Below are 112,593 nucleotides of genomic sequence, written 5' to 3' on the forward strand. Positions count from 1 at the left end.
AGAGACTCGCGTCCAACGCTTTGATGATCACATCACCCATCTCTTTGGTGCTGAGCGGCGTGCCGCCCTCTGGACCCATCAGATCACCTGTGCGGGCACCATCGGCGAGGACCTTTTCGATGGCCGCTTCCAGCCGGTCGGCCTCTGCCCCTTCATCGAATGAATAGCGCAGCGCCATCGCGAAGCTGAGGATGCAGGCAATCGGGTTGGCCTTGCCCTGCCCCGCGATGTCGGGGGCAGAGCCGTGGACCGGTTCATACATGGCCTTCGGTCGACCGTTGGCCATCGGCAGGCCGAGCGAGGCAGAGGGCAGCATACCGAGCGAGCCGGTCAGCATCGCCGCACAATCCGACAGGATGTCGCCAAAGAGGTTGTCCGTCAGGATCACATCAAACTGCTTGGGCGCACGCACCAGCTGCATCGCACCGTTATCGGCGTACATGTGGCTGAGCTCAACTTCCGGGTAATCAGCAAGCACCTCGGTCACGACCTCGCGCCAGAGGATGCCGCTTTCCATCACATTGGCCTTCTCCATCGAGCAGACCTTTTTGTTCCGCTTCATGGCGAGGTCAAAGGCGGCGCGAGCGGCGCGTTCGATCTCGGCCTCAGTGTAGCGCTGGGTGTTGATACCGACGCGCATGTTGTCCTCGGTATGAATGCCGCGTGGCTCGCCGAAATAGACGCCAGAGGTCAGTTCGCGCACGATCATGATATCAAGGCCCGCGACCACATCGCGCTTGAGCGACGAGAAATCGGCGAGCGCGTCAAAACACTGCGCCGGGCGCAGGTTGGCGAACAGGTCCATTTCCTTGCGCAAGCGCAGAAGGCCACGTTCCGGCTTTACGCTGAAGTCCAGATCATCGTATTTCGGCCCGCCCACAGCGCCGAGCAGCACCGCATCCACCTCTTGCGCCTTGGCCATCGTATCGTCGTGCAAGGGCACGCCATGCGCGTCATAGGCAGCCCCGCCGACGAGATCTTCAGACACATCAAAGGTCAGATCGCGCTTGTCACCAAGCCACGCGATGATCCGTTTTACCTCGTCCATGACTTCCGGGCCGATACCGTCGCCAGCGAGGATCAAAAGAGAGGGATTGGACATGTGCGCTTTCCTTGACAACTGCGTTGCCACGGGGCGTAGCCCGACCGGCTAGGATGTGCAAGCGATCTGCCAGCGCGCCTTATCTTGCGCGAATACGATTGTTACGCGCGTTGTGTTCCAGTTCGGCGATCCCCAGCATTTCCAGCACCGGTGACACGTAATTGGCAAAGCGTCCGCGATACCCTTTGCGCAAGCCGTAGTAGCCCCCAACCGGGTTGTCCGCACTGCGCGCCCAATCCTCAAGCGTGCCGGATTTCGTAGACTTCTCCTCATCCGCATTACCAAGTGGCATCCAGTCGCCATGGGCTTTCAGCATCTGATACGCATCATCGATAGCGCGGTACTGGTAGGACAGGCGTGTCTTGCCCACCTGGACCACCAGAGCGGGCGGATCGGTCTCAGCGTCTTTCCATACCTCAAACTCAGAGGTGAGCGATGGTGTTTTAAGCAACCATGGGTCACCCGGAACGCCAGTTCCAAAAGTTACTCGCGTCATGCTTCAGCCCTTTCTTTCAACGCATCACCAAACTTTTCGAATGAGGCGGTCAGATCAGGCATGTGCTTGGTGAAAAGCCCGGCAAGGGCACCTGTGAACCGTTCTTCCATGGTGAAAAATGTGCCACCTTCCTGTGGTTGTAACCGGAATGCCCGCCGCCCGGTGAATAGGCCAAGTGGCAAACCTCCCGTCCAGATCATGCTGTGATTGGTCTGGTAATCCCTGACCTGCAACGAAAAGCTCCGCTTCGGATCGATCTCAGACACGAGCGTGATGCGGCCATTCGGTGCAATCTGACCAGAGACCGACACGATCCCGAATTCGGGCGTTGCCAACTGCGCCGGGTCCGACAATATGCTCCAGACCTTGGAAGCAGGCGCGTCGATCTGGCGCGTAACCTTGAATGATTTCATGACGGGTCCTCATTATTGACACGCGCCGTGTTACCAAGCCTAATATGACGTCTGCTGTCATATTTGAAATTCATCTCATGCGCGCCTCTCGATTATTGCAAATGCTCCTGTTGCTGCAGAACCGGGGGCGCATGACCTCGCACCAGCTAGCCACTGCGCTTGAGGTTTCGACCCGCACTATCCTGCGCGATGTGGACGCGATGACCGAGGCGGGACTGCCGATCATCGTTTTTCAGGGTAATCAGGGCGGGATTGAGTTGGGTTTTAACTATCGGACGCGGCTGACCGGGCTCGACCAAGAAGAGGCGGAAAGCCTTGGCGTGGTGCTCAGCACGCAAAACCCAGCAATCGCAGCCCTTGGCATGCAACGCGCGTTTTCAAGGGCGCGCAGCAAGCTGATCGAGAGCTTTCCTGACAAAGTACGCGCAACAACCGAACGCGCGGGCGCGCAGTTTCCCGTTACATTTGAGATGTCACCGAAACCTGATGAAAGGGTGGCCGCATTTGCCCTGGCAGTTCGTGAGAAGCGGATCGTACGGGTGAATGTGAATACCGATCAAGCGAAAACGCTTCATCCCATCGCATTGACCTATGATGGGCGTGCGTGGGTCGTGACGGATCAGTTATCGGACGCGATGATCGCTGTTCAGACATGTGGCGACATCAACATTTCGGCCCATCGGTTTGATGGGGCGGTCGGCGATTAGGTCACCAGAGGCCTCAACCCCTCAGCCAGCAGATCCCAGACGCGTCTGATCCGGGGGGTTTGGCGCATAGCTTCGTGTGCGGTCAGCCAGATCGGGAGGGTCGGCAGTTCTATCCCCATATCGATCTCGACCAGTTCTGGGTCTGCATAACCGATGCTGAGTTGGGCAAAGCCAATCCCGCAACCGGCCCGCAAAAGCGCCAGATAGGCCATGTTGTCATCACACCGGGTCTTGAAGAAATCACGGTCAACAGCTGTGCCGAATTGCTTGAACCCGTCGATGATCGCCGGATTGGTGTCGTAGCCCACAAAATCATGCTGCGCGAAGGCTGTCAGGTCCCGTGGCACCCCGCGTTCGGCCAGATACGACTTTGCCGCAAAGATACCCAAAGGCACCTCGCCAAGATGCTGCGTGACCAGTTCAAGCTGCGTGGGACGGTACATACGCACGGCAATATCGGCCTCGCGATAAAGCAAGTTGGTCGTGTCATCGCTCGGGACCAGTTCGATGGCAATCTGAGGCTCTAGCCTGCGCATCTCGGCGATGATGGGCGGCAGATGGATAGAGGCGGTGGCGACACTGGCCGTGATCCGCACCGTGCCTTCCAACTGCGCCTGCTGGCCCGCTGCACGCAGGCTGATCTGTTGCACCGCATCGCGCATCGCCTCTGCCGGTGCGACAAGGTCAGCGCCGGTGGAGGTCAGCGCCAGACCACGCGCCTGTCGATGAAACAGTTCGGCCCCAAGCTGCGTCTCCATCGCTTTGATCTGGCGGCCGAGCGTTGGCTGACTTGTATGCAACTGGCGCGCCGCACCCGACAAACTGCCGGTTTCAGCGACGGCCAGAAAGGCCTGCACCAGCGACCAATCAAGCATTTGCAGCGATTTATCCATTCATTTATGAATACATGATCTGCAAATTCTCGCAATTCATTTCGATTTCTGAATGGAGGATATTGGCCGCAAGCGATCATCAGGAGCAAAAAGATGCAACAGCGTGTTTTGATTTTAGGTGGCTCAGGCAAGGTCGGCAGCCATGCCGCGGACGCATTCTGGAACGCAGGATGGGAGGTCCGCCATTATGACCGGGCAAATGGGGACATGGTGGCGGCAGCTCAAGGAGTGGACGTGATCGTCAACGGCCTGAACCCACCCAACTATCACGACTGGGCCCGCAACATCCCCGCCATCACCGATCAGGTGATCGCGGCAGCTAAGGCCAGCGGTGCGACAGTCATCATCCCCGGCAACATCTACGTCTATGGCGATCAGCCGGGCGAGTTGAATGAGAATACGCACCACAACGCCCAAACACGCAAGGGCAAGATCAGGATCGCGATGGAAGAAAGCTACCGTGCGTCAGGTGTGCAGACGATCATTCTGCGCGCGGGCAACTTCATCGATCCGCATGGCAATGGCGATATCATGAGCTCGCTGATGATGCGCGATATCAAAAAGGGCCGACTGACCGCCGCCGCCGACCCCGCAACCATGCAGGCCTATGCCTTTATGCCGGATTGGGGACGCGCCGCGCTGGCCCTTGCCGAAAAGCGCGCTCAGCTTTCACAGTTTGAGGATATCCCATTTCCCGGGCATGCCTTCACCTCCGCCGATCTGCAGCATTGTGTTGAGCGCCATTTGCACCGATCCGTGCGGGTCACACGCTTTCCGTGGTGGCTGATGACAATGCTCAGCCCGTTCTGGGAATTGGCGCGTGAATTGCGCGAGATGCGCTATCTCTTTGCCATGTCGCACACCATAGGTTCCGACAAGTTCAACAAAGTGCTGCCGCAGTTTGAGCCGACCGATCTGGAAACGGTGATGCTAGCGGGACTGCCGCGTGATATCGACCCAGACGAGGTGGTGCACACCCGCCGACAACCCGTCCTCGCCAAGTAAGGTTGCATCAGCAGCGTCCGGCGCGGGCCAGAACACGCCCGCATCCACAACGCGCCAATCGGTCGAAGGCAGCACGTAGCTGACCCGCAGGTCGCCCGGCCCATCGTCAGCCCAGTCGGCGGTTGGCAGGCTGGGCAGCGGGTCCTGCAGGTCGGGTCGCGCAAGAAAGGCGGCCATTGCGTCCGACAGACCGTCACCGGCTAAGGGGTCAAGATTGGCGTTTCCGGCAACGACAAAACGCTCCGGCGGTGGGCCAAATCCACCGTCAAGCACAACCTCCCAAAGCCTGAGTTCATCGCGATTGCGCAAGCCGTTGCGGTCTTCTGGCCCGTCGAAGACAGGGGGTGTCGCGGCAAAGGCAAGGATGTTCACGTGACCGTCACCCTGCAAATCAATCGGCACGATCCAGTGACCAGCATGAGACAGGCGTTGTATCGCCTGCTCCTCCTTCGGCAAAAAGGGTTCACCTTCAACTGTGCGCGGGAAGCTGGCGTCCGGCAGGTCGCGCCACAAAAGCGTTGAGTGATCGACCATTGCAGCCGCATCAATGGCCCAGGCGGACAATATCGCCATCCCACCATCACCGGCGAAACGGCCATAGCCCTGGGCATCCCGCGCTTCGCCCGTGCGACCATTCTGATCAAGGTCCAGCCCCGTTGCCATGCCAGTATTGGGACGGCGGGCAAAGCGGTGTGGATAGCGGTCGCCGAATTGCGCAGCAAATGCAGTGAGCGCTCGACCTTCCAAATCATAGTCAAAATCCGTGAGCACCAGAATGTCGGGATCAACGTGATCAATCACTGACGCAATCGCTGCAATCTGCGCATCCTCGCCTTTCAGCAGATCCCGCAGCAGAAGGCCCGGCCCATCACGGCTGAGCGGGGCGGCAAATGTCGCGATGCGATAGGTCTCTGCACCCGCAATCACGGGCAATAGCGCGGCGACGATCAGGCCGCTTGCATATCGTCGTCTGCGGCGCGTTCGTAGGCGCGCTTGCGCTGCATATGGATCATCTGTGCGACGCGGCTGAGTGCGACGCCACGCATCAGAATGCTTGCTGGCAAAAAGGCCCATGCCGTCACTGTCCAGATCAGCGTGTGGGTATTATCAAAACGGATCGGCGTTCCCAAAAGCGAGATGAGTTTGAGCACCGCCGGGATCAAAAATGGCAGCAAAAAGCCTAACACAGTGTTAATACGACCATCGCGTTGCAGGCGTTGAACAACGTCACCACCCGCGGTGGGGTCAAATGTGGGTAGATTTATCCAGACGTTAAAGGCGCCGCCTCTGCGTGGCCAGTGTTGCAACCGCAACATGATAATGAACGACACAATTGAGATCAGCGAAATGAGATAGCTTAGCCCCGCCGCATCGCGCAATTTCTGCACAACCGCAGGGTCGGCATCCGGTGGCATCATTAGCACCATCAGCCTCACGGGCGAATACGGAAAGTCGATCGTCGCGCCAATCTGGGTGCCGCTCGCTTGAAATGCATCGGTGATGGCAGATGGGCTCTCATACCCGCGAAAGATTACCGACAGGCAGAAGACTGTCGCGAAAAGGGCCGAGAATCTCACGCGATTGAAGGGTGGCGCATCGCGGAACTCAACAAGGCTGGGGCTACTCGCGCTGTATTCGACGATTGTGAAAAGTGCCGCAAAGATCGCAACCAATGCGATAATCTGGGTATTGTCATCGACACCTGCCGCAAGCAGCGCAGAAGGCATCACGATAAGCATTACGACCATGATCGCTCGTGCGATTGCACCTGGTAGTCGAGCAAACACTGCCTATCAACCCTTTCGAGGGCAACGCGACTTCAGGCGCAGCCCTGTCTTGTCGTATATCTACATCGCAGTCAGGGGTCAGCCCCTGTTGCAAAGCGCCAACCTCATCAAAAATCGTTACAATTTAAAACTAGCTATATGGAACCCGTTGTCCAATGGTTTGATGCCCGGATGACGTGTATGAGTACACTTATCAGCTTCAAAACGAAGACCACATCAACCATAACGCGCAACAGGAAAAACATAAACGGCTTAGGGTGGAAGCCAGCCCTGCGCAAGGCAAAATCGGGCTGGCCTACCATTGCCCTCGCGTCAGGCTAAACCCAAGGGCGTGCAGCGCTGGCTTGCGTTTCAAACTGATCGATAGCCGTGACTTTTTCGAGCGTGAGACCGATATCGTCCAGACCATTCAGCAGGCAGTGCTTTTTGAAAGCATCAACCTCAAACCGGAAAACCTGACCATCCGATGACGTGATGGTTTGTGCCTCAAGATCAACTTCGATCCGCGCATTGGATCCTTTCTCGGCATCCTGCATCAGGACATCCACCTGCTCTTGCGGCAAGGCGATGGGAAGAATGCCGTTCTTGAAGCAATTGTTGTAAAAGATGTCGGCAAAGCTTGGCGCGATCACGCATGTGATGCCGAAATCGGCGATGGCCCAAGGTGCGTGTTCCCGCGATGATCCGCAGCCGAAATTGTCCCCGGCAACAAGGATTTCAGCCTCACGATATTGCGGCTTGTTCAGCACAAAATCCGGAATTTCCTTTCCATCATCATCATAGCGCATTTCATCAAACAAATTCACACCCAGACCGGAGCGTTTAATCGTCTTCAGAAACTGTTTGGGGATGATCATATCGGTGTCGATATTGACCAGTGGCAAAGGTGCGGCCACACCGCTGAGCTTGGTGAACTTCTTCATAAAGTTAGTCCTTTTTGATCTGTCAGGCGGGCCGCGATGCGAATGCGGCGGCCGCCCAGATATTCATTTTGCGTTGAGCGTCTTGCGGTCCTAACCGCAGGAAGGAGCAAGCGCGCGGCTGATCGCTGCAGATGAACCGGAGAGCGGCAGGCTTGTTGCCGCACCGTTTTGTACAGCAAGGTCGAACTTGGAACTGGCCCGCAATCCGCTGATCTGCGACGGTGAAAGCGGTGCCGCAACGGCATAGAATTCCAGGCCAAAACCCGGCGCCGATGCGATCTCACCCTTGATGATCTGAGGATCGCCGGCACCAATGCGCAGGACCATCGCCTCTTCAGCACCGGCCTGGACGGCCCAGGCCCCTACGCTGACAAAGGCGATCTGCGCGCCACCATTGGCAATCTCGCAATAGACCACAACGCATGTTTCATTGACGTCGTCGTTGCAAATCCCTGCAATTGTTTTTCCATCGGCCTCCCAGGTGTCCCAAGTGCTTTGGGCAAAGGCAGCCATTGGTAAAAGGCAAAACAGGGCAACAACCAAACGCATTACATCATCTCCCGTACATCCGTCAGTTTTCCGGTAATCGCAGCGGCCGCCGCCATGGCTGGCGACATCAGATGTGTCCGCCCACCACGGCCCTGACGCCCTTCGAAATTGCGGTTCGACGTCGCAGCACAACGTTCGCCCGGAGCAAGCTGGTCAGGGTTCATGGCAAGGCACATCGAACAGCCCGCAAGGCGCCATTCGAAACCGGCCTCTTTGAAGATGTCCGCGAGCCCCTCTTCTTCGGCTTGTGCACGCACAAGGCCGGAGCCGGGGACAACCATCGCCCGCTTCACCCCGATCTTTTGGCCTTTCAGGATCGCCGCAGCGGCGCGCAGATCTTCGATCCGTCCATTGGTGCAGGAGCCGATAAAGACGGTGTCGATCTCGATCTCCGACAAAGGCGTGCCGGGCTTGAGGTCCATGTAATCGAGGGAGCGTTGCGCCGCGCCGACCTTGCCGCCTTCGAAATCCTCAGCAGCGGGAACGGTCGCCGTAATGGGCAATACGTCTTCGGGCGACGTACCCCAAGTCACGACGGGAGCAATATCTTCGCCTTTCAACGTCACGACCTTGTCGAAATGCGCGCCCTCATCAGTATAGAGCGTGCGCCAATAGGCCTCTGCCGCTTCCCACTGCGCACCCTTAGGCGCATGCGGACGACCTTTGCAGTATTCAAACGTCTTTTCATCCGGCGCAATCAAACCAGCCCGCGCGCCACCTTCAATGGCCATGTTGCAGACGGTCATCCGCCCTTCCATGCTAAGATCGCGGATCGCCTCGCCGCAATACTCGATCACATAGCCGGTGCCGCCCGCGGTGCCGGTGGCGCCAATGATCGACAGGGTGATGTCCTTGGCCGTCACACCGGGGCGCAGCTTGCCCGTGATTTCGACCTTCATGTTCTTGGATTTCTTCTGGATCAACGTCTGCGTGGCCAGCACGTGTTCCACCTCGGATGTCCCGATCCCATGCGCGAGCGCACCAAAGGCGCCATGGGTCGCCGTGTGGCTGTCACCGCACACAACCGTCATACCCGGCAGGGTCCAGCCCTGTTCGGGACCGACAATATGCACGATGCCCTGACGGACATCGGAGACAGGATAATAGTGGATGCCAAAATCCTTGGCGTTCTTGTCGAGTGCTGCCACCTGAATGGCGCTATCCTCCGTCATGTTTTTGGGGTCTTCCCGACCCACAGTCGTCGGCACATTGTGGTCCGGCACGGCGATGGTTTTTTCCGGCGCACGCACCTTGCGGCCTGCCATGCGCAGCCCCTCAAAGGCCTGCGGGCTGGTCACTTCGTGCACAAGGTGGCGGTCGATATAAAGCAGGCAGGTGCCGTCTTCGGCTTCATGGGCGACATGCGCGTCCCAGATTTTATCATAGAGCGTTTTGGGGGACATTGTCCTCTCCCGTTTTGTCAGAATGTCAGTTTGTCGTTTAAGTCAAATGACAGTTCTTCAGCCCCGTGCGCGGATCGTGCAAGACGCGCCAAAAAAACGCCAAGGCAGGCGCGCGCGATCATCCATGTCAAAAACCATTTTCATGTTGCGTTAATTACACCGCCGCCGGTTTTGCTGCAAGAGCGCCGCAACGCCAACAAAATATGGCCTCGTTCACAGCCGCATCAAAGCGACGGCACAAGTCCATAAAATCCGTGAGGGTTGTGCGATGCTCATCGATTTCAATCTGGCACAAAACGTGAATTTTCATCGCCAGAATAAGCACTTACGCAAGCGTCACAACAACGGAGCAACGACTTTGACGCACTTGATGAAAACAACCGCCCTCGCCGCACTGATCAGCTGGCCAAGTTTCGCAACCGCTGAATGGACAGGTCTTTACGTTGGGGGAGAGGTCGGTGGGATCGACAGCGCGCCAATCGCCGGAGCCTTCGCGGGATTTCAATACCAAATCGGTAGGGTCGTTCCCGGCATTGAAATCGGATACGACACCTTGCTGGGTGATACGAGCAATGGTGCAGAGGCTGGGCTGGATTTTACTGGCATCAGCTTTCGGCTGGGCTGGGACTTTGATGACATCATGCCATATGTGGGCTATGGCGGAAGCTACAGTGTGACGGAAGAGGATGACGATCTGGACCTGCAGGCGCTTTTCAAGCTCGGGCTCGACTACCGCTACAGCGACAACGTGACCATTGGTTTGCAATACAAAAGCCAGATCACAATCTTCGACACATCATCCGACGACGCTCTGGCGCAGGGGATTAGCTTGCGGGCAAGTTACGCATTCTGACGTCAGGAACCGTTAGGTGGCAGCGAGCTGTTCTTGAACATCTTCCAGCGTCGATATTGGATCGAAGTAATCCGCGTTGTCGGTGAAGACGACATTGATTTCGGCGCCATCGAGGCCTGCAAGTGTCGCGCCGCGCAGGAAAACGCCCGCACCTTCGCTGCCTTCTACATCTGGTTCACCATCGGCAATTTGCGCAAGCACAAAGATGCCTGAGACCGGCGTATTGCCTTCCAACCGCGTTTCCTCGCGCAAAATGAATTCGACCTCTGGGGCATCGCCGCCGCCCAGGTCACCATCAACCGTCAGGGTCAATGTATCCTGAACTGGGTTGAATTCGGTGATCGTGCCGCGGGTGGGAATTGTCTCATCCTGCGCGTTGGCGAGGATCACGAAGTCCGTAGCACCGCCAAATTCATCACTCAGCGTGCCTTGCCCGGTGACCAGAACCAGCGTGTCGTCGCCTTCGCCACCTTCTGCCTCACCACGTCCGCCCCAGATGAATATCGTGTCGTCCCCATCGTCGCCATCCACATCGTCACGGCGCAACGTATCGATGATCGGCTCGCCATCGGGGCCACGGACAGCCGGTGCGCCGCCCAGCAAGATGTCATTGCCGGGTCCGCCATCAATGTCGTCGGCGTTGCGGCCGCCATCGATACGGTCATTGCCTTCGCCGCCTTGGATCTTATCCGCGCCGTCGCCGCCGTTGATGGTGTCGTTGCCGTCAAAGCCAAAGATGAAATCCCGACCATCACCGCCGTTAACGGTGTCGTTACCGGCACCGGCCCTGATTGTATCGTTGCCGCCAAGCGCATTGATCGTATCATCCCCGGCAAAGCCAAAGATGAGATCGTTGCCTTCGGTCCCATTCAGATTTTCGTCGTTTTCGGGTGTGCCGTTAATCTCGTTGAGCTCATCATCGTCGCCATCGTCATCTCCCCCCAATGCCGGAATGACCAACACGCTAAGCCCCAGCAACGCAAGAAGAAGTGTAATGTCCATACGACACGCTCCGCCGATTGATAGTTAAGAACTTGTTAACGCGCAGGTAAAAACCCAACAAGATGATCCTTTGGTTATGGTTACTACCGTTGCCATTTGGCCAGATTGAGGCACCGTGCTTGCTTGCCGCAGCCTGCCCATGCAAAGCTCAAGTACTTGATGCAATTTGATAAGGACCTGCATGTCGCGCCATGTTGTCATGAGAGGCCCCGACGATGCGGTCGCGGAGACGCGGCGCGACTTTGACGAGGTCATCAGCATTGGCAGCGATGTTCTGGGGCAAGTTCAGGCAACAATTGAAGGTCTGCTTCGCACCTGGAACCTCTATCAAATCGGGATCGCGCTGGCACTCTTGTTGCTGGCCCATATCCTGCGTGCAGTTCTTGGGCCGCGCATTCGCGCATGGATGGGCGCGCGCCATGATTGGCCGAAATGGCGTCTGCGCATTCTTGCTATCATTCATCAGCGATTGCGGGCGATCTTCTTTGTTGGACTGATCTGGGCCACCATCTTTGTAATGCGCGAGGTCACATGGCCCAGCCGCAGCTATCTGCTTAGCATTATCGGAACGCTGGCCTTTGCATGGCTGACGATTGTCTTCCTGACCCGCCTGATCAAAAGCCCCACTTTGCGCAAATTCGTTCGCTATGGCGCGTGGGCATACGTCACGCTCCTGATCCTGAACCTGCTGGAACCAGCTGAGCAATTGCTGGACAGCGCGGGGTTTACGGTGGGCGAGATCCGTTTTTCGCTTCTGTTGCTTATTCAGGCCCTCGTCATTCTTGGCGTGCTGATCACCCTCGCGCGTTTTCTGACAAAAACCACGTCGAGCCGGATCAAAGCGAACGAAGATATCAGCCCATCAATGCAGGTGCTGATCGTCAAGGGTGTGCAGGTCGCCTTTTATGGTGCTGCCTTCTTTTTGGGTGTCCGGGCGCTTGGCATCGATCTGACAGGGCTGGCCGTGCTGTCCGGTGCGATTGGCGTAGGCATCGGCTTTGGATTGCAAAAGGTTGTCTCCAACCTCGTCTCGGGCGTGATCATCCTGCTCGACAAGTCCATCAAGCCGGGTGACGTGATCAGCCTTGGGGACACGTTCGGCTGGATCAATTCACTTGGCGCACGTTATGTCTCGGTCGTCACGCGTGACGGGAGAGAGTACCTTATCCCGAATGAAGATCTGATCACGGGTCAGGTGGTCAACTGGTCCCATTCCAATGAATTTGTCCGGCTCGATATCTATTTCGGAACGGCCTATCATGACAATCCGCATGACGTCCGGCGGATCGCCATTGAAGCGGCACAGAGCGTGGATCGCGTCCTCACCAATCGGAACACCGTCTGTCATATCGTCAATTTCGGCGACAGCTCGGTGGATTACATTCTGCGCTTCTGGATCAAGGACCCAACCGGAGGTCTGACGAATATCCGCGGCAACGTGTATCTCGCCCTTTGGGACGCTTTTCAGGAAAACGGGATCAGCATCCCGTTCCCGCAGCGCGAAGTGAAGGTGTTGGAAGGCGAGATGCCAAAACCGGCAACGCCCAACCCCTAGCAGCTAGAAATCGAAGGCGCGCTGACGCGGATCGGGCCGCTTTTGACGGGGGGATCGATCATTGACGAAATGTCCTTGCGGGTCTTTTCGGCTGGCATGTTTGTCGATCACTTTTGCAGCCTCATCGCGAAAGGTTTGACCTTTGCGCACGCCATAGATCTTACTGCGCGCATGCCGAGCTGCTTCGGCGACATCCACGATTGGGCCAGGGTAAGCCAGCGATGCCGCCCTTTCCCATCTCCACGGCTCTTGCAGATATTTGTCAGGCACATCGGCGAGTTCCGGCACCCATTTTCGAGTGAACACGCCTTTGGGGTCCTGATCCCACCCCTGTTTGATCGGATTATAGATACGTATGGTATTCATGCCGGTGGTGCCCGATTGCATCTGGGTTTGCGGCCAGTGTATTCCCGGTTCGTAATCCGTGAACTGCCGTGCCAGATGCAGCCCTGTCTGCCGCCAATCCAGCCAAAAATGATATGACGCCACGGCCATCACCATCGACCGCATGCGGAAATTGAGCCAACCGGTCGCCGCCAGATACCGCATACACGCATCGACAAATGGCATGCCCGTCTCGCCCTTCTCCCACGCCTCCCGGCGGGCCCGATCATCGCCGCGCAACCCATCATAGGCTGAATGCAGACACCGCGTTTCCAGCTGCGGCTCATCTTCCAGCTTTTGCATGAAATGGTCACGCCAGGCCAACCTGGACTGAAAGGATTTCAAGGACTTCGCCCAATCGCCACTAACCTCACGCTGCCGCGCGGCACCGGCCTGTGCCACTTCGCGCCCCGACAGACAGCCGAAAGCAAGATAGGGAGAGAGGCGCGAACACGCAGTTTCACCGCTTAGGGGCGACGACATATCGCCGCGATACGTTCGCCCACGTTCGGCCAGAAAACCGCCGAGTGCCGACAATGCCATCTGTCGACCACCCAATTGACGCTCTGGACAATGATCAGGCTGGATCAACGCAGGCACATCGTCTGACGGTACGGTGACACCTTGAGCATTCTCAGGTACAGTCACCTGATCCTGCCGCAGAAAGGCGTTGCGCGCCTTGGCCCAGCCATCACGTCCGTTCAGACGGCGGATAACGCCAGATTGCGCAAGTTCCGTCCAGGTAACCCCCTGCCCCCGCGCCCAATCAGCAACCGCGCGGTCGCGCGTATAAGTCCAAGCATTACCCGTCTCTTCATGGCTGACAAGGCGTGTGACACCGTGGGTCGTGCGCAAGTGTTCCAAGACCGCGCAAACGGAACCGACGCGCACACAAAGCGTGAGCCCGATCCTCGAGAGCTGCTCACGCAGATCAGCAACGCTCTCCGAGAGAAACGCAAACTGCCGCCCCGACACATCAGGTTCGGCCCAGTATTCCGGCTCAAATACATAAAGCGGTAGAACCGGACCTTGCGCGGCGGCAAAAGCCAAAGCCGGGTGATCCACGACCCGTAAATCGCGCTTGAACCAAAGGATGCTTGTCATGCCGTGGGAAATAGCCGTGACCTTGCAAAAAGCCACGGTGGCACGCCTCGCGCGGCGCTCGCGATGCGAAACCGCGCGAGAGCTTTAGTGCTTGTTCATCCGGTTTTCGATCAGGTCATCCACCACAGACGGATCAGCCAAGGTCGAGGTGTCGCCCAGCGCGCCATAGTCATCCTCGGCAATCTTACGCAGAATGCGCCGCATGATCTTGCCAGAGCGGGTTTTAGGCAGGCCGGGCGCCCATTGGATCAGGTCGGGCTTGGCAATCGGGCCGATCTCGGACCGGACCCAGGTTTCTAGTTCCTTGCGCAGCGCGTCAGAGGGGTCTTCCCCGTTCATCAGGGTCACATAGGCATAGATGCCCTGCCCTTTGATATCGTGCGGATAGCCCACCACGGCAGCCTCGGCCACTTTGGCGTGGGCGACCAAGGCGCTTTCCACCTCTGCAGTACCCATGCGGTGGCCGGAGACGTTGATCACATCATCCACGCGGCCGGTGATCCAATAGTACCCGTCTGCGTCGCGTTTGCAGCCATCTCCGGTGAAATAGTAGCCCTTATAGTCATTGAAATAGGTCTTCTCAAACCGCTCGTGATCACCCCAGACGGTGCGCATCTGGGCGGGCCAGCTGTCTTTCATGCACAGCACGCCTTCGGCAGCCGTGTCGTGGATTTCTTCGCCAGAGGTCGGCTCCAGAATCACGGGCTGCACACCGAAGAAGGGCAGCGTCGCGGAACCCGGTTTCGTCGCTGTGGCCCCGGGCAGCGGCGTCAAAAGATGCCCGCCGGTTTCAGTCTGCCACCAAGTGTCGACGATGGGCGCTTTTCCCTTGCCGACGACATCATTGTACCAGTTCCAGGCCTCGGGGTTGATCGGCTCGCCCACGGTGCCAAGGACCTTCAAGTCAGAAAGGTCATATTTCTCAACAAATTCATTGCCTTGCCCCATGAGCGCGCGAATGGCGGTGGGGGCGGTATAGAACTGGTTGACCTTGTACTTTTCGCAGACTTGCCAGAACCGGCCCGCATCCGGGTAAGTCGGAACACCTTCAAACATCAGCGTCGTGGCGCCGTTGGCAAGCGGGCCATAGACGATATAGCTGTGGCCCGTGACCCAGCCCACATCGGCGGTGCACCAGAAGATATCACCGTCGTGATAGTCGAACGTGTATTGATGGGTCATCGACGCGTAGACGATGTAACCGCCTGTCGTATGCACTACGCCCTTGGGCTGGCCGGTTGAGCCAGAGGTGTAGAGGATAAACAATGGGTCCTCGGCAGCCATTTCTTCCGGCGGGCAATCTGCCGAGACTTTTTCCTCCATCTCATGGAGCCAGCAATCGGCCTCACCCCGCCATGCGATCTGCTGGCCGGTGCGCTTGACCACGAGGCATTTGCAGTCGTGGATCACGTTGATCAGCGCCTGGTTCACATTGTCCTTCAGATTGGTCACCCGCCCGCCGCGCGGTGCGCCATCGGCGGTGATAACGACCTTGGCGTCGCAGGCATTCACGCGCGCACCCAAAGCCTCGGCCGAGAAACCGGCAAAAACGATGGAATGGATGGCGCCGATCCGCGCGCAGGCCAGCATGGCATAGGCCGCTTCGGGGATCATCGGCAGATAGATCACCACGCGGTCGCCTTTGCCCACGCCCATTTCCTTCAGGACATTGGCCATCAGACAGGTTTTTTCGTGCAACATCGCATAAGTGATGTGGAGCGGCTGATCGTTCGGATCATCGGGTTCCCAGATGATCGCCGTCTGATCCCCGCGGGTTGCCAGGTGCCTGTCGATGCAGTTGGCGCTGACATTCAGGGTGCCATCCTCAAACCATTTGATATCGATATCGCCGGGGGCGAAGCTGGTGTTCTTGACCTTGGTGAACGGCTTGACCCAGTCGATGCGTTTGCCATGCTCGGCCCAGAACCCTTCGGGGTCGTTGATTGAGGCCGCATACATCTCATCATACTTTGCCTTATCGGCATGGGCGTTTGCGGCCATCTCGGCTGATGGCGCATAGGTTCCGGCTGGCTGGTCGGTCATGGCGTCTCCTCCCGCTTGGTTCGTTATGGCGGCCAGTGGCGCGCCGTCCTCCACGTTTCATCATGATCAGATTGCAGAAGAATCCAAGTCACACCAAGGTCGGTGGCGCGAATTTATTCAAAAATATGCCGCCGCTTTCGTGGCCTCGTCAGAGCGGCTAAACCTGTGGCATGACGGCGATCATCCTTCTTGGCGCGGCGGTGTGGCCAAATGGCCCCTCGCCTACTTTGCGCAGGCGTAGTGCCCATGCCGCGACGTTGTGGCATGCGGAACGGGCCGCGCAGATCATCGCCTGCGGAGGGTTTGGGGCGCATCCTCCATCCGAAGCGGCCGCGATGCGCGATCTGCTGATCGCCGCGGGGGTGCCGGAGAGCGCGATTGTGCTGGAAGACCAATCCACGACCACATTGGAAAACATCCAGAACGCCTTGCCCCTGCTGCCTGGCAAAGAGGTGATCATCGTGACGGATCGGTATCATGCAAAACGCGCTTTGATGGTGGCACGGCATTTCGGATTGCAGGCCACAGCCGATTGCCCGCAGATGGACGAAATGGGGCTGCGACTCCGACTGCGCGAGATGCTTGCGCGACGTGTCTATGCCCGCAAACTGCGCCAGCTTTAACGGCCAATTAACCAGTTTCCACCACCCTGCCCGGCGGGAAGGGATGGGCAGGTCATGCGGTTGCTGGCGATCCTCATTTGCCTTTTGATGTTGCCACAGGCGGGCCTTGCTGGGGCCTGGGCGCGTGAAAAGGGACAGTTCTTTATATCCTCGGGCGGAAATTTTCTGCTGTCGGACGGGGCGCAATTGCCTGTGCATTATGACCCGACATTTTATCTGGAATATGGGCTGACGGACCTTTTGACCGTGGGTGTGGATTATCACACCGCTGATCAGGGGCGCATTGATACCGGGTTTGTCTTTGGCCGGTTTCCCCTGGGCGACCCGGTCGGGCGCGATCGGCTCGCGGCGAGCCTTGGCTTTGGTGTGCGCGTGGATGAGTTCAATCCACAGGAAAATCTGGTGCAGGGCGGTCTCTTTTGGGGGCGTGGCTATGATGCGGGGTGGTTTGCCATCGATTTCACTGCGACCCGCGGAGATATCACCGGGATGTTCCGCGCAAAGGCCGACTTCACCTGGGGGCATAACCTGTCGGACCGCTGGACGACGACGCTGCAATTGCAGACAGGGGAAGGGTTCAGCGGCGATACTTACGCTAAGATCAACCCAGCGGTCATATTCAGCATCAACGATAACCACCGGGTCAGTTTGGGTGCCGTGCAGGCACTGACGGGGGATGAGGGAAGCGCGCTGAAGCTGAATATTTGGTCGACGTTTTAGAGGAAATACTGGGCTAGTCTTGCGAACGATTTAAGGGCGGCTTGACGGACAAACCAACGATCCAACTTTTCCACAAAACGCCTGTTTAGGTGCGGATTACAGCTCAGGGCGCTTCGAAAGCAACTCGGCCAGATTTTGACCTGAACGATGTACCCATTCAGGTTCGTAGTTTCTGACCGTAATCCAGAAAAGCTTGCCCTCAGGCCAGTAGGTCACATCCAAACATCCCTTTCTTTTACGATCTTCTTTGAAGTGCCAGTGACGGTTGTTGGGATACTTTTTTCGGCTAAGTGTTGTGGCATGCGTCAATTCCAACCCCAACTCTTCGCCAACGGCGGTCAGAACCGTCTCCATTGCCTCCAGGCTCAACTTGCCAGAGACGGCCACCTGAAGGTTGCGGGACTTGTCAGTATCTTCAATGGTTCGTTTCATCGCTGCCTGCTCATTCGTTTCTAATGAAATGAAGAGCACAAACGAACTTTATTGAAAGCACAAGAGCGCATTGCTGCATCGGTCGCGACGGTCTCAGACCTGACGCTCGGAAGCTCTTTTGCCTGCTAAAGCCCACCAATCTGATGCAATAGGTCACTCACCTGATCGATCCCGTCGCCGTGGCGGAGGCTCGCGAAGACCACGGGCAGGTCGCCGCGCATGCGGGCGGCGTCGCGGGCCATGACGTCCAGTGATGCGCCTACGTGGGGTGCCAGGTCGGTCTTGTTGATGACGAGGATGTCGGAGCGCGTGATGGCAGGCCCACCTTTGCGTGGGATCTCCTCGCCGGCAGCAACGTCAATCACATAGACCGTCACATCGGCAAGCTCGGGGCTGAACGTGGCCGAGAGGTTGTCACCGCCGCTTTCGATCAGGATGAGGTCGAGATCATCGTGCCGCTCGCGCATCTTGGCCACAGCGGCGAGGTTGATCGAGGCATCTTCGCGGATCGCAGTATGCGGGCACCCCCCGGTCTCGACGCCCATCACGCGATCGGCGGGCAGGATCTGCATGCGCATCAGTGCCTCTGCATCCTCTTGCGTGTAGATATCGTTGGTGATCACGCCCAGACTGATCTGGTCCTTCAACTTGCTCGCCAGTGCTGCCGTCAGCGTGGTTTTACCCGCACCCACCGGTCCACCAATCCCCACGCGCAACGGTCCATTGGGTGACATTCACGATCCTCCTAGCAAGACGGTCAAGAGCCCCGCCGCAATCAAAAGGCACAAGGGCGCGTAGTATTTGCGGTCATTTGCGGCGAATGGCTGCTCCGGCGTCATCATGCGCCAAAACTTGGTATATGCAATCGCGCCGCGCAGCAGAAACACCGCAAAAGCACCCCAGAGTATGACTAGCACGAGCAGCACGCGCGGCAACCAGAGAGCGGCGATGATCACCAAAAGTGCGGCGACCACCAGAAAGCACGGGATCGCACCGGGCATGCGGGTCACCCCCTTCGCGCCAACCACAGTGCGCGCCAGTTCCTCCTCATCCCGGATCGGCACCCAGATTTGCAGGCCCCATAGCGCATGGATTACCGCGATCAGGCCGAGGATGAGTGTCAGAAGGACCTTCATGACCGGAAGATCCGAGAATACTGCGCGTGGTGCTGCATTGACGCAGTGTCGACGGCAAAGGTTGCGGTGCCGATATCGTCCAGCGTTGCCTGCATCGCCTCTGTGCCGACCCGGTTGATGAGTGGCGCGAGGCCACGCAAAATCCTCTGCCCTTCGGTTTGGCCAAGCGGCAAAAGCCGTTGGGCGCATTGGATCAGATTGCTAACAAAGGCTTGCAGCCAGACCCGCACGGTGGGGGCAAGCGGCAATCCGGCGAGTGCGGTCGCGCGGCCCACCGCCACAGGATAGGCCATATCGGGCAAATCAAAGCCCCAGACCGCGCGGGTTGTCGCGGCGAAGGCGGCGCCCTGCTCCAGCGTTTCCATCCGCCTTTCGCGTGACGGGGCGAGGGCGGCGGCAAGTTCGGCCAAGGGCGTGACATCCTCGGCCTCATATGCCGCGCAAAGCAGGATCGCGTCAGAGCGTCCGGCACCGTGGCTCAGCACGTCCTCAAGCCATCCTTTCAGGCCTGCCGCATCCGTTACATCGCCGCGCCCAACAGCGCGTTCGAGCCCGTGCGACCAGGCGAAGGCTCCCACCGGATAGGACGGTGACAACCATTGGGTTAATGTCAAAAGTGCGCCGTCATCCATGGGAATGAGAGTGACTATGGTCATGGCTCATCGTGCGCCCATGGCCGTAAGCGCCACCTTCGGGCGTAAACGGCCCATCCATATCGGTGACGGTCGCACCAAGCTGCTCCAGCATCGCGCGCATCACCTTTTCGCGCTGCACGATCAGCGCATCGGGCTCCACAGCGCACGGCGCATGCCGGTTGCCGATATGCCAGGCGAGGCGCACAAGATCGCCGGTCACCCGCATCAGCGGCTCATCCGCCGCCTTCACCACCACGTGCCGCCCGTCATCCAGCGCAAAGGCATGGCCCGCATCGACAGATGTCGTGTGCGGGAGATCGACGAGAAATGCCTCCCCGGCATCCGTGGTCAACCGTTTGCGGCGCAAAAGCCGCGCATCATAGGTAAGCGACACAGTCGCATCCACATTTGGTGCGGCTGTCAGGATACTATGCGCCGTGGCGGTCATCACTCCCCGCCCATCACCGCAAATTCGGTATATTCGAACACGTCAGGCGGTGCGCCGTCATCCGTGGCGTAGGACACAAGCAGTCCCAAGCCCAGCGCGGGCAGATAGTGGATTTCCTCAAAATAGCTGTAGCCATCGCCCTGATAGGTCAGTTCACCTGGGATCATGTCATAGGTGCAGTCCGTGTAGGTGACCTTGGTCAGCGCGCCCCAGCGATGCGTCTGCTCTTCCTGAAAAAACCCATCCGAGTCCCGCATCGCGACCTTTACCTGCCAATCGGTGTCCGGTTTCGGGATCGGCATCTTTTCAGCGCTCATCGGATAGGCGGATGTGATGCGTGAGGTTGGCACGATCTGCCCATCCTCAAGGTCGGAAAGTTCGACCACATACACGCCCTGCCCCAGGATATTGCGGGCCGTATAGCCATCTTCGTAGCGCGCGATCAGTTCGACAAGGCCGGGGCTGAGGTCGCGATACTCCTCCACCGACCCGTCGCTGAGCGTGGCGCGGATGCCGGTCGCCCGATCCGCTCCGGTGGGACAATCCGCCATGGCAGTGCTGGCAAATAAGCACGCGCAAATGGTTCGCAGCATCATCGTAACGGATCCCCCGGGCTAAAGTACCTCGGATCAGATTACGCGAGCATGGCCGCGATGCAATGGCGAAGGCTTAGCCGTCGTGGCGAAAGAGCTGTTCGGCGACCTGCGCGCGGGTCAGGCCCTTGGACGCAAGTTCTGCATCGCTGGTGTGATTAAGCGCCTCGACTGCGGCATAACGCTGGCTTTGAACGACCAAAGCTGCCAATGCCCGACCAACCTTCTCTGTGGTTTCAGCAAGCAAATTACGGTAGAAGTTCAGCGTTGTTTTGATGCGTTGTGCCATTTTTGAGCCCCTTGAATGCGTGTCCGTTGTCTGTTGTCTCGCAGGTAAGACACGTCCGCAGAGCCCGCAATGTGGGCTTCGGCAAACCCACTATGCGCGGGCTGCATCGCTCTTTCAGAACAGGAAGTACCGCTGCGCCATGGGCAGCTCTTTTGCAGGCTGACAGGTCAGCAATTCGCCGTCGGCACGGACCTCGTAAGTCTCGGGGTTCACCTCAACCGTAGGCATGGCGTCGTTCAACTTCAGGTCCGCCTTACCGATACCACGCGTGTTGACCACGGGCAGCGTTTTCTTGGCGAGGCCCAGGCTGTCACCAAGCCCGGCATCCTGCGCGGCCGCACTGACAAAGGTCACGGCAGAGTTCTCGACGGACCGCCCATAGGCACCGAACATCGGCCTGGTGTAGACCGGCTGCGGGGTTGGGATAGACGCGTTCGGATCGCCCATCTGCGCACAGACGATCGTGCCACCCATCAGCACCATTTCCGGCTTAACGCCGAAGAAAGCCGGGTTCCACAAGCAGAGATCGGCGCGCTTGCCCTCTTCAACCGATCCCACATGGGCGCTGATCCCATGGGCAATCGCCGGATTGATCGTGTATTTCGCGATGTAGCGGCGGACGCGGAGGTTGTCGTTATCGCCGGTTTCTTCGGACAGCGCGCCGCGCTGTTTTTTCATCTTATCCGCGGTCTGCCAGGTCCGGATGATCACCTCACCCACGCGGCCCATCGCCTGACTGTCCGACGCGATGATGCTGAAGGCGCCCATGTCGTGCAGGATATCCTCGGCCGCAATGGTCTCACGCCGAATGCGGCTTTCGGCAAAGGCCACGTCTTCGGGGATGGATTTGTCCAGGTGGTGGCAGACCATCAGCATATCCAGATGCTCATCCACCGTGTTGACGGTAAAGGGCCGTGTCGGGTTGGTGGAGGATGGCAAGACATGGCTTTCACCGCAGATCTTGATGATATCAGGCGCGTGGCCACCGCCCGCCCCTTCGGTATGAAAGGCATGGATCGTACGGCCCTTCATGGCCGCGACAGTGTTTTCCACGAACCCGCTTTCGTTCAGCGTGTCGGTGTGGATCATCACCTGGACATCCATCGCATCCGCCACGCTCAGGCAGTTATCGATGGCCGCCGGGGTCGTACCCCAGTCTTCGTGCAGTTTCAGGCAGCATGCGCCGGCTTGCACCTGCTCCTCCAGTGCTGCGGGAAGTGACGCGTTGCCCTTCCCCGCAAAGGCGAGGTTCATCGGAAACGCGTCCGCCGCCTGCAACATGCGCCCGATATGCCAGGGGCCGGGGGTGCAGGTGGTGGCGAGCGTGCCATGAGCCGGACCGGTGCCGCCGCCGATCATGGTGGTCAAGCCCGAATGCAGCGCATCTTCGATCTGTTGCGGGCAGATGAAGTGGATATGACTGTCGATCCCACCGGCGGTCAGGATCCGCCCCTCGCCCGCAATGGCCTCCGTTCCGGGGCCAATGACAATATCGACGCCGGGCTGTGTATCTGGATTCCCTGCCTTGCCGATCTTGACGATCTGACCGTCTTTCAGGCCCACATCCGCCTTGATGATCCCGGTCCAGTCGACGATCAGCGCATTGGTTATGACCGTATCAACAGCCCCCTCGGCGCGCGTGGCCTGGCTTTGCCCCATCCCGTCGCGGATAACCTTACCGCCACCGAACTTGACTTCTTCGCCGTAAGCGAGAGCGTTGGTGCCACTACCACCGGTAAGCGCCTTACCTGCGTGCTCAGCGGTCAGGTCCCGTTCAACTTCAATAATCAGGTCGGTATCGGCGAGCCTGACACGATCCCCCACGGTGGGGCCAAACATTGCGGCGTAATCGGCGCGAGCGATCGTGGCAGGCATTTATGTCTCCGAATTGTTCATGTTTTGGCGCGTGCCTTGTCGCCGTCCCAAGGGGTATCAGGCACCGTGACCGTCTTGGATGTTTTGGGCGCGGCTGCAGTTTTTGGAGCGGGAGCGGACTTTGCCGCAGTTGTTGTTTTTGCCGCCGGGGTTTTGGTTGCAGGCGCCTTTGCGGTTGCCGTCTTTGCCGTCGCCGTTTTGGCCGCCGCAGGTTTGGCCGCCGCAGCCTTCGGTTTTGACTTCGGCTTCGGCGCCGCCGTCTTGGCAGCGGGAGCTTTGGCAGGAGCGGTTCTTGCTGCCGCAGCTTTCGGCGTCGCCGCCGAGGTCGTCTTGACGGCAGGGGCAGTCGCGGTTTTGGCGGCGACCGCCTTTGGTGCCTTTGTCTTTGGTGCGGTCGTCTTTGGCGCTGCCGCTTTTGCAGCTGTTGTCTTGGCCGCAGGCGCTTTCGTCGCAGCCTTTGCTGGCGTCTTCGCCGCCGGTGTTGCCTTTGGCGCAGGCTTGGTCGCAGGGGCCTTGGCCGTCACGGGTGCCTTCTCAGGGGTCGCATTTGCGGCTGCAGGTGCCTTTGGCGCCGGCTTAGCGACAGGTTCCGCCTTTTTGGCCGTTGGTTTCTGCGCCGGTTTGACGAGCGCCGGTTTCGCTGGTGTCGCCTTCTTGGCAACTGGCTTTGGCTTAGGGGCAGTCTTCGCCGTAGCGCGCGGCTTTGGTGAGGCTTTGGCTATCACTGGCTTGGCGGGTGAGCCATTCCAATAGGGTGTCATGAGCGCGCGCTGAGTCGCATAAGTCTGATCAATCATGACATCGGCCAAGCGCATCTGCTGAGTGATCACAGCGCTGACAGCGTGCATGGCTTCGGCGGAAAGTGTGAGTGTGAATGCGGGTGTCATCAGTGTCCTCGTTCCATAGACATTGCTGTTGCCGCCATCATAACAGGTTTCTTTCCGCAGCGCAGCATCTTTCTGCAACGCAGCAATTGAGATGCAACTGTCACAACGCCCCCATAATCTTGCCATTAAAGCCAAAGACTTTCCCCGCACCGGAAAGCGGGATCAGGGTGACCTCGCGTCGCTGTCCGGGCTCGAACCGCACGGCGGTGCCAGCGGCTATGTCCAACCGCTTGCCATGCGCCGCGTCGCGGTCAAAATCGAGCGCCGCATTCGTTTCCGCAAAATGAAAGTGCGAGCCTACCTGCACGGGCCGGTCACCGGTGTTGGCAACTTCAAGCACTGTCGGCTCGGCGCCCGCATTCAGGGTCAGTGTTCCCTCGGCCACCATCATCTCACCTGGTTTCATCTGGTCGCTCCTCTCATCTTTCAGCGGATCGGGTTGTGCACGGTCACCAGCTTCGTGCCGTCGGGGAATGTCGCCTCAACCTGAACCTCGTGGATCATTTCGGCTATGCCGTCCATCACCTCGTCGCGGGTAATGACTTGTGCCCCTGCCTCCATCATGTCTGCCACCGACCGGCCATCCCGCGCACCTTCCACAACCGCATCCGTGATCAGCGCAATCGCTTCGGGGTAGTTCAGCTTCACGCCCCGCGCCAGCCGCTTACGCGCCACCTCTGCGGCCATCGCGATCAGCAATTTGTCTTTTTCACGCGGGGTCAGTTGCATGGGCTAAAGTCTCCAGACACGGGGGATCGGGGCAGACGACAATGCCTCGACAATAGGGATCAATTGGCGGCGCAAGTCAAAGCCGTCTTGCGCCAGAAGCCGGATCAACAGAAGATCGTCATTGATCAGGCTAGCGCCGCTCAGATCCGGCAATTCAAAACTGTCGGCAAAGGCGGCAGCTTGTGCGCCCGCGAACAAAACCGTGGCCATAGCCCCGGCACCCGCACCAATGGCAGTTCGTTTCATGAGTTGATCGGCATCGCCCGTCAGGCGGATTGCATCGACAAAGATCAGACGATCTTCGCGCCACACCCACCACTGATCGGTCAGATGCAGCTTGCACACCCGCTCACCCATAGCGACCCGGCCGAAGATGATCGGCTCAACAATCAAAGCGGTGGCATTCCCAGCAAGATGGACACTGAGCCGCCGGTCTAGTGCCGCATGGTCGAACAGGATGGTCTCTTGCGGCAGCCAATCGATCCGGGCACCGGCATCAAGGTGCAGGGTTACCTCCGACCTTGCGACTTGGCCGGGCTGCGCGCGATAGGCGCGCTCGGCGGCCTGCGATGAAAGGATGATATGCGCATCCGCTTGCGCATGGGCCGCGATCTGCATGTGGTCCCCGCCCGTCAGCCCTCCCGCCGTATTCAAGAACACCGCCTGCAAGGCGCGACCGCGGACCCTTGGAAAAAGCGCCTTTAGCGACCCTTGCTGACGCAGATTACCAATGACGGTGTCTGCCTCGCGCCTTTTGGCGCTGAGGCGCAAAGCGCCCCGCGCGCGGGGGGCGAGGGGGACGGCTTCTTGGCTTTCTATCTGCGCTGCGTAGGTAATCAGTCTGGTCCGGCGCGGTGGTCTTACCGCAAAGCTGCCAAGAAACCGGGCATGATGACCAGCAAAGCAGCCCAAAAAATGCCTTCGACCGTGCCAAGACGCTTGATTTGCACAAAATGCAGGCAAATCCAACGCAACAAAAAGGGGCGTCCTTTTGGACGCCCCTTTCGCGACGATGCTCGCGCTATTCGGTGATATCCATGCGCACCTGATAGCGTACGCGGCCTTTGACCGCCGTGCTCCAGTTCAGATCGACAGATTGCAGATCCGCCCCCTGCTCCCCCTCTGCCCAGGGCAGATCGTGAATGCGGGCATCGGCGGTATTGGTGATCGCGCCCTCCGGCATCACGCTATCCACAAACTTTGCATTTCCGCCAAAGGGCAGCGCAGAGCCTGTGTCCATCACCCAAGTTGTCGCCTCGGTCGCCTGCTCGTGGGTCAATACAACCGGGTTCGACACCGGCTCATTCACATTGTGGAACGTATTTGCGGTGAACTGAAAATCGCGCGTGCGGTTGAAATCCAGATCCGCAAAGGTGGTATCCACATGCTCTACCCGGTCAATCCGACCGTTAAGCGACCGGAAAACATTGCCGACAACCGCAAACCCGTTGATGAAATGGCCGGGCCCGTAAGGCTTGATCACGATGAAGTTAAACCAGTCCGCCACATCATTGGTCGTGAACATATTGCCCGTGATCGTCAGCCCGCCAAATGAAAACTGGTTGCCCAAGGCCGGTTCGCTGGAATGCTCATTGGTCCATTCGATAAAGTTGTTGTCACAATAATTTCCTGTGAAGATGCTCTTGGGATTAAGCAGCGTGATGATAATACCGCCGAGCCGAAGGCCGTTGACCTCATCATCCCCATGAAACCAGTGATTGCCCGTGATCAGGTTGCCAGAGCCAGCAAGAACACAGAAATGCTTGAACTTGCTGGTGCGGTTGTCGCGGATCTTGACGTCATTGGCGTTGGCATTGAACGCGACGCTGACGCGGTCAACAACCGGCACAGACTGCTCGTCCGAGATCAGGTTGCACCGGTCCAGCATCATGCCCTGACACCCGCGACCCGGTGACGTGATGCCACGATCCTTTGGACGGTTGATAAAGCAGTCGCGCACATGGAACGTAAAGCCATCCGGTGCCATCATGATGCAGCTGGCAATGCCGCGCCCCTGAAACTCGATATCGTCCAGGATGAATTGGCTGAACTTGGTGTAGCCGGAAAAATCCAGCATGTATTTAAAACGCCGGAAGGTGAATTCCTGCGTGCCCGCCGCATCGAACAGCGGGCGGCTCAGGCGAATGGTCTGGGCGGAGACATCAACCGCCTCGACGTATACCTCACGCCCGACGCCATTGCCTTCGACCAATGAACCAAGGGCGATGCTGGCCACATTCACGACATTGGTCAGCCGGTTGTCGTCCGAGGTCGAATAAGTGGCCTGCGATGTCACAACATCAGTATCCCAGGCCGCCCCTTCCTCCGGCTGGAAATGGCCGTTACGGATGACCCGCCGCGTCTCGAACCGATCCCGTGATGGATCGCAGGCCTGCATATCAACAGGCTGCGTCAACAGGATCCGCCGCCCGTTCAGGTCGAGCGATTCATGATCGGCAAAGTTGATCAGCGCCTGATAGGCCTTCTTGAACGCCAGTTCCTCGTTCTTGAAGGCGGCGAAATAGCTGTCGTAGTTGAACTCTCGCTGCAGGATAAAGCGGAATTCCTGCGCCTGAACGATCCGCCCTTCGAACCGCACGACGCTTTCCATAGTGACGTTCTGGCCAATCAGATAGTCACCGGCTGGGACGATGACCGTACGCCCGTTGGCTGCAGCATCAGCCGCCTCAAACGCCGCACTGTCGTCAGTTGTGCCATCGCCCTTCGCGCCATAGTCCCGAACGTCCACAAGGCTGATCAGATCACGCGTGAAGACGGATGTGACATCTGTGATCTCAATATCATCGATCCGCACCAGCCCACCGGTCGGCCCGGTCAGATCCAGCCCCAGATGGCCGTAATTCGCCCCGTTCCAGACCATATCAACCCCGGTGCGGTCAGCGGTAGCGATGATCGCGCTGACCTCGACAACCTCGCCATAGGTCGTCAATTGTACCGATGGTCCAAACTCTGGCAGTCCCGTGGCCTGGGCACCGCCAGCAAGCCCAGCTCAACCTGACACACGCACGGCGGGCAACGCGCCCGCGACCGCCTTGACGCGCGCCTTCACCTGCAAATAGCAGCCGGGCAGGATGGGCGTTTCGCCCATATAGCGGACCCGCGTCACTGGATCCGTCTTCAACACTTCCAACGCGCCGCCAAAATCCTGATCGGCAGCCACAAACACGCCTGACCCGCTGACGGCATAGGTGTCCGACCCCGGCGTGCCATCGCCGCTCGACCAAATGCTCAGGCCTGCCGCAAAGGGCAATGGATTGAATACAATACCGTCAGTGATCGCCTTGTTCATGAAAATACCCTCTTGGCAGCCAGCGGGCGCAACACGCGCCATTCAGCCGAGAGGGGTAGCGGACAGGTCTAAAGAGCCGCTGATACCACCGTCACGGTGGTCAGGCACCAACATCCGGCGGGGGCAGAAGCTGGACACCATTGATCTGCCAGCCTTCGGAGGTCTCAACCATCTGATAATCCAGCACATGCAGCCCGCCAGCCGCATCGCGGATCATGATTTTCTGCCACAGACGCCCAGAGACTTCGCGCAGTTCCAGAAACCGCACATCTGCATTGTCCCAAACCATCGGATAGCCTTGCTGGACCATCATGCCGAAATTGCCGGGATTGCCAAAGAGCCGTTTGATGTTGGGGCTGGCATATTGCCAGGCGGCAGCGACATCTCGGTCATTAAACGCCTGCAACTGGTTGCCAATCACGCCTTCGATTGCATCCGCATCCTGCGCCATGGCCGGTGTAACAAGCAGCCAAAGACCTGTAAAAAAGGCAAAAATCCGTCTCATCGCGCCGTCCCTTTCCTGTCCATACAAGATGGATACGCGCCGGATGCTCGATCAGTTCTCTTATTCCGCCAGCTTACCTTCGATCAGCGCGACGGTCTCATCGATCCCGTAGAGGGCGATGAACCCACCGAAGCGCGGACCCTGGCTCGCACCCAGCAGCACCTCATAGAGCGCGGTAAACCATGCGCGCAAAGGCTCAAACCCATGCTCTTTGCCCACTGCAAAGACCATGGATTGCAACTCTTCGGCATCCAATCCACCATCCCAAATCCTCAGGCGCGCAACAAGGTCTTCCATCGCCGCCCGCTCTTGATCCGTCGGCGCGCGGTAAACCTTCGTTGGCTTCACGAAGTCATTGTAATACTGCACCGCAAATCCGGCGGCTTGATCCATCTGGGGGTTCTTCTCGGCGGATGCCTCTGGCGCATAGCGCTGTATGAACGCCCACAGCGTTTCCTTGTCCTCGGCCCCAGACACTGAAGCAAGGTTCAAAAGCATCGCGAAGGGCACAACCATGTCTGAAGCAGGCACGTTGTGCCCGTGAATATGGAAAACCGGGTTGTTCATCCGCCCCGCCGCGTCCTGATCAGCATAAGCGCGCAACTGCTGGTGATACTCATCCACCGCCTTCGGGATCACATCAAAGTGCATCCGCTTCGCCGTTTTGGGCTTAAGGAACATAAAGTAAGACAGGCTTTCCGTCGCCGCGTAGGACAGCCATTCATCAATCGAAATCCCGTTGCCCGACGACTTCGAAATCTTCTGCCCGTTCTCATCCAGGAACAGCTCATACGAGAAATGGTTCGGCTTCCGCCCACCCAAAATCTCGCAAATCCGATCATAGATCGCGGTGTTGGTGGCGTGTTCTTTGCCATACATCTCAAAATCAACGTCGAGCGCTGCCCAGCGCGCGCCGAAATCCGGCTTCCACTGCAACTTCACATTGCCGCCGGTGACCGGCAGCGTCCATTCACGCCCATCGGGATCATCAAAGGTGATCTCACCCTTCGCGCCATCGACATGCTTCATCGGTACATAAAGTACTCGGCCCGTTTCAGGATGAATGGGCAGGAAGATCGAATAAGTCTCCTGCCGCTCTTCCCGCAACGACTTGAGCATGACGGCCATGACGTCGTCATACCGTTCTGCTGCGCGTAGGAGGACCGGATCGAACTGGCCCGATTTGTAGAACTCGCGCGCCGAATAGAAATCATACTCAAACCCGAACGTGTCGAGGAACCGGCGCAGCATCGCGTTGTTATGATGCCCAAAGCTCTCATGCGTCCCGAACGGGTCAGGCACCGATGTCAGCGGCTTCTGGATATGCTCTGCCAGCATCTCTTGCTGCGGTACATTGCCGGGCACTTTGCGCATGCCGTCAAGATCGTCGGAAAAGCAGATCAGCTTTGTCGGAATGTCCGACACGACCTCGAACGCCCGCCGGATCATCGTCGTCCGCAGCACCTCACCAAACGTCCCGATATGCGGCAGGCCGGACGGGCCATAGCCCGTCTCAAACAGCACATAGCCTTTCTCGGGCGGCGTCATTTCATAGCGTTTCAGCAATGCGCGGGCCTCAACAAAGGGCCAGGCCTTTGACGTCATCGCCGCTTCGCGCAAATTGCTCATGATCTCTCTCACATCCTTGTTGTCACCACCCCGGCGACAACACCGCGCACTCCCTATTGCGAGAGGCGCCAAGCGTCAATAAATGATGGGACAACGCAAAGGATGAACGCCATGCTCGAAGACGCCCCAATGACCGCGCAAGACGCACTTGCCGCCCTGATGATCGCAACCTCCGCGTCTGATGAGAATATCCGCACCGCCGAGCTGGTGAAAATGAGCAACGCGATCAATAACTTACCGGTCTTCGCAGGCTATGATCCGGAGCGGCTTCCGCGTATGTCAAAAATGGTATTTGACCTACTCGAACAGGTCGACGGGCTAGAGGCGCTTTTCGGCCTGATCCGAGATGCCTTGCCAGAGCAGCTTTACGAGACCGCCTATGCGCTGTCATGTGACGTAGCTGCGGCGGATGGGCGCATCGCGGGGCAAGAGGCAAGAATGCTTGAGGAAATCCGCGATGAGCTGGAACTCGACCGCCTACATGCGGCTGCCATCGAACGCGGCGCGCGGGCAAGGCATATGACGCTGTAGCACGACAAAGCTGTCGCGCGCTTTATCCGGCGCGCAAAGCCCAATGGCGTAATATGCGGTTCTGCAACGACCTCGCTGCATTGTTCCATGACCGCGACCCGGGTGGGTTTTCACTGCCCAAGAGCTTACCCTGTTCACGTGCATCAAGGTCCGCCGCGAAATAGGCAAACGCGTATTCGCGGCCTTTCGCACTGCGCAGATACCCCGCAAGGCCCGTGACAAAGTTCAACGTGCCCGTTTTGGCGCGGATCAGGGCCGTTTCGTCAGGGATGCGCTGGCGATTGTCATCGACGAGCGGGATTGTTCTCAGGATCGGGTGCAACGTGGTCGCGACATCCTTGGCCAGAAGAAATCGGACCATATCCCCCGCCGTAACCCGCGACAGATCACCCAAACCCGAATGGTCAACAAACTCCGGGGCGATGCCCCCGACCCGATCGGTCGCCCAGCGGGCCATGCCCAAGGCGGATGTCCGCAGCCCACGATTTTCACCGGCGCGTGCGGCAGTGGCGGCCAGCCCGGCAGCCTCTGCCGTGATATTGGTGGAGAACCGCAACATCCCCCGCATCAACTGCGTCATCGGCACCCCCTGATGCGTGGTCAGCACATGCGCGTTTGGTAGCTCCGCAATGCTCTTCGCACGTTTCAGCACAATCCCGTGGCTGCGTGCGAAGGTCGCAAAGACCTCTGCGCAGTAAAGCGCGGGATGCCGCACCGGCAGCCAACGCGACCCACCGTTATTCAGTGCCCGCCGCGCGACCGTCCATTGATCGACATCCCCCACATCGCGATAGGTAAAGACAGGGCTCGCGCGGTCGACGATATTGATGCGGGCAGAGGTTACGGCTGGCCTGAAGTTTTCACTCCGCGCATCCATGGTGGTTGCGAAATCGCTGCCCTCTTTCTTCCACTCGAAATGCACGCGATTGAAGTTCAGGTTCAACCCCGTCACTGTCGGGTTATAGCCGACATAATCGTCCTGGCCTGCGTCGATCTCGGCCAGATTAGTGAGCGCCTCATCCCAGACGAGGAAATCGCCGCGCACCTCGTGCAGCCCGGTTTCTTTCAAACCGGTCGCCAGCTCGGCCAGTTGATCCGTAACCAGATTGGGATCTCCGCCACCCGCAAGGATCAAATCACCTTCCAGAATACCGTCGATCACGGGGCCGGTACCCAGCAACCGGGTTTCAAAACGATGCGTCGGCCCAAGTGTTTCCAGCGCATAAAGCGCGGTGAACGCTTTGGTCACGCTCGCGGGCGGCTGGGCAAGGTTGGGCAGCACAGCGCCTACGATCTCGCCCGTCGCAGTATCGGCAATCGCAAATCCGACCTTCCCCGCCAGGCCCGAGCGCATGATCATCTGCCGCACCGCATTCTCGCCCGCCGCGCGTGCCACTGGTCGCATCGACGTCAGCGGCGCCTCAGCCATCGCACCGGTTGCAAGGCTGCAAGTCACACCGGCCAGAAAGCCCCGTCTGGAGATCCACTTCACCATTCGCCCCGCGCCCTGATCGCTGTCGAGGATTGATAGGACATCGGCAGGTTTACAAAAGACCAGGCAGGCGCTTGCCTGCGCCCCAGTATATGACTGGCCCGTCCAGGCAGCCGGGCGTCAGCATACATGCGAGCGGCCTTCGAAAGCCGGGCAGCAATCCTGTCGCCCGGGCGCGCCATCACCCCCACCGGCACCGTTTCAATGATCCAGCGCCAATTTTGCCAGCGGTGAAACTGCGCCAGATTGTCGGCGCCCATCAACCACACAAACCGCACGCCAGGATAGCGCGCACGTAAGGCCGCCAGAGTTTCAGCCGTAAAGCGTGTATGCAAATGCGCCTCGACATCCGTGACCCGCACTCGTGGATGGCGCATCATCGCGCGCGCCGCCTGCATTCGGTCCCTCAGCGGGGCAGGGCCAACTGACTTCAAGGGATTGCCCGGCGAGACGAGCCACCAGATATGATCCAGCCCAAACCGCTTCAACGCGGAAAGCGTAATATGCACATGGCCTGCATGCGGCGGATCAAACGACCCGCCAAGCAGCCCGATCACCTGGCCAGGTTTTGCGACAGGGCCAGCCCTCATGGGTGATACGGCCTCATCAGACGTGTTCGGGCCAAGAATGTCATGGGCGTCGGTCTTTTCCCTTTGGATCGGCGGGGCTTTGATTTGCAACGTTAATAGCGCTTTTGGGCAAGACGATGTCAATCTGCCAAGACGTGATTTGGTGCCGCGTGACGGTGACGCATCAGTGATCAATATCACTCTTAGTGGCTTGACCGCTGCACTATGGGGCGCAGATGCTTTTGTCATGACAAGCAGCAATCTATTTCAAACAATCATCTGTTCAGTACTGGCGCTGCTTGTGTTGCCCTTTGGCTTTTATGCTATTGATTTCGGGCAGGGCGGGCTGCGCGATGCCCTTCCCGAACCGCATTATCTGATGTCCGACAACCCTACTGCAAATCTAGGCATATTCATCCACATGATTGCGGGCGCCCTCGTTACGTGTCTGGTGCCATTTCAATTGATTGCGCCTTTACGCAACCGCTTCCCGGCTCTGCATCGATGGGCGGGGCGCATCATCGGCAGTGCGGCGATCATCACGGCTATTGGGGGCCTGATCTATATCCCCCTGCGCGGAACTATTGGTGGATGGCCGATGGATGCGGGATTTACGCTTTATGGAGCACTCACGCTCATCACAGCATTCCAAACCATCCGTTTTGCGCGCGCGCGCCAATTTGCGCGACATCGAAACTGGGCGCTCCGCTTCTTTTGGCTCGCCATCGGCTCTTGGCTCTACCGGGTCCATTACGGGCTTTGGTATCTGGCAACGGACGGACTTTGGTCCAACCCCGGCTTTACCGGCGCGTTCGACCTGGCCCAGAATGTGGCGTTCTACTTGCCCCACCTGATCGGGGTCGAGGTCTACTTGGCTCGAAAGCGATACCGCGTCGTGGTGAGTTGATCTGAAACAGCACTCGTCTTGCTGTCGATGAAACCCCTGTCGCGCATGTGGGCGCGGATGATCGTATCGCCCACTTCGGCTGCTTTGCCCTTGCGATAGACCATCCAGATGTGCCGATCCGGGTGGGCCAAGGCGAGATCGGACGCAGCTTCCAAATCGGACAGCGTCATGACTATCGCCAAAAGTATGGACGCCTCGTCTGGCGCTGGCACAGTCGCACCCGCCAGCGCCTCGGCCAAAGGCGCATCGTCAAACGAACCTTGCACGAAAGCGGGTTTCTCTGCACTAACCCCCAGTTTCTCGGCCAGCGTGGGCGGCTTTTTCAGCAAGGCCTTTTGCCAAAGGCCCGCATCCTTCTGCGAAAACTCCATGAAAAGCACAGGCCCAGGGGTCACGACCTGCAAGCCGTCATCACGCAAGACAACATCACGTATATCGTCACGTGGGATATCAACGCGCATCTCACCCCGCAGGCTCAGCATCTTGCTATCAAGATGCAGTTTCGCCTCGGCGACTTCCCCTTGCCAGTGACATACGGCGATGGCTTCGCGGCCCATTCCGGTTCTCCTGATGATGTCTTTTCATCGTAACACACCCATGCCACTGTGCCGCAATGACTGATCTGACGACACGCAACGGCGCTCCGATTTCTCGCCTGACTTTTGGCACGATGCAGTTTGGCGGCACAGCGGATGAGGCAGAAAGCCAAGCGATGTATGACGCCGCCCGCGCAGCCGGGATCAACCACTTCGATACGGCGGTAGGCTATACCGGTGGCGCGGCTGAGACGATCCTGGGCAAGCTGATCAAGGATCATCGCAACGATATCTATCTGGCCACTAAAGTGGGGTATGTCGGCGGCGCATCGCGTGAAAACATTACCAAGCATTTCGATACCTGCCGCAAACAATTGGATCAAGATGCGGTGGACCTGCTTTACATGCACCGCTTTGACGATGACACACCGCTTGAGGAAACCTTCAGCACGCTGGCTGAACTCCAATCCACCGGTGCCATCCGCCATATCGGGGTGTCGAACTATGCCGCCTGGCAAGTGATGAAAGCGCAGGCCGTCGCCCAATCGCTTGGCACGCAAATCGATGCGATCCAGCCGATGTACAGTCTGGTCAAACGCCAGGCCGAAGTTGAGATTTTCCCGATGGCGCAAGACCAGGACATCACTATCATCCCTTATTCACCCTTGGGGGGCGGATTGCTGACAGGGAAATACGGCAAGGGCAAAACCGGGCGCCTGAACGAGGATCCGAGATACAAAGCCCGTTATGCGCAAGATTGGATGCACGAGACAGCCGAAGCCTTGGCTCGCCTTGCGGCTGACCATGAAACAGCACCCGCAACACTTGCAGTGAAATGGGTACAAAGCCATCCTGCCAAGCCGCTACCAATTATCTCTGCCCGGTCAGTTGCGCAATTGCAGCCATCGCTCGCCGCACAGGACTTTGAGATGCCCGCCGCACTCTATTCCCAGATAACCGACCTCAGCGTCGCTCCAGCCCCAGCGACCGATCGCCTGGAAGAAGGATGATCGACTTTCTGATTATTGGCGGCGGGATTGCAGGCATCTCGGCTACGGCGCGCCTGTCCGAACTTGGAAGCGTGACACTTCTTGAGGCAGAAGATGCGCTCGCTTATCACGCCTCTGGCCGATCAGCGGCGCTTTTCGAAGAAAACTATGGCAAGCCCTCAACCGTGGCGCTGAACCAGGCCAGCCGGGACTATCATGAAAGCGCCGACGTGCTGCATCCCCGCGGCCTTCTGCTGGTGGGTTCACCCACCAATGCAACGCTCTTTGCGGAAGATCAGGCGACAATGAAGCTTGACCCGATTACTATGGCTGAAGCCCAGGGGCTGATCCCAACACTCGATACGGAAAAAATCGACCGCGCCGCCTATGACGCGGATGCCTGGGATATCGATACCGATAAGCTCATCCAAAGCTTCGCCCGGCACGCCCGTGCCAACGGGGCGACAATTGCGACTAAACGACCTGTTCAAGAGATCATACGCACCAAATCCGGCTGGACCGTCACCACTGCGCAGGGGAGCTACACGACCCAAAACATCATAAACGCCGCCGGCGCCTGGGTCGATCAGATTGCCGAAATGGCAGGCATTGCGCCCCTTGGCTTTACGCCGTTGCGCCGGTCAATGGCGCGGATCCCCGCGCCAGACGGCATGACGGTCGACAAATGGCCGATGCTGTTTGGCCCCGGCGAAGACTGGTATGCGAAGCCCGACGCGGGCGCGCTGATCGTCTCCCCCGCCGACGAAGACCCGGTTGCGCCGCACGACGCCTATGCTGATGACCTGACGCTGGCCGAAGGGCTTGATCGCTACGCGGCCCATGTAACAACGCCAGTCACCCGCCTCCTAAGTTCATGGGCCGGATTACGGACATTTGCCCCGGATCGGACACTTGTGCTTGGCCCGGACCCAAAAGAGCCCAGTTTCATCTGGTGCGCAGGCCAAGGCGGCTACGGCATGCAATCAAGCCCCGGCGCCAGCCAGCTTCTTGCCGACCTCATCGCGGGAAGGCCTTCCACATTGGACGCCAGCACAATCGCTGCCCTGTCTCCGGCGCGTTTCGGATGACGCGCGTCAACGAACTTGGCCAAGCCATCGGCGCGCCGGTCCCCGATTGGACCGCGTGCGCACCCATCCCGCACACCCCAATGCGGGGACGAACCTGCGATGTGGTCCCGCTCGCCCGCTCTCACGCCGCGGACTTACATGCGGCCTTCAGCGCCGAAACCACCGGCGCGCTTTGGACCTATATGCCAACAGGTCCATTTACATCAGAAGCCGATTACACCGCATGGGTAACCAATGCCTGCACAAGCACCGACCCGCTGTTCTTTACCATCATCGATACGGCCACCGACAAACCCGTCGGCGTTGCCAGTTATCTGCGCATCCAGCCTGAACACGGCGTAGCTGAGGTTGGCTACATCACGTTCTCTCCAGCACTGCAGCGCACGCCCATGGCGACCGAGGCGATGTATCTGATGATGAAACGCGTTTTTGATGAATTGGGCTACAGGCGCTACGAATGGAAATGCGATGCTCTGAATGCGCCATCGCGGCGCGCGGCAGAGCGTTTGGGTTTCACCTATGACGGATTGTTTCGGCAAGCACTCATCTATAAGGGCCGCAACCGGGACACGGCGTGGTTCTCGATCCTCGATCAGGACTGGCAACGTATCAAAGCTGCATTGGAAAGCTGGCTTGCCCCAACCAATTTTCATGAGACAGGGCGCCAAAAGCAGACGCTGCAATCATTCATGGCAAAGTGAGCTCTGGCCGCATCATCAAGGTTGGCAAAATGCGCGAGAAACAACGCGACAAGCAGCGCCGCAGGTTCGACCGGCAATTTGACAGGCTGGGGCGCTTAATGCCTGGTGTCGCAAAGCTACGCTCGCGTGGATGGATAGCGGGCCGCATTGTTGTCGCCCTTTTGCTGATTATCGGTGGCACTTTGGGCATGCTGCCGGTGTTGGGTTTCTGGATGATCCCGCTTGGCCTCTTGCTTCTCGCCATTGATATCCCGGCACTTCAGGCGCCATTGTCAGCGGCGATCATCCGCAGTCGACGCCGCCTGACTCTGCTGCGCCGCAAGTGGCGCAGCTAGGTGGTTAACCGTCGACCCTGATCCTTGCATTTTGCGGATCGTACGGGCTGTCTTCGACAATCTGTGCATCCCACAGCTGATCGAGCATTTTCACCTTCAGTTTTGTGCCCACAATCGCAAGATCGGGCGTGACATAACCCATCCCAATAGACTTACCGAAGGCGACGGAGTATCCCCCTGACGTCAGCCGCCCGACGCGCGTCTCACCGTGGTACAGCGCTTCACGACCCCAGGGATCAGCATCGTCCGGTCCATCAATCAACAGCGTGACACATTGCGATCGGATACCCTTGGCCTCCATCTCGGCCTTACCGTGGAAGTCCTTGGAGAGGTCGACGAAACGCGGCAAATCCGCCTCCAGCGGGGTCGCGTCGCGACCCAGTTCAGTCCCGAACGCGCGATAGGATTTCTCTTGTCGCAGCCAGTTCTGCGCCCGTGCGCCGACGAGTTTCATCCCATGTTTTTCGCCTGCCTTCTCCAGCAGATCGAACAGGTAGTTCTGCATCTCAATTGGGTGATGCAACTCCCACCCCAACTCGCCCGTATAGGCCACGCGGATCGCGCGGACCGGACACATGCCCAATTCGATGTTCCGCATCGACAGCCATGGAAAGCGCTTGTTCGACAATGCCGTCGCGGGGTCCGCATCCTTGACCACCTCGGCCAGCACATCGCGTGATTTCGGCCCGGCAATCGCAAACACACCCCATTTGGTCGTCACATCCTCTTCGTTGATGCGACCAAAATCAGGCTCTTTCTCCATGATCGCCTTGTAAAGGTAATCCTCGTCATAGGCGTGCCACGCCCCGGCGGAAACAAGATAGTAGTCATCCTCGGCCACCCGAACGATGGTGTATTCGGTCCGCGTCGTGCCCGCTGCCGTCAGCGCATAGGTCAGATTGATCCGGCCCACTTTGGGCAGCTTGTTGGTCGTGAACCAATCCAGGAACGCCGTCGCCCCCGGCCCGCTGATCCGGTGCTTGGCAAAGGCGGTGGCGTCGATCAGACCCACGCCCTCGCGGATCGCCTTCGCCTCATCCACCGCATATTGCCACCAGCCGCCGCGTCGGAACGACCGGCTTTCTTCATCATTAAACCCCTCTGGTGCATAGTAATTCGGACGCTCCCACCCGTTCACCTGCCCAAATTGTGCGCCACGCGCATTTTGCCGGTCATAAGCGGGCGAGGTGCGCAGCGGACGGCAGGCTGGCCGCTCCTCATCCGGGTGGTGCAGGATATAGAGGTGGTCGTAGCATTCCTCATTCTTGCGCGCCGCATATTCCGTCGTCATCCAATCGCCGTAGCGCTTGGGATCAAGCGAGGCCATGTCGATCTCCGCCTCTCCCTCGACCATCATCTGAGCGAGGTAATAGCCCGTGCCGCCAGCAGCGGTGATGCCAAAAGAGAACCCTTCGGCCAGCCACATATTCGTCAGCCCCGGCGCTGGCCCGACCAGCGGGTTGCCGTCCGGGGTGTAGCAAATCGGCCCGTTAAAATCGTCCTTTAGCCCACTTTCCTTGCAGGACGGGATACGGTGGATCATCGCCATATACTGCTCCTCGATCCGCTCCAGATCGAGCGGGAAGAGGTCCGCGCGGAAACTGTCCGGCACACCGTATTCAAAGCAGGCGGGCGCGCCCTTTTCATAGACACCTAAGATCCAGCCACCGCGTTCTTCGCGCACATAAGACTGCGCGTCGGCATCGCGCACCACCGGGTGTTCGACATTGCCCTCAGCCCGGAAGGCCTCAAGCGCCGGGTCCTTGTCCATAACGATGAACTGGTGCTCAACCGGGATCGCTGGGATCTTGATGCCCAGCTTCTTCGCCGTCGTCTGCGCGTGGTTGCCGCTGGCCGTCACCACATGCTCCGCCGTGATCACGATCTGCTCATCCGAAGGCACCAGATTGCCGCCCTTCTCGACCATCTTCGTGCAGGTCACCTCCCAGGCCTCACCATTCCAGCGAAACGCATCTGCCTGCCATTTGCGTTCGATCATCACGCCGCGCTGGCGGGCCCCCTTGGCCATCGCCTGGGTCACATCAGCGGGGTTAATGTAGCCATCCGTGTGGTGATACAGCGCGCCTTTCAGATCCTCGGTCCGGATCAATGGCCATTTCGCCTTGATCTCATCCGGCGTCATCCAGACGTAAGGGACATCGCAGGTCTCGGCGGTGGAGGCGTAGAGCATATACTCATCCATCCGCTCCTGGGTCTGGGCCATGCGCAGGTTGCCGACGACGGCGAAACCGGCGTTCAGTCCGGTCTCTTCCTCCAACGTCTTATAGAAATCGACGGAATACTTATGGATATGAGTCGTCGCGTAGGACATATTGAACAGGGGCAAGAGACCCGCCGCGTGCCAGGTCGACCCGCTAGTCAGCTCATCCCGCTCCAAAAGCATCACATCGTCCCAGCCCGCTTTGGCCAGATGATAGGCAATCGACGTGCCCACAGCGCCGCCACCGACGACCAATGCTTTGACTTGGGTTTTCATGCACGACTCCCTTCACTTGCCTGCGCATAATCTGCGCGAAAGCGGGGCAACGCGACAGAACCAGCCGACCTCTCAGCGTCCGATTGCGACAGCGGGAGCACCCGGTCAGGGTTTCCCCACTGGACCTTACGTCAACACCCATGCTTTTCTGAGCATATTCAGGAGAGTGATTATGATGAAGTTTCCCATTGAAGACGCGGCCAAACTGGCCGAAGCAAGCTATTCCGCGCAGCGGATCACATCCCCCAAAGTCGTCCATTCCTGCGGGCATCAGGATGTGCAGGCCCATTTGCTGGAAGGGGATATCCTGCTTTTGCCCGGATCGAATTCGGTCCGCGATTATTTGCGCTACAACTTGCGCCCCTTGCGGCTTGGCCAACAGCAATTCCGGATGAGCGATGACAAGACCGAGAAAGGGCATTCTGGCACGACCTGGCATCAGGGTTTTTTGGCCTATTCTTCGGTTGTTTTCGAGTGGCTCAAGACACTGAATATCCGTCCGAAATATGTGATCGGACATTCGCTCGGCGCTGCTGCCACGCAAATCCTGTCAAAAAGCTATGGCGCGCCGGGTATCGGCTTTGCTGCACCACGCCCGAAATTCGCGAAAGGACCCGTCAAACACCACGAAAAATGCCTGCTGATCAACCGCGTGGACGATGTGGTTCCAAAACTGCCTGGTGCGTTCAATCATATGGGCCGTGTTAGAGAGCTTGCGCCAACACAACAACGACCCTTCCCGGCCCATTCAATGAAGCATTACCGCGAAATCGTTGAGGTTGGCCAAGACAAGGCACTTCTTCCAAAGCACTGGGCGGGCGGCGTCTAGGCCAACCCAACGTTGCTACATACCTCGGCCTTCAGACCGCCAACAACGCGGCTTACGAAGGTTTTAGTTGCTGCCTACAGTACAGCGCCGCACGCCATTCTCCAGCACGCAGGTTGCTGCGTTCCGCAAACCTCCGGTGGGCACGACACCCGATTGCACGACCTGTGCAGGCGTGGCGCCGGGTGCTGGGCCTTCTGGCAAGCGTTTTGCCAGCGCAAGCACTTCGGCTGCGACGTCATACTGTCCGGCGAGATACTCGTTCAGATCTGCCTGCGTACTGCCAACCTCGGCGATTGTAGAGAGCACGTGAAATTCGTGACCACTCCATGCTCGCCCGCTATTACTCAGAATACGCGCATAATAGCGGGCTGTACTTGTTTGCGATCCGTCTTCAAGCACTTCAAGCAGCGCATAAGGCAATGTATCGATGCGCGGATACCGGGTTTGCAATTCCTCAAAAGACGTGATCTGGCCGTCTCGGATTTGCGCCAACGCCTCGCCCCAAGGTGCGTCAAAACTCTGCCCAGACGCGAGTAATTCCAGTGCGCGATATGCAGGGGTTGGTCGGGGTGGTACATCCGACAATGGCAGTGCATCACGTGTCAACACGCCCGCAGATGCCATGACGCGCGTATCGGGTGTCGGCAACCGCTCATTCAAAAAAGCAATATCAACTCGATCAAGGATCGCGACCAAAGCTGCGTCGCTGCTGTTGGTCAAAACGGCCACTTCCATGACTTCATCGATCGTTTTGTCGCCGATTGTCATGGTGAAGTAACGGTAGTTAACCGGCCGCGGTGCGGGCATCCCTTCAACAATTGACTCGCGCGGATGCGCGATCAGCGGCAATCCCGCCACAGTCGCAAACACGGTGTCGGGATCAAGCGTCTCTTCGGGCGTTCCATAGCCCAAACGGTCTGCCAAAGACACGCGCTTTGGTTCATGCGGTCCCCGCTCCAAGCGCAACGCCAGCATTTCATTGTCACGCTGGAAGGTCTTTACAGCGCCTTCTTTCAAGCCGCCGGTGGGGATGTCAAAGCTGTTGAGAATGGTCGCAGTTGTACCAATGGCGGCTGCCGGATCAACATCACTGCCCGTGATTACAGCGCCATCGGCAAGCTGGTAAGGACGAACAGTCCAGCCGTCAGGCGGGTCAATCTGCATCTCTGCGAGGCTGTTGGACGCAACATAGTGATCAAGCCCAGCCTTGAACACGTAAACAAAACCGACGGCAAAGACCACAATCAGCAAACCGTACAAGGGCAGCAAGATACGCATTAGGTCACGGATCCCTATATGGAAGATGTGCACCGCACACCATACTGTCATTAGGAGTTATACGAAGCTACCGAGAAACGGATCACCAAAACCTTAACACTGATCAAGAATCACAACATAGACGGAACGACCAAATCAGGTGGCCTGTGACCATCCTCAAAAGTCTTTATATTGATTATAACCTTCTCGCCCATTTCGATACGACCTTCGAGCGTCGCAGATCCCATATGTGGCAAAAGTATCGCATTTGGCAGCTCTTGCAGCCGTGGGTTGATCATCGGACCCCGTTGAAACACATCCAGGCCGGCGCCAGCAATCTCGCCTGCGCGCAACATGCGGGTCAGCGCGTTTTCATCGATCACCTCGCCGCGCGAGGTATTCACGATCACCGCATCGGGTTTCATCAGCTTCAGCCGCCGCGCATTCATCAGATGAAATGTCGAGGGCGTATGCGGGCAGTTGATCGACAGAATATCGACGCGCGCGACCATCTGATCCAAACTGTCCCAGTAGGTGGCCTCCAGCGCCTCCTCAATCTCGCGGCGCAGGCGTTTGCGGTTATGATAATGCACCTGCATGCCAAAGACCGCCGCACGCCGCGCCACCGCCTGCCCGATCCGGCCCATGCCCAAAATACCTAAACGACGCCCTTTGATCCGACCACCCATCATCGCTGTGGGTGACCAGCCCGACCATTCCTGCGACTGCGCGATACGCAGCCCCTCAGCCATGCGGCGGGTGACGGCAAGGATCAGGGCCATAACCATATCCGCCGTATCCTCGGTCACGACACCGGGGGTGTTCGACACATGAATGCCGCGCTGCCGGGCGGTGGCCACGTCGATGTTGTCGACGCCAGCCCCGTAATTGGCGATCAGCTTCAGCCGTTCGCCGGCCCGCGCCAAAAGCTTTGCATCGATCTGGTCGGTGATCGTCGAAACAAGAACATCGGCCTGGCTCATTGCCGCCGCGAGTTCGTCGGCGGTCATCGGCGTATCATCGTCACGCAGCGCCACATCAAACAGCTCTTTCATGCGGGTCTCGACCACTTCAGGCAACCGTCGCGTCACGACAACACTCAACCGCTTACCTGGCATTGAGATCCCTCCCACGGGTTTTCAAGAACTTCTTCCCATGGCAGGTTGCGCGAAAGGGACGCGCAGCACAAGAACCGCGCGCCAAATGAAAGCAGTAAGGGCCGAAAATGCGAAACGTGGTGAAGCGGCTTTGCGCGATGCTGGGCGTTGTTTGTCTTGTGACAAATCTGGCCAGCCACGCCGCCGCCCAACCGGTGAATGAGACCCCAACGCTGGGTCCCGAAACGAACCTGCCATTGCCACGTTTCGTTTCGCTCAAGACATCCGAGTCAAACGTGCGGCGGGGGCCGTCCTTGTCACATCGGATCGATTGGGTCTTCACGCGTCGCCATATGCCACTGCAGGTGATAGCGGAATATGGCCATTGGCGCCGGGTCATTGACCGCGACGGACAAGGCGGGTGGGTGCATTACACCATGCTGTCAGGTGCGCGCACTGTCCTGATTGACGGTGAGATCACTGCTCTGCGTGCCCGGCCAGAAGAAGGCGCGCTCGAAAATGCGATGCTGGAACCTGGGGTGATCGCGCGGCTTGGACAATGTACGCCAGATTGGTGTCGCCTGACTGCGGGTGGTTATCGCGGTTGGGCACCGAAAGCGACGCTCTGGGGCGTGGCAGAAAGCGAAATCCGCGATTAACCCCTCCAACCGATGGCATCACCTGCCGGGATATGCATGATGCAATCTCATGTCCCTGCGCCGCGATACCCAGCTTAATCTGTCTGCCGGTGTCCTTTCCGTCGCCGTCGCGCTGGTTCTCGTTATCATCAAGCTCTGGGCTTACGGTGAGACGTCATCGCTCGCTGTTGCCGCAAGCCTTGCGGACAGCGCGCTCGACCTGATGATGTCGCTTGGCGGCTTGATCGCAATTGCCTATGCGGCCAAACCCGCCGACGAGGACCATAATTTCGGCCATAGCTCGGCCGAGGATCTTGCGGCACTTGGGCAGTCACTTTTCATTCTGGCTTCTGCCGGGGTCATTGCGACGGCAGCGATCCTGCGGCTAATTTCCGGCGAGGCGGCCATCCCAGAACGCGAAGGTTTGGGCATCACGCTCATGCTTTTCGCAATTGCGATTACCTTGGGCCTGGTGATGTGGCAACGCTATGTCGCGCGCCGCACCGACAACAAGGTCGTGCGCGCAGACAGCCTGCACTACCTCGGCGATCTGATCCCGAATGTCGGCGCAATCTTCGCGCTTTGGGCGTCAGGCACATTTGGACTGCACCAGATCGACAGCGTTGTCGCGCTAGGGGCCGCGGCACTCCTGATAGTCGGGGCACTCAGGATCGGCAAATCCGCTTGGGACGCGTTGATGGACAAGCAAGCCGACCCTGAAATGATTACGGGCATTTGCGCCATCACCGAAAGTTTCGACGGGGTGCATGGCTACCATGATCTCAAGACCCGGGTCGCGGGCAGCAAGGTCTTTGTCAACTTGCATATCGAGCTTGACGGTTCGCAAAGCCTGGATGAGGCGCACGCGATCGGCGCCGCACTCAGGCGCGCGATCATCGCGGCCTACCCCCGCGCAGACGTGATGATCCACAAAGACCCTATCGGCGTGCAAAGGCACCCTGATGATCCGCGCAACTAATGCCCATCTCCTAACGTGTCGTCAGGCCGCTTTGTCCAGACCCCGCCCTTTCAAGAGCGCCTCGACACCGGGCAGACGACCACGGAACGCGGTGTAAAGCTCCGCCGCATCGACCGATCCACCTGAGGACAGCACCGTCTCTTCCAGTCGCTTCGCCACATCCTGATCAAACGGGCCGCCTGCCTCTTCAAAGGCGGCAAAGGCGTCGGCATCCATCACTTCTGACCACATGTAGCTGTAATAGCCGCTGGAATAGCCATCACCGGCAAAGACATGCGCAAAATGGGGTGTCGCGTGGCGCATGCGGATCGCGTGTGGCATCCCGATCTCTTCCAGAATTTCGGCCTGTTTTTGCATTGGATCGCTCGGCGCGGGCCCGTCGTGGAAGCCCAGATCAACAAGGGCCGAGGCCACATATTCGACCGTCTGAAATCCCATGTCGTAGGTGGATGCGCCAAGCATCCGATCAAGCAAATCCTGCGGCATCGGTTCACCTGTTTCGGCATGTGTGGCAAATTCGCTTAGAACTGCGGGCACCTCTAGCCAATGCTCGTAAAGCTGGCTGGGAAGTTCAACGAAATCGCGTGCCACGGATGTGCCACTCATGCTCTCATAGGTCACATCTGACAGCATCTGGTGCAGCGCATGCCCAAATTCGTGAAACAGCGTGCGCGCATCGTCATAGGACAAAAGCGCGGGCTTCCCCTCTTCGGGCTTGGCAAAGTTGCAGACGTTCAGAATAAGCGGTTGCGCCACACCGCCATGACGTTTCTGGACGCGCATCGCGGTGCACCAAGCACCCGACCGCTTTGAGTTCCGCGCAAAATAATCGCCCATGAACACGGCAACATGTTCTCCGTCGCGGGTCACCTCCCACAGCCGGACATCCGGGTGATAACGCGGCCCTTCGATCTCCTTGAACTCCAGTCCGAACAATCGGCTAGCGCAGGTGAAGCTCGCCGCGATCATCCGTTCAAGCTGCAGATAGGGTTTCAACTCGGCTTCATCGAGATCGTGCAATTCCTTGCGCCGCTTCTCGGAATAGAACCGCCAGTCCCATGGTTCCAACGGGCCATCCCAGCCATCGGCGTGCAGCATGCGCTCAAGCACTTCGGCATCCGCATCGGCGGCAGCCTTGGCCGGGCGCCAGACCTGCATCAGCAAATCGCGCACCGCATCGGGGGTCTTGGCCATCTCCGTTTCCAGCTTGAAATCAGAAAAGGTTTCATAGCCCAAAAGTGCGGCCCGCTTTTCGCGCAGTTTCAGCGTCTCAGCCGCGATGGCGCGGTTATCAGTCTTACCGCCATTGGCACCGCGGGCCACCCAGGCCTCGTAAGCCTTCTGGCGCAGATCGCGCCGCTCGGAGAATTGCAGAAACGGGACGATCAAGGACCGAGACAAGGTCACGACCGGACCGTCTGCCTCTTTCTCCGCACCAGCAGCTTTAGCCGTGGCCACCACAAAATCAGGCAACCCTTGCAGATCATCTGGACCAAGCGTCATGAACCAGTCGCGTTCGTCGGCAAGAAGGTTCTGCATGAAATCCGTGCCCAGAACGGACAGCCGCGACTTCACCTCGCGCAGTTCCTTCTCTGCCGCGCCGCTCAACTGGGCACCGGCCCGCACAAAATTGCGCCGTTTCAACATCAGGAGACGTTGTTGTTCCGGTGTCAGATCAAGGTTGTCGCGGGCCTGCCACACGGCCTCGATCCGCGCAAACAGCTTCTTGTTCTCAACAACTTCCGATCCATAGGCGCTCAGCTTCGGGGCAAATTCGCGCTGCAGGGCCTCGCGCTTGTCATTACTGTCAGCACCGGCGACCGCGTAAAACGTGCTCAGGACCCGGTTCAACGCATCCTCGGTCGCGTCCAGCGCCGCGATCGTGTTTTCAAAAGTGGCAGGTTCCGCACTTTCCGCAATCGCGGCGATGTTCGCACGCGCTTCGTCCATCGCGATGTCCAGCGCCGGGGCGTAATCGTCGTCCGAAATCAGATCAAAGGGCGGCATTTCAAACGGGGTAGACCAATCAGCAAGCAGCGGGTTTGTCATGACAGTTCTCCTTTGTTGCTAACCTAGGGTGCACCCTTAGAAGTTGCCACCTACCTCTCGCGCATTCGCTTCTCAAATCTGCGCAAGGCCAGCGAAAGCGTGATAGTGATCGTCAGATACACCAGCGCCACGACGTTATAGGTCTCAAAATACCGGAAATTGCCCGCCGCCGTAACCTTCCCCAACTGGGTCACGTCCGTCACGCCCAGCACACTGACGAGTGACGAATCCTTTACCATCGCTACAAAATCATTGCCCAAAGGCGGCAGGATCACCCGCAAAGCCTGCGGAAAGACGATCAGGCGAAAGCGCTGCCAGCGCGAAAGGCCCAGCGCCTCTGCCGCCTCGATCTGACCTTTGTCGATGGATTGCAACCCGGCGCGAAACACCTCAGCCAGAAACGACGCATAGGCGAGCGTGAGCGCGATCACCGCACGCCACAGCAGTGAGAAATCGCGTGTGCGGATCGGCTCCAACCCCAACTGCCCCAGGACCCAGCTCCAGCCTGCCACCATGGCAGGTGCTAGGACGAAGGCCACATACAGAAGGAGGACGATGATCGGAATACCGCGCATCACCTCAATGTAGAACCGCGAAATCTGACGCAGAATGATGGATTTGGAAAGCTGCGCCAGAGCCAGCCCAAGCCCCAGCAGACACGCCAACGTGTACGCAACGATTGTCACATAAATCGTGACCCAGATGCCTCGGCGCAACGTGTTGAGAACGCGCGAATATTCCTCAACCGTCAGGACTTGCCAAAACAGGTAAAGACCAATCGACACCACGGCGACCAGCCACCAGGGAAAGTCATCATCGTTCGGAGATGTGGGCAACATGCGAGGGCGTCCCGGGCCTGACCCGGGACCTCCACTTCAGGGTTTACTCACCCAGCTTGTAGTCAAGGAACCACTTGGTGTTCAGCGCTTCAATCGTGCCGTCAGCCCACATATCAGCAATGGCAGCGTTGATCGGTTCGACCAGATCGGAGCCCTTTGGATAGATGAAACCGAAATCCTCCGTCCCCAGTTTCTCACCAATGATCTTCAGCCCGCCATCAGACGCTTCGACATAGCCGTTGCCCGCTGTGCCGTCGGTTAGCACCAGATCAACATCGCCAGCACGCAAAGCCTGCACGGTTGCGCCAAAAGTTTCCATCAGCTTGATGCGCGGGTTCGCCTCGTCGCCATCGAGCACGTCATAGACGCCAACATAGAAAGGAGTTGTGCCGGGTTGGGCAGCCATTAACAGGTCGTCATCAGCGGCAAAACTGGCGGCATCGGTGAACCGGTCTTCGTCTCCGCGCACCATCATGACCATTTCGGACGTCATGTATTTATCTGAGAAATCAACAACTTCCGCCCGATCCTCGCGGATCGTGATCCCGGTCATCCCCAGATCAAACTGTCCTTCGGAAACAGCGGGGATCATCGCATCCCAGCTAATATTCTCATAGACAATCGTCGCGTTCAGCCGCTCTGCAATCTCAGCCATCGCATCATATTCCCAGCCGACGGCATCGCCATTGCTGTCAATGAACTGCAGTGGCGGATAGGCGTTTTCAGTCACGACGACGATCTCGCGCCCTTCCAGATCAGGCAAATGACCGTCAGCGACGGCCGAGGTCGCAAAAAGCGCCGCAGCGAGCACCGTTAGAATACGCATCAACATCTCCCCAGTTTTGTCATTTGGACCGCAGTATGAAGGTCAGGCCTTGACGTGCAAGCCCCTGCCGCCGCAAGCGGCACAATCGGCGCGTGGTTTGATGCTGATCGTCCTTGTCTGCGCATAAAGTGCGTCATAAATCAGCAACTTGCCGCCCAGACCCTCACCTGCTCCGGTGATCACCTTTAGCGCCTCAACCGCCATCATCGCGCCGATCACACCCGGCAGTGGCCCGACAACGCCTGCCTCGGCACAGGAGGGCACGAGAGCCGGGTCGGGGGTATCTGGAAAAACACAAGCATAGCATGGGGTGCCTTTCGTCGGGTCATAGAGGCTGATCTGTCCCTCCCATTGGGTCAGGGCCGCTGCGATCAGGGGTTTACCTTTCTCGACTGCAGTAGCGTTGATCAGATAGCGGGTATCGAAGTTATCCGTGCCATCAAGGATCAGATCGTAGTCATCAAAGAGGTCCGCCGCGATCTCTGCCGTCAGACGGCGGTGATAGGGGCGCACGGTCACGAAGGGGTTCTGCGCCGTCATCGCCTCGGCCGCGGAATGCACCTTTGGCATGCCGATATTCCGATCAAGATGGATGACCTGCCTTTGCAGATTGGCGTTTTCCACGACGTCGTCATCAATCACACCAATCGTCCCGACGCCAGCTGCGGCAAGATATTGCAGCGCGGGCGCACCCAACCCCCCTGCCCCGACCACGAGCACCTTGGCGTTTCTCAGCGCCTTTTGCCCCGGCCCACCAATCTCGCGCAGAACGATATGGCGGGCATAGCGGTCGAGTTCCGTCTCAGAAAAGCTGTCCGACGATGGCGCGGGCGCATCGCTTTCCCGTGCCGCAACCCGCGCACGCAAATTCCCCAGCACACGGCGATACCCCCAGACCATGAAGCCGAAGGCGATGAGTAGGCCCCAAAGCCGTGCATCTCCGCCCGTGGCCATGCGCAAGGGATGCCCGTTGGGCAGGATCACATGCAACATCATTACGCCGACCAGCAGGATACCCATCATGTTCCAGCGCACGGCATAGGGCACCTTCATCGCGATACCGATCCCCCAAAGGGTTGCGGCCATGGCGCCGACCATAATCATACGCCGGTTGACCCGAACCCGCCCGCGCCGCGCGGTGTGGCATCAAGCATATCGACCTGCGCCATGTTTGCCTGGATCATGGGGGCAACAACCATCTGCGCGATGCGCATCCCGTGGGTGATCGTGAAATCCGCTTGGCCCAGATTGATCAGGATCACGCCAACAGGCCCGCGATAATCGCTGTCAATCGTGCCGGGGGTATTCACCAGCGTCACACCATGTTTCAGCGCCAGCCCGGATCGTGGCCGCACTTGCACTTCGTAGTTCGGCGGGATCGCCATGTGAAACCCGGTAGGGATCAACGCACGGTCGCCGGGCTGCAGCACGATGGGGCGCTTGCCTTCCAGATTGGCGCGCAGATCGGCGCCAGCCGCACCGGCGGTTTCATATTTTGGCAGGCCAAGCGTCCGATCAGCCCCCTCAGCCCATTGCAACCGGATTTCAACCGTCACGAAACCGCCTCTGCAATGCGTTGAGCCAGCTTCTGCGCAACCGCATCCTTGGACTTGCGCGGCCAGGTCTCTGCCCCATCGTCGGTGATCAACGTCACCGCATTCTCTTGGCCGCCCATTATGCCCGTTTCGGGCGAGACATCATTGGCCACGATCCAATCACATCCCTTACGCGCCCGCTTTGCAGTCGCATGTGCGACCACATCATTGGTCTCGGCTGCGAAGCCGATCACGAGCGGTGGGCGCCCCTCCTGCTTTTGCGCAATTGTCGCGAGGATGTCGGGGTTTTCCGCGAGTTCTAGCGCTGGCAGAGTGTCGCCATCTTTCTTGATCTTCTGCGCCCCTGCATTGACCACATGCCAATCTGCCACTGCTGCCGCAAAGATCGCCACCTCTGCCGGCGGTGCGGCCTCAACCGCGCGCAACATCTCTTGCGCGGTCTCGATCCGCACGACGTTCACCCCAGCGGGGGGCGGCACATCCGCCGGACCGGTCACAAAGGTCACGTCCGCTCCCATCGCGGCGAGCGCTTTGGCAATGGCCGTTCCTTGCGCGCCCGATGAGCGATTAGCGATGTAGCGCACCGGATCAATGGGTTCATGTGTCGGGCCGGATGTCACGAGGATGTGCCGCCCCTTTAGCGGCCCATCACCCAACGCGGCATCAATCGCGGCGATGATTTCGGGCACTTCCGCCATGCGCCCCGAGCCATATTCCCCGCAGGCCATATCACCCTCATTCGGGCCGACAACCAGCACGCCATCGCCTTGCAAAGTCGCGAGGTTGCGCTGGGTCGAAGCATGTTCCCACATGCGTACATTCATCGATGGCGCGATCAGCACCCCCTTGTCCGTCGCCAAGAGCAGCGTTGAAGCAAGATCATCAGCATGCCCTCCGGCCATCTTGGCCATCAGATCAGCCGTTGCAGGTGCAACGACGATGAGGTCTGCAGCGCGCGACAACTCGATATGCCCCATCTCGGCCTCGTCAGTGAGATCAAAGAGGTCTTGATAGATTTTCGTGGCGGAAAGCGCCGACAGGCTGAGGGGTGTCACAAACTCCGCCCCGGCCCGCGTCAGAACTGGCGTGACCTGCACCCCTTTTTCACGCAAGCGGCGCACCAGATCCAACGACTTAAAGGCGGCGATGCCACCCCCAACGATCAACAAGATGTGTTTGCCAGCCAGCATCAGGCGCTCCGGTCTGTAGTCGGGCTGACACTAGGTCAGATCAGACCGGAAACACAATGATGCGCTCAAGCGAAAAAGGCGTGCACTTCCGAGCTTTGCGCCTCAAGGCTTTTGCGCATTTTCCCGAATGCTGCTGCTTCCAGCTGACGTACCCGCTCTTTCGACAGGCCAAGCTCCGTCCCCAGGCTTTCCAGTGTCCGTGGGTCATCGCGCAGCTTGCGTTCCCGCACGATGAACTGCTCGCGGTCATTCAGCGCCGACAGCGCCGTCATCAACCACTGGCGGAGAGTTTCATTGTCGTGGTTGTTTTCCACCGTCTCCGACGCCTGCGGACCGTCATCCTCAAGCGCATCGATCCATTCGCGGCCTTCGTCATCGCTCGACTGCGTCGCGTTGAGCGAGAAGTCGGAACCAGAGAGCCGCCCCTCCATCATCTCGACATCATGCAGCGGAACGCCCACTTCGATGGCAATGAGTTCGCGCATCTCCTGACGGTCAAGCTCACGACCCTCTGCCGCCGCTTCGCGCTCCAATCGCGCCTGCACACGGCGCATATTGAAGAACAGCGACTTTTGCGAGGATGTCGACCCGGTCCGGACCATCGACCAGTTACGCATCACGTAATCCTGGATCGACGCCTTGATCCACCAGACCGCATATGTCGAAAAGCGCACGCCGCGGTCGGGGTCAAACTTGTCCGCCGCCTTCATCAGGCCCACGGACGCCTCCTGGATAAGGTCGTTCATCGGGGCGCCGTAGCGCTTAAATTTAGAAGCCATGGAGATCGCCAGACGCATATAGGCAGTGATCAGGCGGTGCAGCGCTTCTTCGTCCCGGTCGTCACGCCACGCATAGGCCAGCGCAAGCTCTGTCTCTGCATCAAGCAGTTCCGCTTTCATCGCCGTACGTGACAAACTCTGATCAGAAAAACCGGTAACACCCATGTTTATTCTCCCAATTCGCCGTGCGAGGCATTAACTTTTTTCTCAAGTCTTATTACGCAGGGTCACGAAGACTGGATCACATAAAGTATTTAGGAAATGTTACCCAAGATTTCCCTCGTGTTGGGCGGCGCGGCTTCGGGTAAGTCCGCCTATGCCGAAAATCTGGTTCTGAGCATGGGGTTAGCGCCGATCTACATCGCGACGGCGCAGAGCTTTGACGACGAGATGACCGCGAAAATTGCGGCTCATCAAGAGGCGCGTGACGCTAAATGGCATACCATAGAAGAACCGATTGACCTGCCTGCAGTGCTCGCCCAGCGCTCCTCTGATCAGGCTGTCTTGATAGATTGCGCAACGCTTTGGCTTAGCAACCTTCTGTTGGGGGCGCATGATCTTGATGCCCGCTGCGCTGACCTCGTCACCGCGCTCCAAAACTGTGATGCACCCGTTGCGGTCGTCTCAAACGAGGTCGGTCAGGGCGTTGTGCCGGACAATGCGCTCGCCCGCCGTTTTCGCAATGCGCAAGGGCGGTTGAACCAGCAGATCGCAAGCATCGCTGACCGGGTTGTGGTGGTGATGGCGGGGCTGCCCATGACGCTCAAAGATCAATCGCAATGACCCGGCTCTGGTGGGTGCGGCACGGGCCGACACATGAAAAAGCCTTTGTCGGGTGGCGGGACGTACCTGCAGATTTATCCGATAAGGCTCTGATTGATCGTGTCGCTGGTTACTTGCCGGCAGATGCCGCGATTGTGTCTTCCGATCTTAGCCGTGCAGTCACAACTGCAGACGCCATTGGAAAAAATCGGAAGCGTTTGCCGCACCATGCCGGGTTGCGCGAGTTCAATTTTGGCCTTTGGGACGGTTTGCGTTTTGATGAAGTCACCGCCCGTGACCCCGATCTCAGTCGCCGTTTTTGGGAGGAGCCGGGCGATCTTGCTCCTCCAGACGGCGAAAGCTGGAATGCGGTTGCAAGACGCGTGAATGACGCCGTTGATGACCTGATCCGCGCATGCCCAGATCAACATCTCATTCTTGTGGCACATATCGGCGTGATCATGACGCAAATCCAGCGCGCCGCAGGATGCAGTGCATATGAGGCGATGGGTCATCATATCGACAATCTGTCGGTCACGGATATGCAGATCTCAGACGGAAGCTGGCAGATCGGGCGGATCAATCACATTGCGTGATGCGCCGCGTCACGAATGATCGTTCGTGAATTTGCAGCACGCACGCTAGCGTCACTGCATGACATATGACCTCTATATCGGCGATCGCACCTTCAGCAGTTGGTCCTTACGCGCCTGGCTGTTGTTCGAAAAGTTCAACATCCCCTTCAAGACGCATCTTGTTGGCTTATATGCGGGCACCTACCGCAGCGAATTGGCCCCTTTGCCCCCGGCCCGCACAGTTCCCGCCGTTCGCACGCCCGAAGGTCATGTTTTGTCAGACAGCCTGGCCATCGCCGAAACCCTGGCAGAGCGGCACCCGGAATTCGCGCTTTACCCCGCCGACCCTGCCGCGCGCGCATTGGCGCGGTCAATTACCGCCGAGATGCATTCGAGTTTCCTCGCCCTGCGCAGTGATTGCCCCAATATGATCACCCATGTCTGGGACGGATTTGTGCCGTCTGACGCCGTGCGCGCAGATATCACCCGGATTGAAGCGCTTTGGGCGCTGGCGAAAGAGCAATATGGTCAGGATGGCCCGTGGCTCTTTGGCGCTTATACAATTGCCGATGCATTTTACGCACCCGTGGCCATGCGCATCACGGCCTATGATCTGCCTATCAATGCAGACTCACAAGCTTACGTCGAAAGGCACCTGAAAGATCCCGCATTCGTGGCATGGCGTGAGGCCTCAAGGGCCGAAACCTACGACCCTTGGCCCTATCCGATGGAACTTGGCCGCAAACCATGGCCGGGGGATATGGGTTAACCATTCCTCAACCAGCGGCAATTACCCGTTAACCACGTTAGGGGAGATGGGTATGGTCGCAGTGACCTACACGGTGGCATTTGAAGGCATTGAGGCGCGGCTGGTCGAGGTCCAATGCGCCGTCACGCCCGGCATCCCCGCCTTTTCCATCGTGGGTCTGCCCGACAAAGCGGTATCCGAGGCGCGCGAACGCGTGCGCGCCGCGCTCACTTCCATGGCCATCGCGCTGCCATCAAAGCGGATAACGGTGAACCTGTCGCCCGCGGACCTGCCCAAGGAGGGGTCGCATTTCGATTTGCCAATCGCCTTGGCCCTGCTGGCCGCGCTTGAGATTATCCCCCGTGAGGATGCCGAGCAGACAGTGGCATTGGGGGAATTGTCCTTGGACGGCACGTTGGTGCCCGTTGTCGGCGCCTTGCCGGCCGCAATGGCCGCCGCAAGGGATGATCGCACACTCCTGTGCCCGCAAGCTTGCGGGGCCGAAGCCGCCTGGGTTGGCGCGGCAAATGTCATCGCGCCGCGCAGTCTGGGTGACGTGATCCGCCATTTCACTGGGCAGTCGGTTATTGCGGCATCCGCGCCGGGTGAAGTCCACAATGGTGCTACTCAGCGCGACCTTTCGGAAGTGAAGGGGCAGGAACGGGCCAAAAGGGCGTTGGAAATCGCCGCCGCTGGCCGCCATCACCTGCTGCTCGTTGGCTCCCCCGGATCGGGCAAGTCCATGCTGGCAGCGCGTATTCCCGGCATTCTGCCGCCCCTAACCCCGGCAGAAGCGCTTGAGACGTCCATGATCCATTCACTTTCCGGATTGCTTGACGAAGGTGGGATCAACCGGGATCGCCCGTTTCGCGAACCCCATCATACCGCTTCCATGGCCGCCATCGTCGGTGGCGGGCGCGGTGCCAAGCCGGGTGAAATCAGCCTTGCTCACAATGGTGTCCTGTTCATGGACGAGTTTCCAGAATTTCCGCGCACGGTGCTCGAGACTCTACGTCAGCCGATAGAAACAGGTGATGTTGTCGTCGCGCGCGCCAACGCGCATGTGCGCTACCCCTGTCGCTTCATGCTCGTCGCCGCCGCAAATCCCTGTAAATGCGGTTATCTGGCCGATCCTGCCCGCGCCTGCGCCCGCGTCCCCGCTTGCGGAGAGGATTACATGGGCCGCATCTCGGGTCCGCTTATGGACCGGTTTGATCTGCGGATTGAGGTGCCACCGGTTGCATTCACCGATCTCGATCTGCCGGAAACTGGTGAAAGCTCATCTGCGATCGCGGCGCGCGTACTGGCTGCGCGTGACAAGCAATCGGCGCGGTTTTCCGGTCATGACAGTGCACGCGTGAACGCCGATGCGGAAGGGCATCTGCTTGAAGAGATCGCAACTCCCGACACAGAAGGGCGTGCGCTGCTTGTCAAGGTGGCAGAGCGGTTTGGCCTTTCTGCGCGGGGTTACCACCGGGTCTTGCGTGTGGCGCGCACCATCGCCGATCTGGCAGGGTCCGACGACGTTCGAAGACCTCATGTGGCCGAGGCTGTCAGCTACCGGCTTGCGATAACTGCAGAGGTCTAGCGGCGTGCCTCAATAGCTTGCCAGATCTTTTCGGCAATATTGACGCCATCAAACCTTTCAAGCTCCTGAATGCCCGTTGGTGACGTCACATTTATCTCGGTCAGCCAATCGCCGATCACGTCAATGCCGACAAAAATCTGCCCTTTCTCTTTCAAGAGCGGCCCGATCCGCGCACAAATCTCGCGATCCCGTTCGGTAAGCGCCACTTTCTCGGGCCGCCCCCCCACATGCATGTTCGAGCGCGTTTCGCCCGCCGCGGGCACACGGTTGATGGCGCCCACAGGCTCGCCATCGACAAGGATGACACGCTTGTCGCCTTCACTAACGGCTGGCAGGAACTTCTGCATGATCAAGGGCTCGCGGTTGATGCCCGCGAAAAGCTCATGCAGTGACGCCAAATTGCTGTCATCTGTCTTCAGCTTAAAGACACCGGCACCACCATTGCCATAAAGCGGTTTCAGAATGACATCACCATGCTGAGCACGAAACGCTTTCAACGTCTCGAGGTCACGCGCGATCATCGTAGGCGGCGTCAGATCTGGAAACTGCAGGACAAGCAGTTTTTCGGGATAGTTGCGCACCCAAAACGGATCATTCACCACGAGCGTGTCGGGATGGATCATGTCGAGCAGATGGGTAGTCGTGATATAGCCCATGTCAAAGGGAGGATCCTGACGCAGCCAAACCACGTCAAAATCAGCGAGCCTCACGGTTTCTTCATTGCCGAGGGTAAAATGGTCACCCGTGACTCTTCGCACCGTCAGCGGCCACCCTCTTGCAACGACATCACCTGCATCATAGGCCAGTTTGTCGGGGGTGTAGTAAAAGAGCTCATGGCCCCGCGCCTGCGCCTCTTCCGCAATCCGGAATGTGCTGTCGGCATCAATATCGATGGGCCCGATCGGGTCCATCTGAAATGCGATTTTCAGCGGCATGGCGGTAACCTCATAAATAACTTGGTTTCGCCGTTACATGACGCAGCGCGGCACTACGCGCAATGGGGTCTTAGCGCGCCGCCAAGCGTCAATCACCTGCGATAGGGTCATCGATCTTCGACACCACCAACCACATCGCTACGTGCTCAAGAATACCAAGTTAGTTTGGCCTACGCCTCCATAAAGGCGTTCTCGATCACTTGGACTGCGCCGCGGCCGTCGACCACCGCCAGATCAAATCGTACATCGGTTAGCTGTCCAAGTGGTTCGCCGGCAAGAAACTCCGATGCGGCCGCACACAAACGATCCATCTGTCGCCGACCCAGACGTGCCGCAGCGCGACCGAAGGACTTGCTTTTCTTGACTTCGACGAAGACAACCTGGTCGCCATCACGCGCAATCAGGTCAATCTCACCGCCTTCTCCACGCCATCGTTTTGCGACCACCTGATGTTGACGGTTTTCGTAATCCCGAGCAACCGCAGCCTCGGCCGATAAGCCCGCATGATATCCGACAGACCCTGTCATTCCTCGTCCTTCATCTGCAGCGCGATCTGATAGACCTGCCTGCGGGGCAGGCCCAACGCACCGGCCACCACTGTCGCGGCGTCTTTGATCCGCATTGTCTTCATGGCCTCTTGCAAGGCTGCGGCGACATCCATGTCAGCCACATCATCCGCGCCCTGTCGGCCCACAAGGACAACCAGTTCGCCCTTCACCGACCGGTTTGTGAATGCATCCGCAACTTCGCCCAAGTTACCGCGCGTAATCTCCTCAAACCGTTTCGTCAGCTCACGGCAAACGACCGTCTCCCGCCCGATCCCCAGAACATCGCGCAAATTGCCTAACATTTCCCCAATGCGCTTGGGGCTTTCGTAGAATACCAGTGTGAAGGGTGCGTCACGCAGCATGGCGATCTCGGCCTCGCGTTGGGCTTTCGTCGCCGGCAAGAAGCCGACAAATGCAAACCTGTCGGTGGCCATGCCAGAGGTTGTCAATGCGGCCAGTAATGCAGATGGACCGGGCGCCGAAATCACGGGCAAATCCGCCGCAATGACAGCCCTCGCCAACTCGTAGCCCGGATCGGCGACAAGTGGTGTGCCCGCCTCAGAGGCATAGGCAACAGACTTGCCTGACGCGATTTCGGCCACCAGCCGGTCTACATTACCTTTGGTACTGTGATCGTGAAACGCTACCAGCTGGCGCCCGTTCAGCGGCACGCCGTGAATATCCATCAACTTGCGGGTCGTGCGCGTATCTTCAGCCGCGATCACATCGGCGCTCGCCAGAATATCAAGCGCGCGGAGTGTGATATCGCGTGCAGCACCAATAGGTGTGGCCACAAAGTACAATCCGGCGGACAGTGGCTTGGTGACAAAATTCATCTCTGGACCCGCCTGTCCCCTGCATTATGATGCCCTCAGCTGGCGGCGGACCAAAACCGGCGCATGATCCAGGAGGGATATCAGCCATGTTTGCTTGTTTCCGCACCGCCCGCAAGGCGACGTTGCGCATTTTTGTCTTGCTGTCATTCGCCTGGCTGGCCGCCTGCGATGTCACCCTTAGCCCTGATGCAAATGTCGGCCCTCAGATTGACCCCGAAGACCCCGTGCAGGTGGCCCTGCTGGTCCCGGGCGGATCGGCCCAGTCAACGGATAATCAACTGGCACAGAACTTTGAGAATGCCGCACGTTTGGCAATCGCAGATCTGGAAGGCGCTTCGATTGAATTGCGCGTCTATAATACCGGGGGCGGCGATCCGACACAGGCTGCGACCGTTGCTGCACAGGCCGTCAATGATGGTGCAAAGATCATCATTGGCCCGCTTTACGCCGAAGCGGCGAATGCCGCTGGCGTCGCCGTTGCCAGCCGCAACGTCAATATTCTTGCATTCAGCAATAACCCGTCCATTGCGGGTGGCAACGTGCTTGTCCTTGGCGCGACCTTTGACAATACGGCGAACCGCCTGACGCGTTATGCCAACCGGCAAGGGATCAGCAGATATGCTGTCGTGCACGGCAACGATCTTGCCGGTGATGTAGGACGCGATGCCATCACGCGCGCAGTGCAATCGAATGGCGGCCAGGTTGTGGCGGTCGAAAGCTATCCGCTTTCGCAGCAAGGCATATTTGGCGCCACAAACAGGATGGTGTCGAGCGTCCGCAACTCTGGCGCGCAGGCGGTCTTTACAACGGCCGGTGCCGCAGCAGACCTGCCGATTGTGGCAACGGCCCTGCCGGATGCGGGCATGAACACCGAAAACAGCCGTTTCATCGGCCTGACCCGCTGGGACACTGTTCCGCAATTGCTGGCTTTGCCGGGACTTGAGGGCGGGCTTTTCGCGCTGCCCGACCAGTCAACGCAAACCCTGTTCGAAAACCGCTATGCGGCGACCTATGGGGCGCAACCGCACCCGCTTGCGGGACTGGCCTATGACGGAATTGCTGCCATCGGCGCACTGGTCGCGTCGGGCAATGATGACGCATTGACGAAAGCCGCGCTGACCACGTCTCAAGGGTTCCGCGGAACGGCTGGTGTATTCCGGCTTTTGCCCAATGGCCTGAACGAACGCGCCTTGGCCGTTGCAACCATTCAAGAAAATCAGGTGGTGATCCTTGAACAAGCCCCACGCAGCTTTGGTGGCGCAGGGCTCTGACGCGCTTCTGACCACTACTGATGACGCGCCGGACGATCTGATCTGTCCAGCGGAGTCGATTTTCGACAAAGCCGCCGTGATAGCAGACATCACGGCGCAGGCTGCTGACGCGACCTCCGAAAAGGAAGTGCGCACGATCAGCGTGGCTGTCATACGCCGCGCACGCGATGCTGGCCGGGACAGCATCGCCGAGGCATTTCGCGCCGCTCCTTTTGCATCACGTCCCACAACCCGCGCCTATAGCTGGCTGGCCGATCAGATTGTGTGCACTGTCCTCGAGGTTTCGACCACGATCCTGCACAAGCTCGCTAACCCGACAGAAAGCGAGCGGCTGACGCTCATCGCTGTTGGTGGCTCTGGCCGTGGCGAAATGGCTCCTTACTCGGATATCGACCTTCTCTTTCTGACTCCCTACAAGATCACGCCCTGGGCAGAGAGCGTGATCGAGTCCATGCTTTACATGCTTTGGGATCTGAAGCTGAAAATCGGCCACGCCAGCCGCACCATCAAGGATTGCGTGCGTCTGGCGCGCGAGGATTACACGATCCGCACCTCACTGGTCGAATACCGGTTCCTCGCGGGCGATCGCGCGCTCGCCGATGAGCTGGGCGAGCGGCTGTGGAAGGATCTCTTTCAGTCCTCGGCGCGCGATTTCATCGATGCCAAGCTGAGCGAACGCGACGAGCGGCACCGCAAACAGGGCGGCCAACGCTATGTGGTTGAGCCAAACGTCAAGGAAGGCAAGGGCGGACTGCGCGATCTGCAATCGCTGTTCTGGATCAGCAAATACGTCAACGATGTTAAAGACGCCGCTGATCTGGTCGGTCTGGGCGTATTCACCACCGAGGAATTCGAAACCTTCGTTACCGCCGAAGACTTTCTTTGGGCCGTACGCTGTCATTTGCATCTGATTGCGGGCCGCGCGGTCGATCAGCTGACATTTGATATGCAGGTCGAGGTCGCGGAGGCCATGGGCTATCGCGATCACGGCGGGCGGCGCGCGGTTGAACACTTCATGCAGGCCTATTTCAGGCAAGCAACGCGGGTGGGCGAACTCACGCGCATCTTCCTGACCGCGCTTGAGGCCAACCACACCAAGCGTGAACCCATGCTGGTGCGGCTCTTTACGCGCCGCAAGAAGGCCAAGCCGCCCTACGCAATCAAACAGAACCGCCTCACCATCGCGGACGAAGCAGCGTTTTTTGCCGACAAACTGAACATGCTGCGCATCTTTGAAGAGGCACTGCGGACGGGCACGCTCTTACATCCCGATGCGATGCGTATGATCTCGGCCAATCTTGATGTCATCGACGAAGACCTGCGTCAGAACAAGGAGGCGCGGCGCATCTTTCTTGACCTGCTGCTCAGACACGGCAACCCGGAACGCGCCTTACGCCGGATGAACGAGCTTGGGGTGCTGAGCGCCTTCATCCCCGAATTCGCCCCCATCGTCGCGATGATGCAGTTCAACATGTACCATCACTACACTGTGGATGAGCATACAATCCAATGCATCAGCAACCTTGCCCAGATCGAACGCAAGAAGCTGATCGAAGAGCTGCCCGTGGCCTCCGGCATTCTGGAACGCGGGGTGAACCGCAAGGTCCTCTATGTCGCGCTCTTGCTGCACGATATCGGCAAGGGCCGTGACGAGGATCATTCGGTCCTTGGTGCGCAGATCGCGCGAAAGGTGGCACCACGGCTGGGGCTGAACAAGAAAGAATGTGAGACGGTTGAATGGCTCATCCGGTATCACCTGCTCCTCTCGGACGTGGCACAAAAACGCGATATTACCGAGCCGTTCACCATTAGCGGCTTTGCAAAGGCGGTGAAATCCGTTGAACGCCTCGATTTGCTGACCGTGTTGACGGTCTGCGACATTCGCGGGGTTGGGCCGGGGACTTGGAACAACTGGAAAGCGGTGCTGATCCGCAACCTTTACCGCGCAACGAAAGAGGCCCTTGAAACCGGTATCGAAGATCTCAGCCGCGACCGGCTGGAGACCGAGGCCAAGCGGGGCCTGCGCGAAGCGCTTGCCGATTGGGACGCCAAATCACTCAAGACCGAAATCGGGCGGCATTACGGGCCCTATTGGCAGGGCATGCCGCTGGCCGCACAAGTCATCTTTGCGGGGCTTTTGCGGGATATTCCCGATGATGAGGTCCGCATTGACCTCATGCTCGACGAAGACCGCGATGCCACACGCGCCTGCTTTGCCATGGTCGACCATCCGGGCCTCTTTAGCCGGATGACGGGGGCTTTGGCGCTTGTCGGGGCCAACATTGTCGACGCGCGCACCTACACGTCCAAAGACGGCTACGCCACAGCCGTCTTCTGGGTGCAGGACAATGACGGCAACCCATACGATGAAGCCCGGCTGCCGCGCCTGCGCCAGATGATCGCCAAAACGCTGAAAGGCGAGGTCGTGCCGCGCGAGGCGCTGAAAGACAGAGACAAGCTCAAGAAACGCGAGCGTCCGTTCGAGGTGCCGACGAATATCAGCTTCGACAATGATGGTTCCGAGATTTACACGATCATCGAGGTCGACACGCGCGATCGTCCCGGACTTCTGTTCGATTTGACACGAACTCTTGCGAATAATCACGTCTATATCGCCTCAGCCGTCATCGCGACATACGGAGAGCAGGTTGTGGACACCTTTTACGTCAAAGATCTTGTAGGGCTGAAGTTCCACTCCGAGGCCAAACGCGCCGGATTGGAACGCAAATTGCGCGAGGCCATCGCGCAAGGGGCTGAGCGAGCGAAGTCTTGAAGGCGTCGGGTACCTTGCTACCGGAGTATCGGCGATGAAACCCATCCGCCTGATGGCCGGTTTTTTCACCGTGGGTCTTTGGACGATGCTCAGCCGTGTGCTGGGCTTTGTCCGCGACATCATGATCGCGGCCTACCTTGGCACCGGACCGGTGGCAGAGGCCTTCCTCGTCGCGTTTTCGCTCCCTAACCTCTTCCGCCGGTTTTTTGCCGAAGGCGCATTCAACATGGCCTTTGTGCCCATGTTCTCAAAGAAGCTCGAAGCGGGAGAAGACCCCAAGCGGTTTGCACAGGATGCCTTTGTCGGCCTGGGCGGCGTTTTGGCTGTCTTTACGATAATCGGCATCATCCTCATGCCCGCGCTTGTGACCATGATGGCCAGCGGCTTTCTGGGCACGGAGCGCTTTGATCTTGCCGTCTATTACGGGCGGATCGCGTTTCCCTATATCCTCTTCATCTCGCTTTCGGCGCTGCTATCGGGCGTGTTGAACGCCACAGGCCGCTTTGCCGCTGCTGCGGCTGCCCCGGTGTTGCTTAATGTCATCTTCGTCGGTGCGCTTTTAATCGTCGCGTTGGGAACAGGCGGAGAAAATCAGGCGCTGATGGGCCAATCGCTTGCCTTTGCGGTGCCGGTTGCCGGTTTGGCCCAGCTTGCTCTTGTTTGGTTTGCCGCCAAAAGGGCCGGGTTCGCGCTGAAAATCGGTCGCCCAAAACTGACTCCGGAATTGCGCCACCTCGCCATCATCGCCGCCCCGGCAGCGCTTGCTGGCGGAGTGGTGCAGATCAACCTGCTCGTCGGTCGACAAGTTGCCAGCTTTTTTGAAGGCGCGGTTGCATGGCTAAACTACGCAGACCGCCTTTATCAGTTGCCTTTGGGCGTCGTTGGCATCGCGATTGGCGTGGTCTTGCTGCCAGACCTGTCGCGCAGGTTGCGCGCGGGCGATGCGGCAGGCGGGCAGGACGCATTCAACCGCGCGACTGAGATCAGTCTGGCGCTTACCATCCCCGCCGCCATCGCGCTCATGGTGATCCCACTGCCGCTGGTCAGCGTGCTGTTCGAACGTGGCGCTTTCAACAGCGACGACACAGCCGCCACAGCGTTGGCCGTCGCTGTCTATGGTCTCGGCCTGCCTGCCTTCGTGATGCAAAAGACGCTACAGCCGCTCTTCTTTGCACGTGAAGACACGAAGCGCCCGTTCTACTATGCGCTTATCGCGATGGTCCTTAATGCCGCATTGGCTATCGGGCTTTCACCGCTCATCGGGTTTATCGCGGCGGCAATTGGCACAACAATCACTGGCTGGGCGACGGTGCTCCTCTTGTGGCGAGGCACGCGCAACATGGGCGACGCCGCACAGCTTGATGCGCGGTTCAAGTCGCGCCTATGGCGGATTGTCCTGGCGTCCATCGGCATGGGTCTGGTGCTCGCCGCTACGGCGACCATCATGAAGCCGTTCTTTGGCCTGCCAACGATCCGCTACGCTGCACTTCTGGCACTCGTTCTGATCGGCATCGGCAGCTACTTTGGGATCGGCCAGATGATCGGTGCGTTCAAACTGTCCGAGTTCCGCCGCAGCCTGCGCCGTCAGGAGCGTTGACGCATCCGCGCCACAAATGACGTCCAGCCGCCCGGGGCCAAGAGCACCGCCAGACCAAAGCCCGCCACGAAACCTGAAAGCTCGGAAATCCATGTGGGCGGCGGCGGTGTTTCGTAAAGAAAGCTCGCCACAATGCCAAAGATCAGCTGGATCAACAGAAGAAAGCCGATCAAGCGGAAGGCGAGGATCTGATTGTCGCCCGCCTCACCCAAGCGCAGCCAAAGCGCATAGGTGTAGGCACCGATCAACCCGTAAACCGGCGTGTATCCACCCAAAAGCGGAAAATCCGTGTTCGCCAAAAGGCCAAAGACAAGTGCGCCGACAATGGATGTCAGTACATAGACAATCAGGATCTTGGTGCCGCCATAATACTCTGCAGTGAACTTGCCCAAAGCGAGTGTGAGTGCGGCGCAGAACGCCACCTGTGTCAGGTCAATGTTGATGAACGGATAGGTCACAAACCGCTTCAGGATGTCGAAGGAATAGTCGGCATTCACCAGCACACGGTCGAGAACGGCTGTTGAAAACCCATATTGCTCAATCGCATCAAAACGCCAGCCCACCCCACGCGGCCCACCGATCATCCCATAATTGGCCAACTGGAACACGCACTCGATGCCAACGATCAGAAGGGTCAAGACAATCACAACCGGCGGTAGGCGGTTGATCGGGCTTTCAGGCTGCATGAGGTGTCTCGGGCGCGGTTGAAGTTGACGGGTCTGTCTGGCATGGGTATGCGACCCAAGCCCCGAAATCCAGACCGGACCGCCACGACCATGACCGAAAATTCCTTTACGCCACGCGTCTTCTCAGGGGTTAAGCCCTCGGGCGGTTTGCAATTGGGGAATTACCTCGGCGCGATCAAGCGGTGGGTCGATATGCAGGGTAAGATGGAGACGATTTATTGCGTCGTTGACCTGCACGCAATCACCGTCTGGCAAGACCCTGCGGAGCTCAAGAACGGCACGCGCGAAATCGCGGCGGGAATGCTGGCGGCGGGGATCGATCCGACGCAGTCGATCCTTTTCAACCAGTCTCAGGTCGCGGCCCATGCCGAGCTTGGCTGGATTTTCAACTGCGTCGCCCGTGTCGGCTGGATGAACCGGATGACCCAGTTCAAAGACAAGGCCGGAACAAATGCTGAGCAGGTCTCGCTGGGGCTTTATGCCTATCCCTCGCTTATGGCGGCTGACATCCTGCTTTATCACGGCACCCATGTGCCGGTGGGTGACGACCAGAAGCAGCATGTAGAGCTGACGCGCGACATCGCGACGAAGTTCAACCACGACTTCAAGACCGATTTCTTCCCGCTGACCGAACCGGTCATCGAAGGGCCTGCCATGCGCATCATGAACCTGCGCGAAGGGACCAAGAAGATGTCGAAATCGGGTGAAAGCGACATGGAACGCATCAACATGACCGATGATGCAGACCTGATTGCCAAGAAGTTCAAAAAGGCCAAGACCGACCCGGAGCCGCTGCCAGAGACCATTGACGGACTTGCGGAACGGCCAGAGGCGCGCAATCTGGTCGATATCTATGCGGCCCTTGATGACAAGACGCCCGAGGCGGTCATCGCCGAATATGCGGGCGCGGGCTGGGGCAAGTTCAAACCCGCCCTCGCCGATCTCGCGGTTGCCAAACTCAGCCCCATTTCCACCGAAATGGCACGGCTGATGAACGACCCGGCGGAGATTGACCGGATCTTGGGTGATGGCGCCGAAAAGGCCCGGGCCATTGCAGAACCGATCCTGCAAAAGACTTATGATATCGTGGGACTTCTACGCAGCTAACCACGCGTTCTCACGCGCGCCGCGCGATGAGCACATGGCATGACGTGTTCAGCAGAAACGGCAGGTCAGGGCCGCCACTGCGGTTTTCAAATGCGGCGAGGACCGCGCGCTCGACATCTTCCCGTTCCTCGTGGGTGCAAGCTGCGATCAATGCGCCCGTAATCGGGTTCCCGACCATGCCGCGCCACATGGCATTGGGCGTCGGCAAGGCAAGCGTTGCGTCCAGAATGTGAATTTCAGGGTCAATGAGAGGAGCCGCACGTGTGATCTCGTCGACCAGCCCTTCCGCCGTCATGAGATCCGCCCAGCTTGCGCGCGGCGGCGGGTTGGTCAGCCGCGCTGGTAAGGCCGACATGAGCGGCCCCATCTGCGCCTTTGCAAGCTCGTTAGACTCCGGCCCGCGCCAGACCGAGGTTGCAAAAAGCCCGCCGGGCCGCAATGTCTCTGCCGCAGTTCGCCAACCCGCAACGCGGTCGGGAAACAGAAAGATGCCAAAGCACGACAAGGCAGCGTCAAATGATGCGCTTTCGAGCCCGAGGTCTTGACCATCACGCACCTCAGCCCGTGCATCAGCATCAATCGGTTGCAGTGCCCGCTGCGTCAGCGCCACCATCCTCGGCGAGATATCAGTCGCCAGAACCGAACCTGCATCACGCTCCGCACAAAGGGTCGCGGCAGCGACAGCAAGATCTCCGGGCCCGCACGCGATATCGAGAAGACACGGCGCATCCGGCAGACGTGACTGCACCAAAGCCACCATCCCTCGCGCGATATGGCCCGTCAGTGGTGAAAACAACCGCATATAGTCGTCGGCATGTGCATCCCATGCACCAGCGGGTGCACGCGCATCATTTGCAGCGTTTGACATGTTGGACATATCCTTATTCTGGCGTTGCATGCTAACAATACTACCGGCGTCTTGCAGAAACTTGACATAGTTGCGCTTGGCATAACAGCCCGCACCCGACCCGCGTCACAAAACTGAATCCCGTACATGCGACGGTTGTAATGCGGCATAGATTCGCTCTGCCCGTCCCCGCCCGGGTGTCCTATCCCGTCCCTCGGTCACCTTGGGTTCAGCAGGCGTTCGGTGTTCCCCGGCACCGAACGCCACGCTGACTTTACCTTGTCACACCATCGGCTTACGGTCCCGGCAGGGAGGATCATTCATGGCAACCGGCTCTCACATCCGCACCTATTTTAACGGCGTCTGGCATGATGAAGATATCCCCATCATGCGGGCGGCGGATCATGGGTCATGGCTAGGCACGACCGTCTTTGACGGGGCGCGTTTTGTGAATGGTCTTGCGCCTGATCTCGACCTGCATTGCGCGCGGGTGAACCGTTCGGCAAAGGCACTGATGATCACGCCCACCGTGTCGACAGAGGACATGATTGCGATCACCCATGAAGGTCTGTCACGCTATCCAAAAGGTGCGGCGGTCTATATCCGGCCCATGTATTGGGCGATCCATGGCGACCCCACGGCCATTGTGCCCAGCCCAGATGAAACAGGCTTTGCCATTTGCCTTGAAGAAATACCAATGGCACCCGAAAGCGCGTCAACCACACTCGGCCTCACCCGCTTCCGCAGGCCTGTCATTGATGATGCAGTTGTCAACGCCAAGGCAGGCTGCCTTTATCCCAACAATGCCCGCATGCTGGCAGAGGTGCGTGCGCGTGGTTTCGGAAATGCGCTGGTTGCCGACGCAATGGGCAATGTGGCCGAAACGGCGACCGCCAATGTGTTCATGGTCAAAGATGGTGAGGTTTTCACGCCCATCGCCAACGGTACGTTTCTGTCCGGGATCACCCGCGCGCGCCATATCAAAAACCTTCGGCAAGACGGAGTTACGGTCAATGAATCCGTGCTGACATTCGATGACTTTCGCGAAGCGGATGAGGTGTTTTTGTCCGGCAACATGTCCAAGGTCACGCCTGTTACAGCGTTTGAGGATCGTCAATACCAGGTCGGCCCCGTGACTCGGCGCGTGCGAGAGATGTATTGGGATTGGGCCGCATCGGCGCTATGAGATCACCCTGGAGTCCAGCAAGTCGGATGATCCTGCTTGCGGGTATCACGGCCCTTGGTGCTATGGGTGGGCTCGCCATTGGGATGCCTGTCCCTCTGCTCACCGGGCCGGCCCTGCTTACGACAATCGCATGCCTCGCCGGTCTGCCACTTGTCTTTCCCTTGCCTCTGCGCAACGCGATTTTCCTGCTGGCCGGTGTGGCGATTGGGGCGACCGTTTCGCCCGAATCCATGGCGGCGCTGCTACGCTGGCCGTTGGCCTTTACCGTTCTGGGCATCTCAATCGTTCTTATAGTCCTGTTGGGCCAGCGGCTGATGCGAAGGTTGATGCAGGTTGATGACCGGTCCGCTCTGCTTGCGGCAGCCCCTGGACATCTGAGCTATGTCATTGCACTTGGGGAAGATCTTGGCCTCGATACGCGCCGAGTCGCCGTGGTGCAGTCGATCCGGCTGCTGGCATTGACACTCTTGGTACCATTTCTCGCTGCCTTGTCTGGCATGGAAACAGGCCTCGGCCTCGGGCCTCAAGGTTCTCATGTCGCGGAGATGACGCTGGTTCAAACAGCGCTGGCGATTGTGGCAGCCTTGGCTCTGGCGCCTTTGATAAAGATAACGGGCGCACCAGCGCCGATGCTCCTGGCCGGCATGGCCGTGGGGGCAGCGATGCGTCTGTCAGGCTGGGCACCGGGTGGATTGAGCCACTTCATCGCATTTCCGGTTCTTGCCGCCATCGGTGCGCTGATCGGCACACGGTTCGCCGGGATATCAATGGCCGAGCTGCGGCAATCGGCGTTTGCCGGACTTGCTGTCACGGCACTCGCCGCGTCGCTCACACTTCTCGCGGCATGGATCGCAACATACTTTGTCGCCATGCCTTTGGCGCATGTTCTTGTCGCATTCGCCCCCGGCGGGTTGGAAACGATGGCGGTCATGGGTGCGGCCATCGGTGCCAATCCCGGTTTTGTTGCCGCAGCCCATGTTGGGCGTCTTGTGCTTCTGTCTATCCTCGTTCCGGTTCTGGTGGCCCGCAACCGAGGGCCGTTGCCACTTCGCGATTGATGTTCCACTATCCAAGACAAGAGGGAGTGGAAGATGCGTAAATTCTTGGTCGTCCTTGACGACAGCCGCGAATGTCTGAACGCGATGCGGTTCGCGGCGATGCGCGCCGCAAGATCGGGCGGTGGCGTGGCCATCCTGTCGATCATTCCACCTGACGAGTTCAACCACTGGATCGGTGTGGGCGAGATCATGCGCGCCGAAGCACGCGAACGGATCGAGGTTCATTACGAGGTCTTCGCCAAATGGATGCGCGACAAACAGAATGTGCATCCCGAATTGATCATCCGCGAAGGCGAACCGCTGGTCGAGATCATGAACCAGATCAACGAGGACCCCGAGATTGGGGTGCTGGTTCTGGGTGCGGGCACCGACAATAAGGGGCCGGGGCCGCTGGTTACGCATCTGAGCCGTCAGTCGGGCAGCTTGCCTATTCCGATCACGATCGTGCCCGGGGATCTGTCTAAAGAGCGGCTCGAAGCGATTACCTGATGGATCGGGCTGCCGCTGGCGCGGTTGCCGCCGCAATCCCGGTCTTGGCTATTGTCTTTTACCTCGCAACCCGTGCGATGCCGCCGCTTGCCGGTTATCTCTTTGGCCTCACCGTCTATTGGTTCGTGGTATTGACCCCCTTGATCCTATGGCGCGGCGGTTTCAGCGCCGTTCGTTATGATCTGGTCTGGCCACATCCTGGCTTGGTCATGCTCAATGTCCTGCCAATTTGCGGCGTGGCGGTTGCCGCATTTATCGGCTGGCATAATCATCCGTTGAACGCGGCGGTGCTTGGTGCGGTTGTGGCATCGGCCCTGATCAACGGAACACTGGAAGAGGTGTTTTGGCGGGGCACGCTTTTGCGAAACGCGCAACAACTTGGCTCTTACTTGTTGCAGATCGCACTGTTCGTTTCCTGGCATACCGCCCTGCTCTTCGCAGGTGGAGTTGTGGTGACTGGAGGTGCACTTGGTCTTCTCGGCGGCGCCTTGATAGGCGGCATTCTCTGGACCTGGGCGCGCGTGCAGATCGGTTCTATCGGTTTTGGCATCCTGTGCCATATCGGCTTGAACCTGTTTGCCTTTACCGAACTGGCCACGAATAACCCGATTTAAGTCGAGAGCCCGTGCTTGGCTTGTGGCAGACGCGATCTCGCGGGGGTCGGTCAATTTGCCCAACTTAGAATGGTTCCAAACCTTGACAGACCATGTCACCGGGCGCATATCAATGGCCTGACAGAAAGGTTGGGCGCCATGTTCATTCAAACTGAATCCACACCAAATCCAGCGACACTGAAGTTCCTGCCAGGGCAGAACGTGCTTGAGGTCGGCACCGCCGATTTCCCGACCGTTGAGGCGGCTGAAAAGTCACCCATGGCCAAGCGCATCTTTGCAACCGGCAATGTCAGCGGTGTCTTCTTTGGGCTCGACTTTATCACTGTTACCAAAGACGACGCCGTCGAATGGGATCATATCAAGCCCGCCATTCTGGGCGCGATCATGGAGCATTATCAATCCGGCCAGCCCGTGATGTCAGACGATCACGCACCTGCGAGCGGTCATGCCGAACACAGCGGTGAAGACGCCGAAATCGTGGGCCAGATCAAGGAATTGCTGGATACGCGTGTCCGCCCTGCCGTGGCCCAGGATGGCGGCGACATCACGTTCCACGGCTTTGATCGCGGCATCGTCTACCTGCATATGCAAGGTGCCTGCGCGGGCTGCCCATCCTCAACCCTGACTCTGAAAATGGGGATCGAGAACCTGCTGCGCCATTACATCCCCGAAGTTGTCGAGGTACGGCCTGTAGCAGCCTAGCCGAGGTGGAGGATGTGAGCACACAAACGGGGCGCTGCTATTGCGGCGCCTTTCACGTTGGCACGAAGGCATCTCCACAGACCGTTGCCTATTGTCACTGTTCTGATTGTCGCCGCCTCTCCGGCGCACCAGTTGCGGCTTTCGCGGCGTTTGATCCTGCACATGTCGTGATCACACCGCGCTGGCCCGATGCCAAATCACATGCGAAAGGTGTGAAACGCTGGTTCTGCCCGGAATGTGGAACACAGCTGGGTGCGACATACGATTACCTGCCCGATCAGGTTTACATGCCCGTGGGGCTTTTTGACCAAGCCGACCGATGGCAGCCGCAATTGCATAGCCACGCCGATTCTGCGCTGCCGTGGCTGCATATCGATGACGGCCTGCCGCGCAATGCCGCGTCCAGCCGCGCCAGCCTCACAATGGCATCGTGTGACAGCTAGGCACCTGATTTGAAACCGATGTTGTATCCAAAACTCATCGCCTTTGACACATCCGCCGCGCATTGCGCCGCTGCTTTGCTGTTGCAGGGGCAAGTCATCACGCGTGTTGACGAAATGGCGCGGGGGCAGGCCGAGCATCTGATGCCGATGCTACAACAGATGCTGCAAGCCGCAGGTCTGGATTGGTCAGACCTTGATGCCGTTGCCGTCGGCACCGGACCAGGGAACTTCACCGGCATCCGTATCTCGGTTTCGGCGGCGCGCGGCCTTGGGCTTGGCCTTGGTAGACCTGTGATCGGTGTGACGGGCTTTGAGATGCGTGCCTTTGATGAACCCCGCCCCTTTACGGCGACTATCCGCGCACCGCGCGAAGCCTCCTATATTCAGACCTTTCACGCCGATGGCAGCACGACGGCACCCGTACAGCAGGACGTGCCAGCCGGGCCGCAAAAGCCTGCCGCAGATCTGATCGCGGCTGCTGCGCATATCGCCGCCGCGCGGATCGGAGAAAAACTACCACGCCCTGCGCCGCTCTATATCCGGCCCGCTGACGCCGCCCCGCCGAAAGACACGGCTCCCGTCATTCTGTCATGACACCGGAAGACTTCGCGGCCCTGCACGCCAAAGCCTTTCGCGCGACGCGCGCGTGGTCCACCACCGAATTCGCCAACCTGCTCGGCCAGCGCGGGGTGAACTGGTATGGTGATCATCGCTGCTTCATCCTGATCCGTCAGGTCGCGGACGAGGCGGAAATCCTAACTCTCGCGACGAACCCCAACCATCGCCGACAAGGCCTTGCGCGCGCGACCCTAACCCGCGCCGAGACAGCCGCGACGGACGCTGGCGTCCACCGGATTTTTCTGGAAGTCGCCGAAGATAACATGGCCGCACGCGCGCTTTACACAACCTCTGGTTACACCCAGGTTGGGCGGCGTCCTGACTACTATCTGCCTAAAGATGGGGCACCGGTTGCCGCTCTTGTCCTGCAAAAGGAACGCGGAGCCAGCTAAGCCGCCACCGGGCAGTGGATAAGTCCGCATTTCGGCGCAGAGTCCAGCAAGATTGACCAAAAAGCGGTTGATCTTCCCTTGAAGGCAAGGCCTTATCTGATGATGACCCGACATAAGATCGGCTCGGCTGTAACAGAGGGGGCGTGTGTCGCCGGTAACACCCTCGCGTAACGACCTGGGAGAAAAATAATGACCGTAATGCAGAAATTCCTTGGCGCGTCTGCCGCCCTGGCTTTGACGGCCGGCACAGCGATGGCAGAGCCTGCCATCCTGTTCGATCTTGGCGGCAAGTTCGACAAATCTTTCAACGAAAGCGCCTATAACGGGGCCGAACGCTGGGCCGCTGAAACCGGCGGCTCTTATGCCGAGGTGGAAATCCAGTCTGACGCCCAACGCGAACAGGCGATCCGCCGCTTCGCCGAATCCGGTGCGAACCCGATTGTCATGGCGGGTTTTTCGTGGGCCACACCGCTGGCTGAAGTGGCCGCCGACTACCCTGACACCAAGTTCGCGATCATCGACATGGTCGTGGATGCACCCAACGTGCGTTCGGTTGTGTTCAACGAACATGAAGGGTCATACCTTGTGGGCATGATGGCCGCGATGGCGTCTGAAACCGGCACGGTCTCATTTGTAGGCGGGATGGATATTCCGCTGATCCGCAAATTCGCCTGCGGTTATGCCCAGGGCGTGATGGCTGTGAACGCAGACGCAACTGTGATCGCCAACATGACCGGCACGACACCTGCGGCGTGGAACGACCCTGTGAAAGGCTCTGAACTGACGCTCGCGCAAATCAGCCAGGGCTCTGACGTTGTGTTCGCCGCTGCTGGCGGCACGGGCGTAGGTGTGCTGCAAACCGCCGCTGACGAAGACATCCTGTCCATCGGTGTGGATGCCAACCAGAACTACCTGCATCCCGGCGAAGTGCTGACGTCCATGATGAAGCGCGTGGACAACGCGGTTTATGAGGCGATGCTGCAGGGCGAAGACCTTGAAACCGGCTTTAATGTAATGGGCGTTGCGAATGAGGGCGTAGGCTATGCGCTTGACGAATTCAACGCAGAGCTTGTGAGCGCTGAGATGCAGGCGACCGTCGATGCCGCTGCCGCTGAAATCGCGGCTGGTGATCTGGTTGTGCATGATTACACATCGGACGAAAGCTGCCCTGCGCTGACATTCTAAGTCTGCCAATAGGCCAATAAAATCAAAGGCCGCGCCCGGGAACGAGCGCGGCCTTTTGCGTCCATGACAAGGTTCCGCCATGACAGACCAAGCCCCCGCTATTGAACTTAAGGGCATCTCGAAATCCTTTGGTCCGGTTCAGGCCAACAAGGATATTTCGATCCGCGTGATGCCCGGTACCATCCACGGCATCATTGGCGAGAATGGGGCGGGGAAATCGACCCTGATGTCGATTTTGTACGGGTTTTACAAGGCGGATGCTGGCGAAATCTTCATCGCAGGTCAGAAAACTGCAATTCCTGACAGCCAGGCTGCCATCGCGGCAGGTATCGGAATGGTCTTCCAGCACTTCAAACTGGTCGAGAATTTTACGGTTCTGGAAAATGTCGTGCTGGGGGCCGAAGACAGCGGCCTCTTGCGTCCGTCGCTTGCCCGTGCCAGGCGCGAACTCAAAAGCCTGGCCGAAGAATATGAGCTGAATGTGGACCCTGACGCGCTGATCGAAGAGGTCGGGGTGGGCATGCAGCAGCGCGTCGAAATCCTCAAGGCGCTCTATCGCAAGGCCGATATCCTCATCCTTGACGAGCCAACCGGGGTACTGACGCCAGCCGAGGCCGATCACCTGTTCCGCATCCTCGAAAACCTCAAGCGCGAGGGTAAGACGATCATCCTGATCACGCATAAACTGCGTGAGATTATGGAGATTACGGATACCGTCAGTGTAATGCGACGGGGTGAGATGACGGCGACCGTGAAGACCTCTGAGACAAGCCCCGCGGAACTTGCCGAGCTCATGGTCGGTCGCAAGGTGCTGTTGCGTGTCGATAAAGCACCCGCTCAGATCGGACGCAAAATCCTCGAAGTCAAAGACCTCAATGTCACCGACAGCAAGGGCGTCCATCGACTGAAAGGGATCAGTTTCGACGTCCATGCAGGCGAAATCCTGGGGATCGCTGGCGTTGCAGGCAATGGCCAATCCGAACTGCTGGAGGTGCTGGGCGGCTATGAAAAGGCCACAGGTTCGATCAAGGTCAACGGGGAAGAAATCGATCTGACCGGCGCCAAATCAGACGGCCAAAGCCGCAGGGCACGGGGCATAAGCCACGTGCCAGAAGATAGGCAACGCGAAGGGCTGATCATGGATTTTCACGCCTGGGAAAACACTGCCTTTGGCTATCATCACGATGACCGCTATCAGCGCTCAAAGCTCTTCATGGACAACAACATCATCCGGCAGGATACCGAAGAAAAGATGGCGCGCTTTGACGTGCGGCCACCCGATCCAAGGCTTGCGGCGAAGAGTTTTTCAGGCGGAAACCAGCAGAAAATCGTCCTCGCGCGCGAGATCGAGCGTAATCCCGACCTTCTGCTTGTGGGCCAGCCCACACGCGGAGTGGACATCGGCGCCATCGAATTCATCCACCAGCAGATTGTTGCACTTAGGGATCAGGGCAAGGCAATTTTGTTGGTTTCCGTGGAGTTAGAGGAAATTTTGTCGCTCTCGGACCGCATCGCCGTTATGTTTGACGGAAAAATAATGGGCGAGCGAATGCCTGAACAAACGGACGAAAAAGAGCTTGGATTGCTGATGGCAGGCATGACAACCGAGCCGAAGGGGCCCATCCACGAGGCGGTTGAGGCCAACCTTGCCCATGCTGGTGGTAGCGCTGGCAAGGAGGTCTGAGGCATGGACGCAATGCCAAAATGGGCCGATGTCATCCTGATACCGCTGATCTCGATCCTGCTGGCAGCTTTGCTGTCGGCGCTTGTGATCCTGGCTATTGGTGAGAACCCTTGGGAAGCGCTGAAGCTCATGGTCGACGGCGCTTTGGGGTCGACTTACGGCTGGGGCTATACGCTTTACTACGCGACCAATTTTATCTTCACGGGGCTCGCCGTGGCCATCGCGTTTCACGCGCGGCTTTTCAACATCGGTGGTGAGGGTCAGGCGCTGGTTGGTGGCCTTGGCGTGGCGATCATCTGCCTTTACATCCCGTGGCCTCACTGGACGCTGGCTCTGTTGGGTGCGGCCATCGGAGCGGCGATTTTCGGTGCGGCGTGGGCCGCCATCCCAGCCTTCCTGCAGGCCAAGCGCGGCAGTCATATCGTGATCACCACGATCATGTTCAACTTCATCGCCGCCGCCCTGCTGAACTACATGCTGATTGGTGCGCTGAAGGCACCTGGCATGGAACCGGCGACACCGCGGTTTCCCGAAACGACGCATCTGCCGTCTTTCCAGGACATGTTCAATTTCGGCGAAACCACGTTTTTCCGTGGTGCGCCCGCCAATATCACATTCTTCGTGGCCCTCATCGCCTGTGTCGCCCTTTGGGCGCTGATCTGGCGGACGCGGCTTGGCTACGAAATCCGCTCCTTCGGGCATTCCGAATCCGCGGCCAAATATGCGGGCATCAGCCCGACCAAGATCATCATGGTTGCCATGCTTATCTCAGGCGCTCTTGCCGGCATGATGGCCATCAACAACGTCCAGGGCGAGGCCGAACGGCTGGTCCTGAACGCAGTGGAGGGGGCGGGCTTTATCGGCATCGCCGTCGCACTGATGGGGCGCAGTCATCCCTTTGGGGTGTTGCTGGCGGCCCTTCTTTTCGGCTTTCTATATCAAGGCGGCGCAGAACTCGCCCTATGGACGTCGATCCCCCGGGAACTGATCATCGTAATACAGGCATTGGTGATCCTGTTCACGGGCGCACTGGATAACATGGTGCGCATGCCGCTTGAGCGGCTTTTCCTGAAAATGAGGAGAGCATAATAATGATAATGGCAGGACCACTCAAAATCGGTGTCGAGGATGACACAGGGGCAGATCTGGGCTTTGTGCTCAGTTGTCTGGCTTTAGGCATGATTACGATGGAGGAATTCCACCAATGGATCCACATGGTGATCGACAACATCCCCGGCAATGACGTACCGCCGCATCTGATCGCGCTTTTGGCGGTCAAAAACAGGGCCAACGTCTTTCGCCCGAACGAGGCCGTGATGCGCCGCATCCCGCATGATCCCTTCATCACCGATGATCGGTTCGACGCGATGCTGGGGCTGCAATTCTTCATGCGGCGCGACCGCACGCAGGCCAATGACATCACGCAAGCCGAGGCCGAAGATGCCTTGCGGCGCAACCCCGAAGTGGCCGAACGGTTCTTCGCCCTCTTCCCCTTCCTGATGGAGAAAGCCGCCTAGATGGACTTTGCGACCCTTCTACAGATGCTGGACGCCACGTTGCGTCTGGCAACCCCGCTGCTTCTGGCCTGCCTTGCGGGCCTCTTTTCAGAGCGGGCCGGTATCTTTGATATCGGGTTGGAAGGGAAAATGCTGGCGGCGGCGTTTCTGTCAGCCGCAATCGCTGCCGTGTCAGGCAGCGTCTGGTTGGGCCTTCTAGCCGGGATTGGCGCGTCGCTGATCCTGTCGGTTGTGCATGGCCTTGCCTCAATCACATTTCGCGGCAACCAGTTGATTTCCGGTGTCGCCATCAACTTTCTGGCGGCCGGGCTGACGGTGGTCATCGCGCAAAGCTGGTTTCGCCAGGGCGGACGAACCCCGCAGCTGAGCGGGGATGCGCGGTTCAACCCGATTGAACTGCCCTTTGCCGACGCGCTCAGCGACGTCCCAGTTTTTGGCCCGATATATGCCGAACTGATCTCCGGCCACACTATCCTTGTTTATCTCGCACTTCTGACAGTGCCGCTGACCTGGTGGGTGCTGTTCCGCACGCGCTTTGGCCTGCGCCTGCGCGCCGTTGGTGAAAACCCCGCCGCTGTTGATACCGCTGGCGTGTCTGTGATCTGGCTGCGATTTGCGGCCGTGGGCATCTGCGGCGTGCTTTGTGGCCTTGCAGGCGCCTATCTGGCCACCGCCCTGCAAGCGGGTTTCGTGAAAGATATGAGCGCCGGGCGTGGCTTTATCGCACTTGCCGCGCTGATCTTCGCCAAATGGCGCCCTTGGTACGCGCTTTATGCCTGCCTGCTGTTCGGGTTCCTGCAGGCAATGTCGCTGCGCGCGGACGTGGTCGAAGGGGTGCTGGGCTTCCAGGTCAATGGCCAGCTGTTGGATGTGCTGCCCTACATCCTGACCGTTGTGATCTTGGCCGGTTTTGTGGGCAAGGCGATCCCGCCGCGCGCCGGGGGGGAACCTTATGTCAAAGAACGCTGAAACGCTCGCCGCCCAGATCAAAGGCGTTGCGGGCGATGCGCCCGTGCGCTTCGGCCTGATCCTGGGTTCCGGTCTAGGCCACATCGCCGATACGGTGGACGGCATCGCGATCCCCTATGGTGATCTACCCGGCTTTCCACATGCGGGCGTGTCAGGCCACAACCCCAACCTCGTGATCGGCGATCTCGAAGGCGTACGGGTCGCCGTCTTTGGCGGACGGTCGCACTACTACGAACACGGGCGCGCTGACGCGATGCGGTTGCCGTTGGAGGTGCTTAAGGAACTCGGCGCCGATGCGGTGATCGCGACAAATGCGGCTGGCTCAATGCGCACCGATATGCCAACCGGATCGATTATGTGCCTGTCGGATCACATCAACTTTTCCGGTCTGAACCCGTTGATTGGCGAACCAACCGATGCGCGCTTCGTTCCGATGAAAGACGCTTATGATCCCGACTTGCGCAGCGCGCTACATCAGGCGGCCAAGACGGCAGAGGTCGAGATGGCCGAAGGCGTCTACGCCTGGTATTCTGGCCCATCCTTTGAGACCCCGGCGGAGATCAAGGCTATTGCCATGCTGGGTGCCGATGCGGTCGGCATGTCGACGGTGCCTGAAGTGATCCTCGCCCGGTTTCTAGGCCTGAAAGCCGCTGCCATCTCAACTATTACCAACATGGCTGCGGGCATGAGCGATGAGGCGATCAGCCATGACCATACCAAGGCGATGGCACCTATCGGCGCGGCCAAGCTGGAAAAGGTGCTACGCGGGTTCCTGCAGGCGCAAACATAAGTCCAATTTAGGCTCACCAATACGTCCACGTGGCGGAATTTCTGCATCTGCAGCATAATCGTCGCCCAGCCATTTGACACGATGCACTGAAAGCGTTTTCTTGGACCCCACAGGGGCACAAGCGCCCGGATCAGTTCATGCAGATTTACCTTCCCATCGCCGAGGTTTCGGTGAACGCGTTCCTGTTACTCGGGCTAGGTGGGATTGTGGGCATCTTGTCGGGCATGTTCGGCGTGGGCGGGGGCTTTCTGATGACACCGCTTCTCTTTTTCATCGGCATCCCACCTGCTGTGGCCGTCGCGACTGAGGCCAACCAGATTGTCGCCTCCTCATTCTCTGGGGTTCTCGCGCATCTCAAACGCAAAACCGTCGATCTCAAGATGGGAACGGTCTTGCTCATAGGCGGCCTTGTCGGGTCCGGCCTTGGGATATTGCTGTTCAACTATCTCAAATCCCTGGGTCAGGTCGAACTGCTCGTTCAGCTCTGTTACGTCGTGTTTCTTGGCATGATCGGCACGCTCATGTTCTTCGAGAGCCTCAAGGCGATCCGTCGCGCGGGCAAGGCAGGCGGTACGGCCCCACCCACACGGCGCAAGCATAATTGGGTCCACAATCTGCCCTTCAAGATGAAGTTCCGGGTGTCGGGCCTTTACATCTCGGTCATTCCCCCGCTGATGGTGGGCGTGCTTGTGGGCGTCCTTGCTGCAATCATGGGCGTGGGCGGCGGCTTCATCATGGTGCCTGCAATGATCTATCTGTTGGGCATGCCAACCAAGGTGGTTGTCGGGACATCGCTGTTCCAGATCATCTTTGTGACCGCCTTCACCACGATGCTGCATGCCACAACGAACTACACCGTCGACGTGGTTCTGGCTGTGTTACTGCTCGTCGGCGGCGTCATCGGCGCCCAGATCGGCACACGCATCGGGGTCAAGATGAAGGCCGAACAACTGCGCATTCTGCTAGCGCTGATGGTGCTGGCCGTCTGTGGCAAACTGGCCTTCGATCTACTGGTCCAACCAGCCGAACTCTATAGCTTGGGCGAAGGCGGGCATTCATGATCCGTCTTTTTGCGCTTTTCATCCTGCTGGCCCTGCCCGCCAAGGCGGAAGAAATTGTGCTGGGCCTCAGCCGTGATCAGGTGGCTATCACCGCAACTTTCGAAGGCTCAGACATTCTGGTCTTTGGCGCCATCAAACGCGAGGCGCCGATCCCCGATGAAAGCGACCTCGGCGTGATCGTCACGGTGATGGGACCGAGTGAGCCGGTCATCGTCCGCCGCAAGGACAAGAGATTGGGCATCTGGGTGAACACCGACGAGGTTGAGGTGGATGCCGCCCCTTCCTTCTATGCCGTCGCGACCAGTGCACCGATGCGCGAGGTGCTCAAAGACGTCGAAGACCTGCGCTATGGCATCACGATCCCGCGCGTCATCCGGTCTGTGGGTGCTGTGGTAGAAGACAGCGCATCATTTACCCGCGCGCTGATCCGCATCCGCGCGGGGGAAGAGTTGTATCAGGTGCTCGAAGGTGCGGTGGATGTTGAACAGGAAACCCTGTTTCGCACCGCGATAAGCCTGCCCGCCAACCTCACCGAAGGCGAATACGAGGCGCATATTTTCCTGACCCGCGATGGCCGCGTCATCGACGAATACATCACCTTCATCCCCGTGCGTAAGGTTGGTCTGGAACGCTGGCTTTATAACCTCGCCCACGACAACGCGTTTCTTTACGGGCTGATGTCACTGGCCATCGCGATCGTCGCAGGCTGGGGCGCGTCGGCAGCGTTCTCGCTGCTGCGCCGCTAACCCCGCCCGATATGTGGCATCTTCGTCGCCATGATCATCATGTTCTGCACATTCGCCTCTGGCGGCAGCGAGGCCATGTGAAACACGGCGCGTGCTACATCCTCGACCGCCATGCTGGGCAACGGTTCAAGGCCCTGTGCGGCGCGCGTCTTTTCAAGGTTCTTAACAAGATCGGTGCGCGCATTCCCAATATCGATCTGTCCGCAAGCAATATCAAAGGGCCTGCCATCCAGCGATAATGTCTTCGTCAGCCCCGACACGCCATGCTTGGTCGTCGTGTAACAGACCGACCCTTCCCGCGGCGTATGGGCCGAGATTGAGCCGTTATTGATGATCCGTCCCCCTTGCGGGTCCTGACCGCGCATCACACGGAACGCCGCTCGCGCGCACAGGAACATGCCCGTCAGGTTCACATCCACAACCTGTCGCCAATCGGCCAGCGCAACCTCATCAATTGTCGTCTGCGGCCCAAACATGCCTGCATTGTTGAAAAGCACATCCAACCGTCCGAACCCGTCAAAAGCCGCATTGACAGCCGCTTCGTCTGTCACATCACATGGCAGCGGCACCGCATTTGCGTGAGCCATCTCTTTCAGTGGCTCCGCCCGCCGCGCTATCAGGCCCACGCGCCAGCCTTCCTGCAGAAAATGCTCTGCCGTCACACGGCCAATCCCACTGCTGGCCCCGGTAATGATGATGCTCTTCATATCTCTTCACTTTTCAATTCAAGCGGCGCTGCGAGCACCTCCAGATCGTCCACGCGCAAAGCGCCTGTCGGGCGCGCTAAACGGTTGCGCACGACCCAGCGCAACTGCGTCTCGGCCCGCGTGATCGCAACATAGGCGAGCCGCTTCCACAAAGGCTGCCCCGCCTCAACACGCCCCATACGCGAGGCCGCATAGATGTCCGGCGCAAAGACCTGCACGGTATCCCATTGCGACCCTTGCGCCTTGTGGATGGTCACTGCAGCCCCATGCAGAAACGTGGCCCCCATGCGTGCCGCAAAAGGGATAAATGGTTCTTCATCGCCCTCCTGTTCGATCTTCACAATGCTCGCCGCACTCACTTGCGGGTCTTCAGCACCCATCACGTGCAGACGCGAAAAGCCGGGCTTGCGCCCCGGCCCAAGGTAGATCACCTGCGCCCCCTTGATCAGGCCCCGCGCCTCCAGATCAAGGCGCTTCTTGCGGTGCTTCAGCGGCAGTTCAATCCCGTCGCAAATCAACGGCTCACCGGCAAGCAACTCGTCATCCGGCGCACCAAAGGCAGCCCGAAACGCATGGATCAGCCTTATCCGAGTGGCATTGCGCCAGACAAGACAGGGGGAGCGGGCCATCAGGTCCGCCTCCACCCGTTGCGCCGTCACCACGCGGTCATCGGTCTTGGCGGCATCCTCCACCATCCGCTCAAACCCATGAAAATCAAGCTGCGGATCGGCCAAAGCATGGGCCAGATCAAGGATCGGGTTGCCCGCATCCTGCCGGTGAATACGGTTGAGCGTCAGGACACGCTTTTCCGGCAGGGTTTCAAAAACCATGCCGCCCGAAGATTGGACGGGCGGCAATTGCGCCGGGTCGCCGAACAAAAGCAGCGTCGGAAAGATCTCTTGCAGGTCTTCAAACTGTTTTTCATCCAGCATGGAGCTTTCGTCGACAAACCCGATATCCAGCGGCTCTTCCCGCCTTTTCCAGCCCGTGATGAAATCAGACCCGCGCAGGCCCGCGGCGGCCAAAGCCGCAGGGATCGATTTGTTGGACTGATATGAAGCGAAAGCGCGGTCCAGCGCCATCTCCGTCAGCCCCTCAATTTCGGGCTTATCCCCCTGACCGGCCAACCATTCGGCCACCTTCTCGTATTCGGGGTCATAGACGGGGGTATAGAGAATCCGGTGGATTGTTGTTGCCGGAACACCCCGGTTCCGAAGGACACTCGCCGCCTTGTTGGTGGGGGCGAGGATCGCCAAAGTCCGGCGATCCTTCCGCTTGCGTCCTTCCCAATCGCCGGAAATGACATCGACACCCGCCTCATCCAGTGCCTGATAAAGCTTGGCAAGCAGCATCGTTTTACCCGACCCCGCCTTACCCACCACGGCCAGAACCGATGTCATGTCCGATTGCGGTGGCTGCAGCAGCGCGTCATCCAAATCAATCCCGGATTGGCGCATGGCGAGCGCCACATTGTCCCAGGCCTCTGCCTGGTCATCCGAGAATGTGATCTGGGGTGCATTCATGCCGCGACACTATCCGGCCCGTCGCGGCACGACCAGAGCGTCAGGCGACCTTTTGCATATCGCGGATCGGATGGCCGAAGGAACGGCTGAACCAGTGTTCAGAAATCTCCGATGACAGCCCTGCACGTTTGAGGACACGGATACGGTCTTCGGGCCGATAGGGCCACAGGCCGACACTGATCTTGTCGCGGCCCTCACCGGAACTGCCCAGAACCTCGGGCGAGGCGCCGATCATGGAATAGATACGCACCATGCGCGGATCGAACACGCCCAAAAGATGCGTCAGGGCAAATGCCCGCATCAATTCGCCGCCTGCCAGCATCATCGCGGCCGCAACCCGCGAATTGGCGCCTTGCCCCAGTACAAACCGTGTGCATTCCCAGATAAATGGGCTGCAAATGTCAACGCCATTCAGCAAAGCGCTGAAATGATCATTCACCATGGTCTGCTCGGTGGTCGGCAGGAACCGCATGGAACCGCCATGTGTGCCATCGGGATTTTCCCAGATCACATAAAGCGGGTTCAGCGCATCGTATTCATCCCGCTCCCAGCCGTTTTCGTCGACATGAACGGCCCATTTCAGACGGTCCGCAAATTGCGCAGCACGGTCCCGGTGCATGCTGTCCTGCAAAACAGGATAGTTGGTGAGTTCATTTCCATAAATGTAACGCAGCATCTGATTTACCCTTCTAACAACGCTAATGCTGTCAGGGTAAAATGTGGCGCGACACCAATGGTTAACGCCCCGCCCGAGCGATTAACCTTTTGTTAACTCGCTGCGCTCTTATGCGGTTTGTCGTCCTCTTCCCGGCCCGGCCAACCGCCAGAGGCAGCACGCGCGGCGCCGCCGATGATGATGAGGCCCTCGCTCGTCGCGCGCGCAACCGCGTGGGTCGTGTTCAGTGCGCCAAGTTTGAACCGCGCACTTTCGATATAAGCACGTAGCGTGTGTTCAGAGATTTTCAACAAATCCGCCACCTGACCGCGGCTATAGCCCATGCCAAGATAGGTGAGCGCGTCGGTTTCACGCGGGCTGAGTGCGCGCACCGGATCAGGCGCGCGGCCCTTTTCAAGCTGAAGCGCCTTTTGGTTAAGGTAATGGGCGATCAGGATCCAATCGCGCTGATGCTTTGCTGTGAAATCCGCCCAAGTCTCATCATCCGTCGAATGAGAGGCCGTGAACAGCGCAAGCTGCCCATTTGGTCCACGGATCGGGATGGAATACCCTTGGTTTCCGACCCCATATTCGATCGCCTCTTTGCGGAATTCACGCGCCGCCTTGGAAGACCAGTCCAAACGGTTCCAATCCACCGGATGGAACCGCTGAAAACAGCCAATAATCACTGGATCGACGCGCAGATATTCCTGATCCTGATAGCGTTGCGCCCAGGCCGGGTCATAGGTGCCAAACCCGTATTGCTCACCATCCGCGCTGACCCAATGATAGACAACGTGATCAACTTCAAAGGCGTCCCGCAGCCCAACGATCAGATCTTGGATTTTATCAAGCGCGTCGGCCTGCTCCAGCGCTCGCAAAAAAGTATCGATCTCCAGCACCGTCACCTCGCATCATGCGGGACGGTTTTTCCACCTTGCTATCGATCTCTTGTCGTGCTGTCAGAGCAGTCTCTTCCAGATGCTCCGCCAACTGCGGTAGATCATTTGTACTCGCAAATGATTTCAAGTCTGCGAGAACATCAATTATCCAATCATGTCCCATTTACTAGTCTCTCTAATAATCGTTAATGATTTCTTAACAACCTATAGTAGCACCATACATCTTAGCATTTTACTCACGGCTTCCGATCCCCCAAAAATAGTGGGTAGACATGCCACTTATTGACGCAGCCATTGTGTCGTGCAAACCAAAAGGGCGCCGCAATGACATGCTGCGCCCTTTGCCAAGCACCTGAAAAGACTATCTGTTTTGCGAAGCCTCAAGCGTATCTTCAAAGGTCCGCAGCCCTGTAATGGGCGCCTGCACAAGAACTGCCATATTGCCCGGCTTGTGTTCATTTTTGCGCATCTTGGTATGCGCCGCGGGAATATCCTGCCAGCCAAACACCTCTGACATGCAGGGATCAAGACGACGCTCAATCATCAGCTGATTGGCCGCGCTGGCCTGTTTGAGATGCGCAAAATGGCTGCCCTGCAGGCGCTTTTGATGCATCCACATGTAACGCACATCAAAGGTACAGTTGAACCCTGTGGTGCCGGCGCAAATGACGACCATGCCGCCTTTCTTGCAGACCAGTGATGAGACGGGGAATGTCGCCTCACCTGGATGTTCGAACACCATGTCGACATTCACGCCCTTACCGGTGATGTCCCAAATGGCCTTGCCGAACTTTCGCGCCTCTTTCAGCCAATTGTTGTATTCGGGCGTATTGACCGTGGGCAATTGCCCCCAGCAATTGAAATCCTTGCGGTTGATGACGCCTTTCGCCCCCAGCGACTCAACGAATTCACGCTTGCTTTCATCACTGATCACACCAATCGCATTCGCGCCGGCGGTGTTGATCAACTGGATCGCGTAAGAGCCCAAGCCGCCGGATGCGCCCCAGACCAGCACGTTCTGGCCTGGCTTCAAATCATGGGGCTCATGCCCAAAGAGCATCCGATAGGCCGTCGCCAATGTCAGCGTGTAGCAGGCGCTTTCTTCCCATGTCAGGTGCTGCGGGCGTGGCATGAGCTGCTGTGATTGCACGCATGTGAACTGCGCGAATGACCCATCCGGTGTCTCATAGCCCCAGATCCGCTGGCTATCCGAGAACATCGGATCGCCGCCATTACAATGCTCATCATCACCATCGTCCTGGTTGCAATGGATGACAACCTCATCCCCAACCTTCCAACGCTTCACCTTGTCGCCCACGGCCCAGACGATGCCGGATGCGTCGGAACCCGCGATGTGGAAATCTGCTCCATGCACGTCAAAGGGGCTGATCGGCACGCCTAAACCGGCCCAAACGCCGTTGTAATTGACCCCTGCCGCCATCACGAGCACGAGAACCTCGTTGCTGTCGGGCTTGGGGCAATCGACCACCTCAATCTCAAAGGCCTTGTCAGGTTCACCATGACGTTCACGGCGGATGGTCCAAGCGTGCATCTGCGCTGGCACATGGCCCAGCGGGGGCATCTCACCAACCTCATAAAGGTCCTTTTGCGGCGCGTTGTAGGTGGCGCCATGGGCAGTTTGATCGAGGGCCATCGTCGTCTCCATTATGCGTTATCCATGTCCTGCTGCACCGCAGAATCGGGTGCGCTGTGGCTTCGTTATATGGTGCATTGGTAACATTGCAACCAATTTTGATACATATTTGTAATTTAATTACTCAGCGGCCGCAGCATTTTCCACCAAACCCTTTGCAGGGGCAGAAAAATGATGCGCAATGGAATTGGCATAGAACGGCAGAACGTCCTGGCCCGTGACGGTCACGGTGAACCGATCACCGGACTGCGCAATGAGTTTGCGCGCTTTCATCCGCTGCAGCGCGTCGCGGACGATCTCGTTAGCCTTGCGGCGCGGCTTAGGCCGATTTCGGTCAGTCAAATCGGCGATAGAAGCCGTGACCGCCTGCTCTAATGTAGCAGCAGTGGCCTCATCGGACGCCAAAAGATGCCGCGCGACAAGTGGCACATCCAGAACAGGCGTCACTTCCGAAATACGATGCATTAATTCCGTCGCAACTGCTTCGGTGAGGTCATCCTTCGCATCGGGCTTAAATGCGGACAGTTTCAAAGGCTCACCAAAGCTGACGGAGGCCGTGCCAAATCCACGAAAACGCCCCGTCAGGCGTTGCAGAAAATGGCGACTGACCCGGCGAAGCACGTTGAGAAGCGGCGGTTGAAAGCGGCGCTGCCCGGATTTGTCCGCTGCAATCAGGATCGTATCTTCCAGAACGCGATCATAGTTCAAAGCCACGGGGATAAAGATGACCTCACGCGCTTCCGGGTCGAAATCCTCGATCACATAGCTCAAAAGACCCATACGCGGGGGCGCGAGTTTACCATCAAGGCTAAGTCCACCTTCAGGGAAAACCGCCTGGCTCACACCGCCGCGCGTCGCCATCTGCACGTAACGCGCCAGTACTTTTCGATAGAGAGCACCGCGCGACTTGCGGCGAATAAAGTAGGCGCCCATTGCGCGGATCAGCGCCGACAACGGCCAAACCCGCGCCCATTCGCCAACCGCATAGGAAAGCGCACCGGCATTTGCAGCAAGATAGGTCACAAGGACGTAGTCCATGTTACTGCGGTGGTTCATGACAAAGATAACAGCAGCTTGCGGATCAATATCGGCGAGAGCTTTGCGATCAAAGCTATCCAGCCTGATGCGATAAAGAGACTTCGACAGCCAGCGCGCCAACCGAATACCGACGCTGAAATAGGCCGTGGCAGAGAACGAGGGAACGATCTCGCGGGCATATTGCTGTGCCTTCTCAAAGGCCACGTTTTCGGGCACCTGCTCTTTGCGAGCATATTCCACAATCGCCTGCGTCACCTCTGGATCATAGCTCAGGCGTTGGATCATGTCGTAGCGACGGGCGAGCTTGAAGGGTTCAATTGGGCGCTGCAGCCGTTCATTCAATCGCGCGATGGCCCGTTCGGCCCGCTTACGAAAGAACCAGCGCACAGATGGGAACAGAAAGTGCGATGCAAAGGTCACAGCCGCAAAAAGCACGACAAGAACAAATGCCCAAAGCGGCATGGTAATAGGCTGTGTCATGGCGAAAGCGTATCAAAACACCGATGATTGCCAATGGAAATCGCGGACGAACCCTGATGGACTTGGCCTGAAAACGTTTCTTATGCCGCAACGCAGCGAATTGACAGCGCCACTTCATTACTTATAACGGAACTCACGCGTAATAAAATTACGCAGACAGATTCGAGGAGTGCTCGCATGTCCCAGACCCAGAAAGACCGTCCCTGGCTGTTTCGCACCTATGCCGGACACTCGACCGCTGCGGCATCGAACGCACTTTACCGGGGTAATCTGGCCAAGGGGCAAACGGGCCTGTCAGTCGCCTTCGATCTGCCCACGCAAACGGGCTATGACAGCGATCATGTGCTCGCGAAGGGTGAGGTTGGCAAGGTGGGCGTCCCTGTCAGCCATCTCGGCGACATGCGCGCCCTTTTCGATCAGATCCCACTGGATCAGATGAATACCTCAATGACCATCAACGCGACGGCCCCCTGGCTTTTGTCGCTTTATATTGCCGTGGCCGAGGAACAGGGTGCCGATGTAAGCGCGCTGCAGGGCACGGTGCAGAATGACATTATCAAGGAATACCTCTCGCGCGGCACATATATCTGCCCGCCGGAACCGTCCTTGCGAATGATTACTGATGTTGCGGCCTATACGCGCCAGCATCTGCCAAAATGGAACCCGATGAATGTGTGCTCCTATCATTTGCAAGAGGCGGGCGCGACACCGGAAGAGGAATTGGCATTTGCACTTGCAACCGCAACGGCAGTGCTTGACGATTTGAAAGGCAAAGTGCCTGCCGAGCAATTCCCTGCAATGGTCGGGCGCATTTCGTTTTTCGTGAATGCCGGCATTCGGTTCGTCACCGAGCTTTGCAAGATGCGCGCCTTTGTCGAATTGTGGGACGAGATTTGCGAAACCCGCTATGGCGTTGAAGACCCGAAATATCGCCGTTTCCGCTATGGCGTGCAGGTCAATTCGCTGGGGCTGACCGAACAGCAGCCGGAAAACAACGTCTACCGTATTCTTCTTGAAACCCTTGCCGTGACCCTGTCGAAAAAGGCGCGAGCGCGTGCTGTGCAATTGCCGGCCTGGAATGAAGCGCTGGGTCTGCCGCGCCCCTGGGATCAACAATGGTCACTGCGGATGCAACAGATCCTTGCGTATGAAACGGACCTGTTGGAATTCGACGACCTCTTTGACGGAAATCCCGCGATCGAGCGGAAAGTGGGGGCGCTGAAAGAAGGCGCGCGCGCGGAATTAGCACAGATCGACGGAATGGGCGGTGCGGTGGGCGCAATCGCCTATATGAAATCGCGCCTTGTCGAAAGCAATGCCGCGCGGATTGGCGGCATTGAAAAGGGCGAGACGACAGTTGTGGGCGTCAATAAATGGCAGGCGGGTGAACCTTCACCGCTGACGGCAGGTGATGACGCCATTATGGTCGCCGACCCCGAAGCGGAGGCGGATCAATTGCGCCGTCTGCAAGCGTGGAAAGCCGCGCGTGACGCGGGTGCCGTGCAAGAGGCGCTTTTCGCTTTGCGGGCAGCGGCAAAAGACGGCAGCAATATCATGCCGCCCTCCATTGCGTGTGCGCGTGCCGGTGTCACAACGGGTGAATGGGCCGACGTGATCCGCGGTGTTTTCGGACAATATCGCGCCCCAACCGGCGTCAGCAGTAATCCGTCAAACCGTACCGAAGGGCTTGAGGATTTGCGCGAGCAGGTTGATCTGGTCAGCGCCGCTCTTGGCCGCCGCCTGAAATTCCTGGTCGGCAAACCTGGCCTTGATGGCCACTCCAATGGTGCCGAACAAATCGCCGCACGCGCGCGCGATTGCGGAATGGATATCGACTATGAAGGTATCCGGTTGACGCCCGACGAAATCGTTGAGGCCGCTGCAGAAAACCAGGCACATATCATTGGCCTATCCATTTTGTCGGGTTCGCATATCCCGTTGGTCCGCGACGTAATGGACAAACTGCGCGCCGCCGGGCTGAGCCATATTCCCGTCATTGCCGGAGGTATTATCCCGGATGACGATGCCAAGAAATTGCGTGCCATGGGCGTCGCAAAAGTGTATACACCCAAAGATTTCGAATTGAATGTCATTATGGGGGATATCGTTACGCTCGTTGATCCACGGCAGGTTGCTGCTGAATAAGCGCCATTACTTGCACTTTTGTCTATAATACCCATGTTTTTGGGATGCATATCCCAAGGACTGGTGATATGCGCCCAGCTACTGAAAACTGGAGCGCAAGAATGAAATCTGACCTAAAATCAATGACAAGAAAAGAGCTGGAAAGGCTCAAGACCAATGTCGAAAAAGCGCTGGATAAACTCGCAGAGAAGGACAAGAAGGCAGCTTTGGCCGCGGCTCAGAAAGCAGCTGCCGCGCACGGCTTCACACTCGCGGATATTGCTCAGGACCTGAGCGCACCCAAAAAGCGCAAGACACGGACGGGGCCCAAAACGGCATCTGTCCCAAAGTACCGCAACCCGGCAAATGCGGATCAAACTTGGACCGGCAAAGGCCGGCAGCCGGAATGGTTTAAATCAGCGATTGCTGCGGGCACATCGCCCGATGCAATGGAAATATAGTATCAGTCTCGCCCCTACGTTTCGGGGTTCCAGCATAGTAGTAGGTGCGGCGTGACGATTCATATTGGTGCAAAAAAAGGTGAAATTGCCCCAACCGTCTTAATGCCAGGTGATCCTTACCGGGCCAGATGGGCGGCGGAGACGTTCTTGCAGGATGTTCGCTGCATTAACGAAGTTCGGGGCATGTTGGGCTTTACCGGCACCTGGAGGGGGCATCCCGTGACGATCCAAGGATCGGGCATGGGGATGCCCTCTCTGTCTATCTATACCAATGAGCTGATCCGGGATTATGACGCGCAGACGCTGATCCGCGTCGGCTCCTGTGGTGGCATGCAGGAGCACGTGAAAATCCGCGACGTGATCCTCGCGATGACGGCGAGCACGCTTTCGACACCGTCGAGTGGCATTTTCAAAGAGCTTAACTTTGCCCCTTGTGCCGATTTTGGTCTGCTGCACGCAGCACATAAGGCAGCGTCGGACAAGGGGGTACCGAGGCACGTGGGCGGGATCTATTCGTCGGATGTGTTTTATGATGAGCGGCCGGACCTGAATGAACAGATGGTCCGCCATGGTATCCTCGGCGTCGAGATGGAGGCGGCGGAGCTTTACAACCTCGCCGCGCGGCATGGGCGCCGGGCGCTCGCCGTTCTGACGGTGAGCGATCACCTTTTGACGCATGAGGCATTGCCTGCCGAAGACCGGGAGCGGTCTTTTGGTGGTATGATCGAGATCGCGCTGAGCGCCGCTTTTGCCTAGCGGCCATGGCCGCGATCATAGGCGTTGACTTGTGGCGGCTGCCATCCGGTCAACGCTTGGGTGGTCGGTTGGAACACCTGCATTTCCAAGGGAAAGCAACGGGCGTCATCACTTGAATGGACAGAGCCGCAATCACCACCGGGGCAAGCGCTTAACACCGCCAGCAAGTCGATCTCTGCGAAAAGTTCAATGTAGTCGCCCAGACGCACGGGGCTGGCCTTCATAAAGTACTGGCCCGTGTCCCGCGTGAAACCTGTGCACATGAAGACGTTGAGGACGTCGTGGATGTGGGGCTCAGCCTCCACAAGCGAGATGTTCTGATCATCCGCTAAGGCCCGCGTCAGGTTTGAATGGCAGCAATAGTGGTAGTCCTTGCCGGACAAGAGGCGCCCTGTGTAAGGATCGCATCTTGTGCCAATCACATCATGGACCCGGCCGCCAAACTCATCGCTGCCGTACCAGGCGAGGCTGTCGTGGGTTATCGTCGCCATGGGGCGCAGGGTGGGAAAGGATGACCAGAGCTGATCTCCGGTCGTGACATGACTGCCGTGCAGCGCACGCGTCTTGCCGGAATAAAAGTGTTCTGACAGGTCATGGGCGTTGAACAGGTTCAGATCGCCCACTTGGGGGCCTTCGGTGCAGGCGATGCGCAGAAAGGCCCCAGCGGGCACGCGGATAGCACCGGCATCGCGCGGCGGAACGGTAACGTGATCGGTTGGCGTCACTGAGGCACGTGCACGCTGATAAAGCGGCAGGTCCGGCGTGGGGAGCGTATCGGTGGGGTAGCAGATGACCGGCTGCACGGCGCGACGCGCTGCGGCATCTGGCGGAGATGTGTCGTTTGTCATGCCACCATGTCACGCCGAAAACCGGTGGGACGCAACACATGCTTGCGCGGCCCAGGTTTCAGTGGCCGTTCGGTCGCCGTGCCCTTAAACGACGCGTTCGACCATCATGCCCTTGATATGCGCAATCGCCTTGGCCGGGTTCAGGCCCTTGGGGCAGGTCTTGGCGCAATTCATGATCGTGTGACAGCGATAGAGCTTGAACGGATCTTCCAACTGATCCAGACGCTCACCCGTCGCCTCATCCCGGCTGTCGATGATCCAGCGATAGGCATGCAGCAGCGCCGCTGGACCCAGATAACGGTCGCCGTTCCACCAATAGGACGGGCATGAGGTCGAGCAGGACGCGCACATCACACATTCATAAAGGCCGTCGAGCTTTTTGCGGTCTTCAATCGACTGCTTCCACTCTTTCGCCGGGCGGTTCGTCTTGGTCTCAAGCCACGGCATGATGCTGGCATGCTGCGCATAGAAATGTGTCAGGTCAGGGATCAGATCCTTGATCACCGGCATATGCGGCAGCGGGTAGATTTTGATGTCCCCCTTGATCTCATCCATGCCGTAAATGCAGGCGAGCGTGTTGATCCCGTCGATATTCATCGCGCAGGACCCACAGATCCCCTCGCGGCACGAGCGGCGGAAGGTGAGGGTCGGGTCAATCTCATTCTTGATCTTGATGAGCGCGTCCAGAACCATCGGACCGCACGTATCCATGTCGACGAAATAGGTATCAAGCGACGGGTTCTGCCCATCATCGGGGTTCCAGCGATAAATCTGGACTTTGCGCAGATTGGTGGCGCCCTCGGGTTTTGGCCAGGTTTTGCCGACCGTCATCCGCGAATTCTTTGGAAGTGTCAGTTGTACCATCTTGCTATTCCTTCCATCACAGCTCCTACAGCGCCCGCAGCCGCGCGGGTCGAATTGGCGGCTCGCCGGTTAGATTGAAAACACATTCCTCATAGACCTCCAACGGGTCACGTCCGCGCAGCAGGTCGGTCGTGACACCGATATCAACGCTCGCAAATGGGCCATCATTCGAGCTTGCGCCCACTTTGACGCCGACATTCGGTGCTTGCGCATCGCGCGCGCGTTCTTCGCAGCGGTTCGCGGCCTCTTCCCGTGTGGGTGGCTCGCTTTCACACGCGGCCAGCAGGAGCACGCAGATCGCTAAAATTCCACGCATCAGAGTGTCAGACCGGGAATTGCAAGCGAGTTATTCACCGCGCAGCGCACCGTTTCAGGCCGCGCGGCAATGTCTGCCACGAGTTCGGTCGTCGCTTGAGTCGTCCCGACAATCGCCGCTTCCGCGATCTGCAGGATCTCGGAGCCAGATGCGTTATCGATAATACAATCCGTGTATGGTTCCGCGTTCACGCCCGGGAAGCGGGTTTGCACGACAGAATTCACTACACCCTTGGCCGCATCGCGGGCCAATGTGTCGCCCGCGGGGCCTAGATCCTGCATACATCCCGCCAAGGCGAGCGCGATGCCACTTACTGCCAAAATCCGCATCAGAATGTCCGCTCCTTTGGTGCGATCTTGGCCTCACTGATCCCGCCATCTTTTTCAGAGGTTAATGCGGCAGTGATCACAGGCCGGTAGCTGAGTTTGACATTTGCGCCGCCGATATGACTGATCGTGTGGACGCGCCACTTTTCATCGTCGCGGCTGTCATAGTCCTCATGGGCATGGGCGCCGCGGCTTTCCTTGCGTGCTTCGGCGCCCACAATTGTGGCCAGCGCGTTGGGCATCAGGTTCGTCAGTTCCAGCGTTTCCATCAGGTCGCTGTTCCAAACCAGACTGCGGTCGGTGACTTTCAGATCGTCCATCTTCTCGGCAATCGCTGTCATCTTCTTGACACCTTCGCCAAGCGTTTTGTCGGTGCGGAAGACGGCGGCGTCTTCCTGCATCGCGCGCTGCATTTCGAGCCGTAGCTCTGCCGTGCCCGTCGTGCCGTCAGCATGGCGTAGCGCATCGAAACGGTCGAAACATTGATCAATTGACTTCTGGTTCAGCGTCGGGTTCGGAGCGTCCTTGTCAACGACCTGACCAGCCTGAATGGCGGCGGCACGCCCGAATACCACGAGGTCGATCAGGCTATTTGAACCAAGCCGGTTTGCACCGTGGACCGAGGCACAACCCGCCTCGCCCACTGCCATCAGACCCGGCACGATGGCGTTGGGGTCTTTCTTGGTGGGGCTCAGGACCTCACCCATGTAGTTCGTCGGGATGCCGCCCATGTTATAGTGCACGGTGGGCAGCACAGGGATCGGCTCTTTAGTCACATCCACACCGGCAAAGATGCGGGCAGACTCGGAAATACCCGGCAAACGCTCGGCCAGCGCCTCTTTCGGCAAGTGGTTGAGGTTAAGGTGGATGTGATCGCCGTCCGCGCCTACTCCACGCCCTTCGCGGATTTCCATCGTCATGCAGCGGCTGACATAATCACGCGGCGCGAGGTCTTTGTAGTTGGGCGCATAACGTTCCATGAAGCGCTCACCGTCCTTGTTGGTGAGATAACCGCCCTCACCGCGCGCGCCTTCTGTGATCAGGCAGCCAGCGCCGTAAATGCCGGTCGGGTGGAACTGCACAAATTCCATGTCCTGCAATGGCAGGCCTTGCCGTGCCACCATCCCGCCGCCGTCACCGGTGCAGGTATGCGCAGATGTGGCGCTGAAATAGGCGCGGCCGTAGCCGCCCGTGGCCAACACGACTGTCTTCGCATTGAAGACATGCATGGTACCGTCATCCAGCTTCCATGCAATCACGCCCTGACAGATGCCGTCATCGGACATGATCAGATCAAGCGCGAAGTATTCGATATAGAACTCGGCCTGCTGTTTGAGCGACTGACCATAGAGCGTGTGCAGGATCGCGTGGCCGGTCCGGTCAGCGGCGGCACATGTGCGCTGTACTGGCGGGCCTTCGCCGAACTCGGTCGTGTGGCCGCCAAAGGGGCGTTGATAAATCTTGCCCTCTTCGGTACGCGAGAACGGCACGCCGTAATGCTCCAGCTCATAGACCGCCTTGGGCGCTTCGCGGGCCAGGTACTCCATTGCATCAGTATCACCGAGCCAATCCGAGCCCTTTACCGTGTCATACATATGCCACTGCCAGTGGTCAGGGCCCATGTTCGACAGCGACGCGGCAATCCCGCCTTGCGCTGCAACAGTATGCGACCGGGTCGGGAACACCTTGGTGATGCAGGCCGTGCGCAGACCCTGCTCCGCCAGGCCCAAAGTCGCCCGCAGACCAGCGCCACCTGCCCCTACAACAATCGCGTCATAGGTGTGCGTTTCGTATTCATAAGCTGCCATATTGAGGTTGCTCCGGTCGACTTAAAGCGCGATGCGCACGATTGCGAAAATGGCAAATGCGGCTGCGGCGTAGGACACACAGATCATCGCGATGATCAGAATTTTGCGGGCAAGGCCGTGCACGTAGTCCTCGATCAGGGTCTGCACGCCAAGGCGGAAGTGGAACCAGCCCACAAGCATCGTCAGAATGGCAACCACAGCGGGGAACGGACGCTGATAATAGGCGATCACCTCGTCATAGGATGACCCCAGGATCCAGCCGAATGTGAACACAAAAAGCGGGATCAACACCAAAAGTGCGACCGAGGTCACCATCATCTGCCAATGATGCTCCGTCCCGGTTTTGGCCGAGCCGAGGCCCATGGCGCGCTTGCGATCTGTCAGAAATGCCATGCTCTTGCCCCCTTAGACCGCAATAACCGTGAAGATCGTCAGAAGGACGGATAGAACGATCATCATCTGTCCGGCCAATTCCGATCTTTCAACATCCAGCATTCGGCCACTGTCCCAGACAAGGTGCCGCAATCCGCCCAAAGTGTGATACCAGAGACCAAGAACGGACAGGAACAGAACCAAATCCCCAAACCAACTGGTCAGGAACCCGTTTGCCGTCGCAAATGCCTCTGGCCCCGACGCGGCAGCCACGAACCACCACACGATCAACAGCCCCGCAACGATCATTGCGTTACCGGTGATCCGGACGAGGATTGACGTCATTGACGTCCATTGCGGGCGATAAACCGTCAGGTGCGGCGAGAGGGGGCGATTGCCCCTGTTCACATCAGCCATTTCTGTTTCCTTCGCTGGCTTGCGCTGCCTTGGCAGGCAGTTGCTTGCGCATTTTGTGCACCATTCCATATCGAGAGTCACGTGGCCGAATGGGTCTGAGACGCGAAAAATGGTCGCGATTGCAAGGATTTTCACTTATGTGATCACAGCTGAAAAACCTGTGATCACATTTGGCGGCATCCCCGTTGCTTGAGTGATGGAACTTTGGCACTTTCGTCTACCTCGTCCCGCTTTGTGCGACAGCTTGTGTTAACTCGCGATAAAGCTTGCGCCGAATTTGCACCGGATAATCGTCAAAATGATTGGCCGTGATCGCAAATGAGCCTGGTCCCGTGATCACCTCTCGCTCGAAATAACCCGTGAGGCCCGGCACGCTTTCCTCGATCACCAGTGCATTCACGGTCACACCGGCCCTCTCCAGATCAGCCCAAGTGGCAGAGGGTAAGCGGCCTTCATTGCTTTCGCCGTCGCCGGAGATATCGACGATGTAGCGCAGGCATTCGGGAACCTGGGCAAAATAGCTGAGCGACAGCGCCATCGCTTCGCCAATGGCGGTTGAATAGTCGCGCCACAATCGCGGCTCGCCAATGATCTGATCGGCAAAGGCGCCCACATCAGCGTAATGCGTCATCTCAGTCCAATTGATCACAACCGCCTGCCGGCCCGACCCCGTCCATTGCATCAGCGCGACCTTGGCCTTGCCCGCCACCAACGCGTCGGCAATCGGTGGGTCAATCAGTGCTGCGGCAAGCCCATCCATCTGCACCCGGTATTCGCGCGCATCGACCGAGCCCGAGACGTCCACCGCCAGCATCAAAGCGACATCGCAGGCAGATACTGAACCGCCCCACCCGATCAAACCTGCCAACAGTGCCCCGCGCATAGACGCCACCCTACGCGGTATGGAACGGAGGACAAACAACAACAATGTGAGCCGAACGCGCTTTCTATTGCGCGTCAAAATGAACCGCGAGCTTCTCACCTATTCTGTGCAGCGCTTTGTCGAGCGCTGGGTCTTCCTCATCAAAAAGCGATGGCGAAAGTGTCACCTCATCAGGCGCGATGGTATCGACGAAAGCACGCCGATAGGCATTGGGTGGATGAGTGACATCAACCGAGAGTTTTTCTTGATCGTTCTGCGCCAAAAGCGTCGCGCGGCGCTCCGCGTCCATGTCCGTCAGGCATACAACCAACCGCCGCAGAACCGCACGGCCCGACACGTCGGCCATCCCGTGTATCTTGTTCCACTCCGTCTCAAGAATGCTTGCCAGTGACGATGTATTCAGAAGACTGGCAATCGCATCCGACCCCGCGACCTTCGCCGCAAGCGCGTCCGCAAGGTACTCCGCACGCTGGCTTTGCAAAAACATCATCCGCAAAAGCGCCTGCTCCAACGCGGCGATCAGTAATCGGAACGGCAGCAATGCGATATCTGCAAAGACATTGCCATGCCAGTCCGGGGCAACCAGATCCTCCCACCGGGCCAGGGTATCTAACGCGTAGCGTATCACCTGTCCGCGCGCCGGGTCATTGTTGACGAGATGCGCGATCTCATGGGCGACAAGCGCGCGCTTTTCATTGGCCGATGCTGCCTCCCACAACAAGCCGCCAATCCCGAGAACGGTCTTGCCACCTGTTTTCGTGACGAAGGCGTTGAACTCCTCGGTCACCGCGACATGGCTGATCCGAGGTGCAGACAAGGCATCGGATACCTTGTCCATTTGGGCGAACAGGATGGGTGCCTTATCCCGCGTCAACGCATCTTTCGGTACGCGGTAACGCGCGGGGAGCAGGACATAGCCCGCCGCAATCAAAACCGCGCCGAAAAAAACACCACCCCAAGACGGCAGGGTAGAGAGTATCAGCGCCACCCCACAGAGCGCGACAGCAAAGGGCGTGGCCAGGATCAGGACGGAGAGGATCTGCGCACCGATCAGGCCATGGCGTTTTGCATCAAGCGTACCGCCCGCATAATCACGCAAAGCATCCAGAAAGACCTGCTCTCCCTGCGCGCGCTTGCGCTCTTCCCACCAGTTCGCCGCGATCATGTGGGCATCAATGCCCAATAGTCGAGATCGAGCAGTACGTCAGGCAGGTATTTGCCATCGTCGCCGCGCAGCGCCCCGGCCGCGCCCTTGGTTGCCACAAGGCGCAGGCGGATGGCACCGACGCCTGGCGCATTGGTCTCGGCAATTTCGAGAACCTCAGACCATGCCCGCACCGTATCGCCCGCAAAGCAGGGGTTGGCATGCGCCCCGGCATTCAGCGCCACAATCATCTGCGCATTGGCCAGCCCGTTAAATGACAAAGCCCGGGCGAGCGAAATGACATGGCCGCCATAGATCAACCGTTTGCCGTCTGGCCTGTGCGTGGCGTCAAAATGCACCTTCGCCGTGTTCTGCCAAAGGCGCGTGGCGAGCATATGCTCGGCCTCTTCCACAGTCACGCCGTCCACATGGTCGATGATCTCACCCACCTGATAGTCGCCTAGGCGGTGCGGTTCTCCCGCCAGAGTGAAGTCATACTCCGCAAAAGACAGCCCGTCCGGGATTACAAGATCGCCCGGTGCCACAGCATCGGCGAGCGTGGGGATCACGGCCTCTGGCGCTTCGCCCTCGCCCCGCTTGCGCACCATGACCCAGCGCACATAGGTCAGCACATCGTCTCCGCGCTGGTTTCGCCCGGTCGTGCGCACCCAAACGACCCCGGATTTCCCGTTGGAGTTTTGCTTGACCCCGATCACCTCGGATCGCGACGTGAGCGTATCGCCCGCATAGACGGGCCGCAGCCATCGCCCCTCCGCATAGCCGAGATTGGCCACGGCGTTGAGCGAGATATCGGGTACCGTCTTGCCGAACACCGTGTGAAACGTGATGAGGTCATCGACCGGGGAGGCGAGCAGACCGCAGGTCTGCGCAAATTCATCCGAAGAATAAAGTGCGCCACGCGCCGGATAAAGCGCGTGATAGAGCGCTCGTTCGCCGCCGGAAATGGTCCGCGGCACCGCATGGGTGATCACATCACCAACGGCGTAATCCTCAAAGAAGTGGCCCGGATTTGTCTTGCTCATTGCGCGCCCAGTTTCATGTCCGACGCATAAGGGGCGTCGACCTCTTTGGTCACCGCCTGCCCGCAGCGCATCACGCCATTGGCGTGGTCGTAGGAATAGGTGGGATCGCCATAAAGCTCCCACCCTTTGGACAAGGCGTCTGACACTTTGTGGCAGAAGGCGGCGGTGTCATCCTCGGTCAGCAGACGGTAGAGTTTGGTCATCTTATCCCCATGGTGTCACGCCCAGCGCGTAATGGATGCCCATCACAATGGCGTAAATGACAAGCGTGATGACAATCGCCACCACCTCTTTCTTGAAAGGTGCGCGTGGTGGGCGTTCCCACGGGCCGTCTTGTGTGTTGATCAGGAGAACCTCGACAATGGCCCAGGACAAAAGTCCGCCGAACAGCACGAATGACGGCAGATCGCCATTGACCAAGAGATGCGCGACAGCCCAGATCGAAAAGCCGGTCAGCTGGGGATGCCGCACCTTGGTGCCCAGCCAGATTTTGGCACCCTTCGCACCGCTGGCGGCGTAGAAATAGAAGGCGAGCAGCATCAACAGGTTGTTGATGCCCACCCACATCGGGTCGCGGCCCCAATAGACCGGCCCGTCCGCCGCGCGGTAGCCCAGCACCATCAGCACCACGCTGATCACGATCAGGACCGCGAAGATCCCCTTGCCCGGCTCGCCCAGCTTGGCGCGTGTTGCCGGGGCCAGTCGTTTGAACAAATGCGCCGCCCACCAAAGGGCGATACCGGCGATGAGTGTGGTCATGTTGTCTCCAGCGCGGCGATGGCTTCAGCTTTCGCCAAAGTCGCCCGCGCGGTCACGATATGCAAGTTCTCAACGATGCGTCCGTCGACGACGGCCACCCCCTGCCCTTCGGCCTCTGCCGCCTCAAACGCTGCGATCTGACGGCGGGCGAGGTCGATTTCCTCCGCAGTGGGCCCGAAAATCTCATTCGTGATGGCGACCTGCGCAGGGTGGATCAACGTCTTGCCGTCAAAGCCCATATCGCGCCCTTCCGTGCATTCGGCCCGCAAACCGTCCTCATCCTTGAAGGCGTTATAGACCCCGTCGAGCGCCACGATACCCGCCGCGCGCGCCGCGAGGACGCAGAGCTGGAGTGAGGTTGTGAGTGCCGCGCGGGTCCGCGAATTCAGGTCCTTCGCCAGATCGTTGGTGCCGAGGACGAAACCGGCAATCCGGGGATGATTGGCGATTTGGGCGGCGTTCAGGATGCCCTGTGGCGTCTCCATCATTGCCCAAATCGGTTTGTCCGGCACCAAAGCGGCGAGTGCATCAACGTCTTCGGTGCCGTTGACTTTGGGCAACAAGATCGCATCGCAATCCATCGCAGCGACCGCTGCTGCATCCGCGCGACCCCATTCCGTATCCAACCCGTTGATCCGCACGATCCGCAGTCTTTGGCCATAACCACCATCCGCCAACGCCACATGCAGCGTATCGCGCGCGGCGATCTTGGCGTCGGGTGCCACCGCATCTTCAAGATCAAACAGGATCACATCGACGGGCAGTCCGCGCGCCTTCTCAAGCGCCCGATCCTTTGAGCCGGGGATGTAAAGTGCGGAGCGATAGGGGCGATTTTGCATCGAATCCTCCTTGAAATATTATTGCGCGGAGATGGCCAGAATTTCCCAGATCATTCAAGCCAGAAACGCCGCGGCGCAGCATTTCCCCTCCGTCACGGTGTATTAACCAATTTACGTCAGGTTGGACGGACAATTTCTCTACTTGCCCGACTGCGACGGAAGATCAGCCGCGGTCCCCCAATCGCAATAAGGTGTAGAATATGAAACGTAATCTTTTTCTGATGTCCTTTGGCTTTGGTGCCATGATGCTGGCGGCTGGTCAGGTCAACGCGCAAACCCGCAATTGCGCAGCCCATGCGCAGGTGGTCGAACGGCTTGCCGAACGGTATGGCGAAAGCCGGCAATCCATTGGCCTGGGAAGCGACAATTCCATGGTTGAAATGTTCGCCTCGTCCGAGACCGGCACATGGACGATCACAATCACCCGCCCCGGCGGCCCCACATGCCTTGTTGCTGCGGGACAGGCCTATCAGCATGTGAACGAACCGCTGCCTGTGGACGATAATGGCGCGTGATGGACATGGGGTCGCCAGCTTTGGCGGCCCTTCTATGACATGGCGACCCAAATCAGGCGTAGACCTGTGATGATCAGCAGCACGTAAGTCAATCCGAAGAAAACGCGTTCACTGACAATATGATGGGCCTTGAGGCCCAGCCACGTCCCCAAAAGGGCAAAGGGTGTCAGAACGAGGCTGCCCATCAGGCTCTCCCAGCTGAAAATGCCGAGAAAGGCGTAGGGGACCGCCTTCATCCAGTTCACAGCCCAGAAGACGACGACTGTTGTCGCCTGATAGGCCGTTTTGCTCAGGCCCTGCGACAGCAGGAACACCGCCGCAGGCGGGCCGCCTGCATGGCTGACAAAGCTGGTAAAACCGCTGACAAGCCCCGCAAACCACGCGACGGGTCGCGAGAACGGCATCACGCGCACCTGCAGCCAGCCCAGCGCGCGGCTGAGTTGAAAGGCGACAAAGGCAAGGCAAATCACCCCGATCAGCAGCCGAAACACGTCAGCCTCCACTGCCGTGTAGAGCCATGCCGCGATGATGCAGCCCGGCACGGCGCCGATCATCAGCCCCTTCGCCGATGGCCAGTGCCACTTGCCCCAATAGGGGCGCAACGTGGCCGCATCCACCAGCATGAAAAGCGGCAGAACGATCCCAAGTGCGAGGCCCGGCGGCACGACAAGTGCCAGAATCGCCCCTGCCGCAAATGCAGCACCTGAGCCAAATCCGGCCTTGGATATCCCGCCGAAGACGATGGCCGGGATACCAACCGCAAAGAATTCCCACCCAAATTCAACCACCTAGCGTCCCTGCCTTATCCCGCCTTCCGCTTTCGGTAGCGCGTCGGGCCCGCTTTGGCCACGCCCCATCCCCTTTGCGCCGCATCGCAGCACCCTTGCACGGGCCCGCGCAAACCCTTACCCAAAGCGCCAAATCCAAACCACCAAAGGATCCATTTCATGGCCAGACCCAAGATTGCCCTTATCGGCGCCGGACAGATCGGCGGCACGCTTGCGCATCTCGCTGCCGTCAAAGAGCTTGGCGACGTTGTGCTTTTCGACATCGCCGAAGGCATTCCGCAAGGCAAGGCGCTCGACATCGCCGAATCCGGCCCTGCCGCGAAATTCGATGGCAGCTTCAAAGGCACCAACGATTACGCCGATATCGCCGGAGCCGATGTCTGCATCGTCACCGCCGGTGTGCCACGCAAGCCGGGGATGAGCCGGGACGATCTTTTGGGCATCAACCTAAAGGTTATGAAATCGGTCGGCGAAGGCATCGCCGCTCATGCGCCAAACGCGTTCGTGATCTGCATCACCAACCCGCTTGATGCGATGGTCTGGGCGTTGCGCGAGTTCTCCGGTCTGCCCGCCGAAAAGGTCTGTGGCATGGCAGGGGTGCTGGACAGCGCCCGTTTCCGCCATTTCCTGGCTGAGGAATTCGACGTCTCCATGCGGGACGTAACCGCCTTTGTGCTGGGCGGCCACGGCGACACGATGGTCCCGCTGACCCGCTATTCCACCATCGCCGGTATCCCCCTGCCCGATCTGGTGGAGATGGGCTGGACCAGCCAGGAAAAACTCGACGCCATCGTGCAGCGCACCCGCGACGGCGGGGCCGAGATTGTGGGCCTTCTGAAAACCGGCTCGGCCTTCTACGCCCCCGCCACTTCTGCAATCGAGATGGCCGAGGCATACCTCAAGGACCAAAAGCGCCTGCTGCCCTGCGCGGCACATGTTGATGGCGCTTACGGCCTGAACGGATTTTACGTGGGCGTGCCAACCATCATCGGGGCCGGTGGTATTGAACGCATCGTCGAGATCAAGATGAACAAGGATGAGCAATCCATGTTCGACAAATCTGTTGATGCGGTCAAAGGTCTGGTCGAGGCCTGCAAAGGGATCGACAGCAGCCTTGGCTGACAAAAGCTCGCGAAATGCAATCTGAAGCGCATCGGTCGTCTTTCTGGATTGATCCGCTGTTGGACCTGATGGGCGCCCGATCTGGGCGCCCTCTTCTTTTGCAAAGAGCTAGAAATTGCAGTCGGCGGTCTTCACATAAGCCCAAACTTGAACTATGTTCATGAACATTGATCAAGAATGAAGACACAAATGCGCTTTACCACCCCTACTCTCACAGCAGCCGGCATGGTGATGTTGATGGGAACGACTGCGCTCGCAGAAGACTATAGCGATCAGTTCGGTACGCTTGGGATCGCCGGTACGATCTCTGAACTCACCGCAATAGAAAATCCCACACCGTCGGATCGATTTGCACTGGGAGGTGCATTGTTCTTACGGGGCATCGAAACGGCGTTTCAGGAACGTTACCGGGTCGGACTTGCCGAGCTTGATATTGATCTTCCGGGACTTATGACCGAATTGAATGTCAATCCCACGCCCGAGCCATTTACACCCGATGTCATCGCTGATCTCTTCGCCGAAATTGGCTCTCACATGGATCAGGCACAAGCTGCCATGGCGCCGATAAACGCAACTGACCAGGTTGCCGTTACCCTGGACCTTGGCCAGGTGTGGTTCGACATCAATGCAAACGGCACGCGCGAAGACAGTGAAGACCTGCTCCCCGTCATGGTATCACTTTTCGTCAGCCAGAGAGAGTTGCAGCATACACTGGACGCCATCAATGCAGCGGGCGGCGCACCGACGATCACCTTCGATACGTCCGATGTCGCATGGCTTCAGGCCTATACCCATGTTTTTGCGGGAACTTCCGAAATGGTGCTCGCCTTCGATCCGACAGACATAATCGCCAAAGTACAGACCAACGTAGAAACGATTGACACACTGCGCGGCGGTGCGCGCCCTCGCATGTGGTTATCGCCTGACGATGAAAACCTTGCCGACCTGATCACAATCGTTCTCGGCGCTCTCGAACAGGATCCAGACCCGGAGCATACGCGCGCCGCACTTGCCGATTTTCAAGCGGTGATTGCCCACAACGTTGTCTTTTGGGATCGGGTGCGCGCCGAGACCGACAATAACCGTGAGTTCATTCCGAACGCGTCGCAGGATAGTGCCTTGGGCCTTCTTTTCCCGCCGAATATCGACCGCGCTTGGCAGGCAGTATTGACCGATGCTGAACAAGTGCTGTCAGGTGAGTTGCTGATCCCCCATTGGCGGACCGGTGATCAGGTTGGCATCAACCTGAACGCCTGGCTTAAGGATCCGGCCCCGCTCGATGTCATTGGCGTCTTGGCCGGTTCAGACTTAGCACCTTACATGGAACGCGGACCAGTCGCTACGACGCGGGCCATTTCGGAGTTTGACGAGATCACCGGCGGCAACTTTGCCCTTTTTGCATTTACCTTAAACTAGGTGGCGCGACTGAACCTAACAGCTGATCACAATGGTCCAGACCTGATTTGCGGCATCATATCTGTCCTGACTGGACAAACGGCTGAGGTTGCGGGTGCATCCACGCGATTGAATATAGGCCGCGGCGGCAGAGCTGGCACGCCGCTGGTCTTGCCCAAAAGTCAGCGATCTTTGGGCAGGACTGACGGTGATGAAAAACCGCTCATCGCCCGACACGACGTAGGTCCTCATGTCGTAACGGTCACCGGTGGGTGAAAGAAAGCTGTTCGCCCGGTTTTCAGTAATCTCCACTGCGTCTTCGGGCAAAATCCCGCCGCCGCTGGAACAAGCTATCAGGCCCACAAACCCAATTATTGCCAATATCGTCTTACGCATGCTCGTCATCCTCTGGTGGTCTTTTGGGCAGGTTAACGGGCCTATGGCATCTCATCAATCACCGGCATTCAGACCGAACTGACGAAAAAGCGTGGGCCTGCGCAGATGAAGCCAAGAGTTGAGGTGCGCTGGCGAGAGGTCAAAGTCATGATCTGGCCAAAGCGCCTGCATCGTCGCCTCCGGTACGAAATCAGGTTCGAGGAGCAGCGCATTGTCCGCCAAATGCTGCTGCGCCATCGCATCCGGGCGTTTCAGCCGATCATGAATGGCCATGGCATCTTCCGGAGCGGCTAAGACCGCGTTGATCTGCCGTTGACGATGCCGGGTAGGCGGCATGCCACCGTGATTGGCGACGGCATCAGCTTTGCGCAGAATTTTGAAAGCCCAATGCGCGGGCGTCAGCCCATCGAAATGCAAGAGTGTCAGGTCCTGTGCCTGTTCTGACGGAACGTCCGCACCCTTTTGCTTTGGCCGGTGGATTGACGGGGCTGCCTTCGCGCCACGCCGTAGAAAGCTTTTGCCAATCGCGTGGCCCGTCAGCCCACGTTGCGTCATCGCATAGCCACGGCCAAATAGCGCCCGCCCCATGGCCGGATTGCCTGCAAATGGGCGGCGGAACGACCCTGCGAAAATGGACGCGTCAGCGGTGTCATTCACATAGAACCGCTCGGCCACCGGGGTGATCAGGCAATGAGCCTCGGCTCCGGCCCTATCCAGGCTTGCCGCAACTGACGACACAGGCCAGAGAAATTCATCGCCGTCGCAATGCAGCAGCCAATCTGCCTGTGTTGCCGCAAATGCGTCGCCAGCGTTGAGCACCTGTCGCAATTGATGCTTGTCGGGCCGTCGCTTGCCCAATGTCTTCCAAAAGGCGGCGTCGCAGCGTGTCACCTGCACCTGCGGAATGGCGGCCACCAGATCGGCCGTCGGGTCGTCTGGCCTATCAAAATAGAGATGCATCTCAGAGGCACCCAGCGACAAATGCCATGCCACAAAGGCCGCAACCAGTATCGGCGGCTCATCCAAGGTCGCAACGACCGCCCAACTGCAAGTCTGTGCCTTCATCGCACCTACATAGCACCCCACCGAATCCAAGAAAACGGACTAAAGTCGATTCAGATTTACCAATTGACGTTTTGTGATCACACGAAAAAAATCTGTGATCACAAATGTACGATTATTCGCCAGATCAGAATTTTTCGCTTAGAAACCCCAGATTTTCTATGATCTAACCCGAGGGAAATGTAGCCGAATTGGGATTGCCTTATGAACATTCACGAATACCAGGCGAAAGCCTTGCTGCGCAGCTATGGCGCTCCTGTGTCCGATGGTCGCCCGGTCCTGAAAGCCGAAGATGCAAAGACCGCCGCCGGTGAGCTGGATGGTCCGCTTTGGGTTGTGAAGGCGCAAATCCACGCCGGTGGTCGCGGCAAAGGCAAGTTCAAAGAGGCCGATGCCGGTGAAGCAGGCGGCGTGCGCCTTGCCAAATCCGCCACTGAAGCTGCCGAGGAAGCCAAAAAGATGCTGGGGCGCACGCTGGTCACACACCAGACCGGCCCAGCGGGCAAACAGGTCAACCGCATCTATATCGAAGACGGATCAGGCATCGAAACCGAGATGTACCTCGCCCTGCTCGTCGATCGCCAAACCAGCCGGATCGGTTTTGTCTGCTCGACCGAGGGCGGGATGGATATTGAGGAAGTCGCGGCCAGCACGCCCGAAAAAATCCTGAATTTCACCGTCGACCCCGCCACCGGCTACCAGCCCTATCACGGGCGGCGCGTGGCCTTTGCCTTGGGCCTGACCGGCAATCAGGTCAAACAATGCGTGAAACTGATGGGCCAGCTTTATACAGCCTTCGTTGAGAAGGACATGGAGATGCTGGAGATCAACCCGCTGATCGTGACCGATGGCGGCGATCTGAAAGTGCTGGATGCCAAGGTTTCGTTCGACGGCAACGCCGTCTACCGCCACGCCGATGTGGCCGCCCTGCGCGATGAGACCGAGGAAGACCCCAAGGAACTCGCCGCGTCGAAATTCGACCTCAACTACATCGCGCTCGACGGTGAAATCGGCTGCATGGTGAACGGCGCAGGGTTAGCCATGGCAACGATGGACATCATCAAACTTTACGGGGCCGAGCCCGCCAACTTCCTCGACGTGGGCGGTGGGGCGACCAAGGAGAAAGTAACCGAGGCGTTCAAGATCATCACCTCTGACCCCAACGTCAAAGGCATCCTCGTGAACATCTTCGGCGGCATCATGCGCTGCGACGTCATCGCCGACGGCGTGGTGGCAGCAGTGAAAGAGGTCGGCCTGCAAGTCCCCCTCGTCGTGCGTCTGGAAGGGACGAACGTGCAGCAGGGCAAGGACATCATCAACAATTCCGGGCTCGACGTGATCGCGGCAGATGACCTGAAGGACGGGGCGCAGAAGATCGTGAAGGCGGTGAAGGGCTAATGCGTAGTCAAACGATATCCTTATTCGTCTCGCTATTCGCGTTGTCGGGCTGCATGACGGATCAAGAACGTATTATTGCGGACCCGGCACCAGCCTCCCGCATCGCGGAAGGACGAAAAGCCACAAACGCATGTGTGTCAAACATGCCTGATACATCTAGAACTGAGGCTGCTTTGGTTTCCGCAGGCTTTGCTAAGACAACGGAAGAAAGTACCGGAGCAGGTTCGCTTAACTTCGCAAACTCATATGCATCATCTGATGGGACTGTTGTTGCCACTATCGGCAGCCAAGGACAGAATGAAAAGCTCTGCTTGGTCCGCATTGCCGGAATGACGCCGGAGCAAAGCCTCTCACTCGCGCAACCTTGGGCGCAGGCATACGGCGCTCAGACGAATGCTGAGCGCGGCCAAGGGCTTGCCAGAAATGCCGTCCAAGCTTGGGGTAGCATGGAGAACGACCGTATCGTTTTCATTGCAGCCCTTAAGAACTGGCGGGCAGATGACGTGCCAGGTGGTGCTGTCAGAATGATCCACATCCAACGTTAGTACGCGAAACATAATCACGTACTCGGCCGCAGGCCTGCAAAGTAAAGAATTGGAGAAAGCCAAATGGCAATCCTCGTAAACGAAAACACCAAAGTCATCTGCCAGGGCCTCACTGGGTCGCAAGGCACGTTCCACTCTGAACAGGCCATCGCCTACGGCACCAAGATGGTCGGCGGCGTGACACCCGGCAAGGGCAGCACGACGCATCTGGACCTGCCTGTCTTCAACTCCGTCCACGAGGCGAAGGCAAAGACCGAGGCAAACGCATCGGTCATCTACGTCCCCCCACCCTTTGCCGCCGACAGTATCCTTGAGGCCATCGATGCCGAAATGGAGCTGATCATTTGCATCACCGAAGGCATCCCGGTCCTCGACATGATGCGCGTGAAAAAGGCGCTGGAAGGCTCTGCCTCCCGCCTGATCGGCCCCAACTGCCCCGGTGTCATCACGCCCGACGCCTGTAAGATCGGCATCATGCCCGGCCATATCCACAAACGCGGGTCGGTCGGCGTTGTCTCCCGCTCTGGTACGCTGACCTATGAGGCGGTCAAGCAGACATCCGACAGCGGCCTCGGCCAATCCACCGCCGTCGGCATCGGCGGCGACCCGATCAAGGGAACCGAGCATATCGACGTGCTCGACATGTTCCTCGACGATGACGAAACGCAATCAATCATCATGATTGGTGAAATCGGCGGGACAGCAGAAGAAGAAGCCGCCGAATTCCTCGCCGAACAGAAAAAGAAGGGCCGCTGGAAGCCCGTCGCCGGTTTCATCGCCGGCCGCACCGCCCCTCCCGGCCGCCGCATGGGCCATGCGGGTGCCATCGTGGCAGGCGGCAAAGGCGACGCCGAAAGCAAGATCGAAGCCATGAAATCCGCCGGGATCGTCGTGGCCGACAGCCCCGCCACGCTGGGCGAGGCTGTATTGGAGGCGATTGGGTAAAAATGCTGCAACGGTTGGTCAAAGCACAAAGGGCAGCGACCGACCGCGGGCGTCGCGCTGGAAGCGCCCGCCCGGGGGGGCGGTCGGTCGCTGCCCGGCGGTGCCGCCGGGCGGAATGGCCAAGCCAAATTTGGCGTTTATTGATCGTCTGGGGTTTTTTGACGACAAGTACCGTCCAAGCGCTGGCTTTATCGAACGAACAGCTTGAAGACCTAGCCGACCTTTGTGCCCGTCCGCATGAAAGCTTTCAACATATCGAAAATTCTTTCATTGATTCCGGTTGGAACAATATCGACCTCAACAGCGCAAATCCTTTCATCAACGATCTGGCGGTTTTGCAGGTGCTGGATCGCGCGCGCAATCACTACACTTTGCACTTCCTCGAGAACTTCTCGCAAGATAGTGCAAACCTCGATCCCAATGCACCAGACGCAGAGGTCATGCGTTGGGTATTCGAAGACAGAGCAGCATTGCGACAAAGATTTTCTGCGCTTTGGGAACAGCCTTCATCAATATACAGTCCGTCCGATGGAAGCACCGCTAGAGTGCGTGTATCGTTCACGCGAGAAGGAGCGCCGGGATGGCTTCAAGTATGCGACATCGTTTCGACACAGTCGGACGAAACTACAAAAGCACTTAACGAAGTACTTCACGACTACGAAACACGCCCTTGGAAAACACGCGGCTTGGTCACTACATCGCAATACGAGCTACCAACTCATTCGCTACATCCCTATGCAGCCACACCTAAGGCATATGCCAACATGTTTGTGTTGGAAGACATGATCGCCGCTACCGGCGTGCCGCTGCAAGCCGATGTTTGGCTGCAAATAAGACTATCAATCCCTGCACCAACTGATCCCGCCTTATCGGAGGTCCCCCAATGACCGAACAATCCCCCAATGACGTCTTCCACGCCTCCTCCTTCCTGCAGGGGCATAATGCTGAATATGTCGAACAGCTTTACGCCCGCTATGCCGACAACCCCGGCGCGGTTGACGAGCAATGGCAGGCCTTTTTCCGTTCGCTCGGTGATGCGCCGATGGAGGCGAAGGCCGAGGCGGCAGGGCCGTCCTGGGCGCGCATGGATTGGCCGCCGCAGCCAGCGGATGACCTGACGGCTGCCCTGGACGGGCAATGGCCTGCGGAACCGGAAGCGGCGGGCAAGAAGATCAAGGACAAGGCCGCCGAGAAAGGCGTGAACCTGACTGAGGAGCAGGTGCGGCACGCCGTGCTCGACAGCATCCGCGCGCTCATGATTATCCGCGCCTACCGGATCCGGGGACACTTGATCGCCGATCTCGACCCGCTGGGGATGCGTGAGAACACCCCGCATCCGGAGCTCGACCCACGATCCTACGGTTTCACCGAAGCCGATATGGACCGGCCGATTTTCATCGACAATGTGCTCGGCCTGGAAATGGCGACGATGAACGAAATTATCGCCATCGTCCAACGCACTTATTGCGGCACTTTCGCCCTGCAATACATGCATATCTCGAACCCTGAAGAGGCCGGCTGGTTGAAAGAGCGGATCGAAGGCTATGGCAAGGAGATCGCGTTCACCAAGGAAGGACGCAAAGCGATTCTGAACAGTCTCGTCGAGGCCGAAGGTTTCGAAAAATTCCTGCACGTCAAATACATGGGCACCAAGCGTTTCGGCCTTGATGGCGGCGAAAGCCTGATCCCCGCGATGGAGCAGATCATCAAACGCGGCGGCCAGCTGGGGCTTGAGGATATCGTCATCGGCATGCCCCATCGGGGCCGTCTTTCCGTCCTCGCCAATGTGATGGAAAAACCCTATCGCGCGATCTTCAACGAATTCCAGGGCGGGTCGTTTAAGCCTGAAGAGGTGGATGGCTCTGGCGATGTGAAATACCATCTTGGCGCATCCTCTGACCGGGCCTTTGACGGCAACAACGTGCACCTGTCACTGACGGCGAATCCCAGCCACCTTGAGGCCGTGAACCCTGTGGTCCTCGGCAAGGTCCGCGCCAAGCAGGACCAGTTGAACGACACCGACCGCACCAAGGTCATGGGCGTGCTGCTACACGGCGATGCGGCCTTTGCGGGCCAGGGTGTTGTCGCTGAAGGCTTTGGCCTGTCAGGCCTGCGCGGGCATCGCACCGGCGGCACGATGCACATCGTGGTCAACAACCAGATCGGCTTTACCACCGCCCCGCATTTCAGCCGGTCCAGCCCCTACCCCACCGACATCGCCCTGATGGTCGAGGCGCCGATCTTCCACGTGAATGGTGACGACCCCGAGGCGGTGGTGCATGCCGCGCGCGTCGCCACGGAATTCCGCCAGAAATTTCACAAAGACGTGGTGCTCGACATCATCTGCTACCGCCGGTTTGGCCATAACGAAGGCGATGAACCGATGTTCACCAACCCGATCATGTACAAGAAGATCAAAAAGCAGAAGACGACGTTGACCTTGTACACCGAACGGCTGGTCAGCGATGGGCTGATCCCCGAAGGCGAGATCGAGGATATGAAGGCCGCGTTCCAGGCGCATCTGAATGATGAGTTTGAGGCGGGCAAGACCTATAAGCCCAACAAGGCGGACTGGCTGGACGGGAAATGGTCGCATCTCGATCGTAAGGAAGAGGATTACCAACGCGGCGTGACAGCCATTGAAGAGGCGACGTTCAATGCGGTCGGCGAGGCGCTCATCAAGGCGCCTGACGGTTTCGCATTGCACAAAACCGTCGCGCGGCTCTTGGACGCAAAGGCCAAGATGTTTGACACGGGCGAAGGGATCGACTGGGCGACGGGCGAAGCACTCGCCTTCGGTTCGCTTCTGACCGAGGGCTACCGGGTCCGGCTGGCGGGGCAGGATTCCACACGCGGGACGTTCAGCCAACGGCATTCGGGCTTGGTTAATCAGGAGACCGAAGAACGATACTATCCGCTTAACCATATTCGCGATGGCCAGGCGCATTACGAAGTCATCGACTCAATGCTATCGGAATATGCGGTGCTGGGTTTCGAATACGGCTATTCATTGGCCGAGCCCAACGCGCTGACCCTGTGGGAAGCGCAGTTCGGCGATTTCGCCAATGGCGCTCAGATCATGTTTGACCAGTTCATCTCTTCGGGTGAATCGAAATGGCTGCGTATGTCGGGCCTCGTTTGTCTCTTGCCCCATGGCTACGAAGGCCAAGGGCCGGAGCATTCCTCGGCCAGGCTGGAACGGTTCCTGACAATGTGCGGCGGTGACAACTGGATCGTCGCGAACTGCACAACGCCTGCGAACTACTTCCACCTGCTCAGGCGGCAGTTGCACCGGACGTTCCGCAAACCGCTGATCCTGATGACACCCAAATCACTCTTGCGGCACAAACTGGCAGTTTCCAAGCGCGAGGAATTCACGACCGGCTCCAGCTTCCACCGTGTGCTCTGGGACGACGCGCAGCAGGGAAACTCTGACACCAAGCTCGTGGCCGACAACAAGATCAAGCGGGTCGTGATGTGTTCGGGCAAGGTCTATTACGATCTGCTCGAGGAGCGTGATGCGCGTGGGATCGACGACATTTACATCCTCCGCTTCGAACAGTTCTACCCGTTCCCCGCGCAATCTGCGGTGAACGAGCTTGAAAGGTTCAAAAACGCCGAAATGGTCTGGTGTCAGGAAGAACCCAAGAACCAGGGGCCCTGGTCGTTCATGGAGCCCAATATCGAATGGGTGCTGACCCGGATCAAGGCCAAGCACACAAGACCGATTTATGCGGGCCGTGCTGCGGCCGCCTCGCCCGCGACCGGCCTCGCCAGCAAACACAAAGCAGAACAAGCGGCGCTCGTGAATGACGCCCTGACCATCGAAGGAAAGAAGTAATGAGCACCGAAGTCCGCGTCCCCACCCTTGGCGAATCCGTCACCGAGGCGACAGTTGCCACGTGGTTCAAACAGCCCGGCGATGCCGTGGCGGTGGACGAAATGCTGTGTGAGCTGGAAACCGATAAGGTGACGGTGGAGGTGCCAAGCCCCGTCGCCGGCACCCTATCAGAAATCGTTGCAGCCGAAGGGGAAACCGTGGGTGTTGACGCCCTGCTCGCCCAGATCGCCGAAGGTGACGCGGCCCCCGCCCCGAAGGCCGACGCACCCAAAACGGCAGAAACACCCGCACCGGCCGCCGTAGCGGCACCTGCGCCTGCCACCGCGCGTACCGATGTCGAGAATGCCCCATCGGCGAACAAGCTGATGGCCGAAAACAACCTCAGCGACGTCCAAGGCACCGGCAAAGATGGCCGCGTGATGAAAGAGGATGTGCTGAACGCGCTCTCATCAGCCGCTCCCGCGCCCGCCCCGGCGCCACGCGCACCGGTCCCTGCCGAACAGGCGGACCGCGAAGAGCGTGTGAAGATGACAAGGCTGCGCCAGACCATCGCCAAGCGTCTGAAAGACAGCCAGAACACGGCGGCCATGCTGACCACCTATAACGAGGTCGACATGACCGAGGTCATGGCCCTGCGCAACGAATACAAGGACCTGTTCCTGAAGAAGCACGGCGTGAAGCTGGGCTTCATGTCCTTCTTCACCAAGGCCTGCTGCCACGCCCTGAAAGAGGTGCCAGAGGTCAACGCCGAAATCGACGGCACCGACATCGTCTACAAGAACTACGTGAATATGGGCATCGCCGCTGGAACGCCCACGGGGCTCGTGGTGCCGGTGATCAACGACGCCGACGCGATGTCCTTCGCCGCCATCGAAAAGGCAATCGCCGAAAAGGGCGCGAAGGCACGCGACGGCAAGCTGAGCATGGCCGAAATGCAAGGCGGCACCTTCACCATCTCCAACGGCGGGGTCTACGGGTCCCTCATGTCCTCCCCCATCCTGAACCCGCCGCAATCCGGCATCCTCGGCATGCACAAAATCCAGGACCGGCCCATGGCGATTGGGGGAGAGGTTGTGATCCGTCCGATGATGTATCTCGCCCTCAGCTACGACCACCGGATCGTCGACGGCAAAGGGGCGGTGACGTTCCTCGTCCGGGTGAAAGAGGCGCTAGAGGACCCACGGCGGTTGTTGATGGATTTGTGAGGCTCCGAAATTGCGTACGCC

Annotated in this window: 118 protein-coding genes and 1 pseudogene (2 of these 119 cut by a window edge); 53 read left to right on the forward strand and 66 right to left on the reverse strand. The window is 58.6% G+C overall.

Annotation, left to right across the window (positions count from 1 at the left end; all coding sequences use genetic code 11):
• The 3 genes from leuB to SLH47_RS04800 form a co-directional block, all read right to left on the reverse strand.
• A protein-coding gene (leuB, locus tag SLH47_RS04790; protein ID WP_320238239.1) for a 3-isopropylmalate dehydrogenase crosses the window boundary here: on the reverse strand, positions 1–1,102 show its 5' portion. It extends 2 nt beyond the left edge of the window; the window shows 1,102 of its 1,104 coding nt (coding positions 1–1,102); the start codon lies at positions 1,100–1,102; its stop codon straddles the left edge of the window (only 1 of its three bases is visible, at position 1).
• Between the two features lie 79 nt (positions 1,103–1,181).
• Complete coding sequence (locus tag SLH47_RS04795) at positions 1,182–1,598, reverse strand: DUF6855 family protein (RefSeq protein ID WP_320238240.1); 417 nt, start codon at positions 1,596–1,598, stop codon at positions 1,182–1,184.
• A complete protein-coding gene (locus tag SLH47_RS04800) occupies positions 1,595–2,011 on the reverse strand; it encodes an SRPBCC domain-containing protein (protein WP_320238241.1) in 417 nt (138 codons plus the stop codon). Before SLH47_RS04800 ends, SLH47_RS04795 begins: the two co-directional genes overlap by 4 nt.
• A gap of 101 nt (positions 2,012–2,112) precedes the next feature.
• Here SLH47_RS04800 and SLH47_RS04805 point away from each other — a divergent pair, with 101 nt between their 5' ends.
• Positions 2,113–2,718, forward strand: a complete 606-nt coding sequence (locus tag SLH47_RS04805) for a helix-turn-helix transcriptional regulator (RefSeq protein WP_320238242.1) — start codon at positions 2,113–2,115, stop codon at positions 2,716–2,718.
• Here SLH47_RS04805 and SLH47_RS04810 read toward each other — a convergent pair.
• Positions 2,715–3,611: a LysR family transcriptional regulator gene (locus SLH47_RS04810; protein ID WP_320238243.1), complete on the reverse strand. Its 897-nt coding sequence runs from the start codon at positions 3,609–3,611 to the stop codon at positions 2,715–2,717. The genes SLH47_RS04805 and SLH47_RS04810 overlap by 4 nt on opposite strands.
• 93 nt (positions 3,612–3,704) lie before the next feature.
• Between SLH47_RS04810 and SLH47_RS04815 the strand changes: the two genes are divergently transcribed.
• Complete coding sequence (locus SLH47_RS04815; protein ID WP_320238244.1) at positions 3,705–4,616, forward strand: NAD-dependent epimerase/dehydratase family protein; 912 nt, start codon at positions 3,705–3,707, stop codon at positions 4,614–4,616.
• Here SLH47_RS04815 and SLH47_RS04820 read toward each other — a convergent pair.
• The 5 genes from SLH47_RS04820 to leuC form a co-directional block, all read right to left on the reverse strand.
• Positions 4,542–5,543 carry an endonuclease/exonuclease/phosphatase family protein gene (locus SLH47_RS04820; protein ID WP_320238245.1) on the reverse strand — a complete coding sequence of 334 codons (1,002 nt, stop codon included), beginning with the start codon at positions 5,541–5,543 and terminating at the stop codon, positions 4,542–4,544. The genes SLH47_RS04815 and SLH47_RS04820 overlap by 75 nt on opposite strands.
• 20 nt (positions 5,544–5,563) lie before the next feature.
• Positions 5,564–6,364: a hypothetical protein gene (locus SLH47_RS04825; RefSeq protein WP_320238246.1), complete on the reverse strand. Its 801-nt coding sequence runs from the start codon at positions 6,362–6,364 to the stop codon at positions 5,564–5,566.
• 356 nt (positions 6,365–6,720) lie between these two features.
• Positions 6,721–7,326, reverse strand: coding sequence for a 3-isopropylmalate dehydratase small subunit (gene leuD / locus SLH47_RS04830; RefSeq protein WP_320238247.1), 606 nt, complete (start codon positions 7,324–7,326; stop codon positions 6,721–6,723).
• Positions 7,327–7,416: 90 nt separating this feature from the next.
• Positions 7,417–7,839, reverse strand: coding sequence for a hypothetical protein (locus tag SLH47_RS04835; RefSeq protein WP_320238248.1), 423 nt, complete (start codon positions 7,837–7,839; stop codon positions 7,417–7,419).
• A 35-nt stretch (positions 7,840–7,874) separates the two neighbouring features.
• Positions 7,875–9,278 carry a 3-isopropylmalate dehydratase large subunit gene (leuC, locus tag SLH47_RS04840; RefSeq protein ID WP_320238249.1) on the reverse strand — a complete coding sequence of 468 codons (1,404 nt, stop codon included), beginning with the start codon at positions 9,276–9,278 and terminating at the stop codon, positions 7,875–7,877.
• A 370-nt stretch (positions 9,279–9,648) separates the two neighbouring features.
• On the opposite strand from leuC, the gene SLH47_RS04845 reads away from it, so the two are divergent.
• Entirely contained in the window at positions 9,649–10,131 is a 483-nt protein-coding gene (locus tag SLH47_RS04845) for an outer membrane protein (RefSeq protein ID WP_320238250.1), read from the forward strand.
• A 12-nt stretch (positions 10,132–10,143) separates the two neighbouring features.
• On the opposite strand, the gene SLH47_RS04850 is transcribed toward SLH47_RS04845, so the two are convergent.
• Positions 10,144–11,133, reverse strand: a complete 990-nt coding sequence (locus SLH47_RS04850; RefSeq protein WP_320238251.1) for a calcium-binding protein — start codon at positions 11,131–11,133, stop codon at positions 10,144–10,146.
• Positions 11,134–11,332: 199 nt separating this feature from the next.
• Here SLH47_RS04850 and SLH47_RS04855 point away from each other — a divergent pair, with 199 nt between their 5' ends.
• Positions 11,333–12,688 carry a mechanosensitive ion channel family protein gene (locus tag SLH47_RS04855; protein ID WP_320238252.1) on the forward strand — a complete coding sequence of 452 codons (1,356 nt, stop codon included), beginning with the start codon at positions 11,333–11,335 and terminating at the stop codon, positions 12,686–12,688.
• A gap of 3 nt (positions 12,689–12,691) precedes the next feature.
• Here SLH47_RS04855 and SLH47_RS04860 read toward each other — a convergent pair whose 3' ends face one another.
• Both SLH47_RS04860 and acs read right to left on the reverse strand, forming a co-directional pair.
• Positions 12,692–14,176 carry an FAD-binding domain-containing protein gene (locus SLH47_RS04860; RefSeq protein ID WP_320238253.1) on the reverse strand — a complete coding sequence of 495 codons (1,485 nt, stop codon included), beginning with the start codon at positions 14,174–14,176 and terminating at the stop codon, positions 12,692–12,694.
• Between the two features lie 84 nt (positions 14,177–14,260).
• Positions 14,261–16,219, reverse strand: a complete 1,959-nt coding sequence (gene acs / locus SLH47_RS04865; protein WP_320238254.1) for an acetate--CoA ligase — start codon at positions 16,217–16,219, stop codon at positions 14,261–14,263.
• Positions 16,220–16,389: 170 nt separating this feature from the next.
• Between acs and SLH47_RS04870 the strand changes: the two genes are divergently transcribed.
• Positions 16,390–16,842 (forward strand): YdcF family protein, encoded by a 453-nt coding sequence (locus SLH47_RS04870; protein ID WP_320238255.1) that lies wholly within the window; start codon positions 16,390–16,392, stop codon positions 16,840–16,842.
• Positions 16,843–16,896: 54 nt separating this feature from the next.
• Entirely contained in the window at positions 16,897–17,562 is a 666-nt protein-coding gene (locus SLH47_RS04875) for a hypothetical protein (RefSeq protein ID WP_320238256.1), read from the forward strand.
• Positions 17,563–17,658: 96 nt separating this feature from the next.
• Here the strand turns inward: SLH47_RS04875 and SLH47_RS04880 are convergent, their stop codons facing one another.
• The 8 genes from SLH47_RS04880 to ureC all read right to left on the reverse strand — a co-directional run bounded on the left by SLH47_RS04880 (position 17,659) and on the right by ureC (position 22,970).
• Entirely contained in the window at positions 17,659–17,994 is a 336-nt protein-coding gene (locus tag SLH47_RS04880; RefSeq protein WP_320238257.1) for a hypothetical protein, read from the reverse strand.
• 125 nt (positions 17,995–18,119) lie between these two features.
• Complete coding sequence (gene ureG, locus SLH47_RS04885) at positions 18,120–18,728, reverse strand: urease accessory protein UreG (protein ID WP_320238258.1); 609 nt, start codon at positions 18,726–18,728, stop codon at positions 18,120–18,122.
• Positions 18,729–19,130 (reverse strand): DUF3995 domain-containing protein, encoded by a 402-nt coding sequence (locus SLH47_RS04890; protein WP_320238259.1) that lies wholly within the window; start codon positions 19,128–19,130, stop codon positions 18,729–18,731.
• Entirely contained in the window at positions 19,127–19,762 is a 636-nt protein-coding gene (locus tag SLH47_RS04895; RefSeq protein ID WP_413785625.1) for an urease accessory protein UreF, read from the reverse strand. Before SLH47_RS04895 ends, SLH47_RS04890 begins: the two co-directional genes overlap by 4 nt.
• A complete protein-coding gene (locus SLH47_RS04900) occupies positions 19,755–20,213 on the reverse strand; it encodes an urease accessory protein UreE (protein WP_320238261.1) in 459 nt (152 codons plus the stop codon). The genes SLH47_RS04895 and SLH47_RS04900 overlap by 8 nt, the downstream gene beginning before the upstream one ends.
• Complete coding sequence (locus tag SLH47_RS04905; RefSeq protein WP_320238262.1) at positions 20,213–20,764, reverse strand: hypothetical protein; 552 nt, start codon at positions 20,762–20,764, stop codon at positions 20,213–20,215. The genes SLH47_RS04900 and SLH47_RS04905 overlap by 1 nt, the downstream gene beginning before the upstream one ends.
• 118 nt (positions 20,765–20,882) lie before the next feature.
• A complete protein-coding gene (locus SLH47_RS04910) occupies positions 20,883–21,095 on the reverse strand; it encodes a hypothetical protein (protein ID WP_320238263.1) in 213 nt (70 codons plus the stop codon).
• 114 nt (positions 21,096–21,209) lie between these two features.
• On the reverse strand, positions 21,210–22,970 hold the full coding sequence (gene ureC, locus SLH47_RS04915) for an urease subunit alpha (protein WP_320238264.1): 1,761 nt from the start codon (positions 22,968–22,970) through the stop codon (positions 21,210–21,212).
• A 66-nt stretch (positions 22,971–23,036) separates the two neighbouring features.
• On the opposite strand from ureC, the gene SLH47_RS04920 reads away from it, so the two are divergent.
• On the forward strand, positions 23,037–23,723 hold the full coding sequence (locus SLH47_RS04920; RefSeq protein ID WP_320238265.1) for a hypothetical protein: 687 nt from the start codon (positions 23,037–23,039) through the stop codon (positions 23,721–23,723).
• Positions 23,724–23,957: 234 nt separating this feature from the next.
• Here the strand turns inward: SLH47_RS04920 and SLH47_RS04925 are convergent, their stop codons facing one another.
• The 6 genes and pseudogenes from SLH47_RS04925 to SLH47_RS04950 form a co-directional block, all read right to left on the reverse strand.
• On the reverse strand, positions 23,958–24,263 hold the full coding sequence (locus tag SLH47_RS04925) for an urease subunit beta (protein WP_320238266.1): 306 nt from the start codon (positions 24,261–24,263) through the stop codon (positions 23,958–23,960).
• A gap of 20 nt (positions 24,264–24,283) precedes the next feature.
• Positions 24,284–24,586, reverse strand: a complete 303-nt coding sequence (locus SLH47_RS04930; RefSeq protein ID WP_320238267.1) for an urease subunit gamma — start codon at positions 24,584–24,586, stop codon at positions 24,284–24,286.
• Between the two features lie 3 nt (positions 24,587–24,589).
• Positions 24,590–25,246, reverse strand: coding sequence for an urease accessory protein UreD (locus tag SLH47_RS04935; RefSeq protein WP_320238556.1), 657 nt, complete (start codon positions 25,244–25,246; stop codon positions 24,590–24,592).
• Between the two features lie 361 nt (positions 25,247–25,607).
• A pseudogene (locus SLH47_RS04940) lies at positions 25,608–27,896 on the reverse strand (glycosyl hydrolase family 28-related protein).
• A gap of 100 nt (positions 27,897–27,996) precedes the next feature.
• Positions 27,997–28,401: a DUF4864 domain-containing protein gene (locus SLH47_RS04945; RefSeq protein WP_320238268.1), complete on the reverse strand. Its 405-nt coding sequence runs from the start codon at positions 28,399–28,401 to the stop codon at positions 27,997–27,999.
• A 60-nt stretch (positions 28,402–28,461) separates the two neighbouring features.
• The gene (locus SLH47_RS04950; RefSeq protein ID WP_320238269.1) at positions 28,462–30,030 is read right to left on the reverse strand and encodes a lysine--tRNA ligase; all 1,569 of its coding nucleotides are present in this window, start codon (positions 30,028–30,030) and stop codon (positions 28,462–28,464) included.
• 111 nt (positions 30,031–30,141) lie between these two features.
• Between SLH47_RS04950 and SLH47_RS04955 the strand changes: the two genes are divergently transcribed.
• Positions 30,142–30,561: a tellurite resistance TerB family protein gene (locus SLH47_RS04955; protein ID WP_320238270.1), complete on the forward strand. Its 420-nt coding sequence runs from the start codon at positions 30,142–30,144 to the stop codon at positions 30,559–30,561.
• Between the two features lie 22 nt (positions 30,562–30,583).
• Here SLH47_RS04955 and dacB read toward each other — a convergent pair whose 3' ends face one another.
• Positions 30,584–32,056 (reverse strand): D-alanyl-D-alanine carboxypeptidase/D-alanyl-D-alanine-endopeptidase, encoded by a 1,473-nt coding sequence (gene dacB / locus SLH47_RS04960; protein ID WP_320238271.1) that lies wholly within the window; start codon positions 32,054–32,056, stop codon positions 30,584–30,586.
• Positions 32,050–32,643, reverse strand: coding sequence for a nicotinate-nucleotide adenylyltransferase (locus tag SLH47_RS04965; RefSeq protein ID WP_320238557.1), 594 nt, complete (start codon positions 32,641–32,643; stop codon positions 32,050–32,052). Before SLH47_RS04965 ends, dacB begins: the two co-directional genes overlap by 7 nt.
• 226 nt (positions 32,644–32,869) lie before the next feature.
• On the opposite strand from SLH47_RS04965, the gene SLH47_RS04970 reads away from it, so the two are divergent.
• The gene (locus tag SLH47_RS04970) at positions 32,870–33,529 is read left to right on the forward strand and encodes a DUF2306 domain-containing protein (protein WP_320238272.1); all 660 of its coding nucleotides are present in this window, start codon (positions 32,870–32,872) and stop codon (positions 33,527–33,529) included.
• Here the strand turns inward: SLH47_RS04970 and SLH47_RS04975 are convergent.
• Positions 33,490–34,086 (reverse strand): hypothetical protein, encoded by a 597-nt coding sequence (locus tag SLH47_RS04975; RefSeq protein ID WP_320238273.1) that lies wholly within the window; start codon positions 34,084–34,086, stop codon positions 33,490–33,492. The genes SLH47_RS04970 and SLH47_RS04975 overlap by 40 nt on opposite strands.
• Positions 34,087–34,142: 56 nt before the next feature.
• Here SLH47_RS04975 and SLH47_RS04980 point away from each other — a divergent pair, with 56 nt between their 5' ends.
• Genes SLH47_RS04980 through SLH47_RS04995 form a run of 4 tightly spaced genes read left to right on the forward strand, consistent with a single transcriptional unit; the run spans position 34,143 to position 37,178 of the window.
• Complete coding sequence (locus tag SLH47_RS04980) at positions 34,143–35,075, forward strand: aldo/keto reductase (protein WP_320238274.1); 933 nt, start codon at positions 34,143–34,145, stop codon at positions 35,073–35,075.
• Positions 35,072–36,142, forward strand: a complete 1,071-nt coding sequence (locus SLH47_RS04985) for an FAD-binding oxidoreductase (RefSeq protein ID WP_320238275.1) — start codon at positions 35,072–35,074, stop codon at positions 36,140–36,142. The genes SLH47_RS04980 and SLH47_RS04985 overlap by 4 nt, the downstream gene beginning before the upstream one ends.
• Positions 36,139–36,843 (forward strand): GNAT family protein, encoded by a 705-nt coding sequence (locus SLH47_RS04990; protein WP_320238276.1) that lies wholly within the window; start codon positions 36,139–36,141, stop codon positions 36,841–36,843. The genes SLH47_RS04985 and SLH47_RS04990 overlap by 4 nt, the downstream gene beginning before the upstream one ends.
• A 29-nt stretch (positions 36,844–36,872) precedes the next feature.
• Positions 36,873–37,178: a hypothetical protein gene (locus SLH47_RS04995; RefSeq protein WP_320238277.1), complete on the forward strand. Its 306-nt coding sequence runs from the start codon at positions 36,873–36,875 to the stop codon at positions 37,176–37,178.
• A gap of 4 nt (positions 37,179–37,182) precedes the next feature.
• Here the strand turns inward: SLH47_RS04995 and SLH47_RS05000 are convergent, their stop codons facing one another.
• A complete protein-coding gene (locus SLH47_RS05000; RefSeq protein WP_320238278.1) occupies positions 37,183–39,675 on the reverse strand; it encodes an FAD-dependent oxidoreductase in 2,493 nt (830 codons plus the stop codon).
• Positions 39,676–39,847: 172 nt separating this feature from the next.
• Here SLH47_RS05000 and SLH47_RS05005 point away from each other — a divergent pair, with 172 nt between their 5' ends.
• The gene (locus tag SLH47_RS05005) at positions 39,848–40,504 is read left to right on the forward strand and encodes a hypothetical protein (RefSeq protein WP_320238279.1); all 657 of its coding nucleotides are present in this window, start codon (positions 39,848–39,850) and stop codon (positions 40,502–40,504) included.
• A 63-nt stretch (positions 40,505–40,567) separates the two neighbouring features.
• Here the strand turns inward: SLH47_RS05005 and SLH47_RS05010 are convergent, their stop codons facing one another.
• Both SLH47_RS05010 and SLH47_RS05015 read right to left on the reverse strand, forming a co-directional pair.
• Positions 40,568–41,782 carry a hypothetical protein gene (locus tag SLH47_RS05010; RefSeq protein ID WP_320238280.1) on the reverse strand — a complete coding sequence of 405 codons (1,215 nt, stop codon included), beginning with the start codon at positions 41,780–41,782 and terminating at the stop codon, positions 40,568–40,570.
• 110 nt (positions 41,783–41,892) lie between these two features.
• A complete protein-coding gene (locus SLH47_RS05015; protein ID WP_320238281.1) occupies positions 41,893–42,879 on the reverse strand; it encodes a D-glycerate dehydrogenase in 987 nt (328 codons plus the stop codon).
• A gap of 107 nt (positions 42,880–42,986) precedes the next feature.
• Between SLH47_RS05015 and SLH47_RS05020 the strand changes: the two genes are divergently transcribed.
• Positions 42,987–43,517 carry an SH3 domain-containing protein gene (locus tag SLH47_RS05020; protein WP_320238282.1) on the forward strand — a complete coding sequence of 177 codons (531 nt, stop codon included), beginning with the start codon at positions 42,987–42,989 and terminating at the stop codon, positions 43,515–43,517.
• Positions 43,518–43,566: 49 nt separating this feature from the next.
• Positions 43,567–44,475 (forward strand): cation diffusion facilitator family transporter, encoded by a 909-nt coding sequence (locus SLH47_RS05025; RefSeq protein WP_320238283.1) that lies wholly within the window; start codon positions 43,567–43,569, stop codon positions 44,473–44,475.
• Between the two features lie 21 nt (positions 44,476–44,496).
• On the opposite strand, the gene SLH47_RS05030 is transcribed toward SLH47_RS05025, so the two are convergent.
• From SLH47_RS05030 to SLH47_RS05060, 7 genes are all read right to left on the reverse strand, one after another.
• A complete protein-coding gene (locus SLH47_RS05030) occupies positions 44,497–46,524 on the reverse strand; it encodes a M3 family metallopeptidase (RefSeq protein ID WP_320238284.1) in 2,028 nt (675 codons plus the stop codon).
• 50 nt (positions 46,525–46,574) lie between these two features.
• Complete coding sequence (locus tag SLH47_RS05035; RefSeq protein ID WP_320238285.1) at positions 46,575–47,363, reverse strand: amino acid ABC transporter permease; 789 nt, start codon at positions 47,361–47,363, stop codon at positions 46,575–46,577.
• Positions 47,364–47,406: 43 nt separating this feature from the next.
• A complete protein-coding gene (locus SLH47_RS05040; protein ID WP_413785620.1) occupies positions 47,407–48,189 on the reverse strand; it encodes a transporter substrate-binding domain-containing protein in 783 nt (260 codons plus the stop codon).
• Between the two features lie 42 nt (positions 48,190–48,231).
• On the reverse strand, positions 48,232–49,293 hold the full coding sequence (locus SLH47_RS05045) for a HesA/MoeB/ThiF family protein (protein ID WP_320238287.1): 1,062 nt from the start codon (positions 49,291–49,293) through the stop codon (positions 48,232–48,234).
• Entirely contained in the window at positions 49,290–49,745 is a 456-nt protein-coding gene (gene dut, locus SLH47_RS05050) for a dUTP diphosphatase (RefSeq protein ID WP_320238288.1), read from the reverse strand. The genes SLH47_RS05045 and dut overlap by 4 nt, the downstream gene beginning before the upstream one ends.
• Positions 49,742–50,935: a bifunctional phosphopantothenoylcysteine decarboxylase/phosphopantothenate--cysteine ligase CoaBC gene (gene coaBC, locus SLH47_RS05055; protein ID WP_320238289.1), complete on the reverse strand. Its 1,194-nt coding sequence runs from the start codon at positions 50,933–50,935 to the stop codon at positions 49,742–49,744. The genes dut and coaBC overlap by 4 nt, the downstream gene beginning before the upstream one ends.
• A 65-nt stretch (positions 50,936–51,000) precedes the next feature.
• Positions 51,001–51,879 carry an RNA polymerase factor sigma-32 gene (locus SLH47_RS05060; protein WP_320238290.1) on the reverse strand — a complete coding sequence of 293 codons (879 nt, stop codon included), beginning with the start codon at positions 51,877–51,879 and terminating at the stop codon, positions 51,001–51,003.
• A gap of 96 nt (positions 51,880–51,975) precedes the next feature.
• On the opposite strand from SLH47_RS05060, the gene cobU reads away from it, so the two are divergent.
• The 4 genes from cobU to SLH47_RS05080 are packed head-to-tail and all read left to right on the forward strand — an operon-like array spanning position 51,976 to position 55,387.
• Positions 51,976–52,497 carry a bifunctional adenosylcobinamide kinase/adenosylcobinamide-phosphate guanylyltransferase gene (cobU, locus tag SLH47_RS05065; RefSeq protein ID WP_320238291.1) on the forward strand — a complete coding sequence of 174 codons (522 nt, stop codon included), beginning with the start codon at positions 51,976–51,978 and terminating at the stop codon, positions 52,495–52,497.
• Positions 52,494–53,072, forward strand: a complete 579-nt coding sequence (locus tag SLH47_RS05070; protein WP_320238292.1) for a histidine phosphatase family protein — start codon at positions 52,494–52,496, stop codon at positions 53,070–53,072. The genes cobU and SLH47_RS05070 overlap by 4 nt, the downstream gene beginning before the upstream one ends.
• A gap of 58 nt (positions 53,073–53,130) precedes the next feature.
• Positions 53,131–53,820, forward strand: coding sequence for a glutathione S-transferase (locus SLH47_RS05075; protein ID WP_320238293.1), 690 nt, complete (start codon positions 53,131–53,133; stop codon positions 53,818–53,820).
• 52 nt (positions 53,821–53,872) lie between these two features.
• Positions 53,873–55,387, forward strand: a complete 1,515-nt coding sequence (locus SLH47_RS05080; RefSeq protein ID WP_320238294.1) for a YifB family Mg chelatase-like AAA ATPase — start codon at positions 53,873–53,875, stop codon at positions 55,385–55,387.
• On the opposite strand, the gene gshB is transcribed toward SLH47_RS05080, so the two are convergent.
• The 3 genes from gshB to rsmI form a co-directional block, all read right to left on the reverse strand.
• Entirely contained in the window at positions 55,384–56,322 is a 939-nt protein-coding gene (gshB, locus tag SLH47_RS05085) for a glutathione synthase (protein ID WP_320238295.1), read from the reverse strand. The genes SLH47_RS05080 and gshB overlap by 4 nt on opposite strands.
• 170 nt (positions 56,323–56,492) lie before the next feature.
• Complete coding sequence (locus SLH47_RS05090) at positions 56,493–56,849, reverse strand: YraN family protein (RefSeq protein ID WP_320238296.1); 357 nt, start codon at positions 56,847–56,849, stop codon at positions 56,493–56,495.
• Positions 56,846–57,706 (reverse strand): 16S rRNA (cytidine(1402)-2'-O)-methyltransferase, encoded by an 861-nt coding sequence (gene rsmI, locus SLH47_RS05095; protein WP_320238297.1) that lies wholly within the window; start codon positions 57,704–57,706, stop codon positions 56,846–56,848. Before rsmI ends, SLH47_RS05090 begins: the two co-directional genes overlap by 4 nt.
• 86 nt (positions 57,707–57,792) lie before the next feature.
• Between rsmI and SLH47_RS05100 the strand changes: the two genes are divergently transcribed.
• Genes SLH47_RS05100 through murJ form a run of 3 tightly spaced genes read left to right on the forward strand, consistent with a single transcriptional unit; the run spans position 57,793 to position 63,347 of the window.
• Positions 57,793–58,977: a penicillin-binding protein activator gene (locus SLH47_RS05100; protein WP_320238298.1), complete on the forward strand. Its 1,185-nt coding sequence runs from the start codon at positions 57,793–57,795 to the stop codon at positions 58,975–58,977.
• Positions 58,937–61,750 carry a [protein-PII] uridylyltransferase gene (locus tag SLH47_RS05105; RefSeq protein WP_413785621.1) on the forward strand — a complete coding sequence of 938 codons (2,814 nt, stop codon included), beginning with the start codon at positions 58,937–58,939 and terminating at the stop codon, positions 61,748–61,750. The genes SLH47_RS05100 and SLH47_RS05105 overlap by 41 nt, the downstream gene beginning before the upstream one ends.
• Before the next feature lie 34 nt (positions 61,751–61,784).
• Complete coding sequence (murJ, locus tag SLH47_RS05110; RefSeq protein ID WP_320238299.1) at positions 61,785–63,347, forward strand: murein biosynthesis integral membrane protein MurJ; 1,563 nt, start codon at positions 61,785–61,787, stop codon at positions 63,345–63,347.
• Here the strand turns inward: murJ and SLH47_RS05115 are convergent.
• Positions 63,335–64,033, reverse strand: coding sequence for a rhomboid family intramembrane serine protease (locus SLH47_RS05115; RefSeq protein ID WP_320238300.1), 699 nt, complete (start codon positions 64,031–64,033; stop codon positions 63,335–63,337). The genes murJ and SLH47_RS05115 overlap by 13 nt on opposite strands.
• A gap of 90 nt (positions 64,034–64,123) precedes the next feature.
• Here SLH47_RS05115 and trpS point away from each other — a divergent pair, with 90 nt between their 5' ends.
• Positions 64,124–65,140, forward strand: a complete 1,017-nt coding sequence (gene trpS / locus SLH47_RS05120) for a tryptophan--tRNA ligase (RefSeq protein ID WP_320238301.1) — start codon at positions 64,124–64,126, stop codon at positions 65,138–65,140.
• A 10-nt stretch (positions 65,141–65,150) separates the two neighbouring features.
• Here trpS and SLH47_RS05125 read toward each other — a convergent pair whose 3' ends face one another.
• Positions 65,151–66,008, reverse strand: a complete 858-nt coding sequence (locus tag SLH47_RS05125) for a class I SAM-dependent methyltransferase (protein WP_320238302.1) — start codon at positions 66,006–66,008, stop codon at positions 65,151–65,153.
• Between the two features lie 301 nt (positions 66,009–66,309).
• On the opposite strand from SLH47_RS05125, the gene SLH47_RS05130 reads away from it, so the two are divergent.
• From SLH47_RS05130 to SLH47_RS05205, 16 genes are all read left to right on the forward strand, one after another.
• On the forward strand, positions 66,310–67,173 hold the full coding sequence (locus SLH47_RS05130) for a branched-chain amino acid aminotransferase (RefSeq protein WP_320238303.1): 864 nt from the start codon (positions 66,310–66,312) through the stop codon (positions 67,171–67,173).
• 26 nt (positions 67,174–67,199) lie between these two features.
• Positions 67,200–68,231: an AbrB family transcriptional regulator gene (locus SLH47_RS05135; protein WP_320238304.1), complete on the forward strand. Its 1,032-nt coding sequence runs from the start codon at positions 67,200–67,202 to the stop codon at positions 68,229–68,231.
• A gap of 33 nt (positions 68,232–68,264) precedes the next feature.
• Positions 68,265–68,720, forward strand: coding sequence for a universal stress protein (locus SLH47_RS05140; protein ID WP_320238305.1), 456 nt, complete (start codon positions 68,265–68,267; stop codon positions 68,718–68,720).
• On the forward strand, positions 68,720–69,334 hold the full coding sequence (locus SLH47_RS05145) for a type II CAAX prenyl endopeptidase Rce1 family protein (RefSeq protein WP_320238306.1): 615 nt from the start codon (positions 68,720–68,722) through the stop codon (positions 69,332–69,334). The genes SLH47_RS05140 and SLH47_RS05145 overlap by 1 nt, the downstream gene beginning before the upstream one ends.
• 138 nt (positions 69,335–69,472) lie before the next feature.
• On the forward strand, positions 69,473–70,036 hold the full coding sequence (locus tag SLH47_RS05150; RefSeq protein ID WP_320238307.1) for a NifU family protein: 564 nt from the start codon (positions 69,473–69,475) through the stop codon (positions 70,034–70,036).
• A gap of 14 nt (positions 70,037–70,050) precedes the next feature.
• Entirely contained in the window at positions 70,051–70,479 is a 429-nt protein-coding gene (locus SLH47_RS05155) for a GFA family protein (RefSeq protein WP_320238308.1), read from the forward strand.
• 18 nt (positions 70,480–70,497) lie between these two features.
• Positions 70,498–71,073: a tRNA (adenosine(37)-N6)-threonylcarbamoyltransferase complex dimerization subunit type 1 TsaB gene (gene tsaB / locus SLH47_RS05160; RefSeq protein ID WP_320238309.1), complete on the forward strand. Its 576-nt coding sequence runs from the start codon at positions 70,498–70,500 to the stop codon at positions 71,071–71,073.
• On the forward strand, positions 71,070–71,489 hold the full coding sequence (locus tag SLH47_RS05165; protein ID WP_320238310.1) for a GNAT family N-acetyltransferase: 420 nt from the start codon (positions 71,070–71,072) through the stop codon (positions 71,487–71,489). The genes tsaB and SLH47_RS05165 overlap by 4 nt, the downstream gene beginning before the upstream one ends.
• Positions 71,490–71,678: 189 nt before the next feature.
• Positions 71,679–72,674 (forward strand): BMP family ABC transporter substrate-binding protein, encoded by a 996-nt coding sequence (locus tag SLH47_RS05170; protein ID WP_320238311.1) that lies wholly within the window; start codon positions 71,679–71,681, stop codon positions 72,672–72,674.
• 79 nt (positions 72,675–72,753) lie between these two features.
• Positions 72,754–74,358 carry an ABC transporter ATP-binding protein gene (locus tag SLH47_RS05175; protein ID WP_320238312.1) on the forward strand — a complete coding sequence of 535 codons (1,605 nt, stop codon included), beginning with the start codon at positions 72,754–72,756 and terminating at the stop codon, positions 74,356–74,358.
• Positions 74,359–74,361: 3 nt separating this feature from the next.
• Positions 74,362–75,447, forward strand: a complete 1,086-nt coding sequence (locus SLH47_RS05180) for an ABC transporter permease (protein WP_320238313.1) — start codon at positions 74,362–74,364, stop codon at positions 75,445–75,447.
• A gap of 8 nt (positions 75,448–75,455) precedes the next feature.
• The gene (locus SLH47_RS05185; RefSeq protein ID WP_320238314.1) at positions 75,456–75,875 is read left to right on the forward strand and encodes a hypothetical protein; all 420 of its coding nucleotides are present in this window, start codon (positions 75,456–75,458) and stop codon (positions 75,873–75,875) included.
• Entirely contained in the window at positions 75,876–76,844 is a 969-nt protein-coding gene (locus tag SLH47_RS05190) for an ABC transporter permease (RefSeq protein ID WP_320238315.1), read from the forward strand.
• A complete protein-coding gene (locus SLH47_RS05195; protein ID WP_320238316.1) occupies positions 76,828–77,634 on the forward strand; it encodes a purine-nucleoside phosphorylase in 807 nt (268 codons plus the stop codon). Before SLH47_RS05190 ends, SLH47_RS05195 begins: the two co-directional genes overlap by 17 nt.
• Before the next feature lie 137 nt (positions 77,635–77,771).
• Positions 77,772–78,695, forward strand: a complete 924-nt coding sequence (locus tag SLH47_RS05200) for a sulfite exporter TauE/SafE family protein (protein WP_320238317.1) — start codon at positions 77,772–77,774, stop codon at positions 78,693–78,695.
• The gene (locus SLH47_RS05205; protein WP_320238318.1) at positions 78,692–79,441 is read left to right on the forward strand and encodes a TIGR02186 family protein; all 750 of its coding nucleotides are present in this window, start codon (positions 78,692–78,694) and stop codon (positions 79,439–79,441) included. The genes SLH47_RS05200 and SLH47_RS05205 overlap by 4 nt, the downstream gene beginning before the upstream one ends.
• On the opposite strand, the gene SLH47_RS05210 is transcribed toward SLH47_RS05205, so the two are convergent.
• From SLH47_RS05210 to SLH47_RS05235, 6 genes are all read right to left on the reverse strand, one after another.
• Positions 79,438–80,148 carry an SDR family oxidoreductase gene (locus SLH47_RS05210; protein WP_320238319.1) on the reverse strand — a complete coding sequence of 237 codons (711 nt, stop codon included), beginning with the start codon at positions 80,146–80,148 and terminating at the stop codon, positions 79,438–79,440. The two genes, SLH47_RS05205 and SLH47_RS05210, sit on opposite strands and share 4 nt — an antisense overlap.
• Entirely contained in the window at positions 80,145–81,671 is a 1,527-nt protein-coding gene (locus SLH47_RS05215; protein ID WP_320238320.1) for an ATP-dependent DNA helicase, read from the reverse strand. The genes SLH47_RS05210 and SLH47_RS05215 overlap by 4 nt, the downstream gene beginning before the upstream one ends.
• A 40-nt stretch (positions 81,672–81,711) precedes the next feature.
• Positions 81,712–82,347, reverse strand: a complete 636-nt coding sequence (locus SLH47_RS05220) for an acyl-homoserine-lactone synthase (RefSeq protein WP_320238321.1) — start codon at positions 82,345–82,347, stop codon at positions 81,712–81,714.
• Between the two features lie 92 nt (positions 82,348–82,439).
• Positions 82,440–83,234, reverse strand: a complete 795-nt coding sequence (locus SLH47_RS05225; RefSeq protein ID WP_413785622.1) for a helix-turn-helix transcriptional regulator — start codon at positions 83,232–83,234, stop codon at positions 82,440–82,442.
• Between the two features lie 355 nt (positions 83,235–83,589).
• Complete coding sequence (gene ccrA, locus SLH47_RS05230) at positions 83,590–84,882, reverse strand: crotonyl-CoA carboxylase/reductase (protein ID WP_320238322.1); 1,293 nt, start codon at positions 84,880–84,882, stop codon at positions 83,590–83,592.
• A 120-nt stretch (positions 84,883–85,002) separates the two neighbouring features.
• Positions 85,003–86,400 carry a 1-acyl-sn-glycerol-3-phosphate acyltransferase gene (locus SLH47_RS05235; protein WP_320238323.1) on the reverse strand — a complete coding sequence of 466 codons (1,398 nt, stop codon included), beginning with the start codon at positions 86,398–86,400 and terminating at the stop codon, positions 85,003–85,005.
• Positions 86,401–86,577: 177 nt separating this feature from the next.
• On the opposite strand from SLH47_RS05235, the gene SLH47_RS05240 reads away from it, so the two are divergent.
• The 3 genes from SLH47_RS05240 to deoD all read left to right on the forward strand — a co-directional run bounded on the left by SLH47_RS05240 (position 86,578) and on the right by deoD (position 89,741).
• Positions 86,578–88,545 carry a protein meaA gene (locus SLH47_RS05240; protein WP_320238324.1) on the forward strand — a complete coding sequence of 656 codons (1,968 nt, stop codon included), beginning with the start codon at positions 86,578–86,580 and terminating at the stop codon, positions 88,543–88,545.
• Between the two features lie 122 nt (positions 88,546–88,667).
• Positions 88,668–88,985 (forward strand): H-NS histone family protein, encoded by a 318-nt coding sequence (locus tag SLH47_RS05245; protein ID WP_320238325.1) that lies wholly within the window; start codon positions 88,668–88,670, stop codon positions 88,983–88,985.
• A gap of 51 nt (positions 88,986–89,036) precedes the next feature.
• Positions 89,037–89,741: a purine-nucleoside phosphorylase gene (gene deoD, locus SLH47_RS05250; protein ID WP_320238326.1), complete on the forward strand. Its 705-nt coding sequence runs from the start codon at positions 89,037–89,039 to the stop codon at positions 89,739–89,741.
• Here the strand turns inward: deoD and SLH47_RS05255 are convergent.
• The 13 genes from SLH47_RS05255 to SLH47_RS05315 all read right to left on the reverse strand — a co-directional run bounded on the left by SLH47_RS05255 (position 89,738) and on the right by SLH47_RS05315 (position 99,360).
• Entirely contained in the window at positions 89,738–90,589 is an 852-nt protein-coding gene (locus SLH47_RS05255) for an urea carboxylase-associated family protein (RefSeq protein ID WP_320238327.1), read from the reverse strand. The two genes, deoD and SLH47_RS05255, sit on opposite strands and share 4 nt — an antisense overlap.
• A gap of 84 nt (positions 90,590–90,673) precedes the next feature.
• On the reverse strand, positions 90,674–91,453 hold the full coding sequence (locus SLH47_RS05260) for a succinate dehydrogenase iron-sulfur subunit (protein ID WP_320238328.1): 780 nt from the start codon (positions 91,451–91,453) through the stop codon (positions 90,674–90,676).
• Between the two features lie 25 nt (positions 91,454–91,478).
• Positions 91,479–91,769: a hypothetical protein gene (locus SLH47_RS05265; RefSeq protein WP_320238329.1), complete on the reverse strand. Its 291-nt coding sequence runs from the start codon at positions 91,767–91,769 to the stop codon at positions 91,479–91,481.
• The gene (locus tag SLH47_RS05270; RefSeq protein ID WP_320238330.1) at positions 91,769–92,098 is read right to left on the reverse strand and encodes a succinate dehydrogenase; all 330 of its coding nucleotides are present in this window, start codon (positions 92,096–92,098) and stop codon (positions 91,769–91,771) included. Before SLH47_RS05270 ends, SLH47_RS05265 begins: the two co-directional genes overlap by 1 nt.
• Positions 92,098–93,903, reverse strand: a complete 1,806-nt coding sequence (gene sdhA, locus SLH47_RS05275; RefSeq protein ID WP_320238331.1) for a succinate dehydrogenase flavoprotein subunit — start codon at positions 93,901–93,903, stop codon at positions 92,098–92,100. Before sdhA ends, SLH47_RS05270 begins: the two co-directional genes overlap by 1 nt.
• 21 nt (positions 93,904–93,924) lie before the next feature.
• Positions 93,925–94,296, reverse strand: a complete 372-nt coding sequence (sdhD, locus tag SLH47_RS05280) for a succinate dehydrogenase, hydrophobic membrane anchor protein (protein WP_320238332.1) — start codon at positions 94,294–94,296, stop codon at positions 93,925–93,927.
• A 12-nt stretch (positions 94,297–94,308) separates the two neighbouring features.
• Entirely contained in the window at positions 94,309–94,692 is a 384-nt protein-coding gene (gene sdhC, locus SLH47_RS05285) for a succinate dehydrogenase, cytochrome b556 subunit (protein WP_320238333.1), read from the reverse strand.
• A 217-nt stretch (positions 94,693–94,909) separates the two neighbouring features.
• Complete coding sequence (locus SLH47_RS05290; protein ID WP_320238334.1) at positions 94,910–95,575, reverse strand: DUF1194 domain-containing protein; 666 nt, start codon at positions 95,573–95,575, stop codon at positions 94,910–94,912.
• Between the two features lie 64 nt (positions 95,576–95,639).
• Entirely contained in the window at positions 95,640–96,740 is a 1,101-nt protein-coding gene (locus tag SLH47_RS05295) for a M48 family metallopeptidase (RefSeq protein WP_320238335.1), read from the reverse strand.
• Positions 96,737–97,762, reverse strand: coding sequence for a MaoC family dehydratase (locus SLH47_RS05300; protein WP_320238336.1), 1,026 nt, complete (start codon positions 97,760–97,762; stop codon positions 96,737–96,739). The genes SLH47_RS05295 and SLH47_RS05300 overlap by 4 nt, the downstream gene beginning before the upstream one ends.
• Entirely contained in the window at positions 97,759–97,965 is a 207-nt protein-coding gene (locus SLH47_RS05305) for a DUF1737 domain-containing protein (RefSeq protein WP_320238337.1), read from the reverse strand. Before SLH47_RS05305 ends, SLH47_RS05300 begins: the two co-directional genes overlap by 4 nt.
• 1 nt (position 97,966) lies before the next feature.
• Positions 97,967–98,521, reverse strand: coding sequence for an NnrU family protein (locus tag SLH47_RS05310; protein WP_320238338.1), 555 nt, complete (start codon positions 98,519–98,521; stop codon positions 97,967–97,969).
• On the reverse strand, positions 98,518–99,360 hold the full coding sequence (locus SLH47_RS05315; RefSeq protein WP_320238339.1) for a CoA ester lyase: 843 nt from the start codon (positions 99,358–99,360) through the stop codon (positions 98,518–98,520). Before SLH47_RS05315 ends, SLH47_RS05310 begins: the two co-directional genes overlap by 4 nt.
• A 200-nt stretch (positions 99,361–99,560) precedes the next feature.
• Between SLH47_RS05315 and SLH47_RS05320 the strand changes: the two genes are divergently transcribed.
• Positions 99,561–99,875, forward strand: coding sequence for a hypothetical protein (locus SLH47_RS05320; RefSeq protein WP_320238340.1), 315 nt, complete (start codon positions 99,561–99,563; stop codon positions 99,873–99,875).
• Positions 99,876–99,907: 32 nt separating this feature from the next.
• Here SLH47_RS05320 and SLH47_RS05325 read toward each other — a convergent pair whose 3' ends face one another.
• Entirely contained in the window at positions 99,908–100,663 is a 756-nt protein-coding gene (locus SLH47_RS05325) for a sulfite exporter TauE/SafE family protein (RefSeq protein ID WP_320238341.1), read from the reverse strand.
• Between the two features lie 159 nt (positions 100,664–100,822).
• On the opposite strand from SLH47_RS05325, the gene mdh reads away from it, so the two are divergent.
• Both mdh and SLH47_RS05335 read left to right on the forward strand, forming a co-directional pair.
• Positions 100,823–101,785: a malate dehydrogenase gene (mdh, locus tag SLH47_RS05330; protein ID WP_320238342.1), complete on the forward strand. Its 963-nt coding sequence runs from the start codon at positions 100,823–100,825 to the stop codon at positions 101,783–101,785.
• Between the two features lie 177 nt (positions 101,786–101,962).
• Positions 101,963–103,201: a hypothetical protein gene (locus SLH47_RS05335; RefSeq protein WP_320238343.1), complete on the forward strand. Its 1,239-nt coding sequence runs from the start codon at positions 101,963–101,965 to the stop codon at positions 103,199–103,201.
• Positions 103,202–103,216: 15 nt separating this feature from the next.
• On the opposite strand, the gene SLH47_RS05340 is transcribed toward SLH47_RS05335, so the two are convergent.
• Positions 103,217–103,576, reverse strand: a complete 360-nt coding sequence (locus tag SLH47_RS05340; protein ID WP_320238344.1) for a hypothetical protein — start codon at positions 103,574–103,576, stop codon at positions 103,217–103,219.
• Between the two features lie 54 nt (positions 103,577–103,630).
• Complete coding sequence (locus tag SLH47_RS05345; protein ID WP_320238345.1) at positions 103,631–104,641, reverse strand: glycosyltransferase family 2 protein; 1,011 nt, start codon at positions 104,639–104,641, stop codon at positions 103,631–103,633.
• Positions 104,642–104,842: 201 nt separating this feature from the next.
• On the opposite strand from SLH47_RS05345, the gene sucC reads away from it, so the two are divergent.
• The 7 genes from sucC to SLH47_RS05380 form a co-directional block, all read left to right on the forward strand.
• Positions 104,843–106,036, forward strand: a complete 1,194-nt coding sequence (gene sucC, locus SLH47_RS05350) for an ADP-forming succinate--CoA ligase subunit beta (RefSeq protein ID WP_320238346.1) — start codon at positions 104,843–104,845, stop codon at positions 106,034–106,036.
• 53 nt (positions 106,037–106,089) lie between these two features.
• Complete coding sequence (locus SLH47_RS05355; protein ID WP_320238347.1) at positions 106,090–106,581, forward strand: hypothetical protein; 492 nt, start codon at positions 106,090–106,092, stop codon at positions 106,579–106,581.
• A 63-nt stretch (positions 106,582–106,644) separates the two neighbouring features.
• Positions 106,645–107,526 (forward strand): succinate--CoA ligase subunit alpha, encoded by an 882-nt coding sequence (gene sucD, locus SLH47_RS05360; protein ID WP_320238348.1) that lies wholly within the window; start codon positions 106,645–106,647, stop codon positions 107,524–107,526.
• A 140-nt stretch (positions 107,527–107,666) separates the two neighbouring features.
• Positions 107,667–108,413 carry a hypothetical protein gene (locus SLH47_RS05365; RefSeq protein ID WP_320238349.1) on the forward strand — a complete coding sequence of 249 codons (747 nt, stop codon included), beginning with the start codon at positions 107,667–107,669 and terminating at the stop codon, positions 108,411–108,413.
• The gene (locus tag SLH47_RS05370; RefSeq protein ID WP_320238350.1) at positions 108,410–111,367 is read left to right on the forward strand and encodes a 2-oxoglutarate dehydrogenase E1 component; all 2,958 of its coding nucleotides are present in this window, start codon (positions 108,410–108,412) and stop codon (positions 111,365–111,367) included. Before SLH47_RS05365 ends, SLH47_RS05370 begins: the two co-directional genes overlap by 4 nt.
• The gene (gene odhB / locus SLH47_RS05375; protein ID WP_320238351.1) at positions 111,367–112,572 is read left to right on the forward strand and encodes a 2-oxoglutarate dehydrogenase complex dihydrolipoyllysine-residue succinyltransferase; all 1,206 of its coding nucleotides are present in this window, start codon (positions 111,367–111,369) and stop codon (positions 112,570–112,572) included. The genes SLH47_RS05370 and odhB overlap by 1 nt, the downstream gene beginning before the upstream one ends.
• 10 nt (positions 112,573–112,582) lie before the next feature.
• Positions 112,583–112,593, forward strand: partial view of a hypothetical protein gene (locus tag SLH47_RS05380; RefSeq protein WP_320238352.1) — the 5' end (the start) only. Its footprint extends 565 nt past the window's final position; only the first 11 of its 576 coding nucleotides appear in the window; the start codon lies at positions 112,583–112,585; the stop codon falls past the right edge of the window.

The sequence above is a fragment of the Cognatiyoonia sp. IB215182 genome, from assembly GCF_033963905.1.
Classification (GTDB): domain Bacteria; phylum Pseudomonadota; class Alphaproteobacteria; order Rhodobacterales; family Rhodobacteraceae; genus Yoonia.

Bases quoted from the DNA above. Each gene is read 5' to 3' on its own strand.
- SLH47_RS04870 (WP_320238255.1), top strand. From the start codon at position 16,390: ATGACGGCGATCATCCTTCTTGGCGCGGCGGTGTGGCCAAATGGCCCC.
- SLH47_RS04795 (WP_320238240.1), bottom strand. From the start codon at position 1,598: ATGACGCGAGTAACTTTTGGAACTGGCGTTCCGGGTGACCCATGGTTG.
- SLH47_RS05185 (WP_320238314.1), top strand. From the start codon at position 75,456: ATGGCAGGACCACTCAAAATCGGTGTCGAGGATGACACAGGGGCAGAT.
- acs (WP_320238254.1), bottom strand. From the start codon at position 16,219: ATGACCGACCAGCCAGCCGGAACCTATGCGCCATCAGCCGAGATGGCC.
- SLH47_RS05045 (WP_320238287.1), bottom strand. From the start codon at position 49,293: ATGATTATGGTCGGCGCCATGGCCGCAACCCTTTGGGGGATCGGTATC.
- SLH47_RS05190 (WP_320238315.1), top strand. From the start codon at position 75,876: ATGGACTTTGCGACCCTTCTACAGATGCTGGACGCCACGTTGCGTCTG.
- trpS (WP_320238301.1), top strand. From the start codon at position 64,124: ATGACCGAAAATTCCTTTACGCCACGCGTCTTCTCAGGGGTTAAGCCC.
- SLH47_RS05295 (WP_320238335.1), bottom strand. From the start codon at position 96,740: ATGATCGCGGCGAACTGGTGGGAAGAGCGCAAGCGCGCGCAGGGAGAG.
- SLH47_RS05310 (WP_320238338.1), bottom strand. From the start codon at position 98,521: ATGACCACACTCATCGCCGGTATCGCCCTTTGGTGGGCGGCGCATTTG.
- SLH47_RS05100 (WP_320238298.1), top strand. From the start codon at position 57,793: ATGTTTGCTTGTTTCCGCACCGCCCGCAAGGCGACGTTGCGCATTTTT.
- SLH47_RS05305 (WP_320238337.1), bottom strand. From the start codon at position 97,965: ATGACCAAACTCTACCGTCTGCTGACCGAGGATGACACCGCCGCCTTC.
- coaBC (WP_320238289.1), bottom strand. From the start codon at position 50,935: ATGCTGGCTGGCAAACACATCTTGTTGATCGTTGGGGGTGGCATCGCC.
- SLH47_RS04905 (WP_320238262.1), bottom strand. From the start codon at position 20,764: ATGGCGGATTGTCCCACCGGAGCGGATCGGGCGACCGGCATCCGCGCC.
- SLH47_RS04855 (WP_320238252.1), top strand. From the start codon at position 11,333: ATGAGAGGCCCCGACGATGCGGTCGCGGAGACGCGGCGCGACTTTGAC.
- SLH47_RS05340 (WP_320238344.1), bottom strand. From the start codon at position 103,576: ATGCGTAAGACGATATTGGCAATAATTGGGTTTGTGGGCCTGATAGCT.
- SLH47_RS04985 (WP_320238275.1), top strand. From the start codon at position 35,072: ATGATCGACTTTCTGATTATTGGCGGCGGGATTGCAGGCATCTCGGCT.
- SLH47_RS04850 (WP_320238251.1), bottom strand. From the start codon at position 11,133: ATGGACATTACACTTCTTCTTGCGTTGCTGGGGCTTAGCGTGTTGGTC.
- SLH47_RS05170 (WP_320238311.1), top strand. From the start codon at position 71,679: ATGACCGTAATGCAGAAATTCCTTGGCGCGTCTGCCGCCCTGGCTTTG.
- SLH47_RS05355 (WP_320238347.1), top strand. From the start codon at position 106,090: ATGACGGATCAAGAACGTATTATTGCGGACCCGGCACCAGCCTCCCGC.
- SLH47_RS04950 (WP_320238269.1), bottom strand. From the start codon at position 30,030: ATGAGCAATTTGCGCGAAGCGGCGATGACGTCAAAGGCCTGGCCCTTT.
- odhB (WP_320238351.1), top strand. From the start codon at position 111,367: ATGAGCACCGAAGTCCGCGTCCCCACCCTTGGCGAATCCGTCACCGAG.
- SLH47_RS05130 (WP_320238303.1), top strand. From the start codon at position 66,310: ATGGCAACCGGCTCTCACATCCGCACCTATTTTAACGGCGTCTGGCAT.
- leuC (WP_320238249.1), bottom strand. From the start codon at position 9,278: ATGTCCCCCAAAACGCTCTATGATAAAATCTGGGACGCGCATGTCGCC.
- SLH47_RS05245 (WP_320238325.1), top strand. From the start codon at position 88,668: ATGACAAGAAAAGAGCTGGAAAGGCTCAAGACCAATGTCGAAAAAGCG.
- SLH47_RS05015 (WP_320238281.1), bottom strand. From the start codon at position 42,879: ATGCCAGGTAAGCGGTTGAGTGTTGTCGTGACGCGACGGTTGCCTGAA.
- ureG (WP_320238258.1), bottom strand. From the start codon at position 18,728: ATGTCACCCAATGGACCGTTGCGCGTGGGGATTGGTGGACCGGTGGGT.
- SLH47_RS04875 (WP_320238256.1), top strand. From the start codon at position 16,897: ATGCGGTTGCTGGCGATCCTCATTTGCCTTTTGATGTTGCCACAGGCG.
- cobU (WP_320238291.1), top strand. From the start codon at position 51,976: ATGTTACCCAAGATTTCCCTCGTGTTGGGCGGCGCGGCTTCGGGTAAG.
- SLH47_RS04845 (WP_320238250.1), top strand. From the start codon at position 9,649: ATGAAAACAACCGCCCTCGCCGCACTGATCAGCTGGCCAAGTTTCGCA.
- sucC (WP_320238346.1), top strand. From the start codon at position 104,843: ATGAACATTCACGAATACCAGGCGAAAGCCTTGCTGCGCAGCTATGGC.
- SLH47_RS05135 (WP_320238304.1), top strand. From the start codon at position 67,200: ATGATCCTGCTTGCGGGTATCACGGCCCTTGGTGCTATGGGTGGGCTC.
- SLH47_RS05140 (WP_320238305.1), top strand. From the start codon at position 68,265: ATGCGTAAATTCTTGGTCGTCCTTGACGACAGCCGCGAATGTCTGAAC.
- SLH47_RS05070 (WP_320238292.1), top strand. From the start codon at position 52,494: ATGACCCGGCTCTGGTGGGTGCGGCACGGGCCGACACATGAAAAAGCC.
- SLH47_RS04980 (WP_320238274.1), top strand. From the start codon at position 34,143: ATGACTGATCTGACGACACGCAACGGCGCTCCGATTTCTCGCCTGACT.
- SLH47_RS05265 (WP_320238329.1), bottom strand. From the start codon at position 91,769: ATGCGTGGAATTTTAGCGATCTGCGTGCTCCTGCTGGCCGCGTGTGAA.
- SLH47_RS04925 (WP_320238266.1), bottom strand. From the start codon at position 24,263: ATGAAACCAGGTGAGATGATGGTGGCCGAGGGAACACTGACCCTGAAT.
- SLH47_RS04945 (WP_320238268.1), bottom strand. From the start codon at position 28,401: ATGAGACGGATTTTTGCCTTTTTTACAGGTCTTTGGCTGCTTGTTACA.
- SLH47_RS05060 (WP_320238290.1), bottom strand. From the start codon at position 51,879: ATGGGTGTTACCGGTTTTTCTGATCAGAGTTTGTCACGTACGGCGATG.
- SLH47_RS04825 (WP_320238246.1), bottom strand. From the start codon at position 6,364: ATGGTCGTAATGCTTATCGTGATGCCTTCTGCGCTGCTTGCGGCAGGT.
- SLH47_RS05345 (WP_320238345.1), bottom strand. From the start codon at position 104,641: ATGAAGGCACAGACTTGCAGTTGGGCGGTCGTTGCGACCTTGGATGAG.
- murJ (WP_320238299.1), top strand. From the start codon at position 61,785: ATGAAACCCATCCGCCTGATGGCCGGTTTTTTCACCGTGGGTCTTTGG.
- SLH47_RS05145 (WP_320238306.1), top strand. From the start codon at position 68,720: ATGGATCGGGCTGCCGCTGGCGCGGTTGCCGCCGCAATCCCGGTCTTG.
- mdh (WP_320238342.1), top strand. From the start codon at position 100,823: ATGGCCAGACCCAAGATTGCCCTTATCGGCGCCGGACAGATCGGCGGC.
- SLH47_RS04895 (WP_413785625.1), bottom strand. From the start codon at position 19,762: ATGGATGACGGCGCACTTTTGACATTAACCCAATGGTTGTCACCGTCC.
- SLH47_RS04860 (WP_320238253.1), bottom strand. From the start codon at position 14,176: ATGACAAGCATCCTTTGGTTCAAGCGCGATTTACGGGTCGTGGATCAC.
- SLH47_RS04800 (WP_320238241.1), bottom strand. From the start codon at position 2,011: ATGAAATCATTCAAGGTTACGCGCCAGATCGACGCGCCTGCTTCCAAG.
- sdhC (WP_320238333.1), bottom strand. From the start codon at position 94,692: ATGGCTGATGTGAACAGGGGCAATCGCCCCCTCTCGCCGCACCTGACG.
- SLH47_RS05000 (WP_320238278.1), bottom strand. From the start codon at position 39,675: ATGAAAACCCAAGTCAAAGCATTGGTCGTCGGTGGCGGCGCTGTGGGC.
- ureC (WP_320238264.1), bottom strand. From the start codon at position 22,970: ATGCCTGCCACGATCGCTCGCGCCGATTACGCCGCAATGTTTGGCCCC.
- SLH47_RS05030 (WP_320238284.1), bottom strand. From the start codon at position 46,524: ATGACAAACCCGCTGCTTGCTGATTGGTCTACCCCGTTTGAAATGCCG.
- SLH47_RS04955 (WP_320238270.1), top strand. From the start codon at position 30,142: ATGCTCGAAGACGCCCCAATGACCGCGCAAGACGCACTTGCCGCCCTG.
- gshB (WP_320238295.1), bottom strand. From the start codon at position 56,322: ATGCCGCTGAAAATCGCATTTCAGATGGACCCGATCGGGCCCATCGAT.
- rsmI (WP_320238297.1), bottom strand. From the start codon at position 57,706: ATGAATTTTGTCACCAAGCCACTGTCCGCCGGATTGTACTTTGTGGCC.
- SLH47_RS05115 (WP_320238300.1), bottom strand. From the start codon at position 64,033: ATGCAGCCTGAAAGCCCGATCAACCGCCTACCGCCGGTTGTGATTGTC.
- SLH47_RS05090 (WP_320238296.1), bottom strand. From the start codon at position 56,849: ATGACAGGGTCTGTCGGATATCATGCGGGCTTATCGGCCGAGGCTGCG.
- dacB (WP_320238271.1), bottom strand. From the start codon at position 32,056: ATGGTGAAGTGGATCTCCAGACGGGGCTTTCTGGCCGGTGTGACTTGC.
- SLH47_RS05220 (WP_320238321.1), bottom strand. From the start codon at position 82,347: ATGCTGCGTTACATTTATGGAAATGAACTCACCAACTATCCTGTTTTG.
- SLH47_RS05150 (WP_320238307.1), top strand. From the start codon at position 69,473: ATGTTCATTCAAACTGAATCCACACCAAATCCAGCGACACTGAAGTTC.
- SLH47_RS04815 (WP_320238244.1), top strand. From the start codon at position 3,705: ATGCAACAGCGTGTTTTGATTTTAGGTGGCTCAGGCAAGGTCGGCAGC.
- sdhD (WP_320238332.1), bottom strand. From the start codon at position 94,296: ATGGCATTTCTGACAGATCGCAAGCGCGCCATGGGCCTCGGCTCGGCC.
- SLH47_RS05195 (WP_320238316.1), top strand. From the start codon at position 76,828: ATGTCAAAGAACGCTGAAACGCTCGCCGCCCAGATCAAAGGCGTTGCG.
- SLH47_RS05020 (WP_320238282.1), top strand. From the start codon at position 42,987: ATGCGAAACGTGGTGAAGCGGCTTTGCGCGATGCTGGGCGTTGTTTGT.
- SLH47_RS05255 (WP_320238327.1), bottom strand. From the start codon at position 90,589: ATGACAAACGACACATCTCCGCCAGATGCCGCAGCGCGTCGCGCCGTG.
- SLH47_RS05270 (WP_320238330.1), bottom strand. From the start codon at position 92,098: ATGCGGATTTTGGCAGTAAGTGGCATCGCGCTCGCCTTGGCGGGATGT.
- SLH47_RS05215 (WP_320238320.1), bottom strand. From the start codon at position 81,671: ATGAATGCACCCCAGATCACATTCTCGGATGACCAGGCAGAGGCCTGG.
- SLH47_RS04890 (WP_320238259.1), bottom strand. From the start codon at position 19,130: ATGAAGGTCCTTCTGACACTCATCCTCGGCCTGATCGCGGTAATCCAT.
- SLH47_RS04965 (WP_320238557.1), bottom strand. From the start codon at position 32,643: ATGAGGGCTGGCCCTGTCGCAAAACCTGGCCAGGTGATCGGGCTGCTT.
- SLH47_RS05335 (WP_320238343.1), top strand. From the start codon at position 101,963: ATGAAGACACAAATGCGCTTTACCACCCCTACTCTCACAGCAGCCGGC.
- leuD (WP_320238247.1), bottom strand. From the start codon at position 7,326: ATGAAGAAGTTCACCAAGCTCAGCGGTGTGGCCGCACCTTTGCCACTG.
- tsaB (WP_320238309.1), top strand. From the start codon at position 70,498: ATGTTGTATCCAAAACTCATCGCCTTTGACACATCCGCCGCGCATTGC.
- SLH47_RS05010 (WP_320238280.1), bottom strand. From the start codon at position 41,782: ATGCGTATCTTGCTGCCCTTGTACGGTTTGCTGATTGTGGTCTTTGCC.
- SLH47_RS05180 (WP_320238313.1), top strand. From the start codon at position 74,362: ATGGACGCAATGCCAAAATGGGCCGATGTCATCCTGATACCGCTGATC.
- SLH47_RS05080 (WP_320238294.1), top strand. From the start codon at position 53,873: ATGGTCGCAGTGACCTACACGGTGGCATTTGAAGGCATTGAGGCGCGG.
- SLH47_RS05370 (WP_320238350.1), top strand. From the start codon at position 108,410: ATGACCGAACAATCCCCCAATGACGTCTTCCACGCCTCCTCCTTCCTG.
- SLH47_RS04975 (WP_320238273.1), bottom strand. From the start codon at position 34,086: ATGGGCCGCGAAGCCATCGCCGTATGTCACTGGCAAGGGGAAGTCGCC.
- sucD (WP_320238348.1), top strand. From the start codon at position 106,645: ATGGCAATCCTCGTAAACGAAAACACCAAAGTCATCTGCCAGGGCCTC.
- sdhA (WP_320238331.1), bottom strand. From the start codon at position 93,903: ATGGCAGCTTATGAATACGAAACGCACACCTATGACGCGATTGTTGTA.
- SLH47_RS05025 (WP_320238283.1), top strand. From the start codon at position 43,567: ATGTCCCTGCGCCGCGATACCCAGCTTAATCTGTCTGCCGGTGTCCTT.
- SLH47_RS05210 (WP_320238319.1), bottom strand. From the start codon at position 80,148: ATGAAGAGCATCATCATTACCGGGGCCAGCAGTGGGATTGGCCGTGTG.
- SLH47_RS04835 (WP_320238248.1), bottom strand. From the start codon at position 7,839: ATGGCTGCCTTTGCCCAAAGCACTTGGGACACCTGGGAGGCCGATGGA.
- SLH47_RS04995 (WP_320238277.1), top strand. From the start codon at position 36,873: ATGCGCGAGAAACAACGCGACAAGCAGCGCCGCAGGTTCGACCGGCAA.
- SLH47_RS05240 (WP_320238324.1), top strand. From the start codon at position 86,578: ATGTCCCAGACCCAGAAAGACCGTCCCTGGCTGTTTCGCACCTATGCC.
- SLH47_RS05075 (WP_320238293.1), top strand. From the start codon at position 53,131: ATGACATATGACCTCTATATCGGCGATCGCACCTTCAGCAGTTGGTCC.
- SLH47_RS05040 (WP_413785620.1), bottom strand. From the start codon at position 48,189: ATGCGTATTCTAACGGTGCTCGCTGCGGCGCTTTTTGCGACCTCGGCC.
- SLH47_RS05290 (WP_320238334.1), bottom strand. From the start codon at position 95,575: ATGCGCGGGGCACTGTTGGCAGGTTTGATCGGGTGGGGCGGTTCAGTA.
- SLH47_RS04930 (WP_320238267.1), bottom strand. From the start codon at position 24,586: ATGCAACTGACCCCGCGTGAAAAAGACAAATTGCTGATCGCGATGGCC.
- SLH47_RS05175 (WP_320238312.1), top strand. From the start codon at position 72,754: ATGACAGACCAAGCCCCCGCTATTGAACTTAAGGGCATCTCGAAATCC.
- SLH47_RS05200 (WP_320238317.1), top strand. From the start codon at position 77,772: ATGCAGATTTACCTTCCCATCGCCGAGGTTTCGGTGAACGCGTTCCTG.
- SLH47_RS05300 (WP_320238336.1), bottom strand. From the start codon at position 97,762: ATGAGCAAGACAAATCCGGGCCACTTCTTTGAGGATTACGCCGTTGGT.
- SLH47_RS04900 (WP_320238261.1), bottom strand. From the start codon at position 20,213: ATGACCGCCACGGCGCATAGTATCCTGACAGCCGCACCAAATGTGGAT.
- SLH47_RS04970 (WP_320238272.1), top strand. From the start codon at position 32,870: ATGACAAGCAGCAATCTATTTCAAACAATCATCTGTTCAGTACTGGCG.
- ccrA (WP_320238322.1), bottom strand. From the start codon at position 84,882: ATGGCCCTCGATCAAACTGCCCATGGCGCCACCTACAACGCGCCGCAA.
- SLH47_RS05315 (WP_320238339.1), bottom strand. From the start codon at position 99,360: ATGCAAAATCGCCCCTATCGCTCCGCACTTTACATCCCCGGCTCAAAG.
- SLH47_RS04805 (WP_320238242.1), top strand. From the start codon at position 2,113: ATGCTCCTGTTGCTGCAGAACCGGGGGCGCATGACCTCGCACCAGCTA.
- SLH47_RS05035 (WP_320238285.1), bottom strand. From the start codon at position 47,363: ATGTTGCCCACATCTCCGAACGATGATGACTTTCCCTGGTGGCTGGTC.
- SLH47_RS04810 (WP_320238243.1), bottom strand. From the start codon at position 3,611: ATGGATAAATCGCTGCAAATGCTTGATTGGTCGCTGGTGCAGGCCTTT.
- SLH47_RS05320 (WP_320238340.1), top strand. From the start codon at position 99,561: ATGAAACGTAATCTTTTTCTGATGTCCTTTGGCTTTGGTGCCATGATG.
- SLH47_RS04990 (WP_320238276.1), top strand. From the start codon at position 36,139: ATGACGCGCGTCAACGAACTTGGCCAAGCCATCGGCGCGCCGGTCCCC.
- SLH47_RS05235 (WP_320238323.1), bottom strand. From the start codon at position 86,400: ATGACACAGCCTATTACCATGCCGCTTTGGGCATTTGTTCTTGTCGTG.
- SLH47_RS05205 (WP_320238318.1), top strand. From the start codon at position 78,692: ATGATCCGTCTTTTTGCGCTTTTCATCCTGCTGGCCCTGCCCGCCAAG.
- SLH47_RS05125 (WP_320238302.1), bottom strand. From the start codon at position 66,008: ATGTCAAACGCTGCAAATGATGCGCGTGCACCCGCTGGTGCATGGGAT.
- SLH47_RS05005 (WP_320238279.1), top strand. From the start codon at position 39,848: ATGATGAAGTTTCCCATTGAAGACGCGGCCAAACTGGCCGAAGCAAGC.
- SLH47_RS05260 (WP_320238328.1), bottom strand. From the start codon at position 91,453: ATGGTACAACTGACACTTCCAAAGAATTCGCGGATGACGGTCGGCAAA.
- SLH47_RS05165 (WP_320238310.1), top strand. From the start codon at position 71,070: ATGACACCGGAAGACTTCGCGGCCCTGCACGCCAAAGCCTTTCGCGCG.
- SLH47_RS04880 (WP_320238257.1), bottom strand. From the start codon at position 17,994: ATGAAACGAACCATTGAAGATACTGACAAGTCCCGCAACCTTCAGGTG.
- SLH47_RS04910 (WP_320238263.1), bottom strand. From the start codon at position 21,095: ATGGCACAACGCATCAAAACAACGCTGAACTTCTACCGTAATTTGCTT.